84 protein-coding genes and 6 tRNA genes (1 of these 90 cut by a window edge) are annotated in these 105910 nt (G+C 45.1%); 53 read left to right on the top strand and 37 right to left on the bottom strand.

Annotation, left to right across the window (positions count from 1 at the left end; all coding sequences use genetic code 11):
- The 13 genes from MTF70_RS03015 to luxS all read left to right on the top strand — a co-directional run bounded on the left by MTF70_RS03015 (position 1) and on the right by luxS (position 11570).
- Positions 1-77 (top strand) — tRNA-Arg (locus MTF70_RS03015).
- Positions 78-129: 52 nt separating this feature from the next.
- Positions 130-206: transfer RNA gene (locus MTF70_RS03010), tRNA-Arg, on the top strand.
- A gap of 52 nt (positions 207-258) precedes the next feature.
- Positions 259-335, top strand: a tRNA-Arg gene (locus MTF70_RS03005).
- Between the two features lie 52 nt (positions 336-387).
- Positions 388-464 (top strand) — tRNA-Arg (locus MTF70_RS03000).
- 553 nt (positions 465-1017) lie between these two features.
- The gene (locus tag MTF70_RS02995) at positions 1018-1275 is read left to right on the top strand and encodes an oxaloacetate decarboxylase subunit gamma (RefSeq protein ID WP_005379932.1); all 258 of its coding nucleotides are present in this window, start codon (positions 1018-1020) and stop codon (positions 1273-1275) included.
- Positions 1276-1306: 31 nt separating this feature from the next.
- Entirely contained in the window at positions 1307-3091 is a 1785-nt protein-coding gene (gene oadA / locus MTF70_RS02990; protein WP_042521318.1) for a sodium-extruding oxaloacetate decarboxylase subunit alpha, read from the top strand.
- 9 nt (positions 3092-3100) lie between these two features.
- Positions 3101-4231: a sodium ion-translocating decarboxylase subunit beta gene (locus MTF70_RS02985; protein ID WP_005379935.1), complete on the top strand. Its 1131-nt coding sequence runs from the start codon at positions 3101-3103 to the stop codon at positions 4229-4231.
- 123 nt (positions 4232-4354) lie between these two features.
- Positions 4355-5305, top strand: coding sequence for an NADP-dependent oxidoreductase (locus tag MTF70_RS02980; RefSeq protein WP_042521320.1), 951 nt, complete (start codon positions 4355-4357; stop codon positions 5303-5305).
- On the top strand, positions 5299-5760 hold the full coding sequence (locus tag MTF70_RS02975; RefSeq protein WP_054865636.1) for a YqaA family protein: 462 nt from the start codon (positions 5299-5301) through the stop codon (positions 5758-5760). Before MTF70_RS02980 ends, MTF70_RS02975 begins: the two co-directional genes overlap by 7 nt.
- Positions 5761-5769: 9 nt before the next feature.
- Positions 5770-8613 (top strand): pitrilysin family protein, encoded by a 2844-nt coding sequence (locus tag MTF70_RS02970; protein ID WP_017820389.1) that lies wholly within the window; start codon positions 5770-5772, stop codon positions 8611-8613.
- 156 nt (positions 8614-8769) lie between these two features.
- Positions 8770-10338 carry a glutamate--cysteine ligase gene (gene gshA, locus MTF70_RS02965; RefSeq protein WP_205461133.1) on the top strand — a complete coding sequence of 523 codons (1569 nt, stop codon included), beginning with the start codon at positions 8770-8772 and terminating at the stop codon, positions 10336-10338.
- Between the two features lie 23 nt (positions 10339-10361).
- A complete protein-coding gene (locus tag MTF70_RS02960; RefSeq protein WP_005379943.1) occupies positions 10362-10967 on the top strand; it encodes a hypothetical protein in 606 nt (201 codons plus the stop codon).
- A gap of 84 nt (positions 10968-11051) precedes the next feature.
- Positions 11052-11570 (top strand): S-ribosylhomocysteine lyase, encoded by a 519-nt coding sequence (luxS, locus tag MTF70_RS02955; protein ID WP_005379945.1) that lies wholly within the window; start codon positions 11052-11054, stop codon positions 11568-11570.
- 70 nt (positions 11571-11640) lie between these two features.
- Here luxS and MTF70_RS02950 read toward each other — a convergent pair whose 3' ends face one another.
- Together MTF70_RS02950 and MTF70_RS02945 are read right to left on the bottom strand one after the other, a co-directional pair.
- Complete coding sequence (locus tag MTF70_RS02950) at positions 11641-12921, bottom strand: CNNM domain-containing protein (protein WP_005379948.1); 1281 nt, start codon at positions 12919-12921, stop codon at positions 11641-11643.
- 124 nt (positions 12922-13045) lie between these two features.
- On the bottom strand, positions 13046-13840 hold the full coding sequence (locus tag MTF70_RS02945; protein ID WP_005379950.1) for an inner membrane protein YpjD: 795 nt from the start codon (positions 13838-13840) through the stop codon (positions 13046-13048).
- 224 nt (positions 13841-14064) lie between these two features.
- On the opposite strand from MTF70_RS02945, the gene ffh reads away from it, so the two are divergent.
- From ffh to rplS, 5 genes are all read left to right on the top strand, one after another.
- A complete protein-coding gene (gene ffh / locus MTF70_RS02940) occupies positions 14065-15447 on the top strand; it encodes a signal recognition particle protein (protein WP_005385423.1) in 1383 nt (460 codons plus the stop codon).
- Between the two features lie 209 nt (positions 15448-15656).
- Complete coding sequence (gene rpsP, locus MTF70_RS02935) at positions 15657-15905, top strand: 30S ribosomal protein S16 (protein WP_005379962.1); 249 nt, start codon at positions 15657-15659, stop codon at positions 15903-15905.
- Between the two features lie 29 nt (positions 15906-15934).
- On the top strand, positions 15935-16483 hold the full coding sequence (gene rimM, locus MTF70_RS02930) for a ribosome maturation factor RimM (RefSeq protein ID WP_005379964.1): 549 nt from the start codon (positions 15935-15937) through the stop codon (positions 16481-16483).
- A 27-nt stretch (positions 16484-16510) separates the two neighbouring features.
- The gene (trmD, locus tag MTF70_RS02925; protein ID WP_017635923.1) at positions 16511-17272 is read left to right on the top strand and encodes a tRNA (guanosine(37)-N1)-methyltransferase TrmD; all 762 of its coding nucleotides are present in this window, start codon (positions 16511-16513) and stop codon (positions 17270-17272) included.
- Positions 17273-17313: 41 nt separating this feature from the next.
- Positions 17314-17667, top strand: a complete 354-nt coding sequence (gene rplS, locus MTF70_RS02920) for a 50S ribosomal protein L19 (protein ID WP_005379971.1) — start codon at positions 17314-17316, stop codon at positions 17665-17667.
- Between the two features lie 311 nt (positions 17668-17978).
- On the opposite strand, the gene yacG is transcribed toward rplS, so the two are convergent.
- From yacG to nadC, 8 genes are all read right to left on the bottom strand, one after another.
- Positions 17979-18173 carry a DNA gyrase inhibitor YacG gene (yacG, locus tag MTF70_RS02915; protein ID WP_017635922.1) on the bottom strand — a complete coding sequence of 65 codons (195 nt, stop codon included), beginning with the start codon at positions 18171-18173 and terminating at the stop codon, positions 17979-17981.
- A 158-nt stretch (positions 18174-18331) separates the two neighbouring features.
- On the bottom strand, positions 18332-19072 hold the full coding sequence (gene zapD, locus MTF70_RS02910; protein ID WP_042521326.1) for a cell division protein ZapD: 741 nt from the start codon (positions 19070-19072) through the stop codon (positions 18332-18334).
- A 27-nt stretch (positions 19073-19099) separates the two neighbouring features.
- Entirely contained in the window at positions 19100-19714 is a 615-nt protein-coding gene (coaE, locus tag MTF70_RS02905; RefSeq protein ID WP_042521328.1) for a dephospho-CoA kinase, read from the bottom strand.
- Entirely contained in the window at positions 19715-20584 is an 870-nt protein-coding gene (locus tag MTF70_RS02900) for an A24 family peptidase (protein ID WP_017635919.1), read from the bottom strand. It lies immediately after the preceding gene.
- Positions 20585-20648: 64 nt separating this feature from the next.
- The gene (locus tag MTF70_RS02895) at positions 20649-21872 is read right to left on the bottom strand and encodes a type II secretion system F family protein (RefSeq protein WP_017635918.1); all 1224 of its coding nucleotides are present in this window, start codon (positions 21870-21872) and stop codon (positions 20649-20651) included.
- A 23-nt stretch (positions 21873-21895) separates the two neighbouring features.
- Positions 21896-23581 (bottom strand): type IV-A pilus assembly ATPase PilB, encoded by a 1686-nt coding sequence (pilB, locus tag MTF70_RS02890; RefSeq protein ID WP_042521331.1) that lies wholly within the window; start codon positions 23579-23581, stop codon positions 21896-21898.
- Positions 23582-23591: 10 nt separating this feature from the next.
- Positions 23592-24023 (bottom strand): prepilin-type N-terminal cleavage/methylation domain-containing protein, encoded by a 432-nt coding sequence (locus MTF70_RS02885; protein ID WP_042521333.1) that lies wholly within the window; start codon positions 24021-24023, stop codon positions 23592-23594.
- Positions 24024-24284: 261 nt separating this feature from the next.
- Positions 24285-25172: a carboxylating nicotinate-nucleotide diphosphorylase gene (nadC, locus tag MTF70_RS02880; protein WP_042521335.1), complete on the bottom strand. Its 888-nt coding sequence runs from the start codon at positions 25170-25172 to the stop codon at positions 24285-24287.
- Between the two features lie 92 nt (positions 25173-25264).
- Here nadC and ampD point away from each other — a divergent pair, with 92 nt between their 5' ends.
- The 5 genes from ampD (at position 25265) to lpdA (ending at position 33308) form a co-directional block, all read left to right on the top strand.
- On the top strand, positions 25265-25816 hold the full coding sequence (gene ampD / locus MTF70_RS02875) for a 1,6-anhydro-N-acetylmuramyl-L-alanine amidase AmpD (RefSeq protein ID WP_042521337.1): 552 nt from the start codon (positions 25265-25267) through the stop codon (positions 25814-25816).
- Between the two features lie 405 nt (positions 25817-26221).
- On the top strand, positions 26222-26989 hold the full coding sequence (gene pdhR, locus MTF70_RS02870) for a pyruvate dehydrogenase complex transcriptional repressor PdhR (protein ID WP_005379989.1): 768 nt from the start codon (positions 26222-26224) through the stop codon (positions 26987-26989).
- A 48-nt stretch (positions 26990-27037) separates the two neighbouring features.
- On the top strand, positions 27038-29701 hold the full coding sequence (aceE, locus tag MTF70_RS02865) for a pyruvate dehydrogenase (acetyl-transferring), homodimeric type (protein WP_005386612.1): 2664 nt from the start codon (positions 27038-27040) through the stop codon (positions 29699-29701).
- A 19-nt stretch (positions 29702-29720) separates the two neighbouring features.
- Entirely contained in the window at positions 29721-31613 is a 1893-nt protein-coding gene (gene aceF, locus MTF70_RS02860; protein ID WP_132936923.1) for a pyruvate dehydrogenase complex dihydrolipoyllysine-residue acetyltransferase, read from the top strand.
- Between the two features lie 267 nt (positions 31614-31880).
- Complete coding sequence (gene lpdA, locus MTF70_RS02855; RefSeq protein WP_005379993.1) at positions 31881-33308, top strand: dihydrolipoyl dehydrogenase; 1428 nt, start codon at positions 31881-31883, stop codon at positions 33306-33308.
- 145 nt (positions 33309-33453) lie between these two features.
- Here the strand turns inward: lpdA and opaR are convergent, their stop codons facing one another.
- Positions 33454-34068, bottom strand: coding sequence for a transcriptional regulator OpaR (gene opaR / locus MTF70_RS02850; protein WP_005379994.1), 615 nt, complete (start codon positions 34066-34068; stop codon positions 33454-33456).
- 319 nt (positions 34069-34387) lie between these two features.
- Here opaR and hpt point away from each other — a divergent pair, with 319 nt between their 5' ends.
- Positions 34388-34918, top strand: a complete 531-nt coding sequence (gene hpt, locus MTF70_RS02845; protein WP_005379995.1) for a hypoxanthine phosphoribosyltransferase — start codon at positions 34388-34390, stop codon at positions 34916-34918.
- A 78-nt stretch (positions 34919-34996) separates the two neighbouring features.
- Here the strand turns inward: hpt and can are convergent, their stop codons facing one another.
- Positions 34997-35665, bottom strand: coding sequence for a carbonate dehydratase (gene can, locus MTF70_RS02840; RefSeq protein ID WP_005379996.1), 669 nt, complete (start codon positions 35663-35665; stop codon positions 34997-34999).
- Positions 35666-35946: 281 nt separating this feature from the next.
- Here can and MTF70_RS02835 point away from each other — a divergent pair, with 281 nt between their 5' ends.
- The 4 genes from MTF70_RS02835 to MTF70_RS02820 all read left to right on the top strand — a co-directional run bounded on the left by MTF70_RS02835 (position 35947) and on the right by MTF70_RS02820 (position 40613).
- Complete coding sequence (locus MTF70_RS02835) at positions 35947-37617, top strand: SulP family inorganic anion transporter (RefSeq protein WP_005379997.1); 1671 nt, start codon at positions 35947-35949, stop codon at positions 37615-37617.
- 250 nt (positions 37618-37867) lie between these two features.
- Entirely contained in the window at positions 37868-38785 is a 918-nt protein-coding gene (locus tag MTF70_RS02830) for an ABC transporter ATP-binding protein (RefSeq protein ID WP_005380000.1), read from the top strand.
- Positions 38786-39556, top strand: a complete 771-nt coding sequence (locus MTF70_RS02825; RefSeq protein WP_005386598.1) for an ABC transporter permease — start codon at positions 38786-38788, stop codon at positions 39554-39556.
- Between the two features lie 127 nt (positions 39557-39683).
- Entirely contained in the window at positions 39684-40613 is a 930-nt protein-coding gene (locus MTF70_RS02820) for a Kdo(2)-lipid IV(A) acyltransferase (RefSeq protein WP_053304122.1), read from the top strand.
- Between the two features lie 53 nt (positions 40614-40666).
- On the opposite strand, the gene panC is transcribed toward MTF70_RS02820, so the two are convergent.
- The 7 genes from panC to sfsA form a co-directional block, all read right to left on the bottom strand.
- Positions 40667-41572: a pantoate--beta-alanine ligase gene (gene panC / locus MTF70_RS02815; protein ID WP_065274834.1), complete on the bottom strand. Its 906-nt coding sequence runs from the start codon at positions 41570-41572 to the stop codon at positions 40667-40669.
- Positions 41573-41583: 11 nt separating this feature from the next.
- On the bottom strand, positions 41584-42378 hold the full coding sequence (gene panB / locus MTF70_RS02810) for a 3-methyl-2-oxobutanoate hydroxymethyltransferase (protein ID WP_005386592.1): 795 nt from the start codon (positions 42376-42378) through the stop codon (positions 41584-41586).
- A gap of 24 nt (positions 42379-42402) precedes the next feature.
- Positions 42403-42888 (bottom strand): 2-amino-4-hydroxy-6-hydroxymethyldihydropteridine diphosphokinase, encoded by a 486-nt coding sequence (folK, locus tag MTF70_RS02805; protein WP_017635910.1) that lies wholly within the window; start codon positions 42886-42888, stop codon positions 42403-42405.
- Positions 42885-44252 carry a polynucleotide adenylyltransferase PcnB gene (gene pcnB / locus MTF70_RS02800; protein WP_005386589.1) on the bottom strand — a complete coding sequence of 456 codons (1368 nt, stop codon included), beginning with the start codon at positions 44250-44252 and terminating at the stop codon, positions 42885-42887. The genes folK and pcnB overlap by 4 nt, the downstream gene beginning before the upstream one ends.
- Before the next feature lie 102 nt (positions 44253-44354).
- Positions 44355-45218 (bottom strand): tRNA glutamyl-Q(34) synthetase GluQRS, encoded by an 864-nt coding sequence (gluQRS, locus tag MTF70_RS02795; RefSeq protein WP_005386586.1) that lies wholly within the window; start codon positions 45216-45218, stop codon positions 44355-44357.
- Between the two features lie 95 nt (positions 45219-45313).
- On the bottom strand, positions 45314-45760 hold the full coding sequence (dksA, locus tag MTF70_RS02790) for an RNA polymerase-binding protein DksA (protein WP_005386584.1): 447 nt from the start codon (positions 45758-45760) through the stop codon (positions 45314-45316).
- Positions 45761-45896: 136 nt separating this feature from the next.
- A complete protein-coding gene (gene sfsA, locus MTF70_RS02785) occupies positions 45897-46613 on the bottom strand; it encodes a DNA/RNA nuclease SfsA (RefSeq protein ID WP_158174151.1) in 717 nt (238 codons plus the stop codon).
- 66 nt (positions 46614-46679) lie between these two features.
- On the opposite strand from sfsA, the gene hrpB reads away from it, so the two are divergent.
- The 10 genes from hrpB (at position 46680) to MTF70_RS02735 (ending at position 63006) form a co-directional block, all read left to right on the top strand.
- A complete protein-coding gene (gene hrpB / locus MTF70_RS02780) occupies positions 46680-49148 on the top strand; it encodes an ATP-dependent helicase HrpB (RefSeq protein ID WP_205461135.1) in 2469 nt (822 codons plus the stop codon).
- On the top strand, positions 49141-51513 hold the full coding sequence (mrcB, locus tag MTF70_RS02775) for a penicillin-binding protein 1B (RefSeq protein WP_053306758.1): 2373 nt from the start codon (positions 49141-49143) through the stop codon (positions 51511-51513). Before hrpB ends, mrcB begins: the two co-directional genes overlap by 8 nt.
- A 122-nt stretch (positions 51514-51635) precedes the next feature.
- Positions 51636-53966 carry a patatin-like phospholipase family protein gene (locus MTF70_RS02770; RefSeq protein WP_047102650.1) on the top strand — a complete coding sequence of 777 codons (2331 nt, stop codon included), beginning with the start codon at positions 51636-51638 and terminating at the stop codon, positions 53964-53966.
- A gap of 268 nt (positions 53967-54234) precedes the next feature.
- A complete protein-coding gene (gene acnB / locus MTF70_RS02765) occupies positions 54235-56832 on the top strand; it encodes a bifunctional aconitate hydratase 2/2-methylisocitrate dehydratase (RefSeq protein WP_005380009.1) in 2598 nt (865 codons plus the stop codon).
- A gap of 99 nt (positions 56833-56931) precedes the next feature.
- Positions 56932-57300, top strand: coding sequence for a YacL family protein (locus tag MTF70_RS02760; protein WP_017635908.1), 369 nt, complete (start codon positions 56932-56934; stop codon positions 57298-57300).
- Between the two features lie 188 nt (positions 57301-57488).
- Positions 57489-57827, top strand: a complete 339-nt coding sequence (locus MTF70_RS02755; protein ID WP_005386570.1) for a P-II family nitrogen regulator — start codon at positions 57489-57491, stop codon at positions 57825-57827.
- Between the two features lie 27 nt (positions 57828-57854).
- Entirely contained in the window at positions 57855-59084 is a 1230-nt protein-coding gene (locus MTF70_RS02750) for an ammonium transporter (protein ID WP_053306757.1), read from the top strand.
- 152 nt (positions 59085-59236) lie between these two features.
- Complete coding sequence (locus tag MTF70_RS02745) at positions 59237-60250, top strand: Fe(3+) ABC transporter substrate-binding protein (RefSeq protein ID WP_005386566.1); 1014 nt, start codon at positions 59237-59239, stop codon at positions 60248-60250.
- Between the two features lie 99 nt (positions 60251-60349).
- On the top strand, positions 60350-61975 hold the full coding sequence (locus MTF70_RS02740; protein WP_025768193.1) for an iron ABC transporter permease: 1626 nt from the start codon (positions 60350-60352) through the stop codon (positions 61973-61975).
- Positions 61975-63006, top strand: a complete 1032-nt coding sequence (locus MTF70_RS02735) for an ABC transporter ATP-binding protein (protein WP_005380055.1) — start codon at positions 61975-61977, stop codon at positions 63004-63006. The genes MTF70_RS02740 and MTF70_RS02735 overlap by 1 nt, the downstream gene beginning before the upstream one ends.
- A 157-nt stretch (positions 63007-63163) precedes the next feature.
- On the opposite strand, the gene MTF70_RS02730 is transcribed toward MTF70_RS02735, so the two are convergent.
- From MTF70_RS02730 to hemL, 14 genes are all read right to left on the bottom strand, one after another.
- Positions 63164-64576: a phosphoglucomutase/phosphomannomutase family protein gene (locus MTF70_RS02730; protein WP_025768194.1), complete on the bottom strand. Its 1413-nt coding sequence runs from the start codon at positions 64574-64576 to the stop codon at positions 63164-63166.
- 125 nt (positions 64577-64701) lie between these two features.
- A complete protein-coding gene (locus MTF70_RS02725) occupies positions 64702-67110 on the bottom strand; it encodes a N,N'-diacetylchitobiose phosphorylase (protein WP_025768195.1) in 2409 nt (802 codons plus the stop codon).
- Between the two features lie 84 nt (positions 67111-67194).
- A complete protein-coding gene (locus MTF70_RS02720; protein ID WP_025768196.1) occupies positions 67195-69114 on the bottom strand; it encodes a family 20 glycosylhydrolase in 1920 nt (639 codons plus the stop codon).
- An 8-nt stretch (positions 69115-69122) separates the two neighbouring features.
- The gene (locus MTF70_RS02715; RefSeq protein ID WP_025768197.1) at positions 69123-70013 is read right to left on the bottom strand and encodes an N-acetylglucosamine kinase; all 891 of its coding nucleotides are present in this window, start codon (positions 70011-70013) and stop codon (positions 69123-69125) included.
- A 2-nt stretch (positions 70014-70015) separates the two neighbouring features.
- Entirely contained in the window at positions 70016-71755 is a 1740-nt protein-coding gene (locus tag MTF70_RS02710) for a glycoside hydrolase family 9 protein (RefSeq protein ID WP_053306756.1), read from the bottom strand.
- A 63-nt stretch (positions 71756-71818) separates the two neighbouring features.
- Positions 71819-72814 (bottom strand): ABC transporter ATP-binding protein, encoded by a 996-nt coding sequence (locus MTF70_RS02705; protein WP_005380041.1) that lies wholly within the window; start codon positions 72812-72814, stop codon positions 71819-71821.
- A gap of 47 nt (positions 72815-72861) precedes the next feature.
- Positions 72862-73845, bottom strand: coding sequence for an ABC transporter ATP-binding protein (locus MTF70_RS02700; protein WP_005386550.1), 984 nt, complete (start codon positions 73843-73845; stop codon positions 72862-72864).
- Between the two features lie 2 nt (positions 73846-73847).
- Complete coding sequence (locus MTF70_RS02695) at positions 73848-74873, bottom strand: ABC transporter permease (protein ID WP_025768199.1); 1026 nt, start codon at positions 74871-74873, stop codon at positions 73848-73850.
- Between the two features lie 2 nt (positions 74874-74875).
- The gene (locus MTF70_RS02690) at positions 74876-75862 is read right to left on the bottom strand and encodes an ABC transporter permease (RefSeq protein ID WP_005380038.1); all 987 of its coding nucleotides are present in this window, start codon (positions 75860-75862) and stop codon (positions 74876-74878) included.
- A 170-nt stretch (positions 75863-76032) separates the two neighbouring features.
- Positions 76033-77715, bottom strand: a complete 1683-nt coding sequence (locus MTF70_RS02685) for an ABC transporter substrate-binding protein (RefSeq protein WP_005380037.1) — start codon at positions 77713-77715, stop codon at positions 76033-76035.
- 780 nt (positions 77716-78495) lie between these two features.
- Positions 78496-81882, bottom strand: a complete 3387-nt coding sequence (locus tag MTF70_RS02680; protein ID WP_005380036.1) for a response regulator — start codon at positions 81880-81882, stop codon at positions 78496-78498.
- Between the two features lie 226 nt (positions 81883-82108).
- On the bottom strand, positions 82109-83134 hold the full coding sequence (rsmC, locus tag MTF70_RS02675; protein WP_205461137.1) for a 16S rRNA (guanine(1207)-N(2))-methyltransferase RsmC: 1026 nt from the start codon (positions 83132-83134) through the stop codon (positions 82109-82111).
- A gap of 76 nt (positions 83135-83210) precedes the next feature.
- Positions 83211-84296: an AI-2E family transporter gene (locus MTF70_RS02670; protein WP_005386541.1), complete on the bottom strand. Its 1086-nt coding sequence runs from the start codon at positions 84294-84296 to the stop codon at positions 83211-83213.
- Between the two features lie 345 nt (positions 84297-84641).
- Positions 84642-85937, bottom strand: a complete 1296-nt coding sequence (gene hemL / locus MTF70_RS02665; RefSeq protein ID WP_005380032.1) for a glutamate-1-semialdehyde 2,1-aminomutase — start codon at positions 85935-85937, stop codon at positions 84642-84644.
- 246 nt (positions 85938-86183) lie between these two features.
- Here hemL and erpA point away from each other — a divergent pair, with 246 nt between their 5' ends.
- The 3 genes from erpA to vmeK all read left to right on the top strand — a co-directional run bounded on the left by erpA (position 86184) and on the right by vmeK (position 90860).
- Positions 86184-86525 (top strand): iron-sulfur cluster insertion protein ErpA, encoded by a 342-nt coding sequence (gene erpA / locus MTF70_RS02660; protein WP_005380031.1) that lies wholly within the window; start codon positions 86184-86186, stop codon positions 86523-86525.
- 105 nt (positions 86526-86630) lie between these two features.
- Complete coding sequence (locus tag MTF70_RS02655) at positions 86631-87746, top strand: efflux RND transporter periplasmic adaptor subunit (protein ID WP_054574824.1); 1116 nt, start codon at positions 86631-86633, stop codon at positions 87744-87746.
- A 9-nt stretch (positions 87747-87755) separates the two neighbouring features.
- Positions 87756-90860 (top strand): multidrug efflux RND transporter permease subunit VmeK, encoded by a 3105-nt coding sequence (gene vmeK / locus MTF70_RS02650; protein WP_054730006.1) that lies wholly within the window; start codon positions 87756-87758, stop codon positions 90858-90860.
- Positions 90861-90925: 65 nt separating this feature from the next.
- Here the strand turns inward: vmeK and MTF70_RS02645 are convergent, their stop codons facing one another.
- The gene (locus MTF70_RS02645) at positions 90926-92218 is read right to left on the bottom strand and encodes a peptidoglycan DD-metalloendopeptidase family protein (RefSeq protein WP_033905576.1); all 1293 of its coding nucleotides are present in this window, start codon (positions 92216-92218) and stop codon (positions 90926-90928) included.
- 130 nt (positions 92219-92348) lie between these two features.
- Between MTF70_RS02645 and tyrS the strand changes: the two genes are divergently transcribed.
- Complete coding sequence (tyrS, locus tag MTF70_RS02640; RefSeq protein WP_017820416.1) at positions 92349-93536, top strand: tyrosine--tRNA ligase; 1188 nt, start codon at positions 92349-92351, stop codon at positions 93534-93536.
- A 418-nt stretch (positions 93537-93954) separates the two neighbouring features.
- Positions 93955-94800: a magnesium transporter gene (locus MTF70_RS02635; protein ID WP_005380062.1), complete on the top strand. Its 846-nt coding sequence runs from the start codon at positions 93955-93957 to the stop codon at positions 94798-94800.
- Here MTF70_RS02635 and dacB read toward each other — a convergent pair.
- Positions 94779-96200 carry a serine-type D-Ala-D-Ala carboxypeptidase gene (gene dacB / locus MTF70_RS02630; protein ID WP_017820417.1) on the bottom strand — a complete coding sequence of 474 codons (1422 nt, stop codon included), beginning with the start codon at positions 96198-96200 and terminating at the stop codon, positions 94779-94781. The two genes, MTF70_RS02635 and dacB, sit on opposite strands and share 22 nt — an antisense overlap.
- A 186-nt stretch (positions 96201-96386) precedes the next feature.
- Positions 96387-97409 carry a porin gene (locus MTF70_RS02625; RefSeq protein ID WP_005380064.1) on the bottom strand — a complete coding sequence of 341 codons (1023 nt, stop codon included), beginning with the start codon at positions 97407-97409 and terminating at the stop codon, positions 96387-96389.
- Between the two features lie 545 nt (positions 97410-97954).
- Here MTF70_RS02625 and greA point away from each other — a divergent pair.
- Positions 97955-98428 (top strand): transcription elongation factor GreA, encoded by a 474-nt coding sequence (gene greA, locus MTF70_RS02620; protein ID WP_054865652.1) that lies wholly within the window; start codon positions 97955-97957, stop codon positions 98426-98428.
- Positions 98429-98512: 84 nt separating this feature from the next.
- On the opposite strand, the gene yhbY is transcribed toward greA, so the two are convergent.
- Complete coding sequence (gene yhbY, locus MTF70_RS02615) at positions 98513-98809, bottom strand: ribosome assembly RNA-binding protein YhbY (RefSeq protein ID WP_005380066.1); 297 nt, start codon at positions 98807-98809, stop codon at positions 98513-98515.
- A gap of 138 nt (positions 98810-98947) precedes the next feature.
- Here yhbY and rlmE point away from each other — a divergent pair, with 138 nt between their 5' ends.
- The 9 genes from rlmE to nusA all read left to right on the top strand — a co-directional run.
- Entirely contained in the window at positions 98948-99577 is a 630-nt protein-coding gene (gene rlmE, locus MTF70_RS02610) for a 23S rRNA (uridine(2552)-2'-O)-methyltransferase RlmE (protein WP_005388985.1), read from the top strand.
- A 108-nt stretch (positions 99578-99685) separates the two neighbouring features.
- Positions 99686-101659, top strand: a complete 1974-nt coding sequence (ftsH, locus tag MTF70_RS02605) for an ATP-dependent zinc metalloprotease FtsH (protein WP_017635895.1) — start codon at positions 99686-99688, stop codon at positions 101657-101659.
- A gap of 52 nt (positions 101660-101711) precedes the next feature.
- Positions 101712-102542, top strand: a complete 831-nt coding sequence (gene folP / locus MTF70_RS02600) for a dihydropteroate synthase (RefSeq protein ID WP_017820419.1) — start codon at positions 101712-101714, stop codon at positions 102540-102542.
- Positions 102543-102561: 19 nt separating this feature from the next.
- Positions 102562-103902 (top strand): phosphoglucosamine mutase, encoded by a 1341-nt coding sequence (gene glmM / locus MTF70_RS02595; protein ID WP_005388992.1) that lies wholly within the window; start codon positions 102562-102564, stop codon positions 103900-103902.
- 220 nt (positions 103903-104122) lie between these two features.
- On the top strand, positions 104123-104461 hold the full coding sequence (gene secG, locus MTF70_RS02590; RefSeq protein ID WP_005380080.1) for a preprotein translocase subunit SecG: 339 nt from the start codon (positions 104123-104125) through the stop codon (positions 104459-104461).
- Between the two features lie 16 nt (positions 104462-104477).
- Positions 104478-104561, top strand: a tRNA-Leu gene (locus tag MTF70_RS02585).
- A 56-nt stretch (positions 104562-104617) separates the two neighbouring features.
- Positions 104618-104694: transfer RNA gene (locus tag MTF70_RS02580), tRNA-Met, on the top strand.
- Positions 104695-104919: 225 nt separating this feature from the next.
- Positions 104920-105375 (top strand): ribosome maturation factor RimP, encoded by a 456-nt coding sequence (gene rimP, locus MTF70_RS02575; RefSeq protein ID WP_005386424.1) that lies wholly within the window; start codon positions 104920-104922, stop codon positions 105373-105375.
- A 36-nt stretch (positions 105376-105411) separates the two neighbouring features.
- A protein-coding gene (gene nusA / locus MTF70_RS02570) for a transcription termination factor NusA (RefSeq protein ID WP_005380084.1) crosses the window boundary here: on the top strand, positions 105412-105910 show its start. 989 nt of this gene lie beyond the right edge of the window; only the first 499 of its 1488 coding nucleotides appear in the window; the start codon lies at positions 105412-105414; its stop codon lies beyond the right edge, outside the window.

The following is a 105910-nucleotide window of genomic DNA, read 5'->3' as shown; positions in this document are numbered from 1 at the left end:
GCGTCCTTAGCTCAGCTGGATAGAGTACCTGGCTACGAACCAGGCGGTCGGAGGTTCGAATCCTCCAGGACGCGCCACTTATTAAAGGGTAATGCCCTGATGTTGACGAAAGTCGATATCGAAAACTGCGCGTCCTTAGCTCAGCTGGATAGAGTACCTGGCTACGAACCAGGCGGTCGGAGGTTCGAATCCTCCAGGACGCGCCACTTATTAAAGGGTAATGCCCTGATGTTGACGAAAGTCGATATCGAAAACTGCGCGTCCTTAGCTCAGCTGGATAGAGTACCTGGCTACGAACCAGGCGGTCGGAGGTTCGAATCCTCCAGGACGCGCCACTTATTAAAGGGTAATGCCCTGATGTTGACGAAAGTCGATATCGAAAACTGCGCGTCCTTAGCTCAGCTGGATAGAGTACCTGGCTACGAACCAGGCGGTCGGAGGTTCGAATCCTCCAGGACGCGCCACTTATTGAAAAAGCCTCGCAATTGCGAGGCTTTTTTGTATCTAGACATCTGGAATATGGCGTAGGATCACTAGAGCCTATGTTCCTCTTTTTTAAAAGCGAATATGTGCGTATCTAAGCAATTTGCTATCAAGCTTCTGTCGCATCGTGTGAAATCATCCTGATTATCCCTCCTATACACTGACTTCCATTTTTCATTTCAATTACTCTCATGTAGTCACTTTGTTTGTTATTTGTTTATTGATTGTTAATTTTGTTCATCTTTTTGTTTTTGTTGGTTTTTACTTCGTGAGTCCCGATTTGATTTTGAAATCTAAATCGCAGTTTTTATTTATGTCCTCCTTTACTCTGTTCGTAAGGTGATAGCGATTTGAAGTGATTATTTTGTCATGAACTGTGATCTGGGTAGTGAATAAATAATCATTTATCAGGATTACTACAAACCTTCCTTAAACAAAATTGACAAAATTTAACCAATCGAGATAATCCATGGGTCGGGATTTGACACTATTAAAGTCCTGCACGTTGTCAGGATGACAAAGAAAGGAAGCAACATGACTAATATAGGAAGCCTGCTAGTAGATGCGGCCACCCTGATGCTAACGGGGATGGCGGTCGTATTTATTTTCCTCACTATTCTTGTTTATCTCGTTCGGTTAATGTCGAAATTGGTACCAGAAGAAGTACCAGAGCCGATCGCAGCACCAAAAACAAACACTAATATTCAATCAACCTCTTCAGCTGTTAGTCCACAAGTAGTGGCGGCGATCTCGGCTGCGATTCATAAACATCGCGCCTCATTCGCGAAGTAGCCGAACTAGGATTAAAAAGGAGTTTAAGAGCATGTCTAAACCACTAGCTATTACTGATGTGGTCCTTCGTGATGCCCATCAATCACTATTTGCTACGCGTATGCGTATTGAGGATATGCTGCCTATCGCAGCTGAGTTGGATAAGGTTGGTTACTGGTCTCTAGAGACTTGGGGTGGTGCAACATTTGATTCTTGTATTCGATTCTTAGGGGAAGACCCTTGGGAGCGTTTACGTGAACTAAAAAAAGCGATGCCTAATACACCAATGCAAATGCTACTGCGTGGTCAAAACCTTTTAGGATACCGCCATTATGCCGACGACGTAGTAGAGAAGTTTGTGGAACGCGCGCATGCTAACGGCATGGATGTATTCCGTATTTTTGATGCAATGAATGACGTGCGAAACTTCCAGAAAGCCGTTAAAGCAACGGTTGATGTTGGTGCGCATGCTCAAGGTACGTTGTCTTACACAACGAGCCCAGTGCATAACGCAGACACTTGGGTTGACTTGGCAAAACGCCTAGAGGATTTAGGTTGTCACTCGCTGTGTATTAAAGATATGTCTGGCTTACTTAAGCCTTATGAAGCGGAAGAGCTTATCACGCGTATCAAAGCGTCTTGTGATGTGCCATTGGCACTTCATTGTCATGCAACAACGGGGCTGTCTACAGCAACGGCGGTAAAAGCAGTAGAAGCCGGTATTGATATTCTCGATACTGCGATTTCTTCAATGAGTTGTACCTACGGCCATACACCGACTGAAACGGTAGTCGCTATGCTAGAAGGTACCGAGCGAGATACCAATTTGAAACTCGAGCAACTGGAACCTATCGCCGCATATTTCCGTGAGGTACGTAAGAAGTATGCGAAGTGGGAAGGCCAGTTAAAAGGAGTCGATTCACGCATCCTGATTGCTCAAGTGCCTGGTGGTATGCTGACCAATATGGAAGGCCAGTTGAAAGAGCAGGGCGCTGCGGATCGCATTGATGAAGTATTAGAAGAGATCCCTCGTGTACGTGAAGATCTTGGTTTCATTCCATTGGTGACTCCAACTTCACAGATCGTCGGTACTCAAGCGGTGATTAACGTGCTTACTGGCGAGCGCTATAAGAGTATTACCAAGGAAACCGCAGGTCTATTGAAAGGTGAGTACGGTCAAGCACCAGCCGAGTTAAATGCAGAACTGCAAGCGAAAGTGCTTGATGGTAAAGAGCCAATTACCTGTCGTCCTGCCGATTTACTTGAGCCTGAAATGGAGACGCTTACGGTTGATCTGATGGAGAAAGCGAAATCAGAAGGCATTAAGCTAGCAAGTGAGCGTGTTGATGACGTACTCACTTATGCACTTTTCCCTCAAGTTGGGCTTAAATTCCTTAAGAATCGTGAAAACCCAGAAGCATTTGAGCCTGCACCAACGCTAGAAGCTGCGAAGCCTGCTGTACCTGCAGCTCAACCAGCAACTGGTGGTGTAGAAACTTATAGTGTACGTGTTGACGGGCAGGTGTATGAGGTGGAAGTTGGCCCTCAAGGTGAACTGACATCTGTTGCTCCTTCTAATGCACCGGCAAAATCGGCTACACCTAGCACACCTTCTAATGCTTCAGCTGAAGCGGTGCCTGCTCCTCTTGCAGGTAACATCTTCAAAGTGAATGTTCAACCTGGTGCTGAGGTAGCTGAAGGCGATGTATTGCTCATCCTTGAAGCGATGAAAATGGAAACTGAAGTACGAGCGGCGCGTGGTGGTGTGGTTCAAGAGCTGAACGTTAAAGAAGGCGATGCTGTCACAGTAGGTGCGCCTCTGTTGAGCCTGGCGTAAGGGAGTATCATGGACGGATTGTTAACCCTTTGGGCAGAAACAGGGATCGCTAACTTCGAGTTCGGCCAAATCTGTATGATGCTGGTTGGTTGTACCTTGCTGTTTTTGGCAATTAAAAAAGGATTTGAACCTTTACTGTTATTGCCGATTGGTTTCGGTGCTATTTTGGCGAATATTCCAAATGCTGGCTTTACTGAGCCTGGTGGCTTGCTCTACTACGTTTACTACATTGGGATTGAATCGGGTGTGTTCCCGCTATTGATCTTCATGGGTGTGGGCGCGATGACTGACTTTGGTGCTTTGATCGCAAACCCAAAAACGTTGTGGTTAGGTGCGGCTGCGCAGTTTGGTATTTTTGCAACACTGTTTGGCGCTATTTTGCTCAACTATGTACCTGGCATGGAGTTCTCCATGGCGGATGCATCGTCTATCGCGATCATCGGTGGTGCTGATGGGCCAACAGCGATTTTCTTGGCGAGTAAGCTCTCTCCAGATCTGTTAGGTGCGATTGCAGTCGCGGCATACAGCTATATGGCATTGGTGCCGATCATCCAGCCACCAATCATGAAAGCACTGACAACCAAGGAAGAGCGTCAAATCAAGATGGCTCAGCTTCGTCATGTTGGTAAATGGGAGAAAGTCATCTTCCCGCTTGCTGTATTACTGATGACGATTCTGTTCTTGCCTTCAGCTACGCCATTGGTTGGTATGTTCTGTTTGGGTAACTTGATGCGTGAAGCTGGTGTGGTCGATCGTTTATCGAAAACTGCTCAAAATGAATTGATCAACATAGTGACTATCTTTTTAGGTCTTGGTGTTGGTTCTAAGCTGCAAGCTGAGCAGTTCTTGAACCTAGAAACGTTAGGTATCTTGGGGTTAGGCGCAGTTGCATTTAGTATCGGTACTGGTGCGGGCGTCCTGATGGCGAAACTGCTTAACAAGTTCTCGAAAGAAGACATCAACCCACTTATTGGTGCGGCTGGCGTTTCTGCGGTACCAATGGCCGCGCGAGTCGTAAACAAAGTTGGTTTACAAGCTAACCCGCAAAACTTTTTGTTAATGCATGCGATGGGACCAAACGTTGCTGGTGTGCTGGGTTCAGCCGTTGCGGCTGGTATATTGTTAGCACTTGTTGGTTAGACATTATTGAAAATGGAATGATCAACCAATTTACAAAATCACGATTAACTTAGGTTAACAAAATGGTTTATAGTCAAAGGGATGCTTTCGCATCCCTTTTTGTTTTCTTGCAGGGAATGGTTTATGGAACACAAACAGATCGTTATCACTGAGTTTGGTGATGCCAACGTACTCGCGATTCAGCATGCTTCTACACCATCACCACAGCCTGGTGAAGTCTTAGTAAAAGTCGCTTTTTCAGGCGTAAATCCTATTGATGTCAAAACTCGAGCTGGGCTCGGTTGGGCGGCAGCGCAGAATAAGGATAATTTACCTTGGGTGCCAGGTTACGACATCTCAGGAAAAGTGATGTCTTGTGGAGAGGGGGCATCACGTTTTAATCAAGGTGATGAGGTGGCTGGATTTATTGGTTTCCCAGTTCGAGGCGGTGGATACAGTCAATACATATGTGTTCCAGAAACTGAGTTAAGTCATGTTCCTAGCTCTGTCACTTTAGAGGCAGCTGCTGCATTACCGTTGGCGGGACAAACTGCGGCACAAGCTCTCAGTAAGGCTAATGTGACGGAAAACGATCGCGTACTTATCCTCGCTGGTGCCGGTGGTGTTGGACACCTCGCGGTACAAATTGCGATCGCGACGAAAGCGGAAGTCTTTACAACCTGCAGTGAACGAAATTTAGATTACCTTGCGACGCTCGGTGCTCATGCAGTGAACTATCAATTTGCACCAGTGTCAGAACGTGTTGAAGATGTTGATGTTTTGATTGATTTAGTAGGCGGAGATGCTGCGTTAGATGCGCTTAAATGCCTGAAAGACAATGCGAGAGTCATCACCGTTCCAACCATAACTGCTGAGCTGATTTGTGAAAAAGCCAAACTCCTAGGCTTTGAGGCTAGTGGCATGTTGGTTGAACCAGACCCTGCGCAGTTAGATACCTTGTTGTACATGGTCGGCGTTGGCTTACTGAAGACTGAAATTCAACAGGTTTATCCTATGAGTGATGTCATTGGTGCTCACCAGCAGGTCGAATCAGGAAGAACCAGAGGCAAGGTGTTGCTTGATATGACATGCTAGAAGCATTTAACACGAGTTTTGAAAGTTTAGCGCTTTGGTTTTCAGATTCAGCATTATGGGTGCTTTTCATGACCGGTTTTCTCAGTGCCACGTTGTTGCCTGGTGGTTCTGAGGCGGGCTTAGTTGCCACTCTCTCATTAAATCAATACTCCGTTTCTTCAATTGTTATGGTCGCTACTATCGGTAATACGCTTGGTGGCTTAACAAATTATTGGCTTGGCTTGTGGATTCCCAACAAAGCACAAGAGGAAAAGCACGGTCATACCGCATTAAAGTGGCTCTCTAAGTATGGCTATTGGGGATTATTTTTTAGCTGGTTACCTGTAATTGGAGACCCGCTGTGTTTAGCCGCAGGGTGGCTGAGAATGAAGCTTCTGCCTTGCGTGATTTTAATATTTTTAGGAAAGGCTGCTAGGTATAGCTTGCTTGCGGCCATCTATCTCGGATTATTTTAAGGAAAGTACATGAAGATGTTTTGGGTTGGCGCGTGCTCACTGTTGGTGATCACGGGCTGCGCATCAAATACGCCAGTTTCATCACTGCCGAAAGGGGTAACTTTCGTTGAGTCATCGAAAGCTGAAGAAGGTAAAGTTAAGATTCCATACCAAAAGTATAAACTCGATAATGGTTTAACGGTGATCTTAGCTCCTGAAGATTCTGACCCATTGGTCCATGTGGATGTGACTTACCATGTTGGTTCAGCTCGTGAAGAAGTGGGTAAGTCTGGTTTTGCGCATTTTTTTGAGCACATGATGTTCCAAGGTTCAGAGAACGTTGGTGACCAAGAGCACTTCAGGATCATCACAGAGGCTGGCGGCACGTTAAATGGTACAACAAACCGCGATCGTACTAACTACTTTGAAACTGTCCCTGCTAACCAGCTCGAGAAAATGCTGTGGTTAGAGTCTGACCGTATGGGCTTTTTGCTGGATGCGGTTTCTCAACGCAAATTTGAAATTCAGCGTTCGACTGTAAAAAATGAGCGAGCCCAGCGTTACGATAATCGTCCTTATGGCTTAATTTGGGAGCGCATGTCCGAAGCGCTATATCCTGAAGGTCATCCGTATTCGTGGCAAACCATTGGTTATGTTGAAGATCTTGATCGTGTGGATGTGAACGACCTCAAAGCGTTTTTCTTGCGTTGGTATGGCCCAAACAATGCGACTATCACGATCGGTGGTGACTTAGACGTTGAACAAACTCTAGAGTGGGTAAATAAGTACTTCGGTTCGATTCCTCGTGGTCCTGAGGTTGAAAATGCGCCGAAACAACCTGCAAAACTGCAAGAAGACAAATACATCACGCTAGAAGATCGTATTCAACAACCTATGGTGATGATCGCGTGGCCAACAACCTACAACGGCGAAGAAAGCCAAGCGTCTCTCGACACGTTATCAGAAGTATTGGGGGGCGGTACCAACAGCGTGCTCTATCAAGACCTAGTGAAGACTCAAAAAGCGGTCGATGCTGGTTCATTCCATGACTGTGCTGAACTGGCGTGTAACTTTTACGTTTACGCAATGGGCGATTCTGGAGACAAAGGCGACCTATCAAAACTGTACGACGAGCTTTTACAATCACTGAATCAGTTTGCGGAAAAAGGCGTGACAGAAGATCGCCTTGAGCAGTTGAAGGGTAAAGCGGAAGCGGATGCTATTTTTGCGCTAGAAAGCGTTAAAGGTAAAGTGACTCAGTTGGCTTCCAACGAGACATTTTTCGGCGATCCTGATCGTCTTGAGCAACAGCTTGAACAAATCCGTGCAGTTACGCCGACTTCGGTAGAAAAAGCGTATACGGACTTTATCCAAGGTAAGAACAAAGTGACCCTAAGCGTGGTCCCAAAAGGAAAAACAGACCTTGTCGTAAAACCTGCGACCTTTGTGACACCAAAGCGTACGCTGCCAGAATATGAGAAGATTTCCGATGACCAATTGGCGTATCGTCGTGCGACCGATAACTTCGATCGCTCAGTGCAACCGCCAGTAGGAGAACCAGTGAAAGCGACGATGCCAGAGCTGTACGAGTTACATTTCAAGAATGGCTCAGAGCTGCTTGGTGCAGTTAGCGATGAAACGCCGACGGTGATGATGCAATTTAGTCTACCTGCAGGGACACGTTTTGTTGAAAAGGGTAAAGAAGGTCTTGCCCAATTGACCGCTGCGATGTTGCAAGAAGGCACAACGAAACGCAGTGTCGAAGAGATTCAAGCTGAACTTGATAAACTGGGTAGTGTTATCTCTGTTAATGCCACAGGTTATACAACAAACATCAGTGTTTCTGCTCTAGAAAAGAACTTAGAACCGACGTTAAAAATTGTCGAAGAGATGTTGCTGTCTCCTGCATTTAATCAAGATGATTTCGAGCGTGTAAAAATGCAAGCGCTAGAAGGCCTGGTATATGAGCACCAAAATCCAAGTTGGATGGCGTCACAAGCGAGTCGCCAGGTGCTCTATGGGGATTCGGTTTTTGCTCGACCAAAAGACGGCACGCAAGCAGGTGTCAGTGCATTAACGTTGGATGATGTCCGTGAATTCTACTCGAAGCATTACACGCCACAAAGTGCGCAAATCGTCGTTGTTGGTGACATCAATAAACAGGAAATTGAGCAGCAACTGACGTTCTGGAAAAACTGGCAAGATGAAGCTGCGCCATTGTATGCACCGCAAAGCATTGCTGCATTAGGTGAGCAAAAGATCCATCTTGTTGATAAACCAGGAGCGCCGCAAAGTGTGGTCATGATGGTTCGTCAAGGTATGCCTTACGACGCAACGGGCGATTTTTACCTAAGCCAACTGGCAAACTTCAACTTAGCTGGGAACTTCAATAGCCGCATTAACCAAAATCTACGTGAAGACAAGGGTTACACATACGGTGCTTACGGCTACTTCTCTGGTAATCCAGAAACAGGCTCGGTGGTTTTCACCGCGCAAGTACGAGCGGATGCAACGGTTGCTTCGATCATTGAGATGGAAAATGAGCTAAATGAATACTCGCAGTCAGGTATTACTGATGAAGAGATGAAATTTATGCGTCAAGCGGTCGGTCAAAAAGATGCACTGAAATATGAAACGCCAACACAAAAAGCGGAGCTCATCAGTGATATTCTTAAGTACAACCTCGATCATGATTACTTGCAGCAAAGAAACGCTATCGTAGAAAAAGTCGATAAGCAGACGTTGAATGCGCTGGCTCAGAAATGGTTTGATCCAAATGACTATCAAATTATCGTCGTTGGTGATGCTAAATCGTTGCGTCCTCAATTAGAAAAGTTGGGGAAAGACGTAGAAGAGCTTGAAATCATTCGATAGAGTACACATTTAATAGCGGAGAAACGTTTCTCCGCTATTCATCTAGATAAGCAACTTTTCGTGGGTTATTTATCTAGATGCATTAACTATCAATAACTTAGCTTACACTTGTGTTATGTAACAAGTGTCCTGCTCCCAATATAAGCGAACCTCATTTTGACTGATTTTGCTGCGCGACTAAAAAAAGTTGCATCAAACCCCGAAGTATTTAAGCAGTTTGGACGCGGTGTTGAGCGAGAAACTTTGCGCTATCGTCAGGATGGACATCTAGCTACAACTCCTCATCCTGAAGGGTTAGGCTCTGCGTTCACAAATCAATGGATCACAACGGATTTTTCGGAATCATTGTTAGAGTTCATTACGCCTGTGTCACATGAAATTCCAGAACTGATGGCACAGCTGAAAGATATCCATCATTTCACTCAAACCAAAATGGGTGAAGAGAAAATGTGGCCACTATCAATGCCTTGCTACGTAGGCTCAGAGGATGATATTCAGTTAGCCCAGTATGGCTCTTCGAATGCAGCGAAAATGAAAACGCTGTACCGAGAAGGCCTAAAGCGTCGCTATGGCAGCCTGATGCAAATTATTTCAGGTGTCCATTTTAACTTCTCGTTTCCTGAAACATTTTGGGATGCGCTCTATGGCGAGCAAGATGAACAAGCCCGCCTAGATGCTAAGTCTGGCGCGTACTTTGCGTTGATCCGTAATTACTACCGCTTTGGCTGGATGATTCCCTACTTCTTTGGTGCATCACCAGCGTTATGTGGCTCTTTTATTCAAGGTCGTGAAACCGATCTGCCATTCGAGAAGATTGGCGGGACATTATATTTGCCGAAGTCGACGTCTTTGCGTTTGAGCGATCTTGGCTATACCAATAGTGCTCAAAGTGTGCTGAAAATTGGTTTTAACAGCATTGACCAATACCTCGATGGTTTGAGTGATGCGATTCGCCACCCATCAGAAGAGTTTGCGAAAATTGGGGTAAAAGTGGATGGTGAATACCGCCAGCTTAATTCCAATATCTTACAAATTGAGAATGAACTGTACGCTCCGATTCGTCCAAAACGTGTATCGAAAAGTGGTGAGAAGCCTTCAGATGCGTTACGACGCGGTGGTGTCGAATACATTGAAGTTCGTTCTCTAGATGTTAACCCATTCAGCGCAGTGGGCTTAAATGAAGAGCAAGTACGATTCTTGGATCTCTTCCTTACCTGGGCGGCCTTGTCAGACTCAGACCCTATGGATAACTGTGAATTAGAGTGTTGGCGCGATAACTGGAATAAAGTCATTGTTTCAGGCCGTGAAAAAGGTCTAATGCTGCAAATTGGTTGCCAAGGTGAGCGTCTATCTCTACAAGATTGGGCACACCGAGTTTTCGTCGAGTTACGTCAAATAGCACAGCAAATGGATATGACCGCTGGTGGCAGTGCATACCAAGATGTGTGTAATCAACTCGAGACATGGATTGATAACCCAGAACTAACGATCTCTGGTCAACTATTAGAGCTAACGAAAGAGCTGGGTGGGCTAGGTAAAGTTGGTTGTACTCTTGGTATGAAGTACCGTGATGAAAACCTAGCTCACGGTTATCAGTACTACTCACAAGATACGATGGAAACGGAAGTAGCGTCGTCCGTGGAAAAACAAAAGCAAGCAGAGCAGAGTGACACGCTTTCTTTTGATGATTTTTTGGAAGATTACTTTGCTTACCTGAAGCAGTAATGACTAACTAAGGATTGGTGCGGTTGAACATTAAGTCGTCAGTAGTAGCGGTACTTGGAAGCGTGTTACTTGCAGGTTGTGCTACGGCACCGCCAAAGCAGCAGAATAACTTATGCGAGATATTCCGAGAGAAATCCGGTTGGTACGATGATGCCAAAGATATGGAAGATGAATGGGGGACCCCTATTCATGTCGCTATGGCCATCATTAAACAAGAAAGCAGCTTTCGGCACGATGCAAAACCACCTAAAGATTATTTGCTAGGGTTTATTCCTTGGGGACGAGTCAGCAGTGCGTATGGTTACGCTCAAGCTCAAGACCCTGCTTGGGAAGACTTCCAAGATGCCACAGGTCAGGGTGGCTCTCGTACCAACTTCGATGATTCTATGATGTTTGTCGGTTGGTATACTCATGAAACACGGCGTCAGCTAGGGATTTCATTATGGGATCCCTATAACCAGTATCTGGCTTATCATGAAGGGCGAGGTGGGTATAAGCGAGGTACTTATAATCGAAAGCCTAGTTTAATCAAAGTCGCTCGACGTGTTGAACAAACAGCGAAAACTTATGGCTGGCAGCTGAAGCAATGTCGTCAGGAATTAGAAGACAACAGCAGCTGGTTCTTTTAGCCCACAGTCAGTTCATGTGCTGTAGGGATGAATGACATTTATCCATTACCGAAAGGTACTGGAGTTACAATCAGGAGAGATGTAATGCCTTTACTCGATAGTTTTACCGTGGACCACACTCGTATGAATGCACCCGCTGTACGAGTGGCGAAAACCATGCAGACCCCAAAAGGGGATACGATTACTGTTTTCGACTTACGCTTTACTGCGCCAAACAAAGACATTCTTTCTGAAAAAGGTATTCACACCCTAGAGCACCTTTATGCAGGCTTTATGCGTAATCACCTAAACGATGATTCTGTTGAGATCATCGATATTTCGCCTATGGGTTGCCGCACAGGTTTTTACATGAGCCTGATTGGCACACCATCAGAGCAGCAAGTCGCAGATGCTTGGATTGCAGCAATGGAAGATGTGCTGAAGGTAGAAAGTCAGAATAAGATCCCTGAACTTAACGAATACCAATGCGGCACGGCAGCAATGCACTCTTTAAAAGAAGCACAACAGATCGCAAAGAACATTTTGGATGCTGGTGTTTCGGTGAACAAAAATGATGAACTTGCTTTGCCTGAGTCGATGTTAAAAGAGTTGCGCATCGACTAGGTGCTCATTAAGAGAAGCATATTGCCCCAATAAGTAAAAAAGCCTGACATGAGTCAGGCTTTTCTTTTGGTTATTTGGATGTCGATTTTTTCTTCTTCGGATAAACACGAACGAGCTTGATTCGGTTCTCTTCAATCTCAACAAGTTCCATTGGGTGACCCGCTACTCTCACGCTTAAATGGCTCTCTGGAATATCTTCCAGGTGCTCCAAAATAAGACCGTTTAACGTTCTTGGGCCATCCGTTGGTAAATCCCATTTCAGGCCTTTGTTAATATCTCGAATATTGGTGCTGCCTTCAATAAGAAAGCTTCCGTCACCTTGAGGACTGATTTCATCAGAGAGGCTTGGAGAAATTGACGTCGTGAACTCACCAATGATCTCTTCCAGAATATCTTCAAGAGTGATTAGACCGATGATATCACCGTACTCATCCACGATCAGACCGATACGTTGCTTGTTGCGTTGGAATTTCAACATTTGCACGTTCAGTGGTGTGCCTTCTGGGATGTAATAGACCTCATCAGCAGCACGTAATAGCGTTTCTTTGTTGAATTCGTTCTTTTCCAACATCAGACGATAAGCTTCACGCAAGCGCAGCATGCCAACCACTTCATCAATTTGGTCACGATAGAAAACTATGCGTCCATGTGGTGAGTGTGTTAGCTGGCGAACAATGGATTTCCAGTCGTCGTTAATATCAATACCGGTAATTTCATTGCGTGGGACCATAATGTCGTTCACGGTGACGTGCTCAAGATCCAAAATAGACACTAGCATGTCTTGGTGTCGGCGAGGGATCAAACCGCCAGCTTCATTTACCACCGTACGCAGCTCATCGGAGCTAAGATGATCTTCTGCTGAGTGATCCGCTCTTACGCCAAGTAAGCGGATAAAGCCATTCGTAATAAAGTTAACAAGCATCACTAAAGGCGACAGTAACTTCATCAGTATGGTCAATAATATACTGCTCGCGTAGGACACACGTTCAGGGTAAAGCGCTGCAATTGTTTTAGGGGTAACCTCGGCAAAAACCAATACAACCATAGTTAGTGCACCGGTTGCGATAGCGACACCTAAATCACCATACAAACGCATACCAATAATGGTCGCGATAGCAGACGCGAGAATATTAACGAGGTTGTTGCCGATAAGAATAAGACCAATCAAACGATCTGGACGGTCTAATAGTCTTTCGACTCGCTTAGCACCCTTATGCCCGTTTTTGGCTAAGTGTTTTAAGCGATAACGATTCAGAGACATCATCCCTGTTTCTGAACCGGAAAAGTAACCTGATATGACGATAAGACACGCGAGTAGCGCAAACAAGATACCCGTAGAGATGTCGTCCAAAACGTTGCTGTTCCTTGTAAGTATTGGGTTATATAACGGTTGAGTAAGTCCGTTAAGTCAAAGAGTTAAGGCGTACTGTATTTTATCTAGCCTAAAATATAAAGGATAGGAGCCCTAGAGCTCCTTAATTCAAGATGATTTCTTTTACAAAGCGACTGCCAAAATATGCCAGAGTCAACAGTGTTGCTCCTGCAACAGCGAACCATGTGACTTTTCTACCACGCCAGCCTTTTTGATAGTGACCCCAAAGCAGTATTGAGTACACCACCCAAGCGATGAAAGAAAGAATGCCCTTATGTGCCTTACCTTGGGCAAACATATCCTGCACAAAGACAAAGCCAGTAATGAGCGTGGCAGTTAACAATAAGTTACCGATCAAAATAATTTTGAAGAGTTGACGCTCCACCATTAATAGAGGCGGCAGGTTTGGGTTAATCGCCAAAGATTTTTTTGCTTTCAGTTTGTGATCCAGCCAAGCCAACTGAAGCGCATAGAGTGCCCCGATAGTTAAAGTCGCGTATGAGAAGAGCGCAAATGAAATATGAATGAGTAGCTTAGGGTCATTCTCTAGGTGCTTTATAAACGTGCTTGGCAAAAATGTGGCAGCAGATAAATTGATGGCAGCAAAGCTATAAACGACAGGCAATAAAAACCACAGTCGGTTTTTCAACATAGCAAGGCTCATGACCAGAGAAATAATAAAACTGATCAAAGAAGCCACGTTGAGAATACTCAGGTTTTGACCTGAACCATCAAAAATCAGATCACTCAAAATCCACGCATGAAAAACAAGCGCACAGGCAGCACTAGCAAACACTGTTTTTGCTTTGATTCCTGACTGTTGTGAGAGTCCGGGTATGATGGTCGCAATCGCCAAAACATAAAGTATGGCGGCCGCGATGGCTATTAAGCTATCCATGAATCCTAAATATTATTGTGCACGATGGAGAAATTATACCTTGCATTACACTTTGGGGCTACGTTATATCCGACATCAATCGTGAGAGATGAGATATTGAAATTAATAAGTTACCGCACCATATATAAATAGAGACAAGAATAGGACAGCGGTACGGGTATGACTCAGACCTTGGCTAATGTATACTCACACTAATTAATCGCCATTTTAGCGAAGAGACAAAGATGTTTGAGAATTTAACGGATCGATTATCCAAAACGCTGAAAAATATCAGTGGTAAAGGTCGTCTGACCGAAGACAACATTAAAGAAACCCTACGTGAAGTCCGAATGGCTCTACTTGAAGCTGACGTTGCGCTTCCGGTCGTTCGTGAATTTGTGAACCGCGTTAAAGAAAAAGCGGTGGGCGTAGAAGTTTCTAAATCTCTGACTCCAGGTCAGGAATTTATCAAGATCGTTCAAACAGAACTTGAAGCCGTAATGGGTGAGTCGAATGAGGCGCTAAACCTTGCTGCTCAACCACCTGCTGTGCTTCTTATGGCTGGTCTACAAGGTGCGGGTAAAACCACATCGGTAGGTAAGTTATCTAAGCTTCTAAAAGAACGTGACAAGAAGAAAGTCTTGGTTGTGTCTGCCGACGTTTACCGTCCTGCGGCAATCAAGCAGCTTGAAACACTGGCATCAGACATCGGTGTTGACTTCTTCCCATCATCACCAGACCAAAAGCCTATTGATATCGCCAATGCAGCGATTGACCATGCGAAGAAAAAATTCTACGACGTATTGATTGTCGATACCGCAGGTCGTTTGGCAATTGATGAAGAGATGATGGGGGAGATCAAAGATCTTCACGCAGCTATCAACCCAGTAGAAACGCTATTTGTTGTTGACGCCATGACGGGTCAAGACGCAGCAAATACAGCAAAAGCCTTTGGCGATGCGCTACCTCTTACCGGTGTAGTTCTAACTAAGGTTGATGGTGATGCTCGTGGTGGTGCGGCACTTTCAGTACGCCATGTCACGGGCAAACCAATCAAATTCTTGGGTGTCGGTGAAAAAACTGACGCGCTAGAACCGTTCCACCCAGATCGTGTTGCTTCACGTATTCTTGGCATGGGTGACGTTCTGTCTTTGATTGAAGACCTACAACGCAACGTTGACCAAGAAAAGGCAGAAAAGTTAGCGAAGAAGTTCAAAGAGAAGAAAGGTTTCGACCTTGAAGATTTCCGTGAACAGCTAGGCCAGATGCAAAACATGGGCGGCATGATGGGGATGATGGATAAGCTTCCAGGAATGTCCCAGCTACCAGACAATGTGAAAGACAAAGTCGATGACAAGATGTTCAAACAGATGGAAGCGATCATCAGCTCCATGACAATGAAAGAACGTCAACGCCCAGAAATTATCAAGGGCTCGCGCAAGAAGCGTATCGCGGCTGGTTCTGGTGTGCAGGTTCAAGATGTAAACCGCTTACTAAAACAGTTCACCCAAATGCAGAAAATGATGAAAAAGATGCAAAAAGGTGGCATGAAAGGCATGATGCGCAACATGCAAGGCATGATGGGCGGCATGGGTGGCGGCGGTGGCTTCAACCCATTTGGTCGTTAATTAATCGATCACGCATAGATTCAGGGTGTTAGGTTCGTCACAAACTTTAAATTCAATTTATGTTGGTGAAAAAGTAACTAAACTCCTTGCATTGCTCCGGGAGAAGAGTAAAATTCCGGAGCTTTATTTTGGCACGAGACCCCAAACTGTTTAATTTCTTGAATGGTTTTTGGGGTTAATTTTATTTTTGAGAAAGCAAAGAGGACGACATGGTAACCATTCGTTTGGCACGTCACGGCGCTAAAAAGCGTCCATTTTATCAAATCGTAGTAGCGGACAGCCGCAACGCTGCAACTGGCCGTTTCATCGAGAAAGTTGGTTTCTTCAACCCAACTGCTAAAGGTCAAGAAGAAGGTCTACGTCTAGACCTAGACCGCGTTAACCACTGGGTTGGTCAAGGCGCGTCAGTATCTGACCGTGTTGCTAAGCTAGTTAAAGACGCTCAAAAAGCGGCTTAATTTTTTACTTGAAAAGTAGAAACTAGTTTATGTCGATGAAAGGTAAAGAAACAATGAGCAACGAAAAGATTGTTGTAGGCAAGTTTGGTGCTACTTACGGCATTCGTGGTTGGCTTAAGGTTTTTTCCTACACAGACAATGCTGAAAGCATTTTCGATTACAGCCCTTGGTACATTAACCAAAAGGGCAAGTGGGTTGAGTACAAAGTAGAAAGCTGGAAGCGCCATAACAAAGGTATGGTGGCTAAGCTGGAAGGCATGGATGTTCGTGAAGACGCGCATCTAATGACGAACTTTGAAATTGCTATTGACCCTGCGGTACTTCCTGAATTGTCAGAAGATGAGTTCTACTGGCGCGAATTGTTTGGGATGCAAGTTGTAACTACTAAAGGTTACGATCTAGGTGTTGTTACTGACATGCTAGAAACTGGCTCAAACGATGTTCTGGTTGTTAAAGCAAATCTTAAAGATGCTTTCGGGCAGAAGGAACGATTAATCCCGTTCCTTGAAGAGCAAGTGATCATTAATGTTGATCGCGAAGCTCAACGGATCGAAGTTGACTGGGATCCTGGATTCTAATCTCCAAAATTACAGAGCGAGATAAACATGTGGGTTGGCGTTATTAGCCTTTTTCCAGAAATGTTCCGTTCTGTTACTGATTTTGGAGTAACAGGTCAAGCGGTTAAAAAAGGTCTTTTGTCGATTGAAACTTGGAATCCTAGAGATTTCACTCACGACAAACATCGCACAGTCGATGACCGACCTTACGGTGGTGGCCCTGGTATGTTAATGATGGTTCAGCCTTTGCGCGATGCCATTCATACCGCGAAAGCAGCCTCACCGGGCAAGACGAAAGTCATCTACCTTTCTCCTCAAGGTCGCAAGCTCGACCAGAAAGGAGTGGAAGAACTGGCAACGAATGAGAACTTGCTTCTGATTTGTGGTCGTTATGAAGGGGTAGATGAGCGCATCATTCAATCTGAAGTCGACGAAGAATGGTCGATTGGTGATTTTGTGATGACGGGTGGTGAGATACCAGCCATGACGTTAATCGACGCTGTCTCTCGGTTTGTTCCGGGTGTACTAGGGGATTTCGCGTCAGCAGAAGAAGACTCTTTTGCAAATGGCTTGTTAGATTGCCCTCACTATACGCGTCCAGAAGTATTGGATGACAAAGAGGTACCAGCGGTACTGATGTCAGGCAATCACAAGGATATTCGTCAATGGCGACTCAAGCAGTCGTTGGGCCGTACTTGGCTAAGAAGACCAGAGCTCCTGGAAAACCTAGCTCTGACTGACGAACAGGAACAATTACTTGCTGAGTTTGTTAATGAGCATAAAGCCATTAAAGAACATAACGCAAAGTAACCTAATTTATTTAGTATCAGTTTATTCTAGGAATTTAAAAAATGAGTAACATCATCAAAGCTCTTGAAGAAGAGCAAATGAAATCAGACCTACCTAAATTTGCACCAGGTGACACTGTTGTAGTTCAAGTTAAGGTAAAAGAAGGTGACCGTGAGCGTCTACAGGCTTTCGAAGGCGTTGTAATCGCAATCCGTAACCGTGGTCTACACTCTGCTTTCACTGTGCGTAAGATCTCTAACGGTGAAGGTGTTGAGCGTACGTTCCAAACACACTCTCCAATCGTTGATAGCATCGAAGTTAAACGCCGTGGTGCAGTACGTCGTGCCAAGTTGTACTACCTACGTGAGCGTTCTGGTAAGTCTGCTCGTATCAAAGAGAAACTTGCTAAGAAGTAATGCTATAACTAGCGTTCTCATCTTAAACGGAGTCCTTTTAGGGCTCCGTTTTTTTATTTGTGTAATTAGCTTGCTCGTTTCTTTTCTCCCGACCTGCACTGTCGATGCTCATGCACTGACGTACACTCCACGCCTCTACCTTGCTGTGAATAGATTCCTGATGTCGCTATGGCTCCTCGGAATGACAGGAAATGATGGTCAAAGATTATAGAGTACCGTGGTTAAAATTCGTCATTCTGGACAGCGACGACGGAGCGTGATTCGGTTCCCCAAGAAGGAACCTAGGGTATTCCTTTACCCTAGGTCTCAATTTAATACTGGTCTTCAGACCAGCCATCACTATCGGACATATCGGGTGCGCCTGGGATGGTGTTTTCTTCATCTGCCCATTCACCAAAATCAATCATTTGGCATTGTTTACTGCAGAAAGGGCGATGAGGACTTTGTTCTCCCCATTCTACGTCGGCGCCACATTGTGGGCATTGAACGATGGTAACTTTAGACATAGTTGAGCGTCCCATTACTAATTGGTGTTAAAGGGTAGTATACCTAAACGAATTAAAGATGGCTTATTCAACGCGCTATTGCTGCTACGAAATTTTATCAAATATAAGCGCAATAAAGCGTTGAATTTTAGATTATGGAGGCGAGGCGTAGTGTCGTCTTAGCTGCAAACAGCAAGTTCAAATTCAATATCTTGTGTGCATGCTTGACCGTTTTCAAACGACATGAACTTGATCGCAAAGCGGTTTTTATGGCCTGAAATCATAGGATACACGCCATATTCCATTGGGATGTGAAGTCTTAGAATGTTGGCTTCATCAGCGTCACTTTGGAAGAAACCTGCACGACCGATTTGAGCTTTGAAATGTCCGGTCTCTCTAGTGAGCTTTAACCATAACGAAAGCGCATCAGATAAGGGCTTTAAGCTTGCTTGCCACTGTTGTGCATCACGCTTTTTACGTTCAATAGATAGATGAAGCCAGTAGTGTAATGCTGGCAGATCAAAACAGCATGAACCACCCGGTAGATTAAAGCGTTGACGGATAGAGCTTAGGAAGCGATCTTCTTTTAATGCTTGGCCAAAACGTTCAGCACCCATTAGTTGGCTATGAACGACATCTATCTCTTGTAGCAAGGTATTTAATGCGTCTTGATCGACACCATCGACATTGAGCCAATGGCGGTACGACAGCCGTTGCTTCTCAAGATCTTTAGCCAGTTCACTTTTCAGTTGGATTTGTTCGAAGATCTCAACCATATCGAATAACGCACGGAAAAACAGTTGATACTGATGATTTTCGCTAAACCCAGAGGCCAAGTGAGCCTGACGCAGCAGAGACTCCACTCTTAGATAAATACGAGTTTTCTCATTTAACGGATGTTCAAATTTGTGCGTGGTCATCGACATAAGCCTTTGTGAGTTTCGTTCCTATTTTCGCAGATTTTTCTTACACATGGCTAGGTACTTTTCGTGCAAATCTGTGATTTGAAGCAAAAGATCAGGGTCACTTGGATTATTCTTAACCACATCGTCTGCAAGCGCGAGCCTTTGCTCTCTTGATGCTTGAGAGGAAAGGATGGCGCGAACTTGATCTTCACTCACATTGTCTCGTTTCATCGTGCGAGATATCTGTGTATTCGGTTCTACATCGACGACAAGAATGCGATCACACAAACTATCTAGCTTGTTTTCTACGAGCAACGGCACCACAAGTAACGCATACTCTGAAGTGACTTGCTGCAAATCTTCGATCATCTTTTCACGAATTATCGGGTGCAACAGTGCATTGAGCCATGCTTTTTCATCTGAATTCGAAAAGATTTTTTCTCTCAGCTTTGCGCGATCTAAAGTTTGGTCTTCACGAACGATATCGTGACCAAAGTGTTCAATAATCGCGTTTAGGCCGGGAGTACCTGGCTCGACAACTTCTCTTGCTACAATGTCGGCATCGACGATATCGATTTTAAATTGTTGTTTGAACAGATTCGCGACGGTTGTTTTTCCACTAGCGATACCGCCTGTTAAACCAATAACCAAAGCCATTTACACTCCTAGAACTGAAGTAAAGTACCAGTTTAAAATCTGGTCGCCCCAAATTAAGCTTATCCAACCAGCAATTGCTAAGTAAGGACCGAAAGGGAAAGCTTTTTCAATTCCCTGCTTTTGCAAGCGTAGTTGAATGATGCCAAATACGATGCCAACCACAGAAGAAAGTAGAATGATCATCGGCAGTGACTGCCAACCTAGCCAAGCTCCTAGTGCCGCCAGTAGTTTAAAATCACCATACCCCATTCCTTCTTTACCAGTAAGTAGCTTAAAGCCCCAGTAAACGGACCAGAGACATAGGTAACCAGCAATAGCACCAATGACAGAATCTTGTAGAGTAACAGGACTTATTTCGACTAATGCTAAGGCAATGCCAGCCCAAGTTAATGGTAATGTTAATTGGTCAGGTAACAACATAGTATCGAGATCGATAAATGTTGCGGCGATTAAGATAAAAGTAAAAAAGAGTAGGGCAACGGTAAAGTAACTAAAACCAAAGTAATAAGCGATAAAGCCTGAACAGAACGCGGTGAGCAGTTCAATCAGTGGATAGCGTGCACTAATGGTTGCCTGACAGTTGTGACATTTGCCTTTTAAAAGCAGCCAGCTAATCACAGGAATGTTGTCGCGAATACGTATCGGTGTTGCGCATTTCTGGCAGGAGGAGCGTGGAACGCTCAAGGTCAGCACTTCTTTAGGAGGTTCTATTTTGTATTCAGGAAATGACTCGGCACATTCGCGTCGCCATTCTAGTTCCATGATTTTAGGTAGTCGATAAATAACCACATTGAGGAAGCTACCCACGATCAGACCGAAGATGGTGGCAAACACAACGAATAGCCAAGGGTAGTACTGGAATACTTCCATATTTGTCTCTTGAGCGATGAGTGAAATCAGCAAGATGCTGTTTTAAAGGAGTTAACAGCTCATTCTAGCCCAATACACTCATTAAGTTAAAGATTGGCAAGTACATTGCTGTCACTAATCCGCCAACAACGATACCTAAAAAAACGATAATTAGTGGCTCTAGAATTTTACTAAGGTTGTCGACGGTGTTATCGACTTCAAACTCGTAGATCGTTGCAACTTTATTGAGCATGTCGTCAAGTCGACCAGACTCTTCACCGATCATGACCATTTGTAACACTAATTCAGGGAACACATTACAGTTACGCATGGCAACATACATTGGCATACCTGCGGCGGTATCACGGTAAACTTCTTCTATGGCGAGTTGATAGTGCAAGTTTCCTGAGGTTTTTGATGTGGTTTTTAAACTGGTTAGAATTGGAATACCCGCTGTAAAGCTTGTGGCGAGTGTTCGACTAAATTTGGCGATAGCGGCTTTTGATAATACGGGCCCGAGGACAGGAAATTTAAGCACAGAGCGATTGAGCATTAAGCGAAAAGAATCTGAACGCTTAGAGAGGATTCTCGCTGAGATGAATAGACTGATAGAGCCTAGTGCTATAAATGGGCTCCAGTTTTGTGTCCAGGCGGAAAGATCTAACACTTGCCTGGTAAACCACGGTAAGTCAGCACCAAAACCAACAAACATTTTTTCAAACTCGGGAATGACTTTGGTGAGCATGATAAACGACACTCCTAACGCTACTAGCACTACCATGGCTGGGTAAATCAGTGCTTTGATCACTTTCGCACGAAGCTGCTCATTTTTTTCTCGGTAGGTGGCTAAGCGCTCGAATACTTCTGCTAAGTTACCGGATTGCTCACCTGTGGCGATAAGATCGGTATAGAGTGGGTCAAAGTGTTCACTTGCAGTGCGCATGGCTTTTGACATGGGCGTCCCCGCTTCAACGGCGCGTGTCACGCTCATCAAAATGGATTTCATCTCTGCTTTTTTATGATTTTCTGAGACCAATTTTAAAGCCTGAACTAAGGGTACACCGGTTATCAACATCGTCGAAATCTGACGGGTAAACACCGTGATGTCTCTGCCTTTCACGCGATGGCTGAGTTTAGTGAGAAACGAGATACTGCTTTTCTTTAACTTCTTGATCTTGATGTGCTGTGCGTCTAGACGCTCGCGTACTTCAATTTCCGTCATCGCGAGGGTTTGTCCAGATGTCTTTTTGCCTGAACTGTTGATGCCTTTCCAGCGGAAGTTTTTAAGTTGTGGTGTAGTGCTTTTCATAGAGGTGACTGCTGATTAAAGGATTAAAAATAAAGTACGCGCTGTAGTTCACTAAAACTTGTGATCCCTTGTTTGAGTTTTTCTATGCCCGACATTTGTAACGTGCTCATACCATTTGCGATGGCGAGTTTTTCTAGTTCATGTACCGAGGCGCCTTTAATAAGCGCTTCGGAAAGAAATTCATCAAAGCGCATCACTTCATAAATCCCCGTTCGGCCGGAATAACCATGGGTACACTCATTACATCCATCGGGATTGGCTTTAAAAATGTTGTCGCTTGCTTGAATTCCAAGGTGTTGTAGCTGAACGGTAAGCTCTTGTGATTGTTTACAGTGCGAGCACAGTTTACGGGCCAAGCGCTGGGCAATAATCAAACTAAGAGATGAGGCCAAGTTAAAGCTTTCTACGCCCATGTTTGATAAACGAATAACCGTTTCAGCCGCAGAATTGGTATGCAAGGTTGAAAGTACTAAGTGACCGGTTTGCGATGCTTTTATAGCGATTTCGGCGGTGTCTAAGTCACGAATCTCACCGACCATTACCACATCCGGGTCTTGACGTAAGAAAGAGCGCAGGGCTTCGGCAAAACCAAAACCAATCTTAGGCTGAACTTGAACTTGGTTAATGCCCGATAAGTTAATTTCTACTGGGTCTTCTGCCGTGGAAATGTTGATTTCTGGCTTATTGAGGATACTTAGCCCAGTGTATAGAGAAACGGTTTTACCGCTCCCTGTTGGGCCTGTCATCAGAATCATGCCTTGTGGGCGACGCAGCGCATCCAAGTACAATTGTTTTTGTTGTTCGCTATAACCAAGCTTGTCGATATCCAGTGACGCAGAGCTGCTGTCGAGCAGTCGTAGTACAATTTTCTCTCCGAATAGAGTCGGTAGTGTGGATACACGCATATCAATCGCGGTGTCTTGATTCAACTTGAGCTTTATACGCCCATCTTGTGGTAAACGTCGCTCTGCAATATCAAGCTTAGAGAGGATTTTGATACGAGCGGATAAGCGGCGACTTAAGTGGCTTGGTGGCTGCTGTGTTTCAATTAAGATGCCATCACAGCGTAAGCGAACGCGGTACATCTTTTCATAAGGCTCAAAGTGGATATCGGATGCGCCTTTGCGCACAGCGTCCAGCAGAATTTGGTTTATGTAACGGCTGACGGGCGACTCGTCTTGGCTCAAGTCTTCAATGTTGTCGATTTCATCTGCGCCCACATCAACCAGGTTGGCTAATTCTTCTTGGTTGATCTCTTTTAGCCCAGACTTTTCCTGCCCAAGTGCGCGGCCATATAAGCGCCGAATCGCAGCGGTCAGCTCGCGAAAATCAGCGAGAACAAGTTCTACTTGCAACCCTGTCGCAAAGCGGAAGTCATCTTCTGCTTGTTGGTTCGTGGGGTCGGCAACCGCTAATAATAACGTTGAAGGCGTACGTTGGAGTGGGAGTGCGTTATGCCGAGTGATTAATTCACGTAGACCGAGTTGTTGACAAAGCGAAGCGTACTCGTACTGAGATAACTCGGGCTGATTTAAACCAAAGAGAGAGCTTAAGTGCTCAGCGAGTTCGCTTGACGTGAATAACCCTGAACTGAGTAAAGCCTCTGGCATCGAAATGCCAGAAGCTTTGACTTGCTCTATTAACGATTCTTCTTGGGAAAACGTCAGTACTCCTCTTTGGCGAAGAACCGTGGATAAGTTGGTTAACATTAACAACTAGTTATTGGCAGCCATCAATTGCTGGGACTGTACCAGCACGAGCACAAGACCAACCTTCGGTTGCACTACGAGAGAAAGTTAAAGTATCACTCGAGGTCATTGAGCTATTTGAACCAAAAGCAAATTCTAGAGTTGGTACCGCACCTGAACCAGATCCAATTGCTGATGTTAGTGTGCCTAAATCGTTAGCTGAAGCTACTGAACCTAAATCAGAAAGACCAGCAGCCGAGCTCGTTCCATTTTCTTGATAATAGAGTTCAGCCGGAGTAATTAGGGACTTTAACGTAGCAAGAGCTGATGCGGCTTCTGATTTTTTTACGTAGTCTTGATAAGCTGGTATGGCGACGGCTGCCAAAACACCAATAATCGCCACCACAATCATCAATTCGATCAGAGTAAAACCCTGTTGTTTTTTCTGTTTACTGTTTTTCATTTTTAACCCTTTCCTAAAAATTAATAATGCTCTTGCATTAGCGAAAGATTATGGAGAGTTAAGGTGGGTTGAAAATGGGGAAGGGATGGGCTCTCGAGTGAGGTAAAACTCTTTGGTGAAAAGTTGCATATCGCATGCAGAGTTTTGCGAGTAGTACTATTTTTTAGTGGATAAAAAGAAAGGGCCTATTGGCCCTTTTTAATGATGAATTACTCACAACTTACTGAGTTAGTTGAAGTAATTTAGATTGTGTTGCTTTTATTATTTGAAGCGCATCGAAAGATCCATCGCTTTTAGATGCTTAGTCAACGCGCCTACCGAAATGTAATCGACACCGGTTTCTGCGTATTCTGCGATGGTCTCTAGCGTAATGTTGCCGGAGTTCTCTAAAGCGGCACGACCTGCGTTAATCGCTACGGCTTCACGCATCATTTCTTTTGTGAAGTTATCGAGCATGATGATGTCGGCACCAGCCTCTATCGCTTGCTTCAACTCTTCTAAGCTTTCCGTTTCTACTTCTACCGGTTTGCTTGGGTTAAGCTCTTTCGCTTTTTGGATGGCTTGGGTGATGCCACCACAAGCAATAATGTGGTTTTCTTTAATGAGGTAAGCGTCGAACACGCCGATGCGATGGTTAAGGCCACCACCACACGTCACGGCGTATTTTAGTGCGCTACGCAGACCTGGAATGGTTTTACGTGTATCTAGTAGACGACACTCAGTATGCGCGATTTTTTCAGCGTACTCTGCGGTAACTGTTGCGCAGCCAGACAGCGTTTGGATGAAGTTCATTGCGTTACGCTCACCAGTCAACAAGTCACGAGCAGGGCCTGTCAGCGTGCAAAGGGTTTGGTTAGGCTCGACTTTATCGCCGTCCTTTACGTGCCATTCAATACTGACCTTGCCACCGAGCTGTTTAAAAACTTCATCAGCCCATGCTTGACCACAGAACACACCATGCTCACGAGTAATAATCGTTGCGGTATTAACCGCCTCGGCAGGGATCAAAGATGCAGTAATGTCGTTATCTACATCGACACTGCCACCTAGATCTTCTTTTAAGGTATCAGCGACAGAGCGAGTGATCTCTAAAGGGAGTTGTTGTTTAAGGTATTCTAGGCGTTCTTGAATGTTGTGTGTGTTCTTCATCGCAAATCTTGTCTTGAAAGGGAGATGGCAACGAATGATACTCTCCGGTGTCAATAATTTCAGCAGTTAATTTGCAAAGTAGAGAGGTTGATATGCGCCCAATTATCGAGAATGGCTGGCTGACACAGGCAAAGCATGTTCCGTCACCATTTTTTGATGCCCGCTCTGATATAAACGACATCTCTCTGCTGGTGGTACACAACATCAGTTTGCCTCCTGGGCAGTTTGGTGGACCATATATAGAGGACTTCTTCACTGGCAAGCTAGACCCAAATGAACATCCATTTTTTGAAGTTATTCACAAAATGGGCGTTTCTGCACATTGCTTGATTAAAAGAAACGGCGAGGTTGTTCAATTTGTTTCTTTTCTTGATAGAGCATGGCATGCCGGTCAATCCAGTTTCGCGGGCAGGGAGCGTTGTAATGACTATTCCATTGGTATCGAGCTTGAAGGGACAGAATTTACTGCCTACACAGAAGCGCAATATCAATCACTTGCAGAGATTACTGAGGTGATTATGCAGTCTTATCCTCAAATCACCCCGCCACGAATTACCGGTCATCAATATATTGCGCCCTTGAGAAAAAGCGATCCTGGTCTAAGCTTTGATTGGGTGAAATATAGACTGCTTATACAGCGTTGATTTGTAGCGAAAGTGTAAATTCAAAAAAGCGAAATAAATAAGGCATACGATCAGGTATGCCTTTTTTTGATACCAGAAATATTAATGATTGTTAAAAGTTAACTACATTTTTACGCTCGCACATGCCGTTTTGGTGAATAAATAGACTGATAATTTTGTCATTTTCTGTATTTCTTTTCCAAAACTGCTAGCACGTCGACTTCCCATTTGTATGCTTTATGTAATTGGTCATACCAATTCCATTGCTGTTTTAACAGTCGATTGTTATCAGAGTGTTGGAAGTAAGCTCGTTCTATGATTTAGGTCAATTTTCGGCTGGACAGTGGCGTTTTAATTATGTTAATTTCTGCACCAACTTAAAATTGGTATTACCAATTACCTGCAAGAGTAGAAGAACAATAAATTATGGCTTATCAAAGGATTCGTCAGCCAAAACTCTCTGATGTTATAGAACAAGAGTTAGAAAGGTTGATAGTGGAAGGAACATTGTCTCCGGGGCAACAACTGCCTCCAGAGCGTGAACTGGCAAAACAGTTCGATGTGTCTCGTCCTTCAGTCCGAGAAGCCATTCAACGCTTGGAAGCGAAGCGTTTGTTGACTCGTCGCCAAGGTGGCGGAACATTCGTAAGTGAGAATATCTGGAAGAGCTTTTCAGATCCCTTGTTGAATTTGTTGTCTAGTCATTCTGAAACCCAGCTTGATGTGCTTGAGTCTCGTCATGCGATGGAAGGAATTTCAGCCTACTTTGCAGCTTTACGTGGTACCGAAGAAGATTTTGCGCGTATTCAAGGTTGCCTTGAGCGCATTAGCCAAGAGCAAGCAAACAACGATATCGAAGCTGAATCTGCGGAAGTAATGCAATTTTTGATCGCTTTGACAGAAGCCGCGCACAACGTGGTTTTGTTGCACATTGTTCGAAGCTTAGCACCTTTGCTTGAGCAAAATATTCTACAAAATTTTAAATTACTACGTCGCCGCCCAGAAGCGGTCGAGAAAGTCAGTAAACACCGAGCCAATATCGTGGATGCGATTGTTTCTGGTCAGCCTGAAAAGGCGCGAGAAATGTCCCACTCGCACTTGGCTTACATCGAAGAAACATTGTTGGATTTGACTCGAGAAGAGTCTCGACGAGAGCGTTCTCTACGTCGAATTCAGCAGGGTAATGACTCGTAAGAGCGTTACTTAAATAAGTAGATCCAACCAACAGAAGGATAGATCGCCATGTCTGATATGAAGCATGACGTAGATGCACTGGAAACTCAAGAATGGCTACAAGCGCTTGAGTCAGTTGTACGTGAAGAAGGTCTAGAGCGTGCTCAATTCCTATTAGAGCAAGTTCTAGATAAAGCACGTCTAGACGGTGTTGATATGCCAACAGGTATCACAACTAACTACATCAACACGATTCCTGCAGACCAAGAACCAGCATACCCAGGTGACACAACACTTGAGCGTCGTATTCGCTCAATTATTCGTTGGAACGCTATCATGATCGTTCTACGTGCATCTAAGAAAGACCTAGAGCTAGGCGGCCACATGGCGTCTTTCCAGTCTTCTGCTGCGTTCTACGAGACATGTTTCAACCACTTCTTCCGTGCACCAAACGAGAAGGATGGTGGCGACCTAGTTTACTACCAAGGTCACATTTCACCAGGTATCTACTCACGTGCATTCGTTGAAGGTCGTCTAACTGAAGAGCAGCTAGACAACTTCCGTCAAGAAGTAGACGGCAAAGGTATTCCTTCATACCCGCACCCTAAACTGATGCCTGAATTCTGGCAGTTCCCGACAGTATCGATGGGCCTAGGTCCAATCGCTTCTATCTACCAAGCTCGTTTCCTTAAGTACCTAGAAGGCCGTGGTCTTAAAGATACTTCAGAACAGCGCGTTTACGCGTTCCTAGGTGACGGTGAGATGGATGAGCCAGAATCACGTGGTGCTATCTCTTTCGCTGCGCGTGAGAAACTAGACAACCTATGCTTCCTAATCAACTGTAACCTACAGCGTCTAGATGGCCCTGTAATGGGTAACGGTAAGATCATTCAAGAACTTGAAGGTCTGTTCAAAGGTGCTGGTTGGAACGTAGTGAAGGTAATCTGGGGTAACAACTGGGATTCACTACTAGCTAAAGATACGACTGGTAAGCTTCTACAGCTTATGAATGAAACGATCGACGGCGACTACCAAACATTCAAATCAAAAGATGGCGCGTACGTACGTGAGCACTTCTTTGGTAAGTACCCAGAGACAGCTGCACTTGTTGCTGACATGACTGATGACGAAATCTTCGCACTTAAGCGTGGTGGTCACGAGTCTTCTAAGCTATACGCGGCATACAAAAACGCGGCAGAAACTAAAGGTCGTCCAACAGTAATCCTAGCTAAGACTGTTAAAGGTTACGGCATGGGTGAAGCGGCTGAAGGTAAGAACATCGCGCACCAAGTTAAGAAGATGGATATGACTCACGTACTACACCTACGTGATCGTCTAGGTCTTCAAGACATCCTAACTGACGAAGCAGTGAAAGAACTTCCGTACCTGAAACTTGAAGAAGGTTCAAAAGAGTACGAATACCTACACGCTCGTCGTAAAGCGCTACACGGCTACACGCCACAGCGTCTACCAAAATTCACTCAAGAATTCATCGTTCCTGAGCTAGAAGAATTCAAGCCACTACTAGAAGAACAGAAGCGTGATATCTCTTCTACTATGGCATTCGTACGTGCGCTAAACGTTCTACTTAAGAACAAGAACATTGGTAAGAACATCGTTCCTATCATTGCTGACGAAGCACGTACATTCGGTATGGAAGGTCTGTTCCGTCAAATCGGTATCTACAACCCGCACGGCCAAACTTACACACCAGAAGACCGTGGCGTTGTTTCTTACTACAAAGAAGCGACTTCAGGTCAGGTTCTACAAGAAGGTATCAACGAGCTAGGTGCTATGTCTTCATGGGTTGCTGCTGCGACTTCATACTCGACAAACGACCTACCAATGATCCCGTTCTACATCTACTACTCAATGTTCGGCTTCCAACGTGTTGGCGACATGGCGTGGATGGCTGGTGACCAACAAGCACGTGGTTTCCTACTAGGTGCAACTGCGGGTCGTACAACGTTGAACGGTGAAGGTCTACAGCACGAAGACGGCCACTCGCACATTTTGGCGGGTACGGTTCCTAACTGTATTTCTTACGACCCAACATTCGCGTACGAAGTAGCAGTAATCATGCAAGACGGTATCCGTCGCATGTACGGTCCAGAACAAGAAAACGTGTTCTACTACCTAACGCTAATGAACGAAAACTACGCAATGCCAGCAATGCCAGAAGGCGCTGAAGAAGGCATCCGTAAAGGTATCTACAAGCTAGAAACTTACACGGGCGACAAAGCGAAAGTTCAGCTAATGAGCTCTGGTACTATCATGAATGAAGTACGTAAAGCAGCTCAAATCCTAAGCGAAGATTACGGTGTTGCTTCTGATGTTTACTCTGTAACGTCATTCAACGAACTAACTCGCGATGGCCAAGATGCAGAGCGTTTCAACATGCTTCACCCAGAAGCGGAAGCGAAAGTACCTTACATCCAAACAGTAATGGGTACTGAACCTGCTATCGCAGCAACTGACTACATGAAGAACTACGCAGAGCAGGTTCGTGCATACATTCCTGCTGAGTCTTTCAAAGTTCTTGGTACTGATGGCTTCGGTCGTTCAGACAGCCGTGAAAACCTACGTCGTCACTTCGAAGTGAACGCAGGTTACGTAGTAGTAGCAGCGCTAACTGAACTAGCGAAACGTGGCGAAGTTGAGAAATCTGTAGTTGCAGAAGCAATTAAGAAATTCGACATCGACACAGAGAAAACAAACCCGCTATACGCTTAATTAAGAAGGTAGATAAGAAATGGCAATCGAAATTAATGTACCAGACATCGGTGCGGATGAGGTTGAAGTTACTGAGATTCTTGTAAGCGTTGGCGACAAGGTTGAAGAAGAGCAGTCTCTGATCACAGTTGAAGGCGATAAAGCTTCTATGGAAGTTCCTGCTTCTCAAGCGGGTATCGTTAAAGAAATCAAAGTTGCAGAAGGCGACAAGGTTTCTACTGGTTCTCTAATCATGATTTTCGAAGCCGAGGGTGCAGCTGACGCTGCACCTGCTCCTGCGGCAGAAGCAGCTCCAGCAGCAGCTCCAGCTCCAGCAGCAGCGGCAGAACTAAAAGAAGTTCACGTACCAGACATCGGTGGTGATGAAGTAGAAGTTACTGAAATCATGGTTGCCGTTGGCGACAGCATCGAAGAAGAGCAATCTCTTCTAACTGTTGAAGGCGACAAAGCTTCTATGGAAGTTCCAGCGCCATTCGCAGGTACTCTAAAAGAGATCAAAGTTGCAGCAGGCGATAAAGTATCGACTGGCTCACTTATCATGGTATTCGAAACAGCAGGTTCAGGCGCTCCAGCAGCACCAGCGGCAGCTGAAGCTCCTGCGGCAGCAGCTCCAGCAGCGTCTGCGGCAAAAGAAGTGAACGTTCCAGATATCGGCGGCGACGAAGTTGAAGTTACTGAGATCATGGTTGCGGTTGGCGACACAGTGGAAGAAGAGCAATCTCTAATCACTGTTGAAGGTGACAAAGCTTCTATGGAAGTTCCTGCACCATTCGCTGGCACAGTTAAAGAAATCAAGATTGCAGCTGGCGACAAAGTGTCTACTGGCTCACTAATCATGGTATTCGAAGTGGCGGGCGCAGCACCTGCTCCTGCAGCAGCTCCAGCTCAAGCGGCAGCACCTGCAGCTCCAGCTCCTAAAGCAGAAGCTCCAGCGGCAGCAGCTCCAGCAGCGACTGGCGATTTCAAAGAAAACGATGAGTACGCTCACGCGTCTCCAGTTGTTCGTCGTCTAGCGCGTGAATTTGGCGTTAATCTTTCTAAGGTTAAAGGTTCTGGTCGTAAGAGCCGTATCCTAAAAGAAGACGTTCAAGCTTACGTGAAAGATGCACTTAAGCGTCTTGAGTCTGGCGCAGGTGCAGCAGCATCTGGCAAAGGCGACGGCGCAGCTCTTGGTCTACTACCATGGCCAAAAGTGGACTTCAGCAAGTTTGGTGAGACAGAAGTTCAACCGCTATCTCGCATTAAGAAGATCTCTGGCGCAAACCTACACCGTAACTGGGTAATGATCCCGCACGTTACACAGTGGGATAACGCAGACATCACGGCTCTTGAAGCATTCCGTAAAGAGCAAAACGCGATTGAAGCGAAGAAAGACACTGGAATGAAGATCACACCACTTGTGTTCATCATGAAAGCGGTAGCTAAAGCGCTTGAAGCGTTCCCAGCGTTCAACTCTTCTCTATCAGAAGACGGTGAGAGCCTAATTCTGAAGAAATACGTGAATGTTGGTATCGCGGTAGATACACCAAACGGTCTAGTTGTTCCTGTATTTAAAGACGTGAACAAGAAAGGCATCTACGAGCTATCTGAAGAGCTAATGGTGGTTTCTAAGAAAGCACGTGCTGGTAAGCTAACTGCGGCTGACATGCAAGGTGGCTGTTTCACTATCTCTAGCCTAGGCGGTATCGGCGGTACAGCGTTTACTCCAATCGTAAACGCACCAGAAGTTGGTATCCTAGGTGTGTCTAAGTCAGAAATGAAACCGGTATGGAACGGTAAAGAGTTCGAACCGCGTCTACAACTTCCACTGTCTCTATCATACGACCACCGTGTGATCGATGGTGCTGAAGGTGCGCGCTTCATCACTTACCTAAACTCATGTCTATCTGACATTCGTCGTCTAGTTCTGTAATAGAAATTAGATGAATGAGAGGCGGCAACTTAGCCGCCTCTGCTAATCATAATTACCGACAATTTGGTTATCAGCCTTGCTTCGTTCAGGGTTTTCACAATCGAATTGTTGTCTAGCTCACAGGCTAAATTGATTTACTTTTCACACCATTAACATCTCTGTAAACTGTTAGCGGTCTGAAAATAACTGTTTAAAACAAATCTCTCTTAAACATAAAAAATCGATACCCACTCAGCCTGTTAGGGATAATGACTACAAGAGGTCAAAATGAGCAAAGAAATTAAAGCCCAAGTTGTTGTACTTGGTTCTGGTCCTGCTGGTTACTCCGCTGCATTCCGTTGTGCGGACTTAGGTCTTGAAACTGTACTAGTTGAACGTTACAGCACGCTTGGCGGTGTATGTCTGAACGTGGGTTGTATCCCATCTAAAGCACTGCTTCACGTTTCTAAAGTAATTGAAGAAGCGAAAGCGATGGCTGACCACGGCGTTGTGTTCGGTGAGCCTCAAACAGACATCAGCAAAATCCGCATCTGGAAAGAAAAAGTTGTTAACCAACTAACTGGCGGCCTAAGCGGTATGGCTAAGATGCGTAACGTAACAGTAGTTAACGGTTACGGTAAGTTCACTGGCCCTAACTCTATCCTTGTAGAAGGCGAAGGTGAGCCAACAGTTGTTAACTTTGACAACGCAATCGTTGCGGCTGGTTCTCGTCCAATCAAACTGCCATTTATCCCGCATGAAGACCCACGTATTTGGGACTCTACTGACGCTCTAGAACTAAAAGAAGTGCCAGAAAAACTGCTTATCATGGGCGGTGGTATCATCGGTCTAGAAATGGGTACGGTTTACCACTCTCTAGGTTCTAAAGTTGAAGTTGTTGAAATGTTTGACCAGGTAATTCCTGCAGCAGACAAAGATATCGTGAAAGTATTTACTAAGCGTATTAAAGACAAGTTCAAGCTAATGCTAGAAACGAAAGTAACAGCAGTTGAAGCAAAAGAAGACGGTATCTACGTTTCAATGGAAGGCAAGAAAGCGCCAGCTGAAGCTGAGCGTTACGATGCGGTTCTAGTTGCTATCGGTCGTGTACCAAATGGTAAGCTAATCGACGGTGAAAAAGCGGGTCTAGAAATTGACGAGCGCGGCTTCATCAACGTTGATAAGCAAATGCGTACTAACGTTCCTCACATCTTCGCGATCGGTGATATCGTTGGTCAACCAATGCTTGCTCACAAAGGTGTGCATGAAGGTCACGTAGCTGCTGAAGTTATCTCTGGTAAGAAGCACTACTTCGACCCTAAAGTTATCCCTTCAATTGCGTACACTGAGCCAGAAGTGGCTTGGGTTGGTAAGACTGAAAAAGAAGCGAAAGAAGAAGGCATCAAGTACGAAGTAGCAACATTCCCATGGGCAGCATCAGGTCGTGCAATCGCATCTGACTGTGCAGACGGTATGACTAAGCTAATCTTCGACAAAGAAACTCACCGCGTAATCGGTGGTGCTATCGTTGGTACTAACGGTGGTGAACTACTTGGTGAAATCGGCCTTGCAATTGAGATGGGCTGTGATGCAGAAGATATCGCTCTGACTATCCACGCTCACCCAACTCTACACGAGTCTGTAGGTCTAGCTGCTGAAGTATTTGAAGGTTCAATCACTGACCTGCCAAACAAAAAAGCAGTTAAGAAGAAGTAAGCTTTTTCTGACTGAATGATAGAAGCCGCTGCATTGCAGCGGTTTTTTTATGCTTGTTATATAGAAATATAAATGTGTGCTTAGCTGACAGCAGACAATAAAAAGCCCACCAAACGGTGGGCTGACATATATTACGAGCTAAGCTTTAGTGTTCACGGTTGTAAATGCAAAGCATATCTAAGTATGAATTCACTAGATGTTTCAGCTCCGCTTCACCTTTAGCGCGGTTCGCTTGGACAAACAGTGAGTAACAAATACCGTGGAACAGGTTTGCCAAGTGTTCTGAATCGTGCTGGTCACACACTTCGCCACGTTCAATTGCTTTAATGAACATGTTTTGTACCAGCAACTGGTTAGTACGGTTAGTTGAAACAAACAATGGCCATACTTCGTCACGTGTTGAAGCACTCCACTCGAACCATACTTTTAGCCAGTGACAATCTTGGCTGACAAGCTCGATCATCGCATTAGTAATATTGGCGATGTTTTCACGTGCATGTAAGTCTAGGTCTATGTTATCCGATAGGAAGTTTGAGAACTGACGTACGACGTGATTGAGAACTTCATCCACCAAGTCTTCGCGTGTAGGGAAGTAGTTAAAAACAGTCGCTACAGAAACTTGAGCAATTTCTGCGATATCTGCGTGACCACCACGACCGATGCCGCGGCGCGCAAATACTTCCAATGCGATTTCCATTAACTGTTGCTTACGCTTAATTGGAGAAAGCCTAGTTCTAGGTCTCTTTGCAATTGAGTCCATATCCATTTTCCTTGCCATTTGAGTTGATATTGGGGGTAACCCCCTAATTGATTATTTTAATAGTTGCTTAAAGCAGTGATGAGTGTAATGGTGCATATGCACAAGGTCAACATCTGTAGAACAATTTATATACAGTAATGTCATTATTATTGATAAATTTAGCTATGAACTTTATAAAACTAAGACCTTCTTCCAAGATTTTTTGGCAACAGGATGCGACTTTCAACCCAATGAACGTGGTGATACACTACACGCCGTAAGATTAGGTGATCGTTTGCGTGCGACTTACCTCAACCCACAAATTTAGATTGAGCACAGTATGAAACATACAATAGAAGTCATGATTTCTGAGCAAGAAGTTCAGGAGCGAGTTCGTGAATTAGGCAAACAAATTACAGAGCGTTATCAAGGTAGTGAAGATCTTGTGTTGGTAGGCTTATTGCGTGGCTCATTTGTATTTATGGCAGACTTGGCACGTGCTATCGAACTGACTCACCAAGTTGATTTTATGACTGCGTCAAGCTACGGCAATACGATGGAAAGCTCACGTGACGTTCGTATCTTGAAAGATTTGGATGATGACATCAAAGGTAAAGACATTCTGCTTGTTGAAGACATCATTGACACTGGTAACACACTAAATAAAATCCGTGAGATTCTTTCGCTACGTGAGCCGAAGTCTATCGCTATTTGTACGCTCCTAGATAAGCCATCTCGTCGTGAAGTGAATGTTCCTGTGGATTGGATTGGTTTCGAAATTCCAGATGAATTTGTCGTTGGGGTGGGTATTGATTACGCGCAGAAATACCGCCACTTACCATACATCGGTAAAGTTGTACCTCAAGAATAATCATTGAGAGCAGCATTAAAAATATAAAAAAAACGCCCATCTAAGATGGGCGTTTTTTGTTCAACTTTTAGATATGACTTAGCGACAAAGCAGCTTGTTATCTGTATTTAGAATCGTCGAAAGAGCTTTCTGGTAAGACGCTTCTACGGTTTCCTTAGAGTTAGAACGAATGCCTAAGTACTCTAAGCGACCATCTTCAATTCCGTATACCACACCATGAATTTCAACATCTTGTCCACGCTCCCAAGCGTTTTGCAGGATGGTTGAGTTACCCAAGTTGTACACTTGCTCTGCAACATTAAGCTCGCCTAGTTTATCCGCTCGATCTTGTTGCGGCATTTGATCTAGGTAAGTGCGGTGTTTGAAATAGATATCTCTGATATGTAACAGCCAATTATTAATAAGACCTAGCTTAGGGTTATCAATGGCTGCATTTACGCCACCACATCCATAGTGTCCACAGACAATGATGTGTTTAACCTTAAGAACGTCTACGGCGTACTGGACGACGGATAGACAGTTGAGATCAGTATGGATAACTTGGTTTGCAACATTCCGATGAACAAAGAGTTCACCTGAGTATAGTCCGGTTAGTCGCTCGGCAGGGACGCGGCTATCAGAGCAGCCAATCCAAAGAAAATCAGGCTTTTGCCCCTCAGCGAGTTTTGCGAAGTATTCAGGTCGATCAGATTTGATCTCTTGAGACCATTTCGAATTGTTTTCAAATAACTGTTTTATTTCCGGCATTTTGCAAACTACTTCCCTTAAAAGACAAAATCGCTGCCGCTGTTTGTGTGCACATGCAAGCGATCAGTGTTGTAACTATACACAATGTTACAATTTCGAGCTCGTTAAATATTCGTCAGATAGGACTCATCTGACTAGTTTTCATTAAGAAAAAAGTAAAATCTGGTGAAACTATTTGTGGTGTGAATTTAGCCTTAATCTATTTATGGTTTAAATTTTCGCCTAGCTCGTTAAAGTAGTGATATTTTACTTTTTAAAATTGAATGCAGGGAAAATCAGCAGTGTTCGGTAGTCGTTTTGAAGATATCAATTTCAAAGGGGATGTATTTGGCGGGGTAACCACGGCGATTATCTCTCTCCCTCTGGCGTTAGCGTTTGGTGTTGCATCCGGAGCCGGTGCTGAGGCCGGCCTTTGGGGAGCAATAATGGTCGGTTTGTTTGCCTCGTTATTTGGTGGTTCTAATACGTTAATATCAGAACCGACAGGGCCAATGACGGTAATCATGACCGCAGTATTAACCAGTATGATGGCGAAATACCCAGAAACGGGCATGGCTATGACTTTCACGGTTGTCATGATGGCTGGCGCGTTCCAAATCCTATTGGGGACGTTAAAACTGGGTAAATACGTTACCTTAATGCCTTATAGCGTTATTTCCGGGTTTATGTCTGGCATTGGTGTGATTCTTATCATTCTGCAGTTATCGCCTTTGATGGGGCATGCTGCGCCTTCAGGGGGAGTACTCGGAACGTTATCTGCTTTGCCGGAGACCATTTCTAACCTTAAGTTCAGTGAGTTGTTTTTGGGACTACTGACTTTGGGGATTCTTTTTTTCTTCCCTAAGCAATATCGTAAATACGTTCCTGCACAGCTCGTGGCATTGGTCGCGGTGACTTTATTGTCTGTGATTCTCTTTGATACAGAAGATATTCGTCGTATCGGTGAAATTCCTGCTGGGTTACCTTCTCTCGTCGCCCCTTATATTGACACAGATATGTTTGTCGAGATGGTCATTGATGCATTAGTGCTCGGCACATTAGGTTGTATTGATACTTTGTTAACGGCGGTTATCGGTGACTCATTAACTCGTAAAGAACACGACTCAGATAAAGAGCTGCGAGGTCAAGGGTTAGCTAACATGATCTCAGGCTTGTTTGGTGCGCTGCCGGGGGCGGGGGCTACCATGGGGACGGTAACGAATATCCAAGTTGGGGCTCGTTCGCCATTATCTGGTGTGATTCGTGCACTAATGTTGGCGTTGGTTGTACTGGTTGCTGGCGGATTAACAGAGCCAATCCCGATGGCTGTGTTAGCTGGCATTGCGGTGTATGTTGGCTTTAACATCCTAGACTGGAGCTTTATTCAGAGGGCACATAAGGTAAGCTTTTCCGGAATGGCGGTGATGTATGGCGTTATGTTGCTTACAGTATTCGTTGATCTTATCGTTGCGGTGGGTTTAGGCGTCTTTATCTCGAACATTATCATCATCGAGCGTTTGAGCCGAGAGCAGGCGCGACAAGTAAAAGCGATCAGCGACGCGGATGAAGATGATGTGCCGCTGACTGACAGCGAGCGTGGTTTGTTGGATCGTGCTAATGGTAAAGTGCTGTTCTTTTATCTTTCCGGTCCGATGATCTTTAGTGTTTCTAAAGCCATTTCACGTCAGCACTCTAGTATTTCGGACTATGACGTGATGATTCTCGATCTTACGGATGTACCAATGATTGATGTAACCGTCGGTTTGGCGTTAGAGAATGCGATTAAGGATGCTCTCGATGCCAATTGTGCCGTGTATTTATTATGCCCGAATGAGCGAACACGAGAACAGCTAGAGAAATTCCATGTGATTGACCTTGTGCCTGATGAAAATATGTACCAATTCCGTTACGAAGCATTGAATGCGGCGGTGGCACATGTTGAGGCAGACCAGTATCAGCGCATAACGGCGTAATCATTCTGACAGTTAAAAACGCAACAGTGTCCTGTTGCGTTTTTTTATGCTCTATTTTGTCTTACTCAGAGATAACCTTTACGAGGTAAGGGTTATATTTCCAATATTATCGAAAGGTTTATTTGTAATCATCGTTATTCAACGATAAACTGATGGACCTCCAATACGATACCCAAGGCGATTTTGTAGTAAACCGCTGCTAAATATGAGTCGGTATTAGTAATCACAAACAAACGGCAATCAAGACCTTATGTACGCATTAGAAATTGAACAACTGCGCAAGACGTATGCAGGTGGCTTTGAGGCGTTAAAAGGTATAAGTCTCCAAGTGAAAAAGGGTGACTTCTACGCGCTTCTGGGTCCCAATGGTGCAGGAAAATCGACCACGATTGGCATCATTTCCTCCTTAGTGAATAAAACCTCCGGAACGACGAAAGTTTTCGGTTATGACATTGATACCGACCTCGAATTGGCCAAGCAGAATTTAGGCTTGGTGCCACAGGAGTTCAACTTCAACCAGTTTGAAACCGTTGAGCAAATTGTGATGCAGCAAGCTGGCTATTACGGTGTGTCTAAAGTATTAGCCAAAGAAAGAGCAGAAAAATACCTGAAAAAATTGGATTTATGGGAAAAACGCCAAGAGCGTGCTCGTAACCTATCCGGTGGGATGAAGCGTCGTTTAATGATCGCAAGAGCTTTGATGCACGAGCCGCAATTACTCATTTTAGATGAACCAACGGCTGGAGTGGATATTGAACTACGCCGCTCAATGTGGGGGTTTCTGAAAGAGATCAACCAAGAGCAAGGAATTACGATTATTTTAACGACACACTACCTAGAAGAAGCGGAGATGCTGTGTCGAAATATCGGCATTATTAATCGTGGTGAGCTGATTGAAAATACCACCATGAAGGCGTTACTAGGTAAGCTAAGCGTCGAGACATTTATCTTGGATATTGAGTCAGAAGTCGAGGTGCCTGAGCTTGAAGGTGTTAATCGACAAAGTATTGTTGATGGCTCTTTAGAGATAGAACTAGATAAGAGCCAAGGATTGAATTCGGTATTCAGTCAGTTAACAGAGCATGGCATTAAAGTTCTCTCAATGCGTAACAAAGCCAACCGACTTGAAGAGTTGTTTGTCAGCATTGTAAGAGAGGGGAGTAATTAAATGTACGGTTTATATTGGACGGCATTTCGCAGCTTGCTGAGCAAAGAAGTCACTCGTTTTACACGTATTTGGGTGCAAACCTTAGTGCCGCCAGCCATTACGATGACGTTGTACTTCATCATTTTCGGCAATCTTATTGGCTCTCGAATTGGTGAGATGAGCGGCTTTAGTTACATGGAGTACATTGTTCCAGGTTTGATCATGATGTCGGTGATCACTAACTCATACTCGAACGTGGCGTCGTCATTCTTTAGTGCAAAGCTACAGAAGAATATTGAAGAACTGCTGGTGGCACCGGTACCAAACTATGTGATTATTGCTGGCTATGTGATGGGCGGCGTGACTCGAGGTTTGTTGGTCGGTGCAATTGTTACTTGTGTGTCACTTTTGTTCGTTGATTTGCAAGTGGAGCACTGGGGCATTATTGTCGCGACTGTCTTCATGACGTCGGTTGTATTTGCTCTCGGTGGCTTGATCAATGCGGTTTACGCAAAAACGTTTGATGATATTTCGATCATCCCTACGTTTGTATTGACTCCTTTAACTTACTTGGGAGGAGTCTTTTATTCGATCAGTCTGCTGCCTGAATTTTGGCAAGGCGTTTCTAAGATCAACCCAATCGTCTACATGGTGAATGCGTTCCGCTACGGCTTTTTAGGTGTCTCGGATGTGGGCATTGTCACTTCATTTAGTGTACTTGCAGTGTTTGTTGTTGCACTGTATGCCATTGCGCATTATCTAGTAACCAAAGGGATTGGGCTAAGAAGCTAAGCCATTCTCATAAAGCAAAGAGCGGCGATTCACGCTGCTCTTTCGCGTGCATAACAATACATACCCATACAATTTTTCGGTTTTTATCATGGTAGGTTTCAATCATTTGTAATAAATGAGTGATCCTATGAATATTGTCCCGCCGCCGCCTTTCTCCTATCAGTTACTTAAGCCCAAATATTGGTCTGTATGGCTGGCATTTGGATCTTTAGCGATTCTTGTTAATGTACTGCCATACGTAGTATTGCGAATCTTAGGTAGAAGCATCGGCTGTATTGCGATGCATGTAATGAAGCGCCGACACAAGATCGCTCTGCGTAATCTCCAGCTGTGTTTCCCTGATTTTACGGATTGGCAATGTAAGGACGTAGTACGAAAAAACTTTCAATATACTGGAATGGCGATCATCGAAACCGGTATCGCTTGGTTTTGGCCAGATTGGCGGATACGTCGGATAACCTCTATTGTTGGAAAAGATCGTTTACTCGCTGAGGAAAAGAATGGACGTGGTGTGTTGGTGGTGTGCAGTCACCATTTAAACTTGGAGATAACCGCTCGTATTTTTAGCCAGTTTGCCCAAGGTTATGGCGTTTATCGCCCAAATTCGAATCCTGCTTATGAGTTTATTCAACATCGAGGTCGAACTCGTTTTGGACATCAAATGATTGATCGAAAAGACGTGAAATCAATGCTCAAAGTTCTGAAGAATGGTCATCGACTTTGGTATTTGCCCGACCATGATTATGGCGTTAGCCATTCTGTTTTTGCGCCGTTTTTTGCTGTTGAACAAGCGGCGAGTACCGTCGGGTCTAGTGTTCTCATTGATGCAACAAAGTGCGCGGTTATATCTGGCGTTACAGTGAGTAAAAATCACCATTACACGCTGTACATTGGAAAAGACATTAGCGAGCGTTTCGAGAGACGTAATGCGGTTAAAGCGGCAAGCATCTTGAACCAAGAGCTTGAGAAAATGATAAAACGTGATATTCCAGCGTGGATGTGGCTGCACAAGCGGTTTAAAACTCGCCCTGAAGGGTTAGATTGCGTCTATACGTAGAGTATAAAAAAGGTCGACTAAGAGTCGACCTTTTTACTTTTATGGCTCAGAGCTTACTCTGCGTTCTCTGAGTTTGTATTGTTAGATTCAGCTTCTTCCTTCGTTTCGACAACCATATCTACCGTTTGGTTATCGATAAGACGAGCTTTGCCTAGGAACGCAGACATCAGAATAACAGCTTGTGTCGTTTCTGGTGTGATCACTTGTAATGTACGAGCATCACGAATGAAGATCTCATCAGGGTGCAGACCTGCAGCTCGAAGTTGGTCGCTTGCATCTTCGATGATCGATGCGTAGTCATCGCGGCCACCGCGAATGGCACTACTGATCCAACGCATTGTACGAGCAAGTACAGGCGCACGTTGACGCTCGTCCAGCGTAAGCAAGCCATTGCGTGAACTCATTGCTAAACCGTCCATTTCACGTACGGTTGGTACACCGATGATTTCAATGTCCATTGCTAGGTCATCAACCATCTTGCGGATAACAGCAAGTTGTTGGAAGTCCTTCTCGCCGAAGCACGCGACATCCGGTTGTACGATGTTAAACAGCTTATTCACAATCGTCGTCACGCCACGGAAATGACCTGGTCGAGACGCGCCTTCGAGAATTGTTGATAGGCCAGGGACATCGACGAAGGTTTGCTTATCCAGACCTTCTGGGTAGATAACTTCTGGTGTTGGCGTAAATACCACATCGACCCCTTCAGAGGTTAACTTGCTTAAGTCTTCCTCTAGCGTGCGTGGGTAATTATTTAAATCGTCAGCACGATCAAACTGCATCGGATTAACAAAGATGCTTACGACAACGATATCAGCGTATTCGCGTGCTTTACGCACTAAAGTTAAGTGGCCTTCGTGAAGGTTGCCCATGGTAGGGACAAACGCCACTTTACGACCTTCACGTTTAAAGGTTTTAAGGTGTTCACGAACTGCTGAGATTTCCGCAAAAGTTTGCATGCATTTATCCTCTAGGCAATGGTATGAGCGTCGTCTGGGAATACACCGTTGGCTACATCTTCAATGTATTTAGTAACGGCTTTGCGCATATCACCTGTTTCAGCAAGAAAGTTTTTGGAGAATTTCGGCATGTAGTTGGCAGAAATACCAAACATATCATGCATTACGAGAATTTGACCATCTGTTACGTTACCTGCACCAATACCGATAACAGGAACGTCAAGCACTTGCGTAATACGTTCAGCAAGCTCAGCTGGTACGCATTCTAGTAAGACGATTTGAGCGCCTGCTTCTTGCAGCGCTAATGCGTCTTTTACCATGCGGTCTGCTTTTTCTTGATCGCGACCTTGGATTTTGTAACCACCAAAAATATTAACAGCTTGAGGAGTTAAACCAAGATGAGCACAAACTGGAACTGATCGTTCAGTGAGCATTTTCACCGTGTCGACAAGCCAGTCACCACCTTCAATTTTTACCATATTGGCACCAGCACGCATCAGTTTAGCCGCATTTTCGCAAGCTTGCTCTGGCGTGGTGTAGCTCATGAATGGCATGTCTGCCATCAACAAACAATTTGGGCTACCAGCACGTACGCAACGAGTATGGTAAGCGATATCATCGACCGTTACTGGCAGAGTATCGTTGTGACCTTGCAAAACCATACCTAGAGAATCACCAACAAGAAGTACTGGCATTTCTTGGCTTTCAAACAGTTGGGCAAAGCTCGCATCATAAGCGGTTGAAGTAGCAAATTTACGACCTTCTTGCTTCCACTTGATTAGGTCGTTGATGGTCATTTTTTTCATGGTTTTATCCTTACTAGGAGTTGGCTATGACTGCCAGATACTGAGGCCGTTTCTATCTACTTGTTCCAGTAGTTCAGAGACCTCGGTCCCATCAGGGAGTTGTAAACTTGGTGCAATTTCCGCAAGAGGGTAGAGTACGAATTCACGCTCTTTCATTCCATAATGAGGAACGATCAGCCTCTCGGAATTAATCACCTCATTGCCATAAAGCACAATGTCGAGGTCCAAGGTTCTTGGTCCCCAGCGTTCGTCTTTACGGACACGCCCTTGTTCTTGCTCTATAGCTTGTGTGCAATTGAGCAATTCAATAGGCGTCAAACTGGTGTTAATAGACACAACCGCATTGATGTAATCCGGTTGGTTTTGTGGCCCCATTGGCGTGCTGCTGTATAGCGAAGAAGCTTGAACAAACTCTGATTTAGGCAGCGTTTTTAATGCTTCAATCGCTTGCTTCGCTTGGCTGACAGGATCCGCCAAGTTACTGCCTACCGCAATGTACGCTGTAATCATGATTTGGGCTTACTCTTTTTCTTGCGATAAGTTTTACGGCGGCGCTGGCCTGTTTTCGGTGATTGACCGTCTAAGTCGGCAGCCATTGCTTGACGCATTTCTCGGCCTGCATTTTGAAAAGTTTCCCACCACTTGGCAAGCTTCTGAGTGTCACCACCTTCAATTTCACCGCGCATTTCAAGAAAATCAAAGCCAGCTCTAAATTTATTGAGCTCCATAAGACGGAATGCACGTTTACCGTTACGTCGTGGAAGACGAAGCTGTAACTGCCAAATCTCGCGAATGGTTGCGGTGTGGCGTCTTGGAATGGCAATTGTGCGAACTTGCTCGTCAAGAATGATGTTGCTCGCTTCCATAATGGCGTCGTAATGGCCTAAGTTGCGCTCTTCCATCAGTTCATCGGCTTTCGCACACAGTGGGTACCACAGCATTGCAGCAAACATAAATGCTGGATTGATGCGTTTCCCATCTTCGATGCGCATGTCGGTAGAATCTAGGACAAGATCCAACATCTGCTCAGTGTGAGAGGAGTAATCTTCTGTAAAGTGCGCTGCAATCGTCGGGAACAGTTGCTGGAATAGGTTGTACTCACGCAGTAGGTGGTAGGTTTCTAAGCCATGACCGGATTGCAATAATTTGAGTGACTCTTCAAAAAGACGCGCTGACGGAATGTCACCGAGCAACGGTGCCATGTGTTCGATTGGCGCTGCGGTGTCTTCTTCAATATCAAAGTCTAGTTTTACCGCAAAACGAACCGCACGCAGCATGCGCACAGGGTCTTCACGGTAGCGTGTTTCTGGATCACCAATAAGTCGAATTAGGCGATCTTCTAAATCTTCAATACCACGTGCGTAGTCGTGAATCGAGTAATCTGCGATGTTGTAGTACATCGAGTTAATCGTAAAATCACGGCGCTCAGCATCTTCATCGATGGTGCCGTAGACGTTGTCACGCAGCAGCATACCCTCTTTTGATTGCTGAGAAATGCTCTTATTCTTTTGCTCTTGGTGGTGACCACGGAATGTCGCAACCTCAATGATGTCTCGGCCAAACATAATATGAGCCAAGCGGAAGCGGCGACCAATCAAACGGCAGTTACGAAATAGCTGTTTGATCTGTTCCGGCGTTGCGTTGGTCGCAATGTCAAAATCTTTTGGTTTTTGTCCAAGCAGTAAGTCTCGAACCCCGCCACCCACAAGAAAAGCATCGAAACCAGCACCATTTAGGCGGTACAGTACCTTCAGCGCATTATCACTGATCTGCTTACGCGAAATGTTGTGCTCTTCACGAGTTATTACATTGAGAGCGAGCTCTGGAATTGTGGCAGGTTCGCTTGGTGTATAGTCGTTTGTATTCATGTGCATCTGGCAATAACTGGGTTTAATCCAATCTTGCTTTGGTTAGTTTTATACGCCTCTAGGGCCTAATTTGCGGCTAATGATAGCCTACACAATGCCATTTGAGAATCACGGTGTGATCTCGATCTCTGCTGGAAGCTGTTCCAACCGCCAGTTTTCGCAGCCCCAACGAAGAATATCTTCTATGTTGGCCGCCCTTACGGTTTCAGGTATCTCGAAACCTAAAAATGTCATGGCGCGCAATAGAGTAGGTTTTGGTGTATCTATATCAATAGCCGTCGCGTGATTTTGTTTCGACAATTTATTGCCGTTGTTGTCCATCGCCAATGGTAAATGCAAGTAGCTAACTTCAGGCTGACCAAGTATTTGGTACAGGCTAATTTGACGCCCTGTCGGCTCGATTAAGTCTGCACCTCGCACGACTTCTGTGACGCCTTGGTCGATGTCGTCCAATACTACCGCAAGATTATAAGCAAATAATCCATCTCGACGTTTAATAATGAAATCTTCATTAACGAGTTGCTCTGGAATAGTAATGGTTCCCCGCTTTTGGTCGAGGAAATGAGCGACAGGCTTGGTCATTTTTAGGCGAATCGCGCCGTCTTTCAAGTTTTTATCGCGGCAAGTGCCAGGATAAAAACCGCCATGCTCTTTAATTTGCTTACGAGTACATTGGCAATAATAGGCTTCTCCATTTTCGAGCCATTTGTTTATTTGAGCTTGGTAAAGGTCGTGACGTTCGCTCTGGTATACCACTTCTCCATCCCAATGCAGCTGATAGGCCTTGAGTGCCTCTAGGATAAGTTGCGCTGCACCTGGCATTTCTCTTGGTGGGTCTAAGTCCTCAATACGTACTAACCAAGCTCCGTTTTGTGCTTTCGCTTGAAAATAACTGCCAAGAGCGGCAATCAGTGAACCAAAATGCAGTGGACCAGAAGGAGATGGGGCGAATCGACCTACATAGCGTGTCATGCGTGTATCTCGAATTTAGTAAACAAATAGGGTGCGAAGATAGCCAAAACAAAAAGGGAGCCTGAGCTCCCTTCAACAATCATAATGCTGGGTGATTAACCTTGCATTTGCTTCTCTTTGATTTCTGCAAGTGTTTTACAGTCAATACAAAGGTCAGCGGTTGGACGTGCTTCAAGACGGCGAACGCCAATCTCTACGCCACAAGACTCACAGAAGCCAAAATCGTCTTCTTTGATTTTATCCAAAGTCTTTTCAATCTTCTTGATCAAACGGCGTTCGCGGTCACGGTTACGCAGTTCTAGGCTGAACTCTTCCTCTTGAGAGGCGCGGTCAACTGGATCTGGGAAGTTTGCTGCTTCGTCCTGCATGTGGTGAACAGTACGATCCACTTCAGCTCTTAGCTGGTCGCGCCAAGCTGTTAAGATTTTCGTAAAGTGTTCAACCTGCTCTGGTGACATGTACTCTTCACCAGGTTTTTCCTGATATGGCTCCACGCCGGCAATGGCTAGGATGCCTATCGTTTTCTTCTTTGATTCTGGCATACAGCATCTCCTACTTACACCTAGTCAACTGCTACGCAGTCAATTTAAGGCGGGTATCTATAGCAAAAAGAGGCGGTGCAAGCAAATACTGAATCGCAAAGTTATCGTCAATGTGAAGACGACATCATTTTTTCTCTTAATTGATAAAATCAATAGCGGAAATCAGCTTCATTCCAGTATCGCTCAGTTCAGCTTTGTAGCAGAGAACTTCCACTCCAGCGTCTTGTGCTTGTTTGAGTAATAGTGAATATTTCGCGTCTATATGGTGCGCCGCGGATACTTTTTCAATACCTGAATGTAAAACAGTGAATAAAAGTATGGCTCTACTTCCATTTTGTGCCATTTCTGTGAGCTCTCTCAGGTGTTTTTGTCCCCGAGTCGTGACCGCATCTGGGAAGTATCCTTGTCCAGTAGAGTCGGTCTCATCAAGAAGAGTGACGCTTTTCACTTCTATATAGCACTTTGGCTTGTCGTCTGCGCTGAGCAAGATATCAATTCGGCTATTTTCATTGCCGTATTTCACCTCAGTTTGAAGTGTGTCATAACCACAAAGCTCTGAAATGACATTATTTTCAATAGCCTCTACGGCTAATTGATTGGCACGCGCGGTGTTGATACAAATACGGTGGCCTTGTTCGGTCTCACTCAACTCCCAACTATTGGGGTATTTTCGTTTCGGGTTGTCGGAAGTAGAAAACCAAACCTTGTTTCCGGGCGTTGCACAACCCGTCATTGCACCTGTATTTGCGCAGTGGATTGTACGGATTTCACCAGTATCGAGCTCGATATCGGCAAGAAAGCGTTTATAACGTTTGAGTAGAGTGGCGGACTCTAAAGTGGGTGTGAAATGCATTTGCTTATTTAGACAAAAAATTTTTTATGTACAATGTTGCCACCATTACACCATAAGGTATTTCCTTTGTCACAATTGCCGATTGAAGCCGTGATGCCTGAGTTGCTGACGGCGGTCAAAAATCAACATCAAGTGATCTTAAAAGCGGCGCCTGGTGCCGGTAAGTCGACTTACTTCCCTTTGCAGTTACTCTTAAATCATTCGGTTGATGGAAAAATCATCATGCTTGAGCCAAGACGACTCGCGGCGCGTAACATTGCCCGTTATCTTGCTGAGCAATTGGGAGAGCAAGTAGGTCAACGCGTGGGTTATCGAGTCCGTGGTGAGGCAAAGGTAAGCTCAGCAACGCAGCTGGAGATCGTAACCGAAGGGATTATGACTCGGATGCTCCAAACAGACCCGGAGTTGGATGGGGTTGATCTACTGATCTTTGATGAGTTTCATGAACGCAGCATTCATGCCGATACCGCTTTGGCATTCAGTTTAGAAGTTCAAGAGGCATTGCGAGACGATCTCAAGCTGGTGGTAATGTCAGCAACGCTTGATCAACAAGCATTACAATCGCTGTTGCCAGAAGCCAGTTACATTGAATCTGAAGGGCGGATCTTTGATGTGGCAATGAGTTACCAGCCGTTAGGTGTGAACGAGCATTTACCTACGAGTATGGCAAAAACAATAGAAAGTCTTATGAACAAAGAGTCCGGATCTTTGTTGGCTTTCCTACCGGGTGTTGGTGCCATAAAACAAGTTGAAGAGCGGTTGTCTCATTTAGCGGATGATATCGACGTATGCCCACTTTATGGTCAACTGAGCTTTGCAGATCAACAAAAAGCGATTACGCCAGCAGAACAAGGTAAGCGTAAAGTCGTTCTAGCGACCAACATTGCAGAAACTTCACTAACGATTGAAGGCATTCGCCTCGTCGTTGATTCTGGGTTAGAGCGTATTGCCCGCTTTGATTTGAAAAACGGTTTAACACGCTTAGAGCAAACACGCATTGCACAGTCTTCAGCGATTCAGCGTGCAGGACGAGCGGGACGAATAGAAGAGGGCATTTGTGTTCGTCTTTATTCTGAAAGCCAGTTCAAGCAGCAACCGCTGGTTCCCCAACCCGAAATTTTGCATTCCGATTTAGCTAGTTTAGTTATGGAGCTTGCCTTTTGGGGAACGGGTGACATCCACGATCTAAAGTGGCTTGATGTTCCCGCTAATGCGTCATTGGAACAAGCGAAGCAGCTATTGGTGTCATTGGGACTACTGACGGAAAAAGGGCAATTAACGTCCGAAGGAAAACAGGCGCATGAACTAGGCGTTGAGCCTCGTGCGGCTGCGATGCTAATTAAAGCGCAATCTTACAGTGATAAGATGTTAAATGCTGCTTTGGCGGCGGTCGCACTGATTGAAGAGCCAGAGAGAAATGTTACCAATATCGCTTATAGCTTGCATCGTTGGCTTGTTGGTACTCATCCAAAAAAGTCGATGTTGTTCAAGCGTGCTCAATCTCTGGCGTACAAATTGGATACGGTATTTGACCTGAAAGGCGTGGATGAAGATGCATTACCGCTGGTGTTAAGTTTGGCATTTCCAGATCGCATTGCGCAGCAGCGCACAAATCAATTTGGGCGATTTACTTTGGCTAATGGTCATGGTGCAGAATGTCGTCAGGAAGACATGCTAGGTGGCTGTGAGTATTTGGTTGCCGTTGACTTAATGCGTTCTCATTCTAACTCAAGTCAAATTCATTCGGCATGTGAATTGGATGTCAATATATTGCGAACGACCTTTGATACGCTATTTTCGTCTGAAGAAGTAGTGGACTGGGATGAAAAAAGAGGCCGTCTAATAGCTGAGCGACAAACAAAACTCGGTCTGCTGGTCGTTGAACGCGAGCCGTTGCCAAGCCCGGGCAAAGAAAAAATGACACAAGCTTTACTCACGTATGTCCGCCGCCAGGGCTTACAGAGTCTAAACTGGACACCGGCAGCGGAGAGCTTGTTGGCTCGGATTCGTTGTGCGGTGGAATGGTTACCTGAGCAGTTATGGCCAGTGTTTGATGAAGCCAGTTTGCTGGATTCATTAGAGGAGTGGTTAGAACCATACATGACGTCTGTCAGCTCGGTTAAAGACCTGAGCAAGATAAACTTGGTCGAAGCGCTTAATGCTCTATTAGGTTGGCCACTCAATCAACAACTGGATGAATGGTTACCTGAGCATTACCAACTACCCACAGGTTCAAAGAAGCGTATCCGTTACCAATATGGCCACGAGCCGATATTATCGGTGCGTATGCAAGAAGTATTTGGGGAGAGTGGTTCCCCAACGGTAGCTCTTGGCCGCAAGCGTTTGGTGGTTGAACTGCTTTCACCGGCACAACGTCCATTGCAAGTAACGTCGGACTTGGCGGCTTTCTGGAACGGAAGCTACAAAGACGTTCAAAAAGAGATGAAAGGGCGCTACCCAAAACACGTTTGGCCAGATGATCCTGCCAATCATGTAGCAACAACGAAAACAAAAAGACAATTGAATAATGACTGACAGCAAGAAGCCTAGCGCGAAAAAAGCGCCAGCGAAGAAAAGTACAACCAATAAAGGAACCGCAAAACAGACTCGACGTACGCCGAGTAAAAAGCCGACTAACGAGAAACGTTCGTGGTTGAAAGTTCTGTGGTCGTTTAGCTGGAAAGCTGGCGTTGCACTTGCCGCTGTTTTGCTGTTTGTTGGGATTTACTTAGATAGTGTGGTGAAAGAACGCTTTGAAGGTCAGCTGTTTGAGCTGCCAACGGTGGTTTATGCCCGTATCTTGAATCTAAGCCCTGGTGAGAATATCACCATCCAAGAACTGCGCAACGAGCTAGATGTGTTGAATTACCGTAAAGTGAGTCAACCTCGTTACCCAGGCGAATATTCCTCTTCTTCCACTCGGATTGAATTGATTCGTCGTCCATTCGAGTTTGCCGATGGTCCCGAGCCGGATCGTCACATTATGCTGCATTTCTCTGATTCCGGCTTGCAACGTATTCAGTCTTTAGAATCTCGAGGAGACCTTGGTTACTTGCGCCTAGAACCGAAGATGTTGGGCATGCTGGAGAAAGACCGTGATGAACAGCGCCTTTTCTTACGTCGTGATCAGTTCCCTGAAATTTTGGTGGATGCACTGCTTGCGACCGAAGACCGGGATTTTTATCAACATGACGGGGTGTCACCGCTCGCGATTGCACGTGCATTGGTTGCGAACATTAAGGCGGGTCGTACTGTTCAAGGTGGTAGTACGCTGACTCAGCAATTGGCAAAAAACCTGTTTTTGACTCGTGATAAAACACTGTGGCGTAAAGTTCGAGAAGCGTATATCGCGCTAATTTTGGATTACCGTTACAGCAAAGATCGTATCTTAGAAGCCTACCTAAACGAAGTGTACCTAGGTCAAAGTGGAGGTGAAGCGATCCACGGGTTTGGCTTGGCGTCGCGTTATTATTTTGGGCAGCCAATTCAGGAGTTGCGAATCGATCAATTGGCGATGTTAGTTGGGATGGTAAAAGGACCGTCTTACTACAACCCAATTCGTTACCCTGAGAGAACGAAAGAGCGTCGTGATCTCGTTCTGCGCCTGTTAATGCAGCAAAACATGTTGACTTCAGAGCAGTATGAACAAGCTGTAAGTCGTCCACTCGATACGCAAAGCAAGCCACGTATTGCGAGCCGTCAGCCAGCTTATTTCCAACAATTGAGTATTGAATTAAAAGAAAAAGTTGGGGAGCGATTTAAGGCAGAGACCGGACTGCGCGTATTTACGTCTCTGGACCCAGTATCGCAAAGCAAAATGGAACAAGCTATCGCGAAAAAGATCCCAGAACTAGCTAAACGGGGTGGTAAAGAGTTAGAAGCCGCAGCTGTGGCCGTTGATCGCCATAGTGGTGAAATCCGTGCGATGGTAGGTGGTAAACGTGTCGGTTATGAAGGCTTTAACCGCGCGCTCAATGCCAGTCGTCCGATTGGTTCTTTAGTGAAACCAGCGATTTACTTAACGGCTCTAGAACAACCGGATAAATACAACCTAGGCACGACGCTACACGACACGCCGTTAAGTCTGAAGAGCAGTAAAGGTAACGTGTGGACGCCGCGCAACTACGATAGAAAATATCGTGGTGATGTGCCACTTTACATTGCTTTAGCGAAATCACTTAACGTACCGACCGTGCGCTTAGGTATGGCACTTGGCATTCCTGAAGTGTCCAATACTTTAGAGCGTTTGGGCGTGAACAAAGACGAAATTCGCCCAGTGCCTTCGATGTTTTTGGGTTCGTTTTCTTTGACGCCATTCGAAGTTGCACAGATGTATCAGACTCTGACGAATTCAGGTAAGCGTGCAAAACTGACCGCTCTGCGCTCAGTCATGGATATGGAAGGTAATGTGCTGTATCAATCCTTGCCTCGTTCATCAAGAGCCGTGGATGAACAAGCTGCATGGCTAACGACCTACGCGATGAAACAAGGGGTTGCTCAAGGCACTGGCCGCTTCTTACAAAGCCAGTTTGGTTGGGCTGCATTGGCAGGAAAAACGGGTACCAGTAATGACAACCGCGATAGTTGGTTTGTCGGTGTTGATGGTCGTGAGGTGACGACAATTTGGCTAGGCCGTGACGATAATAAACCCGTGAATCTAACAGGGTCGAGTGGTGCATTACGAGTGTACGCAGAGTACTTGAAGCAGCGTATTCCTGAGCGTTTAGAGCTCCCATGGCCAAGAGAAATCACCACATTAGGGTTCAAGCCTACATCTGATGGAGGTTTAGAAATGAACTGCCGTAGTGATTACAAACTGCCGATTTGGGATAAAACCGGTCAGATAAAGCAACAGTGTGAGAAGAAATCAAACTGGTTAAATAGCATATTTGATTGGTAGCATCGCCAAATCAACAACATTAGCTTGTTTATCTGATTAATTCTTAGTACATATTAGGGCGTGTTAGTACAGTACTGCTAGCACGCCCTACTTGATCAGATATTCAATAAAGGAAGAAGTGAATGTTCAAAAAGCTGTTATCAAGCCCATCGGTTCGCAACTTTGCGCTTTGGGTTAGTACCTTTTTGATGATCACTCCTTCTGTTTCCCTCGCAAACTCTCTAACAAAAACGGATGACTTGGAACCTCGACCAAAGGTGGCGGTTGTGCTCGCTGGTGGCGGAGCGAAAGGGGCGGCACACATTGGAGTTTTAAAAGCATTGGAAGAAATGCAGATCCCTGTGGATATTGTGACCGGTACCAGTATGGGCGCCTATGTGGGTGGGCTTTATGCCACGGGTATGAGTGCTGATGAAATCGAGAGTTTTATCTACACCGTCGATTGGGGCAGCGGTTATCGAGATCGTGTTGACCGTAGCCAACGTCGAGTTCGTGACAAAGAGTATGAAGACCGCTATCAAATTAATACCGATCTCGGCTTAAGGTTCGGTGAGGTACGAGCACCAACGGGTGTGGTGCAAGGCCAGAACATGTTGCGAGTATTGCGTGAGACTACAGGGAACTTAGGGCGATTCGATTCTTTTGATGATCTTGCCATTCCTTATCGTTCTGTTGCGACTGATATTCTTGCCCTAGAAGAAGTCGTACTGGGCAATGGTTACCTTGTGGACGCCATGATGGCTAGCATGTCTGTACCAGGAGCGCTTCCTCCTTATAAGCTCAATGGCCATATGCTTGTTGATGGCGGCGTCGTCAATAACATGCCTGTCGATGTGGCTCGCGCCATGGGGGCTGATGTCGTTATTGCCGTCGATATTAGCACCGACTACAAAACCGAAGATGAATTTACGGGGCTGTTTACTGTCGCGGATCAACTCTCTAACTATCTCGTTCGTCGTAGTACACAACAGCAAGTGGACGAGCTTGAACCTCAAGATATCTATATTCGTCCCAATGTGGGCACCATGGAAACCGTCGAGTTCGACAAAATGCCTTGGGCTTTTCAAGCTGGGTACGATATTACCAAGCAGTTAAAAGATAAGCTGAAAGAGTTACGCTTGTCCAACGCGGACTATCAAAAATACATCGATCGCAAACAGGAAGTTCGTAAAACTTTGATTTATGGCGATCAGCGTGTGGTTGATGATATTGTGATTGTAAATAACACGCACTACAGCGATGTGCTATTGACGAATCGTATTGAACTAGAAACCGGACGTCGTATTTCAACGGCCGAAATTGAGAAAGCCGTTGAAAACCTCTACGCGTTAGATAGGTTCGAGCTCATCACTTATCACTTTGAAGAGGTGGATGGTGAGACATTGTTGGTTTTTGATGTTAACGAGAAGTCGTGGGGGCCTAATTATCTCAACTTCCGATTTTTTCTTGAAGATGACTTCGATACAGATAGCCAGTACGGCATAGGAATATCGACCAACTTTACCAACTTGAACTCTCATGGCGCGGAGTTGGCGTTCAACGTAGAAATGGGCACGGATAAGCTGATTGAAGCTGAGTTGTATTCCCCTGTTTTATCTAGCCAAGAACTTTTTGTATCGGGGCGTATTTCCTATGGCAGTGAGAGCCGAAACTTACCTTTAACAGAGCCTCAAGCACCAGATTTAGAGTCAGTAAATGACTTTTTTCCGGTCACTTACGATGATTTTACAACAGAGTTAGCGATAGGTATCCAACCCACATTGTGGCAAGAGCTTCGATTTGGCGCTCGCTACTCAACCGGAGATATTGAGCTTTCTACTTTGGCTTCTGCTGGTAAATTGGATTTTGAACGTCGTGGCCTGTTTGCCAATTATCGCCTAGATACACTCGATGATTTCGCATTTCCGACTCGTGGGCTTTTAGTCGATCTCGAATATTTAGTGTCTCATGATCAAAGTCCTCAAGGCGTTAGCCTTTTAGAAACTGACAAAATTATTGAAGATACCGTTTATGAAATCTCTGCACGATTTAAAGGTGCAGTGAGTCATCAGCGTCATACTTTAGTCGGACATGCTGAATATAGTTTTGTAGAGAGTAAAAACTCATCTTTACCGCTTGATCCCAGAGAGTTGGGCGGCTTTTTAAGCCTATCTGGAATCCCAAGAAATAGCCTGATCGGACAGAACTTATTTTTCAGCAGTTTGGTGTACCGATATAAGTGGTTTGATAATGATTTCGGATTGTTTGAAGCTCCAGTCTACCTGGGCGCATCGGTCGAATATGGCGGTGTTTGGTCTGATAATGATCTGAAACTAAACGAAGCGCCGCTTTACAATGCTGGCTCCATCTTCTTTGGTGTTGACTCACCAATAGGACCAATAATGTTGGCATACGGTCGTACCGAGCAAGATTTGGATGCTGTGTATTTGATCGTAGGAACATCGTTTAATTAATCGGGTATGAGAAAGCAAAAACTTGGCATATTTGGTCAAAATTAGCAGAACTTTAGTCGTAAGTTGCTATGTTGGTCAAAATGATAAGATTTTAATTTAAGGTTAAATTTGCTATTATTTTGCCCACAGTTTGGCCTCTACGGCGCTGTTTCTCAATCATAATTGAATGAAAACAAGGGCAATGGAGAGCCAAGTTTCCAAGGATGTTCACTCCTTTACTTTAACAATAGTAATAATAGAGGAGGAACCGCAATGAGAGGAAAAAGTCGTGCTTGAAGCCTACCGTAAACACGTCGAAGAGCGTGCTGCTGAAGGAGTTGTTCCTAAACCGCTAGACGCAGAACAAGTTGCTGGACTTGTAGAACTTCTGAAAAATCCCCCGCAAGGTGAAGAAGAAGTCATTCTTGACCTACTTGAAAACCGTATCCCTCCAGGTGTTGATGAAGCTGCTTATGTAAAAGCGGGTTTCCTAACAGCAGTAGCAAAAGGTGAAGTTAAATCACCATTAGTGAGTCGTGAAAAAGCGGCTGAACTGCTAGGCACTATGCAAGGTGGTTACAACATCGAACCGCTAGTTGAGCTATTGGATGATGAAGCACTGGCAGAGATCGCAGTAAAAGCGCTGTCTCATACGCTGCTGATGTTTGATGCTTTCTATGACGTAGAAGAGAAAGCGAAAGCAGGCAATGCGCATGCACAGAAAGTACTTCAATCATGGGCTGATGCTGAGTGGTTCCTTTCTAAGCCTAAGCTTGAAGAAAAAGTCACTCTAACCGTATTTAAAGTAACAGGTGAAACGAACACGGATGACCTTTCACCTGCACCTGACGCTTGGTCTCGCCCTGATATCCCAGTACACGCACTGGCGATGCTTAAAAACGAGCGTGAAGGAATAAACCCTGATCAACCGGGTACTATTGGCCCGATCAAGCAAATTGAAGAGTTAAAAGACAAAGGCCATCAATTGGTTTACGTTGGTGATGTTGTTGGTACTGGCTCTTCACGTAAATCTGCAACCAACTCAGTGCTTTGGTTTATGGGTGATGATATCCCTTACGTTCCAAACAAACGAGCTGGTGGGTATGTGCTTGGTGGCAAAATTGCCCCTATCTTCTTTAACACAATGGAAGATGCTGGCGCACTACCAATCGAAGTTGACGTAACTAAGCTCAACATGGGCGATGTTATCGATGTTTACCCATATGAAGGTAAAGTTTGCAACCACGAAACTGGTGAGGTTCTAGCTGAGTTCTCGCTAAAAACAGAAGTACTGATTGATGAAGTTCGTGCTGGTGGTCGTATCCCATTGATCATCGGTCGTGGTTTGACAGACAAAGCGCGTCAATCGCTAGGTCTTGAGCCTTCGGACGTATTCCGCAAACCAGGTGAAATCGCAGATTCTGGCAAGGGTTACACGCTTGCACAGAAAATGGTTGGTAAAGCATGTGGCGTAGAAGGCATCCGTCCTGGAACCTACTGTGAGCCGAAAATGACGACAGTAGGTTCGCAAGATACTACTGGCCCTATGACTCGTGATGAACTTAAAGACTTGGCGTGTCTCGGCTTCTCTGCTGATCTTGTCATGCAGTCTTTCTGTCACACATCGGCTTATCCAAAACCAGTAGACGTTAACACTCACCATACACTTCCGGACTTTATTATGAACCGCGGTGGTGTATCTCTTCGTCCTGGTGACGGTATTATCCACTCATGGCTAAACCGTATGCTACTACCGGATACTGTCGGTACGGGTGGTGACTCACATACTCGTTTCCCTCTGGGTATTTCATTCCCAGCCGGCTCGGGCTTGGTTGCCTTTGCAGCTGCGACAGGCGTTATGCCGCTAGACATGCCAGAGTCAATCTTGGTTCGTTTTAAAGGTGAGATGCAACCGGGTATTACACTGCGTGATCTTGTTCATGCCATCCCTTACTACGCGATTCAGCAAGGTCTACTAACGGTAGAAAAAGCGGGCAAGATCAACGAATTTTCTGGCCGTATCCTTGAGATTGAAGGCTTAGAAACGCTAACGGTTGAGCAAGCATTTGAGCTTTCTGATGCATCTGCAGAGCGTTCGGCGGCAGGTTGTACTGTGAAATTGTCTCAAGAGTCGATCGAAGAGTACTTAAACTCTAACATCGTGATGCTGAAGTGGATGATCTCTGAAGGCTACGGTGATCGCCGTACTATCGAGCGCCGTATTACTGCAATGCAAGAGTGGCTAGCAAACCCTGAGCTGATGCAAGCAGATAAAGACGCTGAATACGCACATGTGATTGAAATCGATATGGCTGAAATCAATGAGCCAGTACTATGTGCACCGAATGACCCAGATGACGCTCGTTTGTTGTCTGAAGTACAAGGCACAGCGATTGATGAAGTGTTCATCGGTTCTTGTATGACGAACATCGGTCACTTCCGCGCAGCAGGTAAATTGCTTGATAAGTTCAATGGCCAGTTAGCGACGCGCCTTTGGGTAGCGCCACCAACAAAGATGGATAAAGACCAACTGATTGAAGAAGGCTACTACGGTATCTTCGGACGTGCAGGGGTTCGTATTGAAACGCCAGGGTGTTCACTTTGTATGGGTAACCAAGCGCGTGTTGCAGATAAATCAACAGTAATGTCGACTTCAACGCGTAACTTCCCGAACCGTCTGGGTACTGGTGCGAATGTTTACCTATCGTCAGCTGAGCTAGCTGCAGTAGGTGCAATCCTAGGTAAGATTCCAACCAAAGAAGAATACCTAGAATACGCGAAGCAAATCGACGCTACGGCAACGGATACGTACCGCTACTTGAACTTCCATAAAATGGATCAATACACCAAGAAAGCGGACGAAGTGATCTTCCAAGAACCGGCATAATCAGAAATGCACAATTCAAAAGCACCTCACATGAGGTGCTTTTTTTATGGGAGCAATTCGCTATACTCGCACCAAATTGATACGAAATAGGCAATCTCGGTGGAATTTGAATTCATTCGTAACACGTTGATGGGCGAGTACTACGTAAAATGTAGCATGGGACATGAGATTGTAGGGCGCTGGTTGCAAGAAGAAATTGGTAAAGATCCGATGAAGATTGCACAGGTTGAAAAGCTAATTGAGCGGTCATTTTCAGCGCCTTCTCAGGAGCATAACCTTACAGGCACGGAAATTAGCTTGATGATTCAGGGCGACGAAGTTCTTGTACAAGAAAACGCATTAGCCCATGAATATGATGTCGAGATGGAAAGTGAGTTCGACTTCTACAATGCAGAAAGTACAGCAAGTTGTGGGATAGAGGATTTCATGGCACTTATCGAACAGTGGAAAGACTTTTTGAACATTTAATGCACAGTTTTGGGTAACTTCTCTGCCGTTGCTTTAAATTTGTGAAAAGGGCGCACCGATATGGTGCGCCCTTTTTGTTTATAGATATGTAAATTGAGGTTAGTTTTTATTATTCAATAACTTAAAAACTTGGCACGTAGATTGGATTATAAGAAGTGTTTCAGGATGAAAGCTTCGGAGATAACTCAATGAAAATAATCAATGCCATTATTAAGCCGTTTAAATTAGACGATGTACGAGAAGCATTGGCTGATGTCGGTATCGAAGGGATGACAGTATCAGAAGTTAAAGGGTTCGGTCGTCAAAAAGGTCACACGGAATTGTATCGCGGTGCAGAGTATCAAGTCGATTTTCTACCAAAGGTGAAAATTGAAATCGCGACTCACGCAGACAATGTAGATCGCGTTGTTGAAGCAATTACAAAAGCTGCGCAAACCGGAAAAATCGGCGACGGTAAAATTTTTGTTTACGATCTGAACCAAGCGGTGCGTATCCGAACTGGCGAAATGGACGCAGAAGCACTTTAAGAATTCAAAGGATTGGAGATACTTATTATGGAATTAACAACAACAGTAACCGAGTTACGTTACGCACTTGACACCTTTTTCTTCCTCATTTCCGGTGTGTTGGTAATGTGGATGGCAGCAGGCTTTGCGATGCTAGAGGCTGGCCTTGTGCGCTCTAAAAACACAACAGAAATTCTTACGAAGAACATCTGTTTGTACGCCATCGCATGCACGATGTTTCTGATTGTCGGTTATAACATCATGTATGTCGATAATGGAGAAGGAGGCTGGTTACCTTCATTTGGTACGCTAATTGGTACTCAAGGTGAAGGGGCCGACCACTCTTTAGAGTCTGACTTCTTCTTCCAAGTTGTCTTCGTTGCAACTGCTATGTCCGTCGTTTCTGGTGCGGTAGCTGAGCGCATGAAGCTTTGGTCTTTCTTGATTTTCTCTGCGATTTTAACTGCGTTTATCTATCCAATGGAAGGTTACTGGACATGGGGTGGAGGCTTCCTAGCAGAAGCTGGATTTAGTGACTTTGCGGGGTCTGGTATCGTACATATGGCAGGTGCTTCTGCTGCTCTTGCTGGTGTGTTACTGCTTGGCGCGCGTAAGGGTAAGTACGGTAAAAATGGTGAAATCTATCCGATTCCAGGTTCTAACATGCCTTTGGCAACGTTGGGTACTTTTATCCTTTGGTTTGGCTGGTTTGGATTTAACGGTGGTTCTCAGTTGATGGTTTCAGATTTTGAGAATGCTACAGCGGTAGGTCAGATCTTTCTAAACACTAACGCAGCAGCGGCTGCTGGTGCAATTGCGGCGCTATTCGTTTGTAAAACTACTTGGGGTAAAGCCGATTTAACGATGATCCTCAATGGCGCGCTAGCTGGCTTGGTTGCCATCACTGCAGACCCTCTATCGCCATCACCACTGTACGCGGTTGCGATTGGTGCGGTGTCGGGTGCACTAGTAGTATTCAGTATCATTGCTCTAGATAAACTTAAAATTGACGATCCAGTAGGTGCTATCTCAGTTCACGGTGTGTGTGGTTTCTTCGGCCTAATGGTAGTGCCACTGAGCAACGGTGATGCAACGTTTGGTGCACAGCTTTTAGGTGCCGTAGTTATCTTTGCTTGGGTATTTGGTGCTAGCCTAGTTGTGTGGGCAATCTTGAAAGCGACCGTTGGGATTCGCGTTACAGAAGATGAAGAAATGGAAGGTATGGACATGCATGATTGTGGTGTTGGTGCTTACCCAGAGTTTGTTACGGTGAAATAATCATTAGCTTGTAATAAATGGTTACACACTTAACACAATAAAACCTGCTCCGATGAGCAGGTTTTTTAATATTCGTCATTGTCTTCTTATTGAACATACATATAATAACGCAACTGATAAACGTTATCATTAGCATGGTAAAGGATTAAACAATGAAAAAACTGCTAACTCTTTCAGCACTAACTTGCGCTACTCTAGCTCCAACAGCAATGGCTGCTGAAGAAGTGAACGTCTACTCTTACCGTCAACCTTTCCTAGTTGAACCTATGTTCAATGAGTTCACTAAAGAAACTGGTATCAAAGTAAACGTAAAATTTGCTAAAAAAGGCTTAGCAGAAAAGCTAGCTCAAGAAGGTGAGTACAGCCCTGCTGACGTTATTCTTACGACAGACATCAGCCGTCTAGCTGAACTGACAAACAAAGGTTTAGTTCAGAAAGTCGATAGCAAAATCATTGAAGAAAACGTACCTGCTCAATACCAAGATAAAGAGAATGAGTGGTTTGCTCTAACTCTACGTTCTCGTAGCGTTTATTCATCACGTGATCGCGTAGGTAAACTAGGCGCAGATTTCAACTACGCAGACTTAGCTAAGCCAGAGTTCAAAGGTAAAATTTGTACTCGTAGCGGTAAGCACCCGTACAACGTTTCTCTAGTTTCAGCAATGATTGCTCACAATGGCGAAGCAGAAACCAAAGAGTGGTTAGAAGGCGTGAAAGCAAACCTTGCTCGCAAACCACAAGGCAACGATCGTGCACAAGTTAAAGCGATCAAAGAAGGCCTATGTGATGTTTCTCTAGGTAACAGCTACTACCTAGGTAAAATGGTTAACGACAAAGAGCAAAAAGCTTGGGCTGATGCAGTTTACATCAACTTCCCTAACCAAGAGACTACAGGCACTCACGTGAATATCTCTGGTATGGCGATGGCTAAGTACTCTCCAAACAAAGACAATGCTGTGAAGCTAATGGAATTCCTAACGGGTGACAAAGCGCAGCAAATGTACGCAGAAGTTAACTACGAGTACCCAGTTAAAGAAGGCGTGAAGCGTTCTGAGCTTGTGGAATCTTGGGGTGACTTTAAAGCAGACAAGCTTTCTCTAGACGATATTGCAGCCAACCACGAAGCGGCAATTAAGCTATTAGATGAAGTGAAATTTGACCTTTAATTCCTTGTGGGGGTATAACAGTACCCCCATTTGATTAAAGGATATGAGATGTATTTGCAACAGCATTTGTATTTCATACAGCCTTGCAGTAATTAGGCGATGAAAGATAAACACTCTTTATGGAAAACCAGTAGTGGGGTAATAACTCTGCTACTGGTTTTGCCGATCTTAGCGATCTTCTACACCGCAATTGGTGAAACGGATGATTTGTTTGCTCATTTAATGGCAACGGTCATGCCGACTTATATTTTTAACACGGTTGCGCTAACTGTTGGCGTAATGGTGCTGTCCTTAATTCTTGGTATTCCAAGCGCTTGGATAATGGCCATGTGTAAACTGCCGACCGAAAAATGGTTGCAGTGGGCATTGGTGCTACCTCTTGCAATGCCAGGTTATATCATTGGTTATATTTTTACTGATTGGTTTGATTTTGCAGGCCCGATTCAGATCTTTTTGCGTGATGTAACCGGATGGGGACCTGGCGAGTATTGGTTCCCTGACATTCGTACGTTGCCTGGTGCGACCTTTGTGTTGGCTTTGGTGTTGTATCCTTACGTGTATTTATTGTGCCGGGCTGCGTTTATGGAGCAAAATGTCTCTTTATTGCAAAGCGCGCGTTTGCTCAAGTGCTCTCCATGGGAAAGCTTTTGGCGCATCTCGATGCCGTTAGTAAGACCCTCTATCGCAGTAGGTTTATCATTGGTCGCAATGGAGACCATCGGTGACTTTGGTACGGTAAGTTACTTCGCGGTGAATACGTTAACCACAGCGGTCTACGATACTTGGTTGGGGTACTCTAATCTTAATGCGGCAGCCAAGATTTCTGCCATGATGCTCGTCATTGTAGTACTGCTTCTTAGTGCCGAACGATACAGCCGCCGTAAACAAAAGCTTTTTCAAAGCCAATTTAACAGTCACGAAGATTTTCGTTACGAGTTGACGGGCTGGAAAAAGTGGACCGCACTGGTTTGGTGTTGGGGCTTGGTTTCAGTCGCTTTTATTTTGCCGCTACTACAGCTGATTGATTATGCGATCACTTATTTTGCGCAGAGTTGGACCTCAGAGTTTCGTGAATACGCATGGAATAGCTTAGTTGTGTCTGTTATTGCTGCGATTATTGGTGTTGCTGTCGCACTGATCGTTAACTTTACCCATCGAGTCAGTGGTAAACGAGAAAGCTTGGCATTTATGCGTCTTTCTTCTATGGGCTATGCAGTACCAGGAACGGTACTAGCCATCGGTGTGATGGTCGCTGTGCTGTTTATGGATCATCGTGTCAACGATGTTGCTAAAGCCATGGAGTGGGGAAGGCCGGGACTTATCTTTTCTGGTTCCATGTTCGCACTAGTATTTGCCATGGTTGTGCGCTTTTCCGCGGTAGCGATTGGTAGTATCGAAAGTAATTTAAATAAAATTTCTCCGTCGTTAGATATGGCATCGCGCACTATGGGTTGTAAGCCCAATGCCATGCTGTGGCGCGTGCACTTTCCGCTGGTTAAGCGCGGTGCACTGATTGCGGCTTTATTAGTGTTTATCGAGTCGATGAAAGAGCTTAATGCGGCTTTGTTACTTCGTCCGTTTAACTTTGAAACACTAGCCACATACGTTTATAACTTCGCCTCGGATGAGCATTTAGAATTGGCCGCTTTGCCAGCGGTTCTGTTGGTTCTTGTTGGGTTGATCCCGCTTGTTGTTGTTAACCGTTCACTGGAGCAAAATCACTGATGAGCTGTGCATTATCAATTAAAAACCTAACGTGCCAATATGACGATCAAACTGTACTCGAATCATTGTCTCTTGAGGTAGAACAAGGGCAGATTGTCTGTTTGCTAGGAGCCAGTGGCTGTGGGAAAACAACACTATTAAAGGCCGTTGCGGGATTATTGCCGTTAACGTCAGGCGAAATGAGTCTAAATTGCGTCACAATTGATGATGGGGAAAACTGGTTGCCGCCAGAACAGCGTAATATCGGGATGATTTTCCAAGATTACGCACTTTTTCCTCACTTGACGGTGGAGCAAAACATTGCCTTTGGCTTAAAGCAGTGCTCGACAAAAGAGAAAAATGCCAAAGTTCAAGAGATGTTAGAACTCGTGCATCTTCAAGGTTATGGCGATCGTTATCCTCATCAATTGTCTGGTGGACAGCAGCAGCGTGTTGCGATTGCTCGCTCATTAGCTTACAGCCCAGACTTATTGTTACTTGATGAACCGTTTTCTAATATTGATACGCAAGTTCGCCATGAGTTGATAAGTGAGATCCGTAAGATTTTTAAGGCCCAAGGTGTGACTGCCATTTTTGTTACGCATAGCCGTGAAGAGGCTTTTGCTTTCGCCGATAAAATGGCAGTGATGAACAATGGAGTCATCGAGCAATATGGCACAGCATCTGAGCTTTACTACCAGCCTTCAAGTAAATTTGTCGCTGATTTCTTAGGTGGTGGCAGTTACCTTGCTGCTAAACGGGTTTCGAATTCAGAATATGAAACCCACTTGGGCGTGGTTGAAGCCACGGCTCAACAAGATATTCCAGTACAGGCGGAGTGCTCTTTACTGCTAAGACCGCAGCATGTGCAAATTCAATCCGATGAAGATAGTTCGGTAACCGTATTGGAACAGCATTTTATGGGTGATCACTGCCGTTATGTGATTAACGCGAATGGTGACCGTTTGTTAGCTACAGCTTCGCAAGCATTAAATATAGGTGAGTCCGTCGCGGTGAAAATTGAAACGCAAGGCGTCCTGGCATTTGCTTAACGCTCCTGAGTATCTTTTCTATCTCGTTTACGACTTCCCAACATACAATAAAAAAGCCCGGCTGTGGAGCCGGGCAAGTGCTCTTCTCCTGTTGATGAGCGCCTTTTCAGACAGCGTTGACTCTCATCATAGTGCTCGAAGCGGGCACAAGGTTCAGTTATAAAGACAAGAAGTCTTTAAACTGTTGAAGAACACGTTCCGCAGTGTCCTTATCTTGCATCTCTGCAAAAATTCGTAGCAGTGGCTCAGTGCCAGAGAAGCGAGCGATGATCCAACCGCCGTTCTTGAAGTAGACTTTCGCACCATCTTCATAGCTGACTTTTTCGATTTCAAACTCGAACTCAGGCAACTGCTTTTCAACATAAATCTTGTTGAACAGTACGTCTTTTTGCGCTGGTTTGAACTTGCAATCGCCTTCTGCCATGTAGGCATAGCCGTACTTGCCGTAGATTTCATCCAGCAACTCAGACAGCTTCTTGCCGGTTACTGAAATCATTTCTACCAATAGGCTTGATGCGAATACGCCGTCTTTACCTTTGATGTGGCCGCGAATGGTTAGGCCACCAGAGCTTTCCCCGCCAATCAGTGAGTCATCCGCTTCCATTTGGGAGCTGATGTGCTTAAAGCCTACAGGAACCTCAAAGCATTTCTCGCCATGATCTTCGGCGACTTTATCGAGAAGGTGGGTGGTTGCGATGTTACGTACCACGGAGCCTTTCCAGCCTTTGTATTCAAGTAGGTAGTAGTAAAGCAGCAGTAGCACTTCATTTGGATGAATGAAGTTACCTTTTTCGTCGATAATACCAAGACGGTCCGCATCGCCATCAGTACCGATGCCAATATCGTAACCTTGCTCTTTCACTAGGTGCATCAAACGGTAGAGTGTTGCAGCGCTTGGCGAAGGCATTAACCCACCGAAATCTGGGTTTTTGCCATCGTTAATCACATCAACGTCACAGCGGCCGTTGATTAATACGGTTTGCAGTGCGTTTTTCGCGACACCAAACATTGGGTCGATCAAAACACGTAAATTCGCCTTCTTGATCGCTTCGATGTCGATAAAGTCGATGATTGAGTCAACGAATTCGTTCATCGGATTGATGATTTCAATCAGCTTATCTTCAACCGCTTGTTCAAAGTCGACGCTTTTTACATCGTGCGCAGTGAGCGCGTCTATTTGTGATTCGATTTTTTGGGTGATGATTTCATCTGCGTCACGACCGCCTTCAATGAAGACTTTAATGCCGTTGTAATCGGCAGGGTTGTGTGATGCGGTAATACATGCCGAGTATGCGCAGCCCATTTCTTTCGCTTTAAACATTACGATAGGTGTTGGGACAAATTTGTCGATAAAGCTAACCACAATGCCGTTTGCTGCTAGAACTTCAGCGAACCAACGACCTGCTTTATCGGAAAGAAAACGACGGTCATAGCCAATCACAAAACCGCGATCAGCAACCGATTCGTTATTCGTGATGTTTGCAACTGCTTGAGCGACCAAACGTACATTATCTTTGGTGAACTCCTCACCGATAAATGCACGCCAACCGCCTGTACCAAATTTGATCATGATTCGATCCTCGATAAGAGCGGCATCCCACCGCGTCTTAAATCTTTGCTAGCGAACCGATGCACTTGTAAAACATAAATGCACCGGATAAATCAAAAGGGGAGAAGGACTCCCCCAAAAGATGATTAACCTAGAGTAACGATAACTTCGTTTACTGAACCTTCCGCTTGAACTGGGACAGAGGCACCATTCACTGCATCACCGTTCACAGTAATCGACTTAACGCCTTTGCTTACTGAGTCTGGGTTAACTACTTTGATGTTGTACGTTGCACCTAGCCATTGACGAGTCACTTCGAAACCAGGCCAGTTCGTTGGGATACATGGATCGATAGTTAGGCCATCGAAGCCTGTACGCACACCAAGGATAAAGTTGGTAACAGCGAAGTAAGCCCAGCCAGATGTACCTGTTAACCATGGGTGGTTTGCACGACCGTGGTCTTGGTGGTCACGACCCATGATGAACTGTACGTATGAGTAAGGTTCTGCAATACGTTTTTCGATGATGTCGTTCTGGTTGTATGGGTTAAGTGCATCGTAGAACTTCATTGCACGATCACCACGACCCAGTTTCGCTTCAGCTACCCAAGCCCATGGATTTGGATGCGAGAAGATCGCACCGTTCTCTTTTACGCCTTGGTAAACACGAGTTACGAAGCCGATATCATCATTCGGTGTTGCAAAAGATGGTGAGTTTAGGTGAAGGCCGTATTCAGAGAACAGGTTCTCATCGACAGCGTCCATCGCTTTTTCGCCGCGCTCTTGAGATACCGCACCAGAAAGTACCGCAAGTGTGTTTGACTCTAGGTGTACACGACCTTCTTTTTGTTGCGCTGTACCGATCTTTTCGCCGTTTTTCGTTAGACCACGGATATACCAGCCGCCTTCTTCGTCCCAAAGGTGGGTTTCACACGCTTCACGAACGTTTGCTGCCATCACCGTGTATTTTTCAACGTCGGCTTCTTTCCCTAGGTATTTAGCTAGGTCGATGAACTCCTGCAGTGCCCAGAAATGTAGGAACGACACCATTGACGATTCGCCGCCACCTAGGTTCAGACAGTCGTTCCAGTCTGCACGCAGACCTTTACAGATACCGGTTTGACCTACGTATTCAGCCGAGAAGTCTAGCGCGGCTTTCATGTGGTCATAAACCGTTGCATCGCCACCGTCGGCGTAAGGGATCACTTCGTCGAAGAAGCTGTGCTCACCGGTTTCCATCACGTACTTACAGATGGTTGGAACTAGCCATAGGTGATCATCAGAACAAGTGTCTTCGATGCCGTGAATTTTGTCTTCATCAGAAGGTGTTGGAACTACGGTTGGAGATTTAGATGGTTTAACATCCGCTTTTTCTGGATCAAACCAATCTGGATCGAATAGGTGTAGACCGTAGCCCGCTTTTACTTGGCCGCGCAGTAGGTCAACGATACGTTTGCGCGTCATTGCTGGGTTAGCGTGAGGAACTGAGATTGCATCTTGCGCTGTATCGCGGTAACCAAGACCAGTACGGCCTCCCACCTCGATGAATGAAGCAAAGCGAGACCACACCACACACGTTTCCGCTTGGTATAACGTCCAAGCGTTGATCATGGTATCTAGACCTTCGTTTGGTGATTTCACTTGGAACTTGCCACAGCGCTCATCCCAGTGTGTTTTGATACCCGCAAATGCGTTGTCGACTTCTGCAAGGTCTTGGTACTTAGCACGTAGACGCTCACCGTTGCCTTTACCGATACCTAGAATGTAAGCAAAGCGAACTTCTTCACCCGGCTGAATAGTAAATTGCTTATGCAAAGAGCCACAGTGGTTGTAACACGTTTGTGCTGTATTGAAACACTTACCTTGTTCTACCGCTAACGGGTTTGCTTCGTCACGGTATAGGCCTAGGAAGCTGTCACGTTGGCCGTCGTATGAATCTGGGTCAAATGTTGAAGCTAGGTAGTAGAAGCCTTCGAAATCGTTGGTGTTGTAGTACAGGTCGTACTCTATCACGCCTTCGTTGTAAGCCGTACCTGCCGAGTACAGAGACATCTGATGGTTTTGGTTATCAGATTGAATGTGGCTGAATGAGAACTCAACAAATGAGAATGCACTGATCGTACGTGGTTTGTCAGAGGTGTTTTTAATCACTACATCCCAGATTTCAGCGTCTTCGCCTTTTGGTACGAATAGCGTCTTTTCAGCTTCAATACCGTTGTACTCACACTTAAATTTAGAGTAAGACAAGCCGTGACGAACTTCGTAGTTTGCTTCGTCTAGGCTCTTCGCAACTGGTTGCCAAGAGATTGACCAGTAATCACCTGTCTCATCATCACGCAAGTAAACGTAGTGTCCTGGGCGATCGAATGTCGCATTTGGACGGAATTTAGTAACACGGTTGTATTCTGGAGAGTTGTAGAACGAGTAGCCACCCGCGTTGTGCGAGATAACCGTACAGAACTTCTCAGTACCTAGGTAGTTGGTCCATGGTGCTGGTACGTCAGGGCGAGTGATGACGTATTCGCGATTCTCGTTATCGAAATAGCCGTATTTCATTTGTGTCTTTCCTTTTTACGAAGCTGCATCAGCAGCCAAAATTTAAAAACTCTTCAAGCGTGATGTTTCGACATCAGTTTTGTATTACTTCCACGGTTTACGGTAATTCACTCCCTGCAAATCAAGCAGAGGTAGATGGCCTTTCAAGCGTGATAAATAGTCGGTCCAATCTCGGTGTTGTTTGTCTGTCCAACATGCTTCTGCCATTGCAGTTAAACGAGGGAAGATCATGTAGTCCATGCGAGGTTGGTTATTGATAATTTCGCACCATAATGCTGTTTGAATGCCCCAAATGCGCTTACGTATTGGGTCGTCGGCAGGCACTTCAGCGAGCGGCTCGTAGTTGTAAGCTTTTTCTAGTGGCAGTGGGTTTGCCCAGTCCACGCCCGGTTCTTCAGGTGCGTAGTCTTGGGTCATATCTAGGTAAGTGGTTTGTGCTGGTTGCAGCACCACATCAAAGCCTTGGCGAGCACAGTTCAAGGCCGCTTCTTCGCTTAGCCATGAGTAGATCACCGTATCTTTACTGACTTTGTCGCCGTGTTGAGCTTCTTCCCAGCCCAGCATGCGTTTGCCCAATTTACGAAGTTTGTCTTCGGCATAACGTAAGAAGTGTCCTTGCAAATCTTTGTAGTCGCTGTAACCCAGTTGTTCCATTAGTGCTTGGCATGCTGGGCTTTTTGACCATACGCCGTTAGGTACTTCGTCGGCACCAATATGAACGTAAGGCGCAGGAAAAAGTGCAGAGACTTCTTCTAGCACTTTGTCGATAAATTCATAACTCCCCGGCAGAGCAGGGTTAATGACGTTGTCGTTGTAATGCTGAATACTGCGGTATTCGGTGGTATCTTCCGCTTCTACCAATAGGTGTGGTAACGACTTGATGGCGGCTCGGCAATGACCTGGTACATCAATTTCAGGAATGATGGTGATGCCGCGTTGCGATGCAAATTCGATAACGTCTTTGATGTCTTCTTGCGTGTAGAAGCCGCCGTAACGTTCATCAAAGTGCGTGTACTGTGGTTCATTGATCTCATCCAATCCGCGCCAAGCACCAATATCGGTCAGTTGAGGCAGTGATTTGATTTCAATTCGCCAACCCTCATCGTCGGTAAGATGCCAATGGAACGTATTGAACTTGTAATGAGCCAGTTGGTTGATCAAGCGTTTGACTTGCTCAACGGAGTGAAAATGACGAGCACAATCCAGCATCATACCGCGGTAACGAAAACGTGGCCTGTCCTTGATTGAACAACAAACTACTTCCATTGAGTTAGGTTGATCGCCAACTTTGATTAGTTGTAATAACGTTGCACAAGCATGGGTAAAACCAGACGAAGATCCTGCTTCAATTTTGATTGACTCTTCGGCTACTTTCAGTTTGTAAGCGCCTTCATCCAAGGTTGGGTTGCCTTTGAAGATGATCTGACTGCCATTGTCTGATGCGAACTCAAATTGGTGAATGCGCTTAAGCTCTTCAAGTAGCCATTCTTTAGCTGAATTGGCCAGGCTTGAATAAACCGCGACGCCAGCATGATGATCAAAGCTAAAATAGTGATCGCTGACCTCAATATGGTTTGGTTTTGGCAGCAAGGGCTGTGCATGGGTTAAACTTGCCGGAATCTCACTGCGTTCACGGTATGGTGAAGCTAATACGATAGGCGTGACATCCACTTGTGCGCGCTGTGGGTTTCCATCAACGACAAAGTTGATCATCGCTTCGTTAAAGCCATCCGAGTAATAACGGAATGGGTTCGAACCAATACTGAATTCACAGTAATAGTGATGGTTGGCAGCCAGTACCAGCCCTTCTGGCTTAAGTGTGCAAAAACTACCAATTTGAGTCAGTTGACCATTTGAAACGCTGTCTGGAAGAATGTAACGATCGAAAGCGAAAGTTAAGCTCCAGCTGTTTAGGTCTTGGTCGCTCAAGTTATGAAAGGTGAGGCCAAAGCGGCAGTTTTGTTTCTGCTCAGAAAGGACCACGAGATCAACACGATATTCCATATCTACTCCTACGCCGCACTGAGCGAGTAAAGGTTATGTTCTGGTTTGCCAGCAAACATAATTGCGCCTTCAATCGCGTCAAACTGTGGCTCAACAATCCATTGCTGAACTGGTGGTGAGAGCCAACGTAAAATGCGTTCAGCAATGCTACCCATTAAACAAATACGTGTTGCGCCGCGCTTGTTTAATGCCACGAGAAACATTTCTATATCCGCTGCGGTTTGCTTCAGTATTTCAATGGCCAGTGCATCGCCTTGTTCCGCATGTTGGAAAATAGCCGGAGAAAACTGCCCATAATCACGAGGAAGCGCCTGTTTTGACCACGCCACCACGTTGTCGACCTCATTTTCGAAATGCGTCATAAAGTGTTGTGCTAGGGGCGTTTTTTCTCTGATGCCATCTTCAGCTAACAAAACTTGCTGAACTAGGCGTAGCCCCATCACTGCGCCGCCACCTTGATCCGAAATAGGGAACTCACGACCACCGACAACGTGTTGCTCCAATCCTTTAAGGTAGATGCCACAAGAACCGGTTCCCGCAATCATGATTGCGCCATCTTCGCCATTGTGCGCACCAACGCACGCACCGTAAGCATCGGTATTCAGAGTTATACTGGCAAATGGATGAGGAAGAGACATGAAGGCTTGCCAAGATGCTTTGTGCTCTGCGCCAGCAAGGGCTAAGCCGACGTGCATCGACGCGAAATCTTGTTGTGTTAGACCGCCTTGCTCGGTAGCCGAAGTGATGGATTCAAGAATCGAAGCCATTGCTATTTCAGCACCTAGCATGATGTTGGCACTGCCGCTTTTGGCCTCGCCAAGAAAATTACCTTGTGAATCTTTAATCCTGGCTCGACATGACGTGCCGCCACCATCGATACCGGCAAAATACATTCCCATGATTATTCTTCCTTCATATTTTTAGAGGTCGCCAACTGAGAAACATGCTGAGCTTGACTCATTATCGCGAGTAAGTACCAAGCGCCATGCGGGAGCCATTGTTCGCCCCAGCGCCAGTTTTGTAACACGTCTTCTTTTTGTGCTGGTGGGTTAAATGCAATGTCTTCCTCGTCTTCAAAGCCGCCAGTGATTCCGTTACACACGCCACCTTTTGCGTTGAAGAAACCATATTGAGGGAGGTAATCAGGGTTGTTACGACCATGGCCATCTAGCATGCACATGTCGTATGGGTTTAAGCCTACAACCCAGTTCAATGCATCTTGAGCAAACACAGAAAGTTGTTGCTGTACTTCTTGCGACGCTATATGCGGTTGAGCAAGGTACGCCATGGTCGCGATTGAGCCCAGTCGAGCATTCTCGCCTTGCCACCAATAGCCGGATTCATTGTTGTGTGCGACAAAAAATGCCTCGCGTTTTGACTCATTTACGCCTTTAACATATTGGCGAGGGTAACCGAATGGGTTGATCACTTTATTCGATATTGTGATCTCAAACTCACACGCTAGGTTGACGATACGTTTTACCGATTCCGCTCGTGCTGAGTCGTCTTCAATTGATAGATATTCGCATAGGGCAATAACTGGTAGACCAGCTTCGGCTGCGTGAAAATATGGACGGCTGCCGTCTTGGTTTGCTGACCAAAAGTGTTGAATCTGCTCGTCGCTCATTTGGCGTGCAACTAAACGTTGCGCCCACAAACGGCTCTCTTCCAAGTAGCGAGTTTCTTTGGTTGCTTTAAACAGTTCTACACAAGCCAGTAGCGCACAGTATTCGTCGATAATGTTTTCTTCCCCATCATTGAGGTACTGCGTATTGTGCTCTTTTAAGTGCCAGTAACCATTTTCGGCAGCGTTGCGGTATTTTTGTTGATCGTATTCACCGTGAACACTTAAACGCGACGCTGCCGCTAGCGCTGCAATGGCGACACCGCCACCTTGTCGAAAGCCTGCTTGATAGTCGTCAAATTTGTGACCAAGTTGAGTTTCGTACGCGCAAATCTCGCGTTGCGCAGTATCTTTGCTCCACTTGTCAAAGACCGTCATGTAGAAAAAGCCTTTTTCGTTTTGCATACGCACAAGAAAGTCTGCACCGAACAGGGCTTCTTCAATCAGACGTGTACGTGTGAAAGCTGTAATGTCTTCGCTTCCTTCAAGCAACGAAACCCCTTTTAGGATGTTCCAAACCACCATTGGGGTTTGTTGAGGATTCAAATAATTCGCGTATGAAAGGTGACTTAAATACTTGCTAACGTCTCCTGATGCGTCGTACCAGCCGCCGTGTACATCAACCTTTTTATTGGAGTTTAGTACTGGAAGTTGTCGATCTTGTTGATCGAAGATTCCGCCGCAACGTTGCGATTTGAAATAGTGGATCACATCTGACAAAGTTTGATCCAACAGAATGTGTTCGCCAACGATGAAAGAGGAAGAGCGCGTATCTTCTACTTGCAAGAAATAGTCACCTGACGTTGTGAAAGAGGAAAAGTCGATGAGGTAGAAATAGCCCTGATGCCAGTTCGCCACTTTACCTTGTTCTTCAACCGCAAAAGTTGCCACGGTTTGCTCGCTAGTGGCACAAATCAATTGAGCAGTGTAAGAAGACAAGTGTGGTTGTTCGGTCTGGATAATGGCTTTCTTTGGGCCCAGACGTTCATAACCAATGTGGTTAGTCAGTAGCAGCATTCAATGTCTCCGGGAAACGATAAAAACAGGAGTGGGTCAGGCTGAACCTGACCCTCGTTATGATTAATCTTCAAATAAGTAACAGCGGACAAAGTGGTTGTCGGACAGTTGAGTGACGCCTGGTAGTCGTTCGCGACATTTGTCGGTAGCGTGTACACAACGTCCAGCAAATGGACAGCCGACAGATTCTGGTGTCCAAAGTGGGATTTCCCCTTTGTTGCCTTTCAGTTTCTCGTGAATAGACTTCGATGGATCTGGAACCGCAGATACCAACAGTTGCGTATATGGGTGTTGAGGGTCGTGAATGATTTCTTCAGTATCGCCCCATTCAACCATGTGACCTACGTACATGACCGCAAGATCTTCAGCAATGTAACGCGCTGTTGCGATGTCATGAGTGATGTAGAGCAGAGACATTTGTTTTTCAAACTTCATCTCTTCCATCAAGTTCAAAACGCCAGCGCGGATCGATACATCGAGCATGGATGTTGGCTCATCCGCCAAGACTACTTCAGCTCCAACCGCGATGTTACGAGCCAGGTTGACACGCTGACGCTGACCGCCAGATAGCTGGTGCGGGAACTTTTGCGCCGTTTCTTTTGGTGGAATAAGACCAACTTGTTCAAGTAGGTCGTACACACGCTCTTCCAGTTCTTTCTTGTTGCCCGGTGCTACTTTCTTATGAATCAGCAGCGGGCGCGCAATATGGTGGAAGATATTGTGCGTTGGGTTTAGCGAGCCAAACGGGTCTTGCCACACCATTTGTACACCTTCACGGTAGGTCATTAAATCGTGACGAGAGGTGATGTCTTGGATATCACGACCTTTGTATTCAATGATGCCATCGGTTGGTGCGTACATTTTTGCAATCATTTTTGCAGTAGTAGACTTACCTGAACCAGATTCACCTACCACTGACAAGCCGCGGCTCTTGTACATTTTGAAAGAGACGTCGTTGATTGCGCGCATCTTAGATTGTTTGATTGAGTTACTGTTTAAAGGGAAGTCCTTAACGACATTTTTACCCTCAATCAGCAGTTCGCCGAATTGTTTGCTCATAATTCTCTCCAGTGTAATTTTTGTTCTTAGCTAGTGTTTTTTTGTTGTTAAACCTTAGCTTGAGCAATGGTGTCGCCGTACAAATGGCAATTTGAGAGGCGACCTGGTTCAATTTGACGTAATTGGGTTGGTACACGTGTACATGCTTCATGTACGCGGTCGCAACGAGCTTGGAAGCGGCAGCCCTGTGGTACTTCTAGCAAGTTCAACGGGTTACCTGGAATACCAGTCAATTTGGTCTTTGGTCCAGTTAGTGGAGGGAAAGAGCTACCCAAACCTTTGGTGTAAGGGTGGTAAGGACTTTCCAGAATTTGCTTAGAAGGCGCGACTTCAATCAACTCACCTGAGTACATGATGCCGATACGATCCGAGAACTCGACCATCAATGACAAGTCATGTGTGATGAACAGAATTGAGAAACCAAACTCTTCTTTAAGCGCGTAAATTTTTTGTAGAATTTCACGTTGAACCACTACATCCAATGCGGTAGTCGGTTCGTCCATGATGATCATTTTTGGGTTCAGAGCCAAAGCGATTGCGATTACTAGACGTTGACGCATACCACCAGAGAACTGGTGCGGGTAATCACTCAATCGGCTAGGGTGGATATCAACGATTTCCAGCAGACCTTCAGCGCGTGTTTTTGCTTGAGCGCGAGTCATATTGGTATGACGCATGATGACGTCACAGAACTGCTCTTCCATGGTTAGAACAGGGTTCAAAGCGTTCATCGCACTCTGGAATACCATCGACATTTCACTCCAGCGGAACGCTTGCATGCGATCATCGCTGTACTGAAGGATATCTTCACCGTTGAAGATAACCTCACCACCTGTGATAAACGCTGGCGGCTTATGAAGGCGCATTAGTGAGAAGGCAACAGTGGATTTACCACAGCCAGATTCACCAGCCAGACCGAATACTTCACCGGGTGCAATGTCGAAGCTCACGTTGTTACAGGCGCGGACATCGCCCGCGTCTGTGATGTAGTCTACGCATAGGTTACGGATGGAAATTAGTGGTGCAGTCATGATTATTTATCTCCGCTCCATAGTGCATTTTGTGGTGCCAGTTCAGGCTCACGCTCTTTCTTGTCTTTTGCTGCTAGTTTTTTCCAGCGTTTCATGCCTTTGTGAGAACGAAGTTGAGGGTTCGCAATTTCGTCAACGGCAAAGTTCAACAGAGCAAGACCAGTAACCAGTAATGTTAGGGCAATACAAGGTGCTAGTACTTCCCACCATGCGCCAATCAGCATGGCTGATGAGGTTTGCACGTTGTAAAGCATGATGCCCCAACTGATCGTGTTGGCATCACCCAAACCTAGGAACGAAATGACCGCTTCAGTGTTGATCGCCAGCATTACTGAGCCAATGAAGCTCGCACCGACAATTGGGATAAGGTTTGGTAAAATCTCAACAAAGATGATGCGGAATGAAGACTCTCCCAATACTTCGGCAGCTTTAACGAACTCTTTCTCGCGTAGTGCCATAGTTTGAGAGCGGACAACACGTGCACCCCATGCCCAAGAAGTACCAGCGATAATCAAGGCAATGGTGAGTGGGCCTGCTTCACCGATAAAGGCCGCCAACACGAATAGCAATGGATACTGCGGAATTACTAACATGATGTTCATCGCGGCACTCAATACGTCATCCACTTTGCCTCCGAAGTAACCTGCCGATATACCAATGACTGTTGCTAAGAAGCACACGATGATGCCAGCGCCAAAACCTACACCCAGTGATACTCGTGCACCGTAAGCCACTTGCGACCAGATATCGCGACCCATTCGGCTAGTACCTAATACGTGGTCAGCCTTTTTAGACATAATCAGCGTACGACGATCGTCTGCTAGGTTTTTAGCGACCCAACCATCAGGATTGTTTTGTGCCTGTTTTACAACAAAGCTTGGGTATTCGTGTGGGTTACCGGTTCGCTTGTCTGGCGCATGCTTTGTAAGTAAAGGAGCGGCAATCGCAACGAACACGAACAGCGTAACAATGCCAAGACCAATGCGAGCAAATGCGTTACCCAAAATAAGTTTGAATAGTTCTTTCATGATTATTTGCCTCCCGTACGTAGGCGAGGGTCTAGAATCATGTACAGCATGTCAGCCATTAAGTTGAAGCACAGCATGAACATCGTCATGATAATTAACTGACCTTGAAGTACTTGGTAGTCACGAGCGTGAATTGCGTTTAGAAGAACCGTACCTAGGCCTGGGTAGTTGAAAATCATCTCGATGATTAATTGACCTCCAATGGCCATACCTAAAGACATAGACAGTGCGGTAACACTTGGAAGTAGTGCGTTACGTGCGGCGTAATTAAAGACGACGCGGTTTTCACTCAGCCCTTTACCTTTAGCCATCGTGATATAGTCTTCGGCGAGAAGGTTGATCATGTTGTTACGCATGTTAACTAGGAAGCCACCAATTTGAACGATGGTTGCACAGAATAGAGGTAGTACAGCGTGGTAACCCACGTTCTTGATGAACTCCCAGCTTGTCCAATCAGGAATAGTACCTGGCGTGTAAGCATAGCCAGATGGGAACCATTTCAGGCCAATCGCAAAGGTAAACAGTGCTAACATTGCGATAACCATTTGTGGAATCGCTTGAATGATCAATGTGCCAGGCGTTACGAATGCATCGTACTTACTACCGCGCTTCCAGGCGGCAAAAATACCAAGGACAGAAGCGATGGAGAAAGAAAGTACAACCGCAGTACCAGCTAGAAATAGTGACCAGCCAAATGCACTACCTAGTAAAGAATTAACTGAAAGAGGGTAGAACTGGATTGAGGTGCCCAATTCCCAACTTAGAATGTTTTTAATGTACGAGAAGTACTGAATGTAAATTGGCCCATCAACGAAACCGAGCAGTTCTTTCATTGCTGCGATTCGTTCTGGAGTCACCTGTACTGAAGCATTAGCAAACATCATGGTAACTGGGTCACCAGGCATTGCTCGCGGAATAATAAAGTTTAACGTCGCTGCAACTAAGAGCGCGACAAGATAGAACGACAAACGTCTTAAAAAATAACCCATAACTCACACCTTACTCACCCAGATTTTTTCCCTGTTTCTGGTTTCAGGTCGCTCCTAGCGAAATTTAGAGCGAAAAATCCCCTGACGACGAGCGCCACATATTGGTTTCGTTAACAAGGGATTTTTATAGGCGGCACACGGGATGTATGCCGCTTGAAATGAACTTCTACTTATTTAACTGGTTTTAGGTCCAGTACGTGAAGTAGACGCTCTGGGATACCTGCCCAAATGTTTGGACGGCCCTTAGGGTTTTCTTCGTTCCACCAACCAGTGAAGCGAGTTGTGTTGTATTGGTACATGTACGCGCCAGATAGCACAGGAATAGTTACTTGGTCCTGAGCAATGATCTTCTGAATGCCATGAGCGATCTCTAGCTGTTCTTGCTTATCTGCTGTCTTGTAGAAGCTGTTAAGAAGACCGTCTAGCTTATCGTTCTTGTAGAAGTGCATTGCAAAGCGAGGCATGCCGTCACCAGCTTGTAGCTTCGAGTTGTAGCCACTATCCCAGTACAAGTGTGGATCTGCACCGTGGAAGTAGTTGGTGTAAGCAACGTCGTAAGTACCTTCTAGCATAGCTTGGTTGTATACCGAGAAGTCCGGTGTACGAGCACGAGCTTTAATGCCCACTTCTGCTAGTTGCTCAACGGCTAGCTGTACCGTGTTGTTGAAGTCAGTCCAACCGTTTGGTGATTGAATTAGAAGCTCGAAAGACTTGCCAGATGGTGTATCCACAAAGCCATCTTTGTTTACATCTTTGAAGCCAGCTTTAGCTAGAAGCTTTTTCGCACCTTCCGCGTTGTATGTGTTGTAGCCTTTGTACTTGTTGTGCGTCTCTTCATCAGACCAAGCTTCGAATGCGTAGCCAAGACCAGATGCGAAGTCGTTCACTGTACCGCCGCCGTAGAAAGCGATATCAATGATAGTTTGACGGTCTAGCGCCATAGAGAACGCACGACGGAAGTCAACGTTAGTTAGTGCTTCGTTTTTCGCAGCGTCTGGGTTTTTGAAGTTCACTACAAATGCTTGAGTACCCGCTGGTGGGTACCAGTAGTGGTGATTCGGGCTTGCTGCAGCGTACGTACGGTCGATGTCTGGTACGAATGAAGACGTCCAGTCCATTTCGCCGTTAACGATTTTGCCCAAGAATTGGTCGTTGTTCGCGATTTGTGGCACACGCAGACAATCTACATCTAGGTTGTCAGCATCCCAATAATTCGGGTTCTCACACTGGATATATAGCTGCGGTGTGAAAGTGTCGATTTCAGTAAATGGACCACTTCCTACTGGATTTTCGTTTGTGAATGTAGCTGGATCTTTTACTTTGCTCCATACGTGCTTAGGTACGACGGGTACTTTCGCAATTTCGTAAGGAACGTTTGAGTTTGCTTCGCTTAGACGGAATTTAACTTGGTAGTCGTTAACTTTTTCTACGCCAGTCACCCAAGAGTTGATACCAGACTGGTCTAGCTCTGGCTTCTCTTTCACTAGGTTGAAAGAATAAACAACGTCATCAGCGGTAAACGCTTTGCCATCAGACCATTTTACGCCCTTACGGATATCGAAGGTTACGCTCATCAGGTCATCAGCCATGGTAAAGTTTTCTGCTAGACGAAATACAGGCGTGTTACCGTGCATTTCGTTAAAAACAACGAGCGGCTCGTAAATAAAGTCGGTTGTTGTGTGCAGGTTAGTTGCACCCAAGAAAGGGTTAAAGTTACGAACGAAAGTTGTAAACTCTTTAGGGTGGATAGTCAGTTCACTGCGTTCAGCCGCAGTAGCTACCGATGCAAAACCTGTAGTAGCCGTTGCAATAATTGCTGTTGCTAGTGCTGTTTTTTTAATATTGGCAAGCATAGCTGTTCCTTACTATTTGCTTTCATTTCACTAAATGGAATTGAATGTCATCAATTGATAAACACTCTCTAAGACCTACCTCTTGTACATGCCTTACTCATTACAACATTGAGTTTCGCCAAGAGTGGCCTGTAGGCCTTAGGCAGGAGTAAGAAAACACCTTATCCATAAAATAATCAAACTTGATTCCCGTTAAAAACGTTAAAATCTCTGAGCTCTCCGTTATAAACGTTATTTTGGCTAATTTTAACCAGCATTGGGCCAAAAAATAAACGTTGATATGCGTCGCAGTTTATATCCTTGTTAATAATGAGTGTTGGTGATTACTAACCTGTTGGTCCTTTTTAAATATACGTTTCCTGCTTGGTTTCTAGGTTCGGAGATCTCGCTCACATGCAGAAATGGTGTTAATTAATCAGCTAAAAATTAATCTGCCGTTCTGTTGTGATTAAGTTCGCAATCTCTATCAATAGTTCGTCAAAATCCGCTTGTTATCTGAAAAATGGCCTTTTTTATCGACAGTTTTCTTCCGTTTGTTGTCCTTTTTTTATTGTATGAATGAAGTTTTTCGATTGCTCGAACTTACCTAGTTAAGACAAGTTAAATGGATAAGGTCGTACGTTTTGAATACCAACAATAGATAGCGTTGTCTAACCGAATGTTCGTTATTGGAAATATGTTAACGGGGTAGGAAGAGGCGGTCTCTTTTATCTCTAGGAAGGGAATACTCGAATAACAAAAAAGCCCAGCATGCACGCTGGGCTAGTTTTTTGATAAATATTAGCTGGTCAATAGTCGCTGTAGTTTATCTCGTTGTGCTTCTATGTATGCTCTCTCGGGGCTCTGTTCTTTGCAGTGTTCGAGAATGAACTCTATCGAGCTTAGCACCGTTCTCCAACGTGGTGTTTTGGGTAATGTTTCTATACGCATGTATTTATCTAAAGTGCGTGTTTGCAAAGTACTACGGTCTAGATAAACGCGCCACAAGCCACTTTGCTCTGCAAATGCGAACTTACTTTCACCCGTTACAGATTCCCAATACTCTAAAGCATGTGTCATTGCGTCTACTAGAACTTCTCGCATAAGTTCTTGCTTGTCCTTTTTATTACCGAGTGCTTTGTCTGCAAGGCGCGTAAATTCTCCGCCAAGCTCTTTTAGCTTTTGCAATTGGTCTTTGTCACCATCAAATGCATAACTTGAAAGCACTTCTACGGCGGTTTCTAGATTATGTATGCGAGCGGCACTGGCTCCACCGCCGACATTAAAGATGTACATGATATCTAACCCTGAACCTTCAGGGAGCTTAAGAATGTCTGCTTCGATGTTCTGACGAATATCTTCAATATAGATATCAATCTTGCCACAGTAATGAGGTTGTTTGACGGTCAGATATTTAGGGGCAATCAGCTCATCAGCAGATGAGCGCTTTAGCTGTTCTAAGCTGCGCTTGAATAGCTTACAAGCAGCTTCGTTAGCAAAGCGAATACGCTTGTCTTCACGTAGACAGATGATAGCTTCAGGAGCCGATTCTAGCTGTTCCAACAAACGACCTTGAGTCTCAAGTAAGCTTGCTTCAACGACTGCACGCTGTCTAAGTTCAGACTCTAGCACTTTGTTTTCCATATGGCGCATTTCTGCTTTACTTGCCGTTAAATGCGCTTGGATACGTGCCGCCAACTCTTGTTTATTAAATGGTTTCGATAAATAGTCGTTGGCTCCTGCCTCAAAACCTCTTACACGATCTTCTGTTTGACTGAGTGCGGTGAGCATAATGATTGGCAACTCGGCATGATCATAGGTTTCACGTAGTTCACTACAAACTTGGTAGCCGCTCATGCCTGGCATCATGATATCCAATAACAGAAGTTCCGGCTTCTCTTGCTCGACGAGCGCTAACGTTTCTGGCCCATCGGAGACGGTACGCACACGATAGCCCTCTAAACGTAAAAAGCTTTCAAGCACGCGTAAGTTTACTGGTTCATCGTCAGCAACATACAGTAACGGGCCGTCTGGGTTCTCTGGAAGTGATAAGTCTTCACTGTTCTCTACATTAACTTCAGGGATTTGGAAGTGTCCGTGCGCAGCTAGAGTCTGGGTTGCTTGGATTTCTTCTTCACTGGCGAGCGGTAAAGTGAAACTGAAGGTAGTTCCGACCATTGGTTGGCTACTGACGTATAACGAGCCTCCCATTAATTCGATCAATTGACGGCTAATGGAGAGCCCAAGTCCTGCACCTTGACGATAACGGCTCGCGTCTTGCCCTGCTTGGATGAGTGGTTCAAAAATATGTTCAAGTTGTTCTGCGGGAATTCCTTGTCCAGTATCCACGACTTGTACGCGTACATGATCATCTACCACATTAGCGGAGATAACAATTTTACCTTCTGAGGTGTATTTAATCGCATTGCCAATCAGGTTATATAGCACTTGTTCAAGGCGTTGCGGGTCAGCTGACACTGCTTTTAAATCCGCAGGGACTTGGTTGATGATGCGGATGGTTTTACTTCCAAGTAAATGGCTAGAAAGCTCTAAAACCAATCGTGTTGCACTGCCCAAACTCACTGCTGATTTCTGGATATCCATGCTTCCATAACGCATTTTATGATAATCCAACAAGTCATCGACTAGATTAGCGAGACGCTGACCACTTTTAATGATGATATCAAGCTGATATTTCTGGCTAGCGGGGATCGCGCCATTGGCGCCGGACGCTAAGGTTTCAGCAATCCCGACCATGCCGTGTAACGGTGTACGAAGTTCATGAGAAGTCGTGGCTAAGAACTCATCTTTTAATTTATCGGCCAATTGCAGTTCTTCATTCTGTTTCTGAATGATCTGTATGTTGCTTTCTAGTTCTTCATTTTGCTTCTTAATGGTTTGAATCTTCTCTCGAATAGAGCGTTGCATTCGTTCAAAGCTTAACGCAAGCCGACCAATTTCATCTTTACGAACCGTATTAAAAGATGTGTCATCAAGATCCCCTGCAGAGACCTTTTCGGCAACCCAAGTCAATTTCAGCAACGGAGAAGTGATAAAGTTTGATAAATAGTGAGAAGCGATCACCACAAGGATAATGGCGATCAACATAGCGATAACGAATAGTTTTTCGAGTTGATGGATACGAGCGAAAGCTTCGTTTTCTGGTAACTGTACGACGAGCGCCCAAATCACACCACGAGTTTCAATCGGTGCATAAGCCGCGATGATCTCTTCACCTAAACCGTTTGTGTAAGTGCCGACACCAAATGCACCAGAGAGTGCTTTATCGATCACTTCTAAACTGTTCTTAATGTCGTCTTGTTTCGTGTTAATTGTGCGAGGTTGGTGATCATTTCCAACCAGCAAGGTGTTAATTGATGACTCTCGGTTGGCGTCTGCGGCTAACTTAGTGATGCCATTATTTGGCAAGCGGAACATGGCATAGCTGTGTAGATAACCTTGCTGAACAATTGGTGCACCTAGCCAAGCGACTGATTTCCCCCCTTCCAGCTCGAAGTCAGACACAATCACAGGAGTGTAGTCTTCGTTTACTTTTCGACGTTCAGTCACATCATCGGCGAGACGCTTGAAAGTTTTGCCAAGTGCCGAGTCTTTGTAGGGGCCTGATAACAAGTTCGTTCCGTAGTTATCGTCTTTGTTGATCGAGTAGGTGACGTTACCATTGATGTCGACCAGCAAAATGTCATTAAAATCAGAGCGCTTGAGGAGCTCCAAGTAGGCCCAATGATAGCGTTTATGCAAAAGTCGGTAACGTTCACTTCCTACATAGTTGGATGACTCGGGTAACGTTGAGGTTTTGATTTGGTCTCCGCTGCCCTCGATGTAGCGCTGTTGGGCGTTTTTACGAGACTCTTCAATATCATTGCCTAAACGACTAAAAGCATTGACGAGACCGTAGAATCGGCCACCACTGGCGTAAGCCAACTCTGAGCGCACAAAGCCCATGACTTCGGTTTCTCGTGCCTCAAAGTAGTCGATGATTTGCTGCTGTTTTGTATCTCGAACAGACAGTAAGTGTGAGGTGCTTTGTTCTTGCAGATCTTTACTGTGGGACTGCAAGAAAAAGATCGCAGTAATGGTAAGAGGTGTGATACTGAGCACCAGAAATGCGGTCATCAGTGTACTCTGAAGGCGCTTAAATTTCTGTTTTTTGTAGAATTTAAACATGGATAAGATTACAACTCATAATGGGCAGTTCTAAAACATACTTCGCTGCCGAGGTTCTCGTTAAAAACGGATAAGATGTTCAACTAGATAGAATTAACAAAATTAACGAGTTTTTTTTCTTTGACAAGAAAGTTAGTTGTAAAGCGTGCAGGGTGACGCAGTTTTTCTTATGAGTGTTGAATTTATGAGAAAAAATCGCGCAGGTTTGTGCCTGCGCGGAGGGAAGTTATGATTTTTTCGCGTAGTAGATAGAAAATTTATTGGTCTTATTTAGCGTCTCGCAATTATTAAACGCCCGCTCGATAATTGGTGGGTATTTTAAGAAGCTATTCGCGACAATCACCATTTCGCCGTCTTTGGTTAAATATTGTGGTGCCTGACCCAACAAGGTTTCCGCTGCGTTGTAATTTGTGTCTAAACCACTGTGGAATGGCGGGTTGCTGACGATAAAGCGGTAGTCTTTTGCGGTATCCGAGTATATATCTGATGCAAATACGCGTCCGGATAAACCATTCGCTTCTAATGTGGCTTGGCTAGAAGTGATCGCATAAGCATTAATGTCACACATCTCAATCGCGATCTCTGGATTCGCTTTCGCCATAAACGCACCGAGCACACCTGCACCACAACCAAAGTCGAGCACTTTGCCCGACAGCTTAGGTAAGGTTTCAAGCAGCAATCGGCTACCTAAGTCGAATTCGCCATGGCTGAATACGCCAGGTAGGCTCTTAACCGCTAGCGACTGCTCACCGAGCGTAACAGTGTAAGACTTAAACCAATCTGTTTGGTTGAAAGGTTTGGGTTCATTGAGGCAATTACCCCAGTAAAATGAGCAGCGACGAGCAGAGTCGTACTTGTTCACAGGGCCGTATTCTTGGAACATCTTCTCGATGCTCTTGATGCCGGAGCGGTTTTCACCAACGATGACGATTTCGGTGTTAATGCCCAGTTTCGCCATCAACATCGCCAGCAAGTATTCTGCTTCGGCTTTTGCTTTTGGCCAGTATAAAAGGACCATGTCTGCTTTTGTTTCAACATCAAACACAGAGCCAAAATGACTTTTCACTTTGTCAGAGGTTTGAATTTGGCGGTAGTAGCTATAGTTGGAAGTAAACACTTCAACAGACTCACAATGAGCTACTAACTCAAGAGGAAATAGGTCTTCAACTTCACCAGCGACTAAAACGTGTTTTCCGTTGAAGTATTCAAGTTGGCGCTGAGCTATTTGGCTAGGAGCGATATAAGCAGACATAAATTTGGTTCATCAGAAATAATTTGGGGCAGATTTTCGCACAATCTGCCCCAAGCTTGAAGTGATTAAGCGGTGACTAGCTGTTGTCTTGTTGGTTAAGGAAGTCTTTGAATTCTTCCTCGTAGATATTAAACAGTACCATGGTCACGGCAAAAATAAGTGGGCCGTAGATAAGACCAATCAAACCAAACAGATGCAGACCACCCAGTAATGAGAAGAAAATCATAAGGGTATTCATGCCGGCGCTGCCTTGCATTAGCAACGGGCGCAATAGGTTATCTATAGAGCCAACGACAACTACACTCCACACCGTCAAAAAGATAGCCCAAGTCATATCGCCTGTTAAGAACAAGTACGCTGCTGCAGGAATCCAGATTAGCGCGGTTCCTACCACTGGAATGAATGATGCAAAGCCCATCATCGTTCCCCAAAATAGCCCAGGGAAGCCGGCGAGCCACATACCGATGCCGCCAGCCAAACCTTGAGCAATCGCCGTCATGAATGAGCCCATTACGGCTGATTTAGAAACTTGCTCTATCTCTGTCAATATGCGGTCTTCTTGGCTACGTGAGAGTGGCAGGATATGACGAATCGCAGAGATAATTTTGTCGTGGTCACGAAGCAGAAAAAACAGCACAAACAGCATTAGGAAGAAGTTCATTAGGAAGTTGGTTGCGTCTCCTAAAATCTTTGCGCTGATAGCGACTAAGTTAGAGCCAAACGATGTGGCAAATTGACCAATTTTCTCAGCAATGGCTTTGGGCTCGATTTTATCAAAAGGTAAGTACTCATTAACAATCGCTAAGCCTTTGATAACGAAAGGATGTTGGAATATATCTTGGATACCACCATTGGTAACCCAATTATATGTATTTTGTGAGAAAACAGAGCCTTGCTGAACAATGGCGGCAAACACAAATAAAAGCGGGATAACAATAATAAACGTCAAGACGACACATGACAGCAGTGCCGCCATATTGGGGTGCTTGGGAATTTTCTGCTCAAACCATTCGTGTATCGGAAACATGAGCAAAGAAATGATAAAAGCCATCACAATTGAATTGATATATGGCTCAACCAATAAGTAGCAAGCAAAAGCAGCGGCGAGTAAAGCAACCATTAGTACTCGGTGACTCGACGTTATTTTTACATTATTTGGCATGGTATTAGTCCAACTTACAGGTGACGTTTACGGTTTATGCCTTCAATGATGGCGTGTAACCTTTATTACTTTGCACTCTTAACTCTTTCAAGCTTATGACAATGCCGAATTAGAGCAGGGCGATGTACCTTGCTATAATGACTACAAATCAGTCGGTTATCAATCAAGAGATGAGCTATGGGTTGTTGCAACGGTGATAAAAAGTGTCAAACTGAGAAAAAAGCTAAGCGAATACCGTGGTTTGGCATTGTCGTTGGGGTATTAGCGATATTGGTTATTTTGAATTGGCAATAAAAAAGGACCGTTACGGTCCTTTTCTAAATGCGTTATCGCCGTTTTTAGCGATTATTTCGCTTCTTCTGCAAGAACAGCAAAACAGCGGTCAGCCGCTTCTAGTGTGGCATCAATCTCTTTTGAACCATGAGCGAGTGAAGTAAAGCTCGCTTCAAACGCAGATGGCGCAAGGTAGACACCGTGTTTTAGCATTAAGTGGAAGAAACGCTTGAAGCGTTCTACATCGCACTTCGTTACGTCTTCGTAGCAAGTTACTTTTTCCTGGTCAGTGAAGAAGAAGCCGAACATACCGCCCACTTGGTTAACAACTAGCGGAATACCGTGTTTTTCTGCTAGAGACTTAAAGCCTTCAGCAAGTTGTTTCGTTTTAGAAGCTAGGCGCTTTTCGTTGCCTTCTTCTTTTAGAAGGTTCAAACATGCGTAGCCTGCTGCCATTGCGACAGGGTTACCGGAAAGGGTACCAGCTTGGTAAACTGGGCCTGTAGGTGCAACGTATTGCATCACTTCTTTACGGCCACCGAAAGCACCTACTGGCATACCGCCACCAATCACTTTACCCAGTGTCGTTAGGTCGGGTTTGATGTTGTAGTGTGCTTGCGCGCCGCCTAGAGCAACACGGAAGCCTGTCATTACTTCATCAAAAATTAGTAGCGCGCCTTCTTGATCACAGATTTCACGTAGCCCTTCGTGGAAGCCTTCCACTGGTGGAATACAGTTCATGTTGCCTGCTACTGGCTCAACGATGATACAAGCAATTTCGCCTTTGTTAGCAGCAAATAGCTCGCGTACAGAATCTAGGTCGTTGAATGTTGCTGTTAGCGTGTGCTTAGCAAAATCTGCAGGAACGCCAGGAGAGCTTGGTTGGCCTAGAGTTAGTGCTCCAGAACCTGCTTTTACTAGCAAGCTGTCAGCGTGGCCGTGGTAACAACCTTCAAATTTCATGATCTTGTCGCGACCGGTGAAGCCACGTGCAAGGCGAATCGCGCTCATAGTAGCTTCAGTACCAGAACTTACCATGCGGATTTGCTCCATTGATGGAACAAGCTCAGAAACTAATTCTGCCATCGCGATTTCAAGCTCTGTTGGCGCACCGAAGCTAAGACCGCGTTGCGCTGCATCAATTACTGCTTCGCGGATAACCGCGTGGTTGTGGCCAAGAATCATTGGACCCCAAGAGCCAACGTAATCAATATACGCTTTACCATCGGCATCAAAAATCAGTGGACCGTCTGCTCGTTCGATAAATAGCGGAGAGCCGCCAACGCCGTTGAATGCACGAACTGGTGAATTGACACCGCCAGGGATGGTTTGCTGAGCTTTTTGATACAGCTCTGATGATTTGGTCATGGGGTTATCCTCTTTTGATTGCTCGGACCAAGTGGAGCGCATTGTACCTAGCTATAATCAAGTTAGAAACGTTTTGCTTAATTTATGTGTTGTTTCGCAGTGTAATCTTATATATCCGCATCTGTTATAAAGAATCGGCGGCGAATACTTGAACGAGTTTGTCAGGTATTGGATAATCGTCTCAATTAGCACAAATTTGACGTCTTGCTTCAGGCTTGACGCATTACACGAGTGAGAGAGGTCTTCGTGAGCGAAGTAAACGTACCATTATCTTTTTCTGACGCAGCAGCATCTCGCGTTAAAGCATTGATTGCTGAAGAAGAAAACCCAGCATTGAAACTGCGCGTATACATTACTGGCGGCGGCTGCAGCGGCTTCCAATACGGCTTTACTTTTGATGAAAATGTAAACGAAGGCGATACGACAATCGTAAACAGTGGTGTAACACTGGTTGTAGACCCTATGAGTCTGCAATATCTCGTTGGCGGTATTGTTGACTACACAGAAGGGTTGGAAGGAGCGCGCTTCTTCGTAAATAATCCAAATGCAACGACAACATGTGGTTGTGGTGCATCGTTCAGTGTGTAATTAACACCTAACAGGCAGCTAATGGCTGCCTGTGCTTTATGTAGAAGGATGTCACGTAAAGCGCACGCTCGCAGATATGCAGAGAAATAATAAAAAGGACTTTATATGTCTGGACTTTCTTTTGGACGCCGAATTGTCGAGCGCCCTTGGCTAGTATCTCTTATCCTCGTCTTACTTCTTGTTGCATGGCTAACCATCGGCCAACTCAAAGCACAGGATGATCATCCTAACTCTTCAACATCCACGAACACAACACCACTTGCAAAGGTGATGTTTGATACTTTTCTTGCCGAACCTACCAGTAAAACCATTGAATTGTATGGACGAACAGCGCCCAATCGTCAAGCGCGTCTTGGCGCCGAAGTTGCCGGTAAAATAGTCAGTCTTAACATAAAGAAAGGCCAAGCGGTCAAACAGGGACAAGTGATCGCAAACATCGATAAGCGCGACCTTGGCATTCAACTTAAACGGGCCCAGGCGATGCTGTTGGTTAAAGAGAAAGAGTTTAATGCAGCTAAATCGCTAAAAAGTCGTGGACTGCAAGGTGAGGTTGCATTTGCGACAGCGCAAGCAGCGTTGGTAGATGCACGTGCGAATTTGAGTAACGTGCAAACGGCTTTAAGAAATACTGAGGTTAAAGCGCCATTTGATGGCATCGTAGATCACCACTTTGTTGAGTTAGGTGATTTTGTCGGGATTGGCGATCCTATTGCGACGGTCATTGATTTGGATACTTTAGTGATTGAAGCCGATGTCAGTGAACGGCATATACAATACCTTAAGGAAGGCCTAGAAGCCGACGTAAGAACCATTAACCAACAGCATCATCAAGGTCGTGTGCGCTACATTGGACGTGTTTCTTCTGCTTCTACTAATACATTTCCAATTGAAATCGAAATTGATAATCAAGACGCAAGAATTCCTGCCGGTATGAGCGCAGAAGTACAGCTGCCTTTGAGTGAAGTGTTGGCAGTAAAGATTACGGCTGCCATGTTAGCACTAGATGAAGAAGGTAACTTAGGTGTCAAGACACTGCGTAATGAGTATGTTGAGTTTGTTCCAATTCAACTCGTTAAGGCCGAGGATGATGGTGTGTGGCTCTCTGGGTTAGGAGAGCGTGCAGACATTATCGTGCTGGGACAAGGTTTTGTGCGAGATGGTGATCAAGTACTGGCCAATAAAGTTGATGACGTAGTTATTGAAGCGGCTAATGAGCAGTAAGGAGCACCTATGTACACTCTGATTGATGCTGCGTTATCTCGCGCTCGCACTATGCTGACATTGTTGGTGATGATATTAATTGCTGGTGTCATTACTTACGTCACAATCCCCAAGGAATCGAGCCCTGATATTACCATTCCGATCATTTATGTTTCTGTTGGACATCAAGGCATTTCTCCTGTCGATGCCGAACGTTTATTAGTTCGGCCAATAGAGCAAGAGCTGCGTTCAATTGAAGGCGTAAAAGAGATGACCTCTGTGGCATCAGAAGGTCATGCTTCGGTGACGCTGGAATTTAGTGTCGGAGTGGATCTTGATAAAGCGATGACAGATGTGCGTGATGCGGTTGATCTTGCAAAGCCAAAATTACCAGAGGACAGTGATGAGCCAACGGTAAATGAAGTCACGTTTGCATCTGAAGAGCCTGTTTTAACTGTTGTTCTATATGGCACCGTACCAGAGCGGACCATTGTACAGATTGCCAGAACGCTACGTGATCGTTTGGAGAGTTTCCGTCAGGTTCTTGAAGTTGAAATCGCAGGGGATCGCGAAGACATCGTGGAGATAGTTGTCGATCCGCTATTGATGGAAAGCTACGGTCTCGATCAAGCGGATATCTATAATTTAATTGCCTTGAATAACCGAGTTGTGGCTGCGGGGTTTGTCGATACTGGGTATGGACGCTTTTCGGTAAAAGTCCCATCGGTTTTTGATTCACTGAAAGATGTGCTTGAACTACCGATCAAGGTGAATGGCAAAGAGGTGATCACTTTTGGCGATGTGGCGACAGTACGGCGTGCATTTCGCGATCCTGAAAGTTTTGCTCGTTTAGATGGCGAATCTGCCATCGTTTTGGACGTAAAAAAACGGGCAGGGGAAAACATCATTGAAACGGTTGAGCTGGTAAAAGAAATACTGGCTCAGGGACAGAAGCGCGCCGAGTGGCCCGACAATTTGCAAGTTAAATACACTTGGGATCAATCCGACGATGTCAAATTGATGCTCAGTGATCTACAAAACAATATCTTATCCGCAATTATCCTCGTAGTTATCGTCATTATTGCCATATTGGGGGTTAGGACCGCGCTTCTCGTGGGGATTTCTATTCCAGGATCGTTCTTGACTGGGTTGTTGGTGTTATCGGTATTTGGGCTGACGGTCAATATCGTCGTACTGTTTGCTTTAATTATGGCAGTAGGCATGTTGGTGGATGGTGCCATTGTGGTGACAGAGTTTGCAGATCGGCGCATGCAAGAAGGAACGCCACGTAAAGAAGCCTATCGAGATGCCGCAAAGCGAATGGCCTGGCCTATTACCGCATCCACAGCAACCACATTGGCTGCGTTTGCTCCGTTACTTTTCTGGCCAGACATCACTGGTGAGTTCATGAAGTACTTACCACTTACTTTAATTGCTACTTTGGCCGCTTCTCTGATGATGGCTTTATTGTTCGTTCCTGTCATCGGTGGGATCATTGGCAAGCCTCAAGTAGTCAATCAGAAAGCTCAGCGAGAAATGGTTGAGCTGCATAACGGCAACTTTGAAAAAGCGACAGGCATTACCAAGCTTTATTACCAGACTCTGTCGGTAGCGATTCGTCATCCATGGAAAGTCTTACTCAGCGCGATACTGCTAGCGGCAGGTGTCGGCTTCACTTACAACAAAGCTGGCTTGGGTGCAGAGTTTTTCCCTGAAGTGGACCCTGCCTTTTTTACCGTTAAAGTTCGTTCTTATGGTGACTTGTCAATTCACGAAAAAGATGTTGTTATGCGCGAAATCGAGAAGGTGATGCTCGGTCATGACGAGTTTGAAAGTGTCTACACGCGCACAGGATCGAGCGATAATGGGGACGAGATTGGCCAGATTCAAATAACGCCTGTGGATTGGCAGTATCGACGCAAAGTGAAAACCATTATTGAGGAACTAAAAGAGACGACAGACCGCTTTTATGGTGTTGAACTTGAGTATAAATTCCCGGACGCAGGACCGCCTGTCGAGCATGATCTCGTGATTGAAGTGTCATCACGAAATTTGAGTGTTAGTGCGTTAGATGAAGCAGCCAAAAAAGTACGACATTGGGCTGATGGTAATCCTGCACTGACCAACTTGAGTGATACCACTAATAAGGAAGGGATTGATTGGCAAATTGATATCCAGCGAGATGACGCCTCTCGCTTTGCAGCGGATGCTACTTTAGTCGGGAATACCGTCCAGTTTGTTACGAACGGCTTGAAAATAGGCGATTATTTGCCCGATGATGCGGATGAAGAAGTCGATATTTTGGTGCGCTATCCGCAAGATAAGCGCGACATAGGTCGATTTGATCAACTGAGAGTGAAAACGGCAGCTGGTCTGGTACCGATTACGAATTTTGCTCAAATCAAACCAGATCATAAGCAAGACACTATTCGTCGGGTCGACGGTCATCGAGTTATCAATATTAAAGCGGATATGGTGGAAGGTTACAATTTGGCGCTTGAGTTACCTAAGATTGCCGCTGGAATGGAACAGCTCGACTTACCGGAAGGCATTGAATATAAGATTCGGGGTCAAAATGAAGAGCAGGAAAACTCATCAGCATTCTTGCAAAATGCTTTTATTGTCGCGCTTGGTGTGATGGCTTTGATTTTAATTACGCAGTTTAATAGCTTTTATCAAGCTTTCTTAATCCTTAGTGCAGTGCTGTTTTCTACCGTTGGTGTCTTCGCCGGGTTACTTATTTTCCAAAAGCCATTTGGCATCATTATGTCGGGAATTGGAGTGATTGCGTTGGCTGGTATCGTGGTAAACAACAACATTGTTTTAATCGATACTTATAATCAGATGCGTAAACGTGGCTTAGAAAAATCTGAGGCTATTTTGCGTACGGGTGTGCAGCGTTTAAGACCCGTTTTACTTACGACGGTGACCACCATATTAGGCTTATTGCCAATGGTGTTAGAAATGAACATCGACTTAGTTAATCAGAAAGTGGAGTTTGGCGCACCAAGCACTCAATGGTGGTCTCAGCTTGCGACCGCTGTCGCGGGTGGTTTGGCGTTTGCGACTTTGCTAACGTTAGTTCTGACACCGTGTTTGCTTATGCTCGGGAGAGAGCATCACTCCGAACAGTAAGCTTTATCGTGATGATATCGACAAAACAAAAAGGGCAGCGAAGCTGCCCTTTTCAATACCTTGCCTTACTTCATTGCTAGCAGTTTGCTGTAGCGTTCAAGCTTGTCCATGCTAACTTTCGCGTTTGCCATGAAAGTTTGTCTCGCTTTTCCTGTCAGGGATTTAGATTGTGGCAAATTCACCGTGCGCGGGTTTTTATGGACACCATTCACAAGGAACTCATAGTGCAGGTGAGGGCCAGTTACACGGCCAGTTCCGCCAAGCGTACCGATGGTTTGGCCTTGCTTAACGCGTTGACCAGCTCGTACAGTACGTTTGGTTAAGTGCAGGTACTTGGTAATGTAAGTATTACTATGTTTAATGAAAACGTAGTTACCATTAAATTTGTTGTAAGACGATTTTTGAACGACACCATCACCAGCCGCCCAAATCGGGGTGCCCACTGGTGCTGCATAGTCCGTGCCTCTATGAGGACGAACGCGTCCCGTCACTGGATGTAAGCGGCGTGGGTTGAAGTTAGACGAAACTCGACGGAAATCCAACGGCGCGCGTAAGAATGCTTTTTTCATTGCACGCCCATTTTCGTCGTAATACTTGCCACTTTTCTGATCCAATATTGCGGTAAAGGTATCGCCTTGGTTTTTAAAGATCGCAGCAATGATTTTTCCACGGCCGATTACTTCTCCTTCTACCACTTCCTCTTGGTAAAGTACTCGGAAGCTATCGTTTTTACGAATATCTAAAGCAAAGTCGATGTCCCAACCAAATATGCCAGCCAGTTCCATGATTTGGTTACCATTTAATCCAGAAGATATTCCTGCATTCCAAAAGTTTGATTTGATGGTGGCTTCTGCGTAGTTGTACTGGAAGTCGACTTCTTTCTTATCAACTTCAGAAACGTACTTGCCGTCTTTTAATGTGATACGAAAAGTCTCGAACGCGCTTAGTGTCCTTCTTAGCTGCACCAAGTCGTTATTTTCGTCAAAGCCAAATTGCAATCGGTCACCAGGTCGAAGCCGAGTTAACTGTTTTTCTACTTCTTTGTCTGATGACACCAGTTCATGTAATAGACGAGCAGAAAGCCCTACGCGACTAAATAAGATGGCAGCACTCTCGCCATTTTTTACCTTGTATGTCTCCCAGCGCAGCACGGCGGGAACCGCAGGCGATGAACTATTTAGTGCACTGAGTTCGAGGGAAACTGGCACAGGATAATGTTGACCAACTTTTAATCGGCTCTGCTGCGGGTCTAGGTCTTGCGGATCAGGTAAAAAGAAGAGCGCGAAGATAATCAGCGCACTAAAAAAACCGATCAATACTTTGTGCAAGAGTGGAAGTCGGACAAAAATCGAATGCATGAGGTACTTGATTGCTAAATTAAACGGAAAAAGTGACAACTACCTAGTCTAACGTGTTTCAAAATGCATCGCTATTCAAGTAATATGTTCAGCTATTATATTTTTGCCAAATCTGTGGGAGTGAACAAGAATGGCGAGCATTGAAGCTGCACTAGCCGAGATTAAGCGCGGTGTTGAAGAGCTGATTCCAGAAGAAGAGCTAATCGCAAAACTAAAAGAAGACCGTCCTCTACGTATTAAATTGGGCGCTGATCCAACAGCACCTGACATTCACCTAGGCCATACGGTTATTTTCAATAAGCTTCGCTTGTTCCAAGAACTAGGTCATGAAGTGACGTTCCTAATCGGTGACTTCACTGCAATGGTTGGTGACCCAACAGGTAAAAACACAACTCGTCCACCGCTAAGTCGCGAAGACGTATTGCGTAACGCTGAAACGTACAAAGAGCAAGTGTTCAAAATTCTCGATCCTGCAAAGACTAAAATTCAGTTTAACTCTGAGTGGCTGTCTGAACTGGGCGCAGAAGGTATGATTCGCCTTGCGGCAAACCAAACCGTTGCTCGTATGCTAGAGCGTGACGACTTTAAAAAGCGTTACGCGGGTGGTCAGCCAATTGCTATTCATGAGTTCATGTACCCACTTCTACAAGGCTGGGACTCAGTAGCAATGGAAACGGATGTTGAATTAGGTGGTACAGACCAGAAGTTCAACCTTCTAATGGGTCGTGAGCTGCAAAAGTCTCACGGTCAAAAACCTCAGGTTGTACTGATGATGCCGCTTCTAGTGGGCCTTGATGGCGAGAAGAAGATGTCTAAGTCAGCAAACAACTACATCGGTATCAGCGAAGCGCCAAGCGAAATGTTTGGTAAAATCATGTCTATTTCTGATGACCTAATGTGGAGCTACTACGAGCTGCTCTCTTTCCGTCCTCTGGAAGAGATTGCTCAATTCAAAGCTGATGTAGAAGCGGGCAAAAACCCTCGTGACATCAAAGTATTGCTAGCAAAAGAAATTATTGCTCGTTTCCACAGTGAAGCCGATGCCGATGCAGCAGAGCAAGAATTCGTAAACCGTTTTGCGAAGAACCAAATTCCTGATGAAATGCCAGAGTTTGACTTTGACGCAGGTCGCCCAGTGAGTAATCTGTTGAAAGAAGCAGGCTTATGTCCATCATCGTCAGATGCGATGCGCATGGTTAAGCAGGGCGCTGTGAAGATTGATGGTGAAAAAATTGCGGACAGCAAATTTGCTCCAGAAGCGGGTACTTACGTGTTCCAAGTAGGTAAACGTAAATTTGCTCGTATTACTATTCAGTAATCCATAATGACTGCAAATGAAAGCGTCCGAAGGGCGCTTTTTTTGTATGAAAATTTAGCAAAAACGGCAAAGTAAAACTTCCATACCTGATGAACTTTGCTACTATACTTGCGCTGCCAATAATGGCAGCGCTATCGGAGATTTACATGAACAATACCGACCATCCTCCCAGTCGTTGGGTGAGTAAGATTAAGGGAGCGAAATAACCCGCTTCGGTATTGGCGATCTCCGCCTTACCTAAGTGGTGAGGCATCTTTTCTAATTTTTTTCTCGTTATTTCCTTCATACATTCTGAATAGACAGTGCATTCGCATTGGTTTTCTCTGTGCATCTTATTTGTTGTCTGACTTTTAGCGTGCAAGAGTGGCTTTTCATGCTTTGTCGATGGTCGTTACCAATGCCAATCGGGAGATTAGCCATGACGGTAATGAACAACACTTTTATTGAAACAACACCAAACTTTTCTGAAGTAGAAATTGGTGCAGCTCGCAATGCATTCTTGCAGTACGAGCAAGAGCAACAAGTCCATTTGCTTACGGTTATGCCGATTGATGAGGCTGTAGGTATTTTACAGCATTGCTCTGTCGGCTATGTGAATAGTCTTATTGCTCAACTTGAGCAAGCAGGCCATGACAAACGCGCACGTCATTATGCTCACCAATTAGGTCTGCATATGTCTGAAGTTGATACACCTGATGGTTATTTATCGACTAGTGTTTTGGGGCACGTGAAGCAGCGTATTGGGTGGATCATTGCACTGGCTCTTTTAGGGATAGTGTCAGGCTTGATCATTGCTCAGTATGAGGACACCCTTAGTCAGCTTGTTTTACTTGCAGTGTACATGCCAGTGATTGCAGCTGCTGGTGGTAACACAGGAACACAAGCAGCAACTTTAGTGATTCGTGCTCTTGCTACTGGAGAGTTAAAAAAACGCCAATGGTTAGAAGTTTTGTGGAAAGAGAGCCGAGTCGCTCTATTTATTGCGCTAGCGATCGCTATCGTGATGATTGGACGCATTATGTTATTTAGTGCAGGACAATCAACAGGAGGCTTTGAACTGACCGATATCGCACTGGCAATAGCAGTTGCGCTGTTCATTCAAGTCACCATTTCTACAACATTGGGCGGGCTGTTGCCAATTATTGCACGAGCTTGCAAGTTGGACCCAGCCGTATTGGTGAGTCCAGTTCTTGCGTCTATCGTCGATATTTCAGGAATGTGGATTTACTTTAACGTGGTGAACTATTTCTTAGGTATTGCCTGACTAAAGTTCACAATGTCATTGTAAAAAAGCTGCTCAAAATGTGTAATCGGGGCGATGACAGGTGTGTTGTCGTCCCGTTTTTCTGGGAAGTAGTCTGAAACAAACTGAACAAAAATGGTGTTAGGTTGACCATTTTTATCCAAGCCATATCCAGCCATATTGTAAGTCCCGTAGATAGAGCCACTTTTCGCTATCAGCTGTCCTTTAATTGGAAGTTTTCGCATACTTTGTCGGTACTTTAATGTGCCGGATTCACCTGATTTCGGCATGATGGCAATCAATTTGAGTTCGTTTTCATGCTTCCAAATATAGCGCAGCATTTCAGCCATCTTGGTCGCGGAGATCCGGTTATTTCGCGAAAGTCCTGAGCCGTCTTCTAGGCGCGCATTACGAATATCAATACCAGTGTTGGCGAAAATGATCTGCTTGATCGCTTCTGTACCGTTAGTAAAACTGCCTGGCTGAACGAAAAATTTAGCACCAAGTGTTTTGGTTAATGTGTCGGCAATCAAGTTGTCAGAGTTTTTGAGCATATCTTCAAGAATGTCTGGTAAGGCCTTTGATTGATGCATTGCGATGAGCTTTCGCTGCTTTTCTGGCGCCGTACCGACCCTAATCTTTCCTGATACCCCAATGTTGAGCTCCTTGAGCAAAGTCGCCAACCTTTGACTGGTGTAACGCTCAGGGTCTTGAACCGCAAATTTCAGTGGCAATGGTTTGTCTCTTTCAACCAAGCACCCTGTTAGCTTGTAGTTGTTATCGGGATTTGCAACTAAACCTAAGTCACAATGACGACTTTTCTTAATGGTTTTAGAAACTGTTTCTACGGTACTTGTGACACGAATAGGTTGATGCTCTGGTACGTAGACCCGCGTTCCACCATCTTTTTGTGTATAGATAGAGGCTTGTACACAGTTGTTATTGAGTGTGATGGTCGATGCCGGAGCGCTGTAGCAAACTCCCAAGATATCCCATGGCCAGCCCACCGCACGGTTATAACCAGTGAATGCGCTGTTATCGAGCCATAGGTCACCGTTAATCCGTTTTAAGCCATTTTTCTTAGCTAGAGTGAGGAGTGATTTTAAGTCGTTGGTTTGGAGTGTTGGGTCGCCGACAAAGTAAATCACTGCATCTGAGTTCGACGTTTCCAGCTTGGTTCGAAACCGGAAATTATCACCCAGTTCTAGCTTTGCGGCTAATGCGGTGACGATTTTTAATGTACTCGCTGGTGGGAACAGTTGTTCGGTAGGATGAACACCGTCAAGCTCAGCATTTTCACTGAGTTTTTCCGCAACTAAACTGATGCGGGCGCCTTCAGGCAGCACTTCTTGATGAGGGTACGCTTGTGAAAAAGCAGAAAGTAATGAAGAGAATATGAGCAAGGGCCAACGTAAACGCATAATGATACTTTCTAAGGTGAGTTATGTGATTGAGTATACGCAAGTCCTTTCAATATGCTAGGTAACTAAAGAAATGCTTCAAATGTCTTCATGAATGAGACACGAGAGAAAGGCGCGCTGCTTAAAATTAAGTATAAAAAATGCCCGCTTAAAGCGGGCATTCGATATTCTAGTCAAAGACCGGAATTAGAAGTCGTAACGTAGACCTAGAGCTAGCTCGTCTTCAGCATCGATCTTAGTTGCAACTGTTTTGCTCGTGTCAGTTGAACCAAACTTGTCACCTGCATCAATCAGGTTGAAGTTGTAAGAAATGTAACCACGGAAGTTAGGCTTGAAGTAGTAAGAAGCATCAACAGCGAAGTTGTTTGCAGAAGTTTCGTTGTTAGTTTCTGCATTGTTGTATGATGTTGTAAATACTGTTTGGCCTAGAGTGTAAGCACCCGCTAGCTCGTAACCAGTGTAATCAACTGTGTTACTGTTGTTTGAATCTTCCATTTTCTCGCCGTCAGTGAATACACCAGCGAAGTAAAGATCAGACATTGTGTAAGATGCAGCTAGCATGTACTCGTTAGCTTTGTCTTGATCTGCGTAACCAGCACCTAGCTCAAGACCAGTGTCAGCTAGAGCGTAGATTGCAGATAGAGAGTAACCGTCTTGTTTGTTGTCGTAGTACTCACCAGTGTTTTTGTTTTCCATACGATCAGCGAAGCGGTAGCTTGCTTTTACGCTTAGGTTTTCAAACTGGCCTTTGTAAGCCATCATGTTGTCTGTACGGTCTGATACAGCTAGTTTGTCTGCTGCAGAGTTACCGTGGTAAGCCATGATATCTGTGAAGTCAGTGATAACGCCTAGTGCACCTTCAGTTTTACCGTATGCGAACTCACCGTAAGCACCGCCAAGACCAGCGTAAGCAAGACGAGTTTCTAGATCGCTCTTGTCGTCGCCGTCTACAGTACCGTTTTGAGCAGTCTCAAATTCACCTTCCCAGAAACCAACACCGTATAGGTTGTCATTGATTTCTTGTTTACCAAGGAAGTTTAGACGGATGCGAGATTTGTCTTGAGCGTCGCCATCTTTCATAGATAGACGTGCTTCAGCACGGCCGCCCATTTCTAGAGAAGTACCGTCTTGGTTGTAAAGTTCAGCTGCGTTTACGCCAGTTGCCATAGCTGCTGCAGATACAGAAAGAGCAATTAGAGTCTTTTTCATCTTATTTGTCCTAGTTAGCTGTCCATAATCATTGTTGTATGGGGGAGAGGTGATCTCTCACAAGTTGTTGGTCCAAAATTGGCTAATTGAGCGATATAGTTCGCACTTGTAAGCCATTGATCTAACAACTCGCTGGACATGTTTTACTGCTAAAGTTTCCGTATGAGTTAGTAAAATGATATAAATCCCACTGATGAACACTGTTCAATTGTGCGTTGTTTTTATTTAAATTACTGTTTTTGATTGAAATTATTGGCAATGACATTGGCCTGACATTGATTAGTTTTTATCTTTTTTGAGGTTTTTGGTGTAATGAACAGTGTTGTTTTTCAATAAATTGAGAAGGTGATTCGCCCTAGAACCGCTCTAAAAGTGAGTTATATCATTATGCCGAAAAGGCATAGTCTTGCTGTCTTTCGAATTAAGATGATTTCGTCCGGGAGTTTGTTTACACTAAACGAAATACATCTTTAAGCGCACTACCCAGTCCTATGACAGGGTGGGCTTTTTTTGTCCAAAGACCCATTTGGGCTTGAGGTTATAAAATGGAAAAAGTTCCAATGACACTACGTGGCGAGCAAAAGCTACGTACAGAACTCGATCGTCTACTTAAACTACGTCCTCAGATCTCAGAGGCAATTGCTGAAGCTCGTGAGCTAGGTGATTTAAAAGAGAATGCTGAATATCACGCCGCTCGTGAAGAGCAGGGCATTTGTGAAGCACAAATCCGTGACATTGAATACAAACTGTCAGTTGCTCAAGTTATTGATGTAACGAAGATGGAGAACACGGGTAAAGTTATTTTTGGTTCAACCGTAACCTTGATTGATATCGACACCGAAGAAGAAAAAACGTACCAAATCGTTGGTGATGACGAAGCCGATATCAAAGCAGGTCGCATTTCAGTGAGCTCACCTATTGCTCGTGGCCTGATTGGTAAGATGGAAGGCGATGAAGTTGCTATTCAAACTCCAGGTGGCGCGAAAGACTTCGAAATTGACCGAGTAGAATATATCTAAGTCGTTTGGAGTAGCATTACTACTCTGATAAAACGCAAAAAGGTCGCCTCAGGCGACCTTTTTTCTTCAGCAACGTAAGTAGAGTTACTTACGAGGGATTTCGATTTTACGCTCTTCAGACTGGCGATATAGCACAAGCACTTTACCAATAGTCTGAACTTTTTCAGCGCCCGTCTCACGTACGATAGCGTCGATGATTAGCTGTTTTGTTTCACGATCTTCCGAAGCAACTTTTACTTTGATAAGTTCGTGATGGTTAAGAGCGATTTCAATTTCTGCTAGCACGGCTTCTGTAAGTCCATTTGCGCCCATTAGCACAACAGGTTTTAAACTGTGAGCTAGGCCTTTAAGGTGCTGCTTTTGTTTGGTGCTTAGGTTCATTACGCGGCCAATTTTCTTTAAAATAAGGGTTGAAAAAAGCTATTTTAACGCCATCTATTGCTGAAGACTATAATTTATTGAGTAATAGGTAGCGCCTATTAAAACAATAGCTCCAATTTGTGCCTTGTTGGGATTAAAATGAGTAAACAAAAACATTCGGCTAGTTCTGGTCGTTGGTTGAAAGAACACTTTGATGATAAATACGCGAATGAAGCCCGAAAAAAAGGCTACCGCTCACGTGCTTATTTCAAGATCGATGAGATTCAAACGAAAGATAAATTGTTAAAGCCTGGAATGACAGTCGTCGACTTGGGGGCTGCGCCGGGCGGATGGTCTCAATATGCTGCTAAGATAGTAGGGGACAGTGGTCAGATCATCGCGTGTGACTTGCTTCCTATGGACCCGATTGCTGGCGTTAGCTTTTTACAAGGCGACTTTCGTGATGATGCGGTATTGGAAGCTTTGCTAGAAAGGATCCAACCTTCCATGGTAGACGTAGTAATGTCTGATATGGCGCCTAACATCGCGGGAAACAATTCTGTTGATCAACCTCGCGCTATGTATTTAGTTGAATTAGCTTTAGATATGTGTCGACAAGTTCTAGCGCCTAATGGTAGCTTTGTCGTAAAGGTTTTCCAAGGGGAAGGCTTCGATCAGTATGTGAAAGAAGTCCGAGACATGTTTAAAGCCGTAAAAATTAGAAAACCAGACTCATCGCGAGCTCGCTCTCGAGAGGTCTTCGTCGTAGCCACTGGTTACAAAGGTTAACCATTTTGCTCTCTTGAGAGCGTGTTAACACTATAGCTACAGTTAATGAACTGTAGTACCCTACCTTTAATTACAATTAGTTATCGAGAGGCTTACACCTTGAGTGACATGGCAAAAAATTTAATTCTGTGGCTTGTTATCGCCGTCGTATTGATGTCGGTATTCCAGAGCTTTGGCCCTGGAGAAAGCAATGGCAGAACCGTGGATTACACCACGTTTGTACAGGAAGTTGGCCAAGGCCAGATTCAAGAAGCAACTTTTAAAGACGGTGAAATTAGCTTTGTTCGTCGTGGCGGCGGTGCCAAAATGGTCACTTACATGCCAGTGTATGACCAAAAGCTTCTAGATGACCTAATTAACCAAAACGTGAAAGTACAAGGCACGCCTCCAGAAGAGCAAAGCTTGCTGGGTACTATCTTCATCTCTTGGTTCCCAATGATCTTACTAATTGGTGTATGGATTTTCTTCATGCGTCAAATGCAAGGCGGCGGTGGTAAAGGCGCCATGTCTTTTGGTAAGAGCAAAGCTCGAATGATGAGCGAAGAACAAATCAAGACAACTTTTGCTGACGTTGCAGGTTGTGACGAAGCAAAAGAAGACGTGAAAGAGCTGGTGGACTACCTACGCGATCCAAGCCGCTTCCAAAAGCTGGGCGGTAAGATTCCAACGGGTGTTCTAATGGTTGGTCCTCCTGGTACGGGTAAAACGCTTCTAGCGAAAGCCATTGCCGGTGAGGCGAAAGTACCATTCTTTACTATCTCTGGTTCTGATTTCGTAGAAATGTTCGTTGGTGTTGGTGCATCTCGTGTGCGTGACATGTTTGAACAAGCAAAGAAAGCTGCACCTTGTATCATCTTTATCGATGAGATCGATGCGGTAGGTCGTCAACGTGGCGCAGGTGTTGGTGGTGGTCATGATGAACGTGAACAAACACTAAACCAAATGCTCGTTGAGATGGATGGTTTCGAAGGTAACGAAGGTATTATCGTTATAGCTGCGACTAACCGTCCGGATGTGCTGGACCCTGCGTTACTGCGTCCTGGTCGTTTTGACCGCCAAGTAGTAGTTGGTCTTCCAGATGTACGTGGCCGTGAACAGATCCTAAAAGTTCACATGCGTAAGGTCCCTCTAGCGGGTGATGTAGAGCCTTCTCTCATCGCACGTGGTACACCAGGCTTCTCTGGTGCTGACCTAGCAAACTTAGTTAACGAAGCAGCCTTGTTTGCTGCGCGAGGTAACAAGCGCAACGTTTCTATGGTTGAGTTTGAACTGGCGAAAGACAAAATCATGATGGGTGCTGAGCGCCGTTCAATGGTGATGTCTGAGGAAGTGAAAGAGTCAACCGCATACCACGAAGCGGGTCACGCGATTGTTGGTCGCTTGGTTCCTGAACACGATCCAGTGTACAAAGTGTCTATCATTCCACGTGGTCGTGCGTTGGGTGTAACAATGTACCTTCCAGAGCAGGACCGCGTGAGTATGTCTCGCCAACACCTAGAATCAATGATTTCTAGCTTGTACGGTGGTCGTTTAGCAGAAGAACTTATCTACGGTGCTGACAAAGTATCAACCGGTGCTTCTAATGATATCGAGCGCGCAACAGATATTGCTCGTAAGATGGTTACTCAATGGGGTTTCTCTGAAAAGCTTGGCCCTCTGCTGTATGCAGAAGATGAAGGCGAAGTGTTCTTAGGACGTAGTGTAACTCAGACTAAACATGTGTCTGACGATACAGCGAAGTTGATTGATGACGAAGTTCGTCAGATCATTGACCGCAACTACGATCGTGCGAAGAAGATTCTTCAAGAGAACATGGATATCATGCATGCGATGAAAGATGCGCTGATGAAGTATGAAACCATTGATGCTCGCCAGATTGATGACTTAATGGAGCGCAAAGCTGAAATTCGTGAGCCTGCGGGCTGGAGTGATAACTCAGCAAGCAAACCAGAAGACAGCGACAAGCCTCAAGCAAAGCAAGAAGTTAAAGAAGAAGCAACGGAGACTGCGAAAGATGCAGAACAGCCTAGCTCTTCTGAAACAACTTCTAACGAAGCGCCTGAAAAGAAAGACTCTGAATAAAGAGTATCGATAATATTAAACCCCGAGTTATCTCGGGGTTTTTGTGTTTATGATGATGATTACAGCAAATAACAAATCTTTGGACCTTTCGCGTCCACATGTCATGGCCATTCTAAATGTGACACCGGATTCCTTTTCGGATGGCGGTAAATACAACTCAATTGAACTTGCTCTTGCTCAAGTTGATAAAATGATAAAGGCTGGTGTAAGTATTGTTGATGTTGGTGGTGAATCAACAAGACCTGGTGCACCGGATGTGTCTTTGGAAGAAGAGCTTAGGCGTGTTGTCCCAGTAATCAAAGCCATTCGTGAAAAATATGATGTATGGATTTCCGTTGACACCAGTAAAGCAGAAGTGATGCGTCAAGCAATTGATGCTGGGGCTGATTTGATCAATGACATCCGCTCGCTGCAAGAGCCAGGTGCTCTGGAAGTCGCAGCAGAAGCAAACCTTCCAATTTGTCTGATGCATATGAAAGGTCAGCCTAGGACCATGCAAGTTGACCCTCATTATGATGATTTAATGGGGGACGTGTCGGCTTTTCTAGAAGAACGTATCGCGGCGTGTGAAGCAGCAGGGATTGATAAATCTCAACTGATTCTCGATCCTGGGTTTGGCTTTGGCAAAACAATCGAGCACAATTATCATATGCTTGCTCATCTTGAAAAGTTTCATGAATTCGGCCTGCCTATTTTGGCTGGCATGTCTCGTAAATCCATGATCTTCAAACTGTTAGACAAGCCAGCGGCAGAGTGTACGAACGCAAGTGTCGTTTGTGCTACGATTGCCGCGATGAAAGGCGCGCAGATCATTCGCGTGCATGACTTTGAAGAGACAATCGAAGCGATGAAAGTTGTTGAGATGACGAAAAACAATATTTAAAAATAATAAAGGAAAGTTTATGTCGAATGAAAGACGTTACTTTGGTACTGACGGTGTGCGCGGTAAAGTAGGACAATACCCAATCACTCCAGACTTCGTACTTAAGCTTGGCTGGGCTGCTGGTCGTGTACTAGCGAAACAAGGCACAAAGAAAGTTATCATAGGTAAAGATACACGTATTTCAGGTTATATGCTTGAATCTGCACTAGAGGCTGGCCTTGCAGCTGCGGGACTTAAAGCAACATTTACTGGTCCCATGCCAACTCCAGCTGTGGCATATTTAACTCAGACTTTCCGTGCCGAGGCTGGTATTGTGATTTCTGCATCACATAACCCATATTACGACAACGGCATTAAATTCTTTTCTTCTGAGGGTACTAAGCTACCTGACGATATCGAATTGGCGATCGAAGCTGAGTTAGATAAAGAAATTGAATGTGTGGAGTCTGCTGAGCTTGGTAAAGCAACCCGCCTAAATGATGCAGCTGGTCGTTACATCGAATTCTGTAAGAGTACTTTCCCATCTGAGTTGAGCCTTGCGAACTTTAAGATCGTAGTAGACTGTGCGCACGGTGCAACGTACCACATCGCTCCAAATGTTTTCAAAGAACTTGGGGCAGAAGTTATCGCTATGGGCGTAGAGCCTAACGGCATCAACATTAATGAAAAAGTGGGCGCAACAGACGTACGAGCTCTTCAACAGCGTGTTGTTGAAGAGCAAGCGCATCTTGGTCTCGCATTTGATGGTGATGGTGACCGCATCATTATGGTCGACCACCTAGGTAACAAAGTTGATGGTGACCAAATTGCTTATATCATCGCTCGTGATGCACTTCGTCGTGGTGAGCTAAAGGGTGGTGTTGTTGGTACACTAATGACTAACTTGGGTATGGAAAATGGTTTAAAGCAGCTAGGCATTCCGTTTGTACGTGCTGCTGTTGGTGACCGTTATGTCATGGAGCAACTGCTAGAAAAAGGTTGGAAAATTGGTGCTGAAAACTCAGGCCATGTGATCTTATTAGATAAAGTCACAACCGGCGATGCGATTGTTGCTGCACTTCAAGTACTTGCTTCTGTAATTGGCAGCGATATGTCTTTATATGAACTATCGCAAGGAATGACATTATATCCTCAGGTTTTAGAAAATGTCCGTTTCTCAGGAGAAAGTAACCCTCTTGAAGCTACAGCTGTATTAAACGCTGTCGCTGAAGTAGAGGCGACACTTGGTGATAAAGGGCGTGTACTGCTGCGTAAGTCTGGCACTGAGCCTTTGATCCGCGTTATGGTGGAAGGCGAAGATGGTGAACTAGTTCAACACTCAGCATTGAAAATCGCTGAGGCTGTTAAAGCAAGTTGTTAATCATTGCGTTAAAGCATGTCTTGAATGAAAAGGGCATCTTTTGCCCTTTTTTTGAGCGCTTAACGCATTGGCATTGATTTTTTACTAATTTTCCCTTGTCAGCGTTACTGGCTTTCGCTAGTATTGCTCCGCCTCCCGTTAGGAGGTCGCTAGCCTTGTTCATAATGATTTATTCTTTTGAACGGCGCTGGCTCAACAATTTGGAACATAGGTGGAAAAAATGTTTTCAGTTCTACTTGTGATTTACCTGTTGGCAGCGCTTGGTGTGATTGGCCTTGTGTTGATTCAACAAGGTAAAGGCGCAGATATGGGAGCCTCGTTCGGTGCTGGTGCTTCAAACACAGTGTTTGGTGCTGGCGGCTCAGGTAATTTCTTAACCCGAACAACTGCTATTTTAGCAACCGTATTCTTTATCGTTAGCTTGTTACTTGGTCGTATGTCTACGCACCAGACTGAATCACAATGGGTAGACCCAACGTTAGGTCAACCAGTTGTTGAACAAGTTAAGGATGCAGCGAGTGAAGTTCCTGCCCCAGCGGGTGATGAAATTCCTCAATAAGCTGTAAGGTTTTGATGCCGAGATGGTGAAATTGGTAGACACGCTAGCATGAGGTGCTAGTGCCTTAGGTGTGAGGGTTCGAGTCCCTCTCTCGGCACCATGTATTTACAAACTTGTAAATCACTTGTTTGCGAGTATAATGCTCAGCAAGTCGGACGCGGGGTGGAGCAGCTTGGTAGCTCGTCGGGCTCATAACCCGAAGGTCGTCGGTTCAAATCCGGCCCCCGCAACCAATCTCTTTCTTTAAAAGGAAATCGTAGATTGGCAAGTTTGCGTAGTGCTAACCACACTACGAGTTAAGAAAAGCAATTGTTGGCTATTCTTAACGTATCAGGGTCCAGCAGCATAAAACCCCGACTATCGGGGTTTTTTGTTATCTGAGCTTTTTGAAATAGCTCAGATACTGCTTGGTTTTTTGATTGGGCTCTGAGCCCTTTTTTTGTTTCTGGAGTGGTTAAATGACTGGTTTAGAAAGACAACTTACTGAAATGCTTGACGCGCCAGTAGCGGCATCAGGTTATGAGTTAGTTGGATTAGAATTCATTCGTGCAGGCGCGCACTCAACGTTACGTATCTACATTGACCATGAAAATGGTATTAACGTAGACGACTGTGCAGAAGTTAGCCACCAAGTTAGTGCAGTTTTAGACGTTGAAGATCCAATTTCTGTTGCTTACAGCCTAGAAGTGTCTTCTCCAGGTTTAGAAAGACCACTTTTTAAAGCAGCACATTACGAGCAATTTATTGGTCACGAGGTCAGCATCGTATTGAAAATGGCTGTAGCAAACCGTCGTAAGTGGAAAGGTATTATCCACGGTGTTGATGGCGAAACAGTGACAATTACTGTAGACGGTCAGCAAGAAGAGTTTGCTCTAAGTAACATTTCCAAAGCTAACCTGATCCCTAAATTTTAGTTCCCTAAAAAAGTTTAAGCTTAGAGGCTAAATACAATGAGTAAAGAAATTTTAGCGGTAGCAGAAGCGGTATCGAACGAAAAAGCGGTACCTCGTGAGCGTATCTTTGAGGCTCTTGAGATTGCTCTAGCAACTTCTACAAAGAAAAAATACGAAATCGAAATCGACGTACGTGTTGCCATTGACCGTAAAACCGGTGAATTTGTAACTTACCGCCGTTGGTTAGTTGTTGATGACGTTGAGAACCCTACAAAAGAGATCTCACTAGAAGCAGCGCAATACGAAGATGATTCAATCGAGCTTGGCGACTACGTAGAAGACGAAATCGAATCAGTAACGTTTGACCGTATTACGACTCAAACTGCTAAGCAAGTTATCGTACAAAAAGTTCGTGAAGCTGAGCGCGCACAAATCGTTGAACAGTTCATCGACAATGAAGGTGATCTAATCACTGGTGTCGTGAAAAAAGTAAACCGTGACACAATCGTGCTTGATCTTGGTAATAACGCTGAAGCGGTAATCCTGCGTGATGACC

The organism is Vibrio sp. 2CM40D (assembly GCF_023161825.1).
Classification (GTDB): Bacteria; Pseudomonadota; Gammaproteobacteria; order Enterobacterales; family Vibrionaceae; genus Vibrio; species Vibrio alginolyticus.
The sequence above is the reverse complement of the archived record's forward strand: the minus strand, read 5'-3'. Positions and strand labels throughout refer to the sequence as shown.

What these genes read in the sequence shown, in the direction of transcription:
- lpdA (WP_005379993.1), top strand. Translation starts at nt 31,881, where the DNA reads ATGAGCAAAGAAATTAAAGCCCAAGTTGTTGTACTTGGTTCTGGTCCT.
- MTF70_RS02625 (WP_005380064.1), bottom strand. Translation starts at nt 97,409, where the DNA reads ATGAAAAAGACTCTAATTGCTCTTTCTGTATCTGCAGCAGCTATGGCA.
- MTF70_RS02985 (WP_005379935.1), top strand. Translation starts at nt 3,101, where the DNA reads ATGGACGGATTGTTAACCCTTTGGGCAGAAACAGGGATCGCTAACTTC.
- aceE (WP_005386612.1), top strand. Translation starts at nt 27,038, where the DNA reads ATGTCTGATATGAAGCATGACGTAGATGCACTGGAAACTCAAGAATGG.
- MTF70_RS02635 (WP_005380062.1), top strand. Translation starts at nt 93,955, where the DNA reads ATGACGGTAATGAACAACACTTTTATTGAAACAACACCAAACTTTTCT.
- gluQRS (WP_005386586.1), bottom strand. Translation starts at nt 45,218, where the DNA reads ATGACACGCTATGTAGGTCGATTCGCCCCATCTCCTTCTGGTCCACTG.
- MTF70_RS02825 (WP_005386598.1), top strand. Translation starts at nt 38,786, where the DNA reads ATGTACGGTTTATATTGGACGGCATTTCGCAGCTTGCTGAGCAAAGAA.
- zapD (WP_042521326.1), bottom strand. Translation starts at nt 19,072, where the DNA reads ATGACCACGCACAAATTTGAACATCCGTTAAATGAGAAAACTCGTATT.
- MTF70_RS02655 (WP_054574824.1), top strand. Translation starts at nt 86,631, where the DNA reads ATGTCTGGACTTTCTTTTGGACGCCGAATTGTCGAGCGCCCTTGGCTA.
- sfsA (WP_158174151.1), bottom strand. Translation starts at nt 46,613, where the DNA reads ATGCATTTCACACCCACTTTAGAGTCCGCCACTCTACTCAAACGTTAT.
- MTF70_RS02995 (WP_005379932.1), top strand. Translation starts at nt 1,018, where the DNA reads ATGACTAATATAGGAAGCCTGCTAGTAGATGCGGCCACCCTGATGCTA.
- MTF70_RS02975 (WP_054865636.1), top strand. Translation starts at nt 5,299, where the DNA reads ATGCTAGAAGCATTTAACACGAGTTTTGAAAGTTTAGCGCTTTGGTTT.
- MTF70_RS02670 (WP_005386541.1), bottom strand. Translation starts at nt 84,296, where the DNA reads ATGCCAAATAATGTAAAAATAACGTCGAGTCACCGAGTACTAATGGTT.
- MTF70_RS02735 (WP_005380055.1), top strand. Translation starts at nt 61,975, where the DNA reads ATGAGCTGTGCATTATCAATTAAAAACCTAACGTGCCAATATGACGAT.
- folK (WP_017635910.1), bottom strand. Translation starts at nt 42,888, where the DNA reads ATGATTACAGCGTACATTGCGGTAGGCAGTAACTTGGCGGATCCTGTC.
- greA (WP_054865652.1), top strand. Translation starts at nt 97,955, where the DNA reads ATGGAAAAAGTTCCAATGACACTACGTGGCGAGCAAAAGCTACGTACA.
- yhbY (WP_005380066.1), bottom strand. Translation starts at nt 98,809, where the DNA reads ATGAACCTAAGCACCAAACAAAAGCAGCACCTTAAAGGCCTAGCTCAC.
- hemL (WP_005380032.1), bottom strand. Translation starts at nt 85,937, where the DNA reads ATGACCAAATCATCAGAGCTGTATCAAAAAGCTCAGCAAACCATCCCT.
- MTF70_RS02690 (WP_005380038.1), bottom strand. Translation starts at nt 75,862, where the DNA reads ATGGGTTATTTTTTAAGACGTTTGTCGTTCTATCTTGTCGCGCTCTTA.
- MTF70_RS02885 (WP_042521333.1), bottom strand. Translation starts at nt 24,023, where the DNA reads ATGAAAAACAGTAAACAGAAAAAACAACAGGGTTTTACTCTGATCGAA.
- aceF (WP_132936923.1), top strand. Translation starts at nt 29,721, where the DNA reads ATGGCAATCGAAATTAATGTACCAGACATCGGTGCGGATGAGGTTGAA.
- rimM (WP_005379964.1), top strand. Translation starts at nt 15,935, where the DNA reads ATGTCGATGAAAGGTAAAGAAACAATGAGCAACGAAAAGATTGTTGTA.
- MTF70_RS02715 (WP_025768197.1), bottom strand. Translation starts at nt 70,013, where the DNA reads ATGGGAATGTATTTTGCCGGTATCGATGGTGGCGGCACGTCATGTCGA.
- ampD (WP_042521337.1), top strand. Translation starts at nt 25,265, where the DNA reads ATGCGCCCAATTATCGAGAATGGCTGGCTGACACAGGCAAAGCATGTT.
- pilB (WP_042521331.1), bottom strand. Translation starts at nt 23,581, where the DNA reads ATGTTAACCAACTTATCCACGGTTCTTCGCCAAAGAGGAGTACTGACG.
- MTF70_RS02720 (WP_025768196.1), bottom strand. Translation starts at nt 69,114, where the DNA reads ATGGAATATCGTGTTGATCTCGTGGTCCTTTCTGAGCAGAAACAAAAC.
- MTF70_RS02970 (WP_017820389.1), top strand. Translation starts at nt 5,770, where the DNA reads ATGAAGATGTTTTGGGTTGGCGCGTGCTCACTGTTGGTGATCACGGGC.
- tyrS (WP_017820416.1), top strand. Translation starts at nt 92,349, where the DNA reads ATGGCGAGCATTGAAGCTGCACTAGCCGAGATTAAGCGCGGTGTTGAA.
- MTF70_RS02730 (WP_025768194.1), bottom strand. Translation starts at nt 64,576, where the DNA reads ATGATCAAATTTGGTACAGGCGGTTGGCGTGCATTTATCGGTGAGGAG.
- rimP (WP_005386424.1), top strand. Translation starts at nt 104,920, where the DNA reads ATGACTGGTTTAGAAAGACAACTTACTGAAATGCTTGACGCGCCAGTA.
- trmD (WP_017635923.1), top strand. Translation starts at nt 16,511, where the DNA reads ATGTGGGTTGGCGTTATTAGCCTTTTTCCAGAAATGTTCCGTTCTGTT.
- ftsH (WP_017635895.1), top strand. Translation starts at nt 99,686, where the DNA reads ATGGCAAAAAATTTAATTCTGTGGCTTGTTATCGCCGTCGTATTGATG.
- rlmE (WP_005388985.1), top strand. Translation starts at nt 98,948, where the DNA reads ATGAGTAAACAAAAACATTCGGCTAGTTCTGGTCGTTGGTTGAAAGAA.
- MTF70_RS02725 (WP_025768195.1), bottom strand. Translation starts at nt 67,110, where the DNA reads ATGAAATACGGCTATTTCGATAACGAGAATCGCGAATACGTCATCACT.
- glmM (WP_005388992.1), top strand. Translation starts at nt 102,562, where the DNA reads ATGTCGAATGAAAGACGTTACTTTGGTACTGACGGTGTGCGCGGTAAA.
- MTF70_RS02685 (WP_005380037.1), bottom strand. Translation starts at nt 77,715, where the DNA reads ATGCTTGCCAATATTAAAAAAACAGCACTAGCAACAGCAATTATTGCA.
- MTF70_RS02980 (WP_042521320.1), top strand. Translation starts at nt 4,355, where the DNA reads ATGGAACACAAACAGATCGTTATCACTGAGTTTGGTGATGCCAACGTA.
- oadA (WP_042521318.1), top strand. Translation starts at nt 1,307, where the DNA reads ATGTCTAAACCACTAGCTATTACTGATGTGGTCCTTCGTGATGCCCAT.
- hpt (WP_005379995.1), top strand. Translation starts at nt 34,388, where the DNA reads ATGAAACATACAATAGAAGTCATGATTTCTGAGCAAGAAGTTCAGGAG.
- dacB (WP_017820417.1), bottom strand. Translation starts at nt 96,200, where the DNA reads ATGCGTTTACGTTGGCCCTTGCTCATATTCTCTTCATTACTTTCTGCT.
- MTF70_RS02645 (WP_033905576.1), bottom strand. Translation starts at nt 92,218, where the DNA reads ATGCATTCGATTTTTGTCCGACTTCCACTCTTGCACAAAGTATTGATC.
- secG (WP_005380080.1), top strand. Translation starts at nt 104,123, where the DNA reads ATGTTTTCAGTTCTACTTGTGATTTACCTGTTGGCAGCGCTTGGTGTG.
- vmeK (WP_054730006.1), top strand. Translation starts at nt 87,756, where the DNA reads ATGTACACTCTGATTGATGCTGCGTTATCTCGCGCTCGCACTATGCTG.
- MTF70_RS02705 (WP_005380041.1), bottom strand. Translation starts at nt 72,814, where the DNA reads ATGAGCAAACAATTCGGCGAACTGCTGATTGAGGGTAAAAATGTCGTT.
- luxS (WP_005379945.1), top strand. Translation starts at nt 11,052, where the DNA reads ATGCCTTTACTCGATAGTTTTACCGTGGACCACACTCGTATGAATGCA.
- rplS (WP_005379971.1), top strand. Translation starts at nt 17,314, where the DNA reads ATGAGTAACATCATCAAAGCTCTTGAAGAAGAGCAAATGAAATCAGAC.
- MTF70_RS02740 (WP_025768193.1), top strand. Translation starts at nt 60,350, where the DNA reads ATGAAAGATAAACACTCTTTATGGAAAACCAGTAGTGGGGTAATAACT.
- pcnB (WP_005386589.1), bottom strand. Translation starts at nt 44,252, where the DNA reads ATGCACATGAATACAAACGACTATACACCAAGCGAACCTGCCACAATT.
- MTF70_RS02750 (WP_053306757.1), top strand. Translation starts at nt 57,855, where the DNA reads ATGGAATTAACAACAACAGTAACCGAGTTACGTTACGCACTTGACACC.
- MTF70_RS02710 (WP_053306756.1), bottom strand. Translation starts at nt 71,755, where the DNA reads ATGCTGCTACTGACTAACCACATTGGTTATGAACGTCTGGGCCCAAAG.
- MTF70_RS02945 (WP_005379950.1), bottom strand. Translation starts at nt 13,840, where the DNA reads ATGGATAGCTTAATAGCCATCGCGGCCGCCATACTTTATGTTTTGGCG.
- opaR (WP_005379994.1), bottom strand. Translation starts at nt 34,068, where the DNA reads ATGGACTCAATTGCAAAGAGACCTAGAACTAGGCTTTCTCCAATTAAG.
- ffh (WP_005385423.1), top strand. Translation starts at nt 14,065, where the DNA reads ATGTTTGAGAATTTAACGGATCGATTATCCAAAACGCTGAAAAATATC.
- folP (WP_017820419.1), top strand. Translation starts at nt 101,712, where the DNA reads ATGATGATTACAGCAAATAACAAATCTTTGGACCTTTCGCGTCCACAT.
- nadC (WP_042521335.1), bottom strand. Translation starts at nt 25,172, where the DNA reads ATGAAGAACACACACAACATTCAAGAACGCCTAGAATACCTTAAACAA.
- rsmC (WP_205461137.1), bottom strand. Translation starts at nt 83,134, where the DNA reads ATGTCTGCTTATATCGCTCCTAGCCAAATAGCTCAGCGCCAACTTGAA.
- pdhR (WP_005379989.1), top strand. Translation starts at nt 26,222, where the DNA reads ATGGCTTATCAAAGGATTCGTCAGCCAAAACTCTCTGATGTTATAGAA.
- MTF70_RS02680 (WP_005380036.1), bottom strand. Translation starts at nt 81,882, where the DNA reads ATGTTTAAATTCTACAAAAAACAGAAATTTAAGCGCCTTCAGAGTACA.
- panC (WP_065274834.1), bottom strand. Translation starts at nt 41,572, where the DNA reads ATGCAAACTTTTGCGGAAATCTCAGCAGTTCGTGAACACCTTAAAACC.
- MTF70_RS02895 (WP_017635918.1), bottom strand. Translation starts at nt 21,872, where the DNA reads ATGAAAAGCACTACACCACAACTTAAAAACTTCCGCTGGAAAGGCATC.
- coaE (WP_042521328.1), bottom strand. Translation starts at nt 19,714, where the DNA reads ATGGCTTTGGTTATTGGTTTAACAGGCGGTATCGCTAGTGGAAAAACA.
- can (WP_005379996.1), bottom strand. Translation starts at nt 35,665, where the DNA reads ATGCCGGAAATAAAACAGTTATTTGAAAACAATTCGAAATGGTCTCAA.
- mrcB (WP_053306758.1), top strand. Translation starts at nt 49,141, where the DNA reads ATGACTGACAGCAAGAAGCCTAGCGCGAAAAAAGCGCCAGCGAAGAAA.
- MTF70_RS02900 (WP_017635919.1), bottom strand. Translation starts at nt 20,584, where the DNA reads ATGGAAGTATTCCAGTACTACCCTTGGCTATTCGTTGTGTTTGCCACC.
- MTF70_RS02700 (WP_005386550.1), bottom strand. Translation starts at nt 73,845, where the DNA reads ATGACTGCACCACTAATTTCCATCCGTAACCTATGCGTAGACTACATC.
- MTF70_RS02770 (WP_047102650.1), top strand. Translation starts at nt 51,636, where the DNA reads ATGTTCAAAAAGCTGTTATCAAGCCCATCGGTTCGCAACTTTGCGCTT.
- MTF70_RS02745 (WP_005386566.1), top strand. Translation starts at nt 59,237, where the DNA reads ATGAAAAAACTGCTAACTCTTTCAGCACTAACTTGCGCTACTCTAGCT.
- dksA (WP_005386584.1), bottom strand. Translation starts at nt 45,760, where the DNA reads ATGCCAGAATCAAAGAAGAAAACGATAGGCATCCTAGCCATTGCCGGC.
- panB (WP_005386592.1), bottom strand. Translation starts at nt 42,378, where the DNA reads ATGAAAAAAATGACCATCAACGACCTAATCAAGTGGAAGCAAGAAGGT.
- MTF70_RS02820 (WP_053304122.1), top strand. Translation starts at nt 39,684, where the DNA reads ATGAATATTGTCCCGCCGCCGCCTTTCTCCTATCAGTTACTTAAGCCC.
- MTF70_RS02695 (WP_025768199.1), bottom strand. Translation starts at nt 74,873, where the DNA reads ATGAAAGAACTATTCAAACTTATTTTGGGTAACGCATTTGCTCGCATT.
- rpsP (WP_005379962.1), top strand. Translation starts at nt 15,657, where the DNA reads ATGGTAACCATTCGTTTGGCACGTCACGGCGCTAAAAAGCGTCCATTT.
- MTF70_RS02755 (WP_005386570.1), top strand. Translation starts at nt 57,489, where the DNA reads ATGAAAATAATCAATGCCATTATTAAGCCGTTTAAATTAGACGATGTA.
- MTF70_RS02830 (WP_005380000.1), top strand. Translation starts at nt 37,868, where the DNA reads ATGTACGCATTAGAAATTGAACAACTGCGCAAGACGTATGCAGGTGGC.
- yacG (WP_017635922.1), bottom strand. Translation starts at nt 18,173, where the DNA reads ATGTCTAAAGTTACCATCGTTCAATGCCCACAATGTGGCGCCGACGTA.